This is a genomic window from Micromonospora sp. 15K316, assembly GCF_004348525.1.
GTDB lineage: Bacteria > Actinomycetota > Actinomycetes > Mycobacteriales > Micromonosporaceae > Micromonospora.
The window spans coordinates 113,474-211,862 of sequence record NZ_SMKG01000001.1 but is presented as its reverse complement, the minus strand read 5'-3'; the positions used below and the strand labels follow the sequence as shown (position 1 = coordinate 211,862).

76 protein-coding genes (1 of these 76 only partly in view) are annotated in these 98,389 nt (G+C 71.5%); 49 read left to right on the top strand and 27 right to left on the bottom strand.

Features of this window, described 5'->3' with window-relative positions:
• Positions 1-3,662: S8 family serine peptidase (locus tag E1211_RS00875; RefSeq protein WP_132344287.1), on the top strand; the 3,662-nt coding region annotated here is incomplete at its 5' end.
• Positions 3,663-3,742: 80 nt separating this feature from the next.
• Here the strand turns inward: E1211_RS00875 and E1211_RS00870 are convergent.
• From E1211_RS00870 to E1211_RS00860, 3 genes are all read right to left on the bottom strand, one after another.
• Positions 3,743-4,375, bottom strand: coding sequence for a GNAT family N-acetyltransferase (locus E1211_RS00870; RefSeq protein ID WP_207915125.1), 633 nt, complete (start codon positions 4,373-4,375; stop codon positions 3,743-3,745).
• 159 nt (positions 4,376-4,534) lie between these two features.
• On the bottom strand, positions 4,535-4,999 hold the full coding sequence (locus E1211_RS00865; RefSeq protein ID WP_132344285.1) for a nuclear transport factor 2 family protein: 465 nt from the start codon (positions 4,997-4,999) through the stop codon (positions 4,535-4,537).
• Positions 5,000-5,172: 173 nt separating this feature from the next.
• Complete coding sequence (locus tag E1211_RS00860; RefSeq protein WP_132344283.1) at positions 5,173-6,075, bottom strand: LysR family transcriptional regulator; 903 nt, start codon at positions 6,073-6,075, stop codon at positions 5,173-5,175.
• A 269-nt stretch (positions 6,076-6,344) separates the two neighbouring features.
• Between E1211_RS00860 and E1211_RS00855 the strand changes: the two genes are divergently transcribed.
• The 7 genes from E1211_RS00855 (at position 6,345) to E1211_RS00825 (ending at position 17,116) form a co-directional block, all read left to right on the top strand.
• Positions 6,345-7,184, top strand: coding sequence for an oxidoreductase (locus E1211_RS00855; protein WP_132344281.1), 840 nt, complete (start codon positions 6,345-6,347; stop codon positions 7,182-7,184).
• Between the two features lie 42 nt (positions 7,185-7,226).
• Entirely contained in the window at positions 7,227-8,231 is a 1,005-nt protein-coding gene (locus E1211_RS00850; RefSeq protein ID WP_132344279.1) for an SDR family NAD(P)-dependent oxidoreductase, read from the top strand.
• Between the two features lie 308 nt (positions 8,232-8,539).
• Entirely contained in the window at positions 8,540-9,157 is a 618-nt protein-coding gene (locus E1211_RS00845) for a TetR/AcrR family transcriptional regulator (RefSeq protein WP_165947122.1), read from the top strand.
• 163 nt (positions 9,158-9,320) lie between these two features.
• On the top strand, positions 9,321-11,918 hold the full coding sequence (locus tag E1211_RS00840) for a M64 family metallopeptidase (protein ID WP_165947121.1): 2,598 nt from the start codon (positions 9,321-9,323) through the stop codon (positions 11,916-11,918).
• 319 nt (positions 11,919-12,237) lie between these two features.
• Positions 12,238-14,136, top strand: coding sequence for a M14 family metallopeptidase (locus E1211_RS00835; protein ID WP_207915123.1), 1,899 nt, complete (start codon positions 12,238-12,240; stop codon positions 14,134-14,136).
• A 97-nt stretch (positions 14,137-14,233) separates the two neighbouring features.
• Positions 14,234-16,480, top strand: coding sequence for a penicillin acylase family protein (locus E1211_RS00830; protein WP_132344273.1), 2,247 nt, complete (start codon positions 14,234-14,236; stop codon positions 16,478-16,480).
• A gap of 225 nt (positions 16,481-16,705) precedes the next feature.
• Positions 16,706-17,116 carry an MmcQ/YjbR family DNA-binding protein gene (locus tag E1211_RS00825; RefSeq protein WP_132344271.1) on the top strand — a complete coding sequence of 137 codons (411 nt, stop codon included), beginning with the start codon at positions 16,706-16,708 and terminating at the stop codon, positions 17,114-17,116.
• A 27-nt stretch (positions 17,117-17,143) separates the two neighbouring features.
• Here the strand turns inward: E1211_RS00825 and E1211_RS00820 are convergent, their stop codons facing one another.
• Both E1211_RS00820 and E1211_RS00815 read right to left on the bottom strand, forming a co-directional pair.
• A complete protein-coding gene (locus tag E1211_RS00820) occupies positions 17,144-18,202 on the bottom strand; it encodes a tartrate dehydrogenase (protein WP_132344269.1) in 1,059 nt (352 codons plus the stop codon).
• The gene (locus tag E1211_RS00815; protein ID WP_243709253.1) at positions 18,199-19,821 is read right to left on the bottom strand and encodes a DASS family sodium-coupled anion symporter; all 1,623 of its coding nucleotides are present in this window, start codon (positions 19,819-19,821) and stop codon (positions 18,199-18,201) included. The genes E1211_RS00820 and E1211_RS00815 overlap by 4 nt, the downstream gene beginning before the upstream one ends.
• A gap of 415 nt (positions 19,822-20,236) precedes the next feature.
• Between E1211_RS00815 and E1211_RS00810 the strand changes: the two genes are divergently transcribed.
• The 5 genes from E1211_RS00810 to E1211_RS00790 all read left to right on the top strand — a co-directional run bounded on the left by E1211_RS00810 (position 20,237) and on the right by E1211_RS00790 (position 24,875).
• Positions 20,237-21,352 (top strand): sialidase family protein, encoded by a 1,116-nt coding sequence (locus tag E1211_RS00810; RefSeq protein ID WP_132344265.1) that lies wholly within the window; start codon positions 20,237-20,239, stop codon positions 21,350-21,352.
• Positions 21,349-21,654 (top strand): MoaD/ThiS family protein, encoded by a 306-nt coding sequence (locus E1211_RS00805; RefSeq protein WP_132344263.1) that lies wholly within the window; start codon positions 21,349-21,351, stop codon positions 21,652-21,654. Before E1211_RS00810 ends, E1211_RS00805 begins: the two co-directional genes overlap by 4 nt.
• Positions 21,655-21,828: 174 nt before the next feature.
• Complete coding sequence (locus E1211_RS00800; protein ID WP_243709252.1) at positions 21,829-22,881, top strand: hypothetical protein; 1,053 nt, start codon at positions 21,829-21,831, stop codon at positions 22,879-22,881.
• Positions 22,882-23,055: 174 nt separating this feature from the next.
• Positions 23,056-23,676 carry a TetR/AcrR family transcriptional regulator gene (locus E1211_RS00795; RefSeq protein ID WP_132344261.1) on the top strand — a complete coding sequence of 207 codons (621 nt, stop codon included), beginning with the start codon at positions 23,056-23,058 and terminating at the stop codon, positions 23,674-23,676.
• Positions 23,677-23,858: 182 nt separating this feature from the next.
• On the top strand, positions 23,859-24,875 hold the full coding sequence (locus E1211_RS00790) for a phosphatase PAP2 family protein (protein WP_207915121.1): 1,017 nt from the start codon (positions 23,859-23,861) through the stop codon (positions 24,873-24,875).
• 64 nt (positions 24,876-24,939) lie between these two features.
• Here the strand turns inward: E1211_RS00790 and E1211_RS00785 are convergent, their stop codons facing one another.
• Positions 24,940-25,662, bottom strand: coding sequence for an SMI1/KNR4 family protein (locus E1211_RS00785; protein ID WP_165947120.1), 723 nt, complete (start codon positions 25,660-25,662; stop codon positions 24,940-24,942).
• Positions 25,663-25,852: 190 nt separating this feature from the next.
• Between E1211_RS00785 and E1211_RS00780 the strand changes: the two genes are divergently transcribed.
• Positions 25,853-26,341 (top strand): hypothetical protein, encoded by a 489-nt coding sequence (locus E1211_RS00780; RefSeq protein ID WP_132344257.1) that lies wholly within the window; start codon positions 25,853-25,855, stop codon positions 26,339-26,341.
• 22 nt (positions 26,342-26,363) lie between these two features.
• Here the strand turns inward: E1211_RS00780 and E1211_RS00775 are convergent, their stop codons facing one another.
• On the bottom strand, positions 26,364-27,263 hold the full coding sequence (locus tag E1211_RS00775) for a LysR family transcriptional regulator (RefSeq protein WP_132344255.1): 900 nt from the start codon (positions 27,261-27,263) through the stop codon (positions 26,364-26,366).
• 80 nt (positions 27,264-27,343) lie between these two features.
• Between E1211_RS00775 and E1211_RS00770 the strand changes: the two genes are divergently transcribed.
• From E1211_RS00770 to E1211_RS00740, 7 genes are all read left to right on the top strand, one after another.
• On the top strand, positions 27,344-28,567 hold the full coding sequence (locus E1211_RS00770; RefSeq protein ID WP_132344253.1) for an MFS transporter: 1,224 nt from the start codon (positions 27,344-27,346) through the stop codon (positions 28,565-28,567).
• A 31-nt stretch (positions 28,568-28,598) separates the two neighbouring features.
• The gene (locus E1211_RS00765; RefSeq protein ID WP_165947119.1) at positions 28,599-29,972 is read left to right on the top strand and encodes an amidohydrolase family protein; all 1,374 of its coding nucleotides are present in this window, start codon (positions 28,599-28,601) and stop codon (positions 29,970-29,972) included.
• 326 nt (positions 29,973-30,298) lie between these two features.
• Positions 30,299-34,222 (top strand): ThuA domain-containing protein, encoded by a 3,924-nt coding sequence (locus tag E1211_RS00760; protein WP_132344248.1) that lies wholly within the window; start codon positions 30,299-30,301, stop codon positions 34,220-34,222.
• A 136-nt stretch (positions 34,223-34,358) separates the two neighbouring features.
• Positions 34,359-34,988, top strand: a complete 630-nt coding sequence (locus E1211_RS00755) for a hypothetical protein (protein ID WP_132344246.1) — start codon at positions 34,359-34,361, stop codon at positions 34,986-34,988.
• Between the two features lie 299 nt (positions 34,989-35,287).
• A complete protein-coding gene (locus E1211_RS00750; protein ID WP_243709251.1) occupies positions 35,288-38,632 on the top strand; it encodes a GH92 family glycosyl hydrolase in 3,345 nt (1,114 codons plus the stop codon).
• A gap of 251 nt (positions 38,633-38,883) precedes the next feature.
• Positions 38,884-39,186: a hypothetical protein gene (locus E1211_RS00745; protein WP_132344244.1), complete on the top strand. Its 303-nt coding sequence runs from the start codon at positions 38,884-38,886 to the stop codon at positions 39,184-39,186.
• Positions 39,183-40,805 carry an amidase gene (locus tag E1211_RS00740; protein WP_132344242.1) on the top strand — a complete coding sequence of 541 codons (1,623 nt, stop codon included), beginning with the start codon at positions 39,183-39,185 and terminating at the stop codon, positions 40,803-40,805. Before E1211_RS00745 ends, E1211_RS00740 begins: the two co-directional genes overlap by 4 nt.
• 252 nt (positions 40,806-41,057) lie before the next feature.
• On the opposite strand, the gene E1211_RS32890 is transcribed toward E1211_RS00740, so the two are convergent.
• Positions 41,058-41,339 (bottom strand): hypothetical protein, encoded by a 282-nt coding sequence (locus E1211_RS32890; RefSeq protein WP_207915119.1) that lies wholly within the window; start codon positions 41,337-41,339, stop codon positions 41,058-41,060.
• A 151-nt stretch (positions 41,340-41,490) separates the two neighbouring features.
• Positions 41,491-41,715 (bottom strand): hypothetical protein, encoded by a 225-nt coding sequence (locus E1211_RS00730; RefSeq protein WP_132344240.1) that lies wholly within the window; start codon positions 41,713-41,715, stop codon positions 41,491-41,493.
• Positions 41,716-42,072: 357 nt separating this feature from the next.
• On the opposite strand from E1211_RS00730, the gene E1211_RS00725 reads away from it, so the two are divergent.
• Complete coding sequence (locus tag E1211_RS00725; RefSeq protein ID WP_132344238.1) at positions 42,073-44,661, top strand: M14 metallopeptidase family protein; 2,589 nt, start codon at positions 42,073-42,075, stop codon at positions 44,659-44,661.
• A gap of 106 nt (positions 44,662-44,767) precedes the next feature.
• Positions 44,768-45,724: a cation diffusion facilitator family transporter gene (locus E1211_RS00720; RefSeq protein ID WP_132344236.1), complete on the top strand. Its 957-nt coding sequence runs from the start codon at positions 44,768-44,770 to the stop codon at positions 45,722-45,724.
• A 111-nt stretch (positions 45,725-45,835) separates the two neighbouring features.
• Here E1211_RS00720 and E1211_RS00715 read toward each other — a convergent pair whose 3' ends face one another.
• Positions 45,836-46,321 carry an Hsp20/alpha crystallin family protein gene (locus E1211_RS00715; RefSeq protein ID WP_132344234.1) on the bottom strand — a complete coding sequence of 162 codons (486 nt, stop codon included), beginning with the start codon at positions 46,319-46,321 and terminating at the stop codon, positions 45,836-45,838.
• 157 nt (positions 46,322-46,478) lie between these two features.
• The gene (locus tag E1211_RS00710) at positions 46,479-48,521 is read right to left on the bottom strand and encodes a hypothetical protein (protein ID WP_371686102.1); all 2,043 of its coding nucleotides are present in this window, start codon (positions 48,519-48,521) and stop codon (positions 46,479-46,481) included.
• Positions 48,522-48,901: 380 nt separating this feature from the next.
• Here E1211_RS00710 and E1211_RS00705 point away from each other — a divergent pair, with 380 nt between their 5' ends.
• The 4 genes from E1211_RS00705 (at position 48,902) to E1211_RS00690 (ending at position 53,531) form a co-directional block, all read left to right on the top strand.
• Positions 48,902-50,923, top strand: coding sequence for a M6 family metalloprotease domain-containing protein (locus E1211_RS00705; protein ID WP_243709250.1), 2,022 nt, complete (start codon positions 48,902-48,904; stop codon positions 50,921-50,923).
• Between the two features lie 144 nt (positions 50,924-51,067).
• Complete coding sequence (locus E1211_RS00700) at positions 51,068-51,499, top strand: hypothetical protein (protein WP_132344228.1); 432 nt, start codon at positions 51,068-51,070, stop codon at positions 51,497-51,499.
• Positions 51,496-52,095: a TlpA disulfide reductase family protein gene (locus E1211_RS00695; RefSeq protein WP_132344226.1), complete on the top strand. Its 600-nt coding sequence runs from the start codon at positions 51,496-51,498 to the stop codon at positions 52,093-52,095. The genes E1211_RS00700 and E1211_RS00695 overlap by 4 nt, the downstream gene beginning before the upstream one ends.
• 251 nt (positions 52,096-52,346) lie before the next feature.
• Positions 52,347-53,531: a glycoside hydrolase family 3 N-terminal domain-containing protein gene (locus tag E1211_RS00690; protein WP_243709249.1), complete on the top strand. Its 1,185-nt coding sequence runs from the start codon at positions 52,347-52,349 to the stop codon at positions 53,529-53,531.
• A gap of 28 nt (positions 53,532-53,559) precedes the next feature.
• On the opposite strand, the gene E1211_RS00685 is transcribed toward E1211_RS00690, so the two are convergent.
• Positions 53,560-54,087 carry a hypothetical protein gene (locus E1211_RS00685; RefSeq protein WP_132344224.1) on the bottom strand — a complete coding sequence of 176 codons (528 nt, stop codon included), beginning with the start codon at positions 54,085-54,087 and terminating at the stop codon, positions 53,560-53,562.
• A 151-nt stretch (positions 54,088-54,238) separates the two neighbouring features.
• Here E1211_RS00685 and E1211_RS00680 point away from each other — a divergent pair, with 151 nt between their 5' ends.
• A complete protein-coding gene (locus E1211_RS00680) occupies positions 54,239-55,687 on the top strand; it encodes a hypothetical protein (RefSeq protein ID WP_165947118.1) in 1,449 nt (482 codons plus the stop codon).
• 87 nt (positions 55,688-55,774) lie between these two features.
• On the top strand, positions 55,775-56,587 hold the full coding sequence (locus E1211_RS00675; RefSeq protein ID WP_132344222.1) for an alpha/beta hydrolase: 813 nt from the start codon (positions 55,775-55,777) through the stop codon (positions 56,585-56,587).
• A gap of 6 nt (positions 56,588-56,593) precedes the next feature.
• On the opposite strand, the gene E1211_RS00670 is transcribed toward E1211_RS00675, so the two are convergent.
• Positions 56,594-57,199: a TetR/AcrR family transcriptional regulator gene (locus tag E1211_RS00670; RefSeq protein ID WP_132344220.1), complete on the bottom strand. Its 606-nt coding sequence runs from the start codon at positions 57,197-57,199 to the stop codon at positions 56,594-56,596.
• 93 nt (positions 57,200-57,292) lie between these two features.
• Between E1211_RS00670 and E1211_RS00665 the strand changes: the two genes are divergently transcribed.
• Positions 57,293-58,132 (top strand): alpha/beta fold hydrolase, encoded by an 840-nt coding sequence (locus tag E1211_RS00665; RefSeq protein ID WP_132344218.1) that lies wholly within the window; start codon positions 57,293-57,295, stop codon positions 58,130-58,132.
• Positions 58,133-58,196: 64 nt separating this feature from the next.
• Here E1211_RS00665 and E1211_RS00660 read toward each other — a convergent pair whose 3' ends face one another.
• Complete coding sequence (locus tag E1211_RS00660; RefSeq protein WP_132344216.1) at positions 58,197-59,492, bottom strand: ThuA domain-containing protein; 1,296 nt, start codon at positions 59,490-59,492, stop codon at positions 58,197-58,199.
• Positions 59,493-59,759: 267 nt separating this feature from the next.
• Here E1211_RS00660 and E1211_RS00655 point away from each other — a divergent pair, with 267 nt between their 5' ends.
• From E1211_RS00655 to E1211_RS00575, 17 genes are all read left to right on the top strand, one after another.
• The gene (locus E1211_RS00655; RefSeq protein WP_132344214.1) at positions 59,760-60,503 is read left to right on the top strand and encodes a DUF6338 family protein; all 744 of its coding nucleotides are present in this window, start codon (positions 59,760-59,762) and stop codon (positions 60,501-60,503) included.
• 2 nt (positions 60,504-60,505) lie between these two features.
• Entirely contained in the window at positions 60,506-60,685 is a 180-nt protein-coding gene (locus tag E1211_RS00650) for a hypothetical protein (RefSeq protein WP_132344212.1), read from the top strand.
• A gap of 5 nt (positions 60,686-60,690) precedes the next feature.
• Entirely contained in the window at positions 60,691-63,591 is a 2,901-nt protein-coding gene (locus E1211_RS00645; RefSeq protein ID WP_132344210.1) for a CHAT domain-containing protein, read from the top strand.
• The gene (ggt, locus tag E1211_RS00640; RefSeq protein WP_132344208.1) at positions 63,588-65,393 is read left to right on the top strand and encodes a gamma-glutamyltransferase; all 1,806 of its coding nucleotides are present in this window, start codon (positions 63,588-63,590) and stop codon (positions 65,391-65,393) included. The genes E1211_RS00645 and ggt overlap by 4 nt, the downstream gene beginning before the upstream one ends.
• Before the next feature lie 273 nt (positions 65,394-65,666).
• Positions 65,667-67,022, top strand: coding sequence for an alpha/beta fold hydrolase (locus tag E1211_RS00635; protein ID WP_132344206.1), 1,356 nt, complete (start codon positions 65,667-65,669; stop codon positions 67,020-67,022).
• Positions 67,009-68,337: an aminopeptidase P family protein gene (locus tag E1211_RS00630; protein WP_132344204.1), complete on the top strand. Its 1,329-nt coding sequence runs from the start codon at positions 67,009-67,011 to the stop codon at positions 68,335-68,337. Before E1211_RS00635 ends, E1211_RS00630 begins: the two co-directional genes overlap by 14 nt.
• Before the next feature lie 47 nt (positions 68,338-68,384).
• Positions 68,385-69,290: a dihydrodipicolinate synthase family protein gene (locus E1211_RS00625; protein ID WP_132344202.1), complete on the top strand. Its 906-nt coding sequence runs from the start codon at positions 68,385-68,387 to the stop codon at positions 69,288-69,290.
• Positions 69,287-70,288: a proline racemase family protein gene (locus E1211_RS00620; protein WP_132344200.1), complete on the top strand. Its 1,002-nt coding sequence runs from the start codon at positions 69,287-69,289 to the stop codon at positions 70,286-70,288. The genes E1211_RS00625 and E1211_RS00620 overlap by 4 nt, the downstream gene beginning before the upstream one ends.
• Entirely contained in the window at positions 70,285-70,968 is a 684-nt protein-coding gene (locus tag E1211_RS00615; protein ID WP_132344198.1) for a GntR family transcriptional regulator, read from the top strand. Before E1211_RS00620 ends, E1211_RS00615 begins: the two co-directional genes overlap by 4 nt.
• A complete protein-coding gene (locus tag E1211_RS00610) occupies positions 70,965-72,122 on the top strand; it encodes an FAD-binding oxidoreductase (protein ID WP_132344196.1) in 1,158 nt (385 codons plus the stop codon). Before E1211_RS00615 ends, E1211_RS00610 begins: the two co-directional genes overlap by 4 nt.
• A complete protein-coding gene (locus tag E1211_RS00605) occupies positions 72,119-72,421 on the top strand; it encodes a (2Fe-2S)-binding protein (protein ID WP_207915117.1) in 303 nt (100 codons plus the stop codon). Before E1211_RS00610 ends, E1211_RS00605 begins: the two co-directional genes overlap by 4 nt.
• On the top strand, positions 72,414-73,898 hold the full coding sequence (locus tag E1211_RS00600; protein ID WP_207915115.1) for an NAD(P)/FAD-dependent oxidoreductase: 1,485 nt from the start codon (positions 72,414-72,416) through the stop codon (positions 73,896-73,898). Before E1211_RS00605 ends, E1211_RS00600 begins: the two co-directional genes overlap by 8 nt.
• Positions 73,891-75,417, top strand: a complete 1,527-nt coding sequence (locus tag E1211_RS00595) for an aldehyde dehydrogenase (NADP(+)) (protein WP_243709248.1) — start codon at positions 73,891-73,893, stop codon at positions 75,415-75,417. Before E1211_RS00600 ends, E1211_RS00595 begins: the two co-directional genes overlap by 8 nt.
• A 227-nt stretch (positions 75,418-75,644) precedes the next feature.
• Positions 75,645-76,787 carry a multiple monosaccharide ABC transporter substrate-binding protein gene (chvE, locus tag E1211_RS00590; protein ID WP_132344190.1) on the top strand — a complete coding sequence of 381 codons (1,143 nt, stop codon included), beginning with the start codon at positions 75,645-75,647 and terminating at the stop codon, positions 76,785-76,787.
• A gap of 169 nt (positions 76,788-76,956) precedes the next feature.
• A complete protein-coding gene (gene mmsA, locus E1211_RS00585) occupies positions 76,957-78,495 on the top strand; it encodes a multiple monosaccharide ABC transporter ATP-binding protein (protein ID WP_132344188.1) in 1,539 nt (512 codons plus the stop codon).
• On the top strand, positions 78,492-79,742 hold the full coding sequence (mmsB, locus tag E1211_RS00580) for a multiple monosaccharide ABC transporter permease (RefSeq protein WP_132344186.1): 1,251 nt from the start codon (positions 78,492-78,494) through the stop codon (positions 79,740-79,742). Before mmsA ends, mmsB begins: the two co-directional genes overlap by 4 nt.
• A 435-nt stretch (positions 79,743-80,177) precedes the next feature.
• On the top strand, positions 80,178-81,143 hold the full coding sequence (locus E1211_RS00575) for a hypothetical protein (protein ID WP_165947117.1): 966 nt from the start codon (positions 80,178-80,180) through the stop codon (positions 81,141-81,143).
• A gap of 107 nt (positions 81,144-81,250) precedes the next feature.
• On the opposite strand, the gene E1211_RS00570 is transcribed toward E1211_RS00575, so the two are convergent.
• From E1211_RS00570 to E1211_RS33125, 3 genes are all read right to left on the bottom strand, one after another.
• On the bottom strand, positions 81,251-82,267 hold the full coding sequence (locus tag E1211_RS00570; RefSeq protein ID WP_243709254.1) for a hypothetical protein: 1,017 nt from the start codon (positions 82,265-82,267) through the stop codon (positions 81,251-81,253).
• Positions 82,268-82,362: 95 nt separating this feature from the next.
• Positions 82,363-82,749: an excalibur calcium-binding domain-containing protein gene (locus E1211_RS33130; protein WP_243709246.1), complete on the bottom strand. Its 387-nt coding sequence runs from the start codon at positions 82,747-82,749 to the stop codon at positions 82,363-82,365.
• A complete protein-coding gene (locus E1211_RS33125) occupies positions 82,668-83,015 on the bottom strand; it encodes a hypothetical protein (RefSeq protein WP_243709256.1) in 348 nt (115 codons plus the stop codon). Before E1211_RS33125 ends, E1211_RS33130 begins: the two co-directional genes overlap by 82 nt.
• A gap of 99 nt (positions 83,016-83,114) precedes the next feature.
• On the opposite strand from E1211_RS33125, the gene E1211_RS00560 reads away from it, so the two are divergent.
• Positions 83,115-85,028: a DUF6461 domain-containing protein gene (locus tag E1211_RS00560; protein WP_132344180.1), complete on the top strand. Its 1,914-nt coding sequence runs from the start codon at positions 83,115-83,117 to the stop codon at positions 85,026-85,028.
• A gap of 7 nt (positions 85,029-85,035) precedes the next feature.
• Here E1211_RS00560 and E1211_RS00555 read toward each other — a convergent pair whose 3' ends face one another.
• On the bottom strand, positions 85,036-86,367 hold the full coding sequence (locus E1211_RS00555) for an alpha/beta hydrolase (RefSeq protein ID WP_132344178.1): 1,332 nt from the start codon (positions 86,365-86,367) through the stop codon (positions 85,036-85,038).
• A gap of 187 nt (positions 86,368-86,554) precedes the next feature.
• On the opposite strand from E1211_RS00555, the gene E1211_RS00550 reads away from it, so the two are divergent.
• Entirely contained in the window at positions 86,555-86,986 is a 432-nt protein-coding gene (locus tag E1211_RS00550) for a VOC family protein (RefSeq protein ID WP_132344176.1), read from the top strand.
• Between the two features lie 109 nt (positions 86,987-87,095).
• On the opposite strand, the gene E1211_RS00545 is transcribed toward E1211_RS00550, so the two are convergent.
• The 9 genes from E1211_RS00545 to E1211_RS00505 form a co-directional block, all read right to left on the bottom strand.
• Complete coding sequence (locus E1211_RS00545; RefSeq protein ID WP_132344174.1) at positions 87,096-88,013, bottom strand: hypothetical protein; 918 nt, start codon at positions 88,011-88,013, stop codon at positions 87,096-87,098.
• Positions 88,010-90,496 carry an Hsp70 family protein gene (locus E1211_RS00540; RefSeq protein WP_132344172.1) on the bottom strand — a complete coding sequence of 829 codons (2,487 nt, stop codon included), beginning with the start codon at positions 90,494-90,496 and terminating at the stop codon, positions 88,010-88,012. Before E1211_RS00540 ends, E1211_RS00545 begins: the two co-directional genes overlap by 4 nt.
• Complete coding sequence (locus E1211_RS00535; RefSeq protein ID WP_132344170.1) at positions 90,489-91,049, bottom strand: hypothetical protein; 561 nt, start codon at positions 91,047-91,049, stop codon at positions 90,489-90,491. The genes E1211_RS00540 and E1211_RS00535 overlap by 8 nt, the downstream gene beginning before the upstream one ends.
• Positions 91,046-92,110, bottom strand: a complete 1,065-nt coding sequence (locus E1211_RS00530; protein WP_132344168.1) for a serine/threonine-protein kinase — start codon at positions 92,108-92,110, stop codon at positions 91,046-91,048. Before E1211_RS00530 ends, E1211_RS00535 begins: the two co-directional genes overlap by 4 nt.
• Positions 92,107-92,895 carry an FHA domain-containing protein gene (locus E1211_RS00525; protein WP_132344166.1) on the bottom strand — a complete coding sequence of 263 codons (789 nt, stop codon included), beginning with the start codon at positions 92,893-92,895 and terminating at the stop codon, positions 92,107-92,109. Before E1211_RS00525 ends, E1211_RS00530 begins: the two co-directional genes overlap by 4 nt.
• A complete protein-coding gene (locus E1211_RS00520; protein WP_132344164.1) occupies positions 92,892-94,967 on the bottom strand; it encodes a hypothetical protein in 2,076 nt (691 codons plus the stop codon). The genes E1211_RS00525 and E1211_RS00520 overlap by 4 nt, the downstream gene beginning before the upstream one ends.
• A gap of 343 nt (positions 94,968-95,310) precedes the next feature.
• The gene (locus E1211_RS00515) at positions 95,311-96,651 is read right to left on the bottom strand and encodes a glycoside hydrolase family 18 protein (RefSeq protein ID WP_132344162.1); all 1,341 of its coding nucleotides are present in this window, start codon (positions 96,649-96,651) and stop codon (positions 95,311-95,313) included.
• A 76-nt stretch (positions 96,652-96,727) separates the two neighbouring features.
• The gene (locus tag E1211_RS00510; protein WP_243709245.1) at positions 96,728-98,080 is read right to left on the bottom strand and encodes a cytochrome P450; all 1,353 of its coding nucleotides are present in this window, start codon (positions 98,078-98,080) and stop codon (positions 96,728-96,730) included.
• Positions 98,077-98,389, bottom strand: the 3' portion of a protein-coding gene (locus tag E1211_RS00505) for an alpha/beta fold hydrolase (protein ID WP_132344160.1). It continues 443 nt past the right edge of the window; 313 of the gene's 756 nt are visible here — the last part of the coding sequence; the start codon falls outside the window, past its right edge; it ends in the stop codon at positions 98,077-98,079. The genes E1211_RS00510 and E1211_RS00505 overlap by 4 nt, the downstream gene beginning before the upstream one ends.

Sequence of the window (98,389 nt, the reverse complement as noted above, 5' to 3'; positions counted from 1 at the left end):
CCCTCGCCTCGGCCCCGCCCACCGCACCTCCGCCCGCCCTCACTGTCACGCCCGGCGCGTCGCCGAGCCCCGGGGCCGGCCCCACCGTCACGCTGATCACCGGGGAGAAGGTCACCGCCACCCGGACGGCCGACGGAGGCCTCAGCCCCGAGGTGCGGGACGCCGACGGCCGGTTGACCGGATTCACCTCGTCCCGGGACGGGACGGACACCTATGTCTACCCGCAGGGCGCGCTGCCGTACGTCGCCGCCGGGCTGCTCGACAAGGAACTGTTCAACATCACGGAGCTGCTGGCGGACGGCTACGACGACGCGCACCGCGATCGCCTCCCGCTGATCGTCACCTACACCGACGCCGCGGCCCGGACCCGCACCATGTCGACGCCGAAGGGCGCACGCACCGTCCGGACGCTGGACAGCATCCAGGGCGCCGCACTCAACGTCGACCGCTCGGACGCCTTCTGGTCCGCGATCACCGGTGGTGGCGGCGAGCCGGCGGCCCGGTCCGCCGGCGGGCGGCTCGCGCTCCAGGGCGGTATCGCCAAGGTCTGGCTGGACGGCAAGGTCGAGGCCGACCTCGCCGACAGCACCACGCAGATCGGCGCCCCCGAGGTCTGGAAATCCGGGAACACCGGCCAGGGCGTCGACGTCGCCGTCCTGGACACCGGCATCGACGCCACCCACCCCGACCTCGCCGGCCAGGTCGCCGCCGCCGAGTCCTTCGTCCCGGGCGAGACGGTGAAGGACGTCTTCGGCCACGGCACCCACGTGGCCTCCACCATCGCCGGCACCGGAGCCGCCTCCGGCGGCAAGGAGAAGGGCGTCGCCCCCGGGGTACGCCTGCACGTCGGCAAGGTCCTCGGCGACGACAACTCCGGCCAGGAGTCCTGGATCATCAGCGGTATGGAGTGGGCGGTCCGCGACCAGCGAGCCAGGATCGTCAACATGAGCCTCGGCGCCGACCCCACCGACGGCACCGACCCGATGAGCGTCGCCCTCGACGAGCTCAGCGAGGAGACCGGGGCGCTCTTCGTCGTCGCCGCCGGCAACCGCGGGCCCGCCCCGGGCACGATCGGCACCCCCGGCGCCGCCGACGCCGCGCTGACCGTCGGTGCCGTCGACGGCACCGACACCCTCGCCTTCTTCTCCAGCCAGGGGCCACGTGCCGGCGACAACGCCCTGAAGCCCGACCTCACCGCCCCCGGCGTCGGCATCCTGGCCGCCCGCTCCCAGTACTCCGAGGGGGAGGGCCTCTACCGGCTGTCGGACGGCACCTCCATGGCCGCCCCGCACGTCGCGGGAGCCGCCGCGCTGCTCGCCGCCCAGCGCCCCGACCTCACCGGCGAACAGCTCAAGGAAGCCCTCGTCAGTACCGCGAAGGCCACCCCCGAGCTCAACCCCTACCAGGGCGGCAACGGCCGGCTGGACATCGCCGCGACGACCGCCGCGTCGGTCGTCGCCACCGTCAGCGCCGACTTCGGCTACCCGGACTGGCCGACCGCCCCCCAGGGCCCCGTCGAGCGGGAGGTCCGGTACACCAACCTCGGCGACAAGGCCGTCACCCTCGACCTCACCGCGACCGTCGCCGGTGGGCCGGAGAACCTCTTCACGCTGTCGGCGCGGCAGATCACCGTCCCGGCGCACGGCACCACCCCGGTCACCGTGACCACGGACTTCGACCGGGTACCCGCCGACCACCCCTTCTCCGGTTTCCTCACCGCGACGGACGCCACCGGCACGACCCGTACCCGCACCGCCCTCGCCGTCGGCCGTGAAGGCGTACGCCACCGCCTCACCCTTCAGGCGAAGGACCGCGGCGGCCGGCCGACCGGGGGAGAACTCGTTCTGCTCGGGCAGGACAACACAGTCCTGCAGCAGCAGATCGACGAGACCGGCAGCGCCGAACTGCGGCTACGGCCGGGCACGTACGCGGCGTGGCTCAGGACCGACCTCGAGGGCGTCAACGGCCCCCACTCGCGAGGGTTCGGCCTGCTCCCGGTACCCGAGATCATCCTCGACCAGGACCGCACCGTCGTCTTCGACGCCACCAAGGCGCGCCGGGCCACGGTCTCCACCCCGCACTCCTCGACAGTGGACGGCTCCCGCTTCGAGGTGTTCCGCACCTTCGGCGGCGACCCGTGGATCTCCGCGTGGTACCCGGGCCCGGAGTACGACAGCATCTGGCTGCTGCCCACCGGTCGGAAGGTCACCCAGGGCACGTTCGTCCTCAGCGCCCGCTGGCGTACGGCCCAGCCCGCGCTGACCGTCACCACCGGCGGCCGCGACTACGACGACCTGCGGGTGCGGCACGCCGCGACCGCGCTGCCCCGCGGCGAGCATCACCTCGACACCGTCTTCGCCGGCGCCGGCGGCAGCGACGCCTACGCCACGCTGAACGCCCACGGCAAGGCCGTCGTGGTACGCCGCGACGACGCCGTGCCGGTGGAGCAGCAGGCCGCCGCGGCGGCGTCCGCCGGTGCCCGTCTCCTGCTCGTGGTGAACGACGGAAGCGGCCGGCTGGCCCCCTGGCCGGGCTCGGTGTGGGCGCCGCAGGACCCACCGCCGGTCACCGTGGCGACCCTCACCGCCGACGAGGGGGAGCAGCTGATCACCCGGATCCGGCGCGACCGGCGGGTGCGGCTCGACGTCACCTCCCGCCCGCACACCGAGTACGTCTACGACCTGGTCCGCGACTACCAGGGCGCCGTTCCGGCCGATCCCGCGTACCGGGTCGCCCCGCGCGACCTGGCCCGGGTCGACATGTCGCTGCGCAACTGGCGTCCCACCCGGGCGCTGGAGACGCGGGCCAGTGTCGCCCCGTCCGGCTCGTCGACCGGCATCGACTTCCACGAGGTCCCGGCCCGCGGCGAGCGCACCGACTGGGTCACCGCCGGGACCGACTGGACCACGAACGTCACGATCCCCGACGAGCAGGGCCAGCAGTCCGCCCCCACCGCCTACCGAGCCGGCTCGGTGCAGGAGGAGCGCTGGTTCGGCCCGGTGCAACGGCCCCGACTGCTGACCACCTACACCGTCTTCCGCGGCGACGGCGACGGGATCAGCGCGGTGATCCCCGGCTGGGGGGACTCGGGCACCGCACACGAGGGCAACACCTCCGGCAACTTCGCCGCCGACAACGTCCTTCGGCTCTACCAGGGCGACACGCTCGTCGGCGAGACCGACCGCTACCAGCCGATGCTCAGCAGCGGCCGCCTCAGCCGCGATCGGCTGCCGTACCGCCTCGTGTCGGAGAACAGGCGTGACGCCTGGGCCGGGCCGTACTCCACCCACACCCGGACGGAGTGGGGCTTCACCTCGGGCGCGGTCAGCTCCGGCGTCTGGAACCCGTCGCTGATTCAGCTCGACTACGCCGTCGACACCGACGTCGACGGGAAGGCGAGGCGCAACGCCGAGCTCACCGTCACCGCACTGCACCTGCCGACGGCGACGGAGGCCTCCGCGATCCGTACGGTGACGCTCGACGTGTCCTACGACGACGGCGCCACCTGGCACCACGCCGAGCTCCGGCGCGACGGCGACGGCTGGCGCACCCGTCTCCACGCGCCACGGACCGCGCGGTTCGTCACGCTGCGCACCACCGCCCGGGACGCCCGGGGCAACAGCGTGGAGCAACGCATCACCCGGGCCTTCGGCCTGCGCTGACCGCACCGGGGACGGGATCCGCCGCGCACGACGGTTCCCGTCCCCGGAAGGCGTTCGGCGACTGCGCAAGCGCAGCGGGGTCAGGCGCGCGCGGACGGCGCCGGGCGCCGCATCGGCCGGAGCACGGGTCCACCGTCGGGCAGCGGCAGCGGCCGGCCGCGGTCCCGGAAGCCGTGACGCAGGTAGAGCAGGCGGCTGCGCTCGGTCGAGGCTTCGAGGTGGATCGGTAAGCGCTCCGCGTCCGCCAGGCGCAGGCCCTCGGCGAGCAGCACGCCACCGACACCGCGACCGCGCAGCTCGCCCCGGACGCCGATCGACGCGAGATAGAGGTGCGGCTCGGCGGGCCGGTGGGCGGCGACCAGGTCAGCGACCAGCGCCAACCGGTGGGCGACGAGACCGTCCACGACGGCGGCGGCCGCCGGCGGTCGTGTGGACAGCCCCGGCCGTTTCCCGTCGTCGGCCGGGCGCAGCCACAGTGACACCCCGGCGAGCGTGCCGTCGGCGCATTCGGCGACGATGACCTGGCCGGCGTGGACCGCGGCGGAGAGCAGGTCACGCACCATGGGGGCGGCACTCGCGGCCCGGTCGACCGCGTCGGGCAGCACCCAGGAGAGCACGGCCTCGTCCGCGAACGCCGCGAGGTAGGCGGGCAGGAGGTCGTCGAACTCGGCGGGTACGGCGCGACGCGGGCGTACGGCGAGAGCAGGGGACACGGGCGCTCCTCGGATCGTGGGTGGTCACCTCCGAGGCTGGCTGACCGGGTGCCGGGGCGGGAGTGCTTTCGTCACGGCGGAGGCGGTGACGAAAGGGCTCACCGAACGGGCGCGGGCCGGGGCCGGCGCGCCCATCGTGGCCCGTATGGACTCGGCGCGTCAGGCGGTGGAGGGCCGACGGTCGACCCAGTCGGTGATGAGCCGGCGCTCGGCGAAGAACCATCGGTCGCCCCGCCGGACGAACGTGTCGTGGTAACGGATCGACATGACCATGAGCATGCGCTGCCCCTCCTCCGTCCAGAGGTGGTGCGCGAGACAGTACGTTTCGCCGGTGGCGCGGTCACCGTCGAGGGTCACCGTGCTCTGACCGTTGAAGTGGGTTGTCTTCTCGTAGTTGCGCAGCGAGCCGAAGGCGGCGGCCAGCGCGTCCCGACCGGTGAGGACCTGAGCCGGCTCGGTCGTGTCGGGCTCGCCGTCGTACACCGCCACGCGGGCGTCGTCGGTGAAGAGCGCCGCCTGACCCTGGGCTTCGCGTCGGTCCGCCAGATGGGCGTAGGCGTCGACCAGTTCGCGGACCGCCAGCCGATCGGCGAGCTGATCGGAGAACGTCGCGGGATTGCTCATGGTGCTTCCTCACTCAGCGGGATGGTGACTCCTGGTGCATAGCCAGGCACGATACTGGCCCGGCCGGGTCCGGTCAGGCCAACATCGATTACCTGGCACCGCGGCAGGCGCAGCCTGTCACCGCTGCCTGACACGGCAGGACCGCCGAGTCCGGGCGGATGATCGATGAGTCGTCAGCCCGTGGTGGTGAGGTCCGTCGTGGCGGCCAGCTCCGTCACCACTTCCACGATCCGGCGCAGCGCGGGCGAGGTGTTGTCGGGCCGCCAGATCATCTCCGTCGGCGTGACCTCACCGGCGAGCGGTACGAACACCACGCCGGTACGCCGCAGGTTGTGCGCCGACCAGCCGAGCCGGGTGATCCCGACGCCGGCCGCGACGAGGCCGAGCAGCCCCTGCACGCTGGTGTCCCGGGCGACGATGTCCGGGTTGAACCCGGCGGCGCGGAAGTTCTCGTCGAACGTGCGGTGCCACGGCTCCCAGGAACTGCGCGGGGTCATCACCCACCGTTCGTCGGCCAACTCGGAGAGGGTCAGCTCGGCGCGGTCGGCGAGCGGATGCCCCTCGGGTAGGACGACGCACACCTGTTCGGTGACGATGGTCCGTGCGGCCAGGCCCGGGACCTGCGGCGGTCGGGTGAACGCGAGGTCGAACTCGCCGCTGAGCACACCTTCGACGAGCGGGGCGATGCTGGTCTCCTCGGTGATCAGCTCCAGGCCGGGGAGGCGGTCCCGGGCGGCCCGGACCACCGGCGGCAGCAGGTGGTTCGCGGTGGTGGCGAGGAACGCGAGGCGGAGTTGACCCGTCTCGCCGCGTACGGCCCGCCGGACCACGGCGACGGCCTCGTCGGCGCGGTCCAGAACCGCGCGTGCCTCGGGCAGGAAGAGCGACCCGGTGTCGCTCAGGGTGGTGCCCCGGCTGTCCCGGTTGAAGAGTTTCGCGCCGAGGATCCGTTCCAGCGCGTTGATCTGCTGGGAGAGCGACTGCTGCGTGATCATCAGGCGGCTGGCGGCCCGGGTGAAGCTCGACTCCTCGGCGACGGCGACGAAGTACCGGAGCTGCCGAAGATCAGGGGTCACAGGCCGAGACTACCGCCGTGGCAGGTAACCGGTGTTGGCCGCGCCCGACCACCCGCGAGCAGCATTGCTCCGGTCCACGAGGACACGTAACGGGAGTGGGGCGACCCGCCCGTCGGCCGCGAATGATCGTCGGGCGCTTGCGAACGGATCCTCTGCGCAGCTGCCGAACCAGGGGTCACAGGAACCCCTGGAACCACAGGTGTCGCCCGGCTTCCGTGTGTCGCAACCGCTACCGACCTCGGTAGAACACCATTTTGAGGGGCATTGGAATGACGAACGAAACGCAGGGGCGCGTCTGGCTGATCACGGGCTGCTCGACCGGGTTCGGCCGGCAGATCGCGCTGGCCGCGCTGGCCGCCGGTGACCGGGTGATGGCCACCGCGCGCCGTCCGGAGGCCCTCGCCGACCTCGCGGAACTCGGCGGCGACCGGGTCGGCACCGCGGCGCTGGACGTCACGGACCCGGCATCCGTCCAGGCCGCGGTGAAGGCGACGCTGGCCACCTTCGGCCGCATCGACGTCCTGGTGAACAACGCCGGGTTCACGATGATCGGGGCCGTCGAGGAGACGTCGATGGAGCAGCTGCGCTCGCTGATGGAGGTCAACTTCTTCGGCGCGGCGGAGGTCACCAAGGCGGTCGTCCCCCTGATGCGCGAGCAGGGCAGCGGGACGATCGTGCAGATGAGCTCCCTGGGCGGTCGCATGACCTACCCGGGGTTGGGGGCCTACGACGCCGCCAAGCACGCGCTCGAGGCGTTCAGCGAGGCGCTGTCGAGCGAACTGGCGCCCCTGGGCGTTCGGGTGCTGCTGGTGGAGCCGGGCATGTTCCGCACCAAGATCACCAACAACATGCTCCTGGCCCCCGAGAGCCCGGCCTACCAGGCGAGCTCGGGAGGTCTTCGGCAGATGGTCGCGGGGATCGCCGGCAAGGAACCAGGTGACCCCGCTAAGGCCGCCGCGGCCATCCTCACGGTCGTCGACGCCGAGAATCCGCCCCTGCGCCTCGTGCTCGGCGGCGACGCCGTCGACGCGCTCCGCGCCCACCACCAGGCCCTGCTGGCCGACATGGTCACGTGGGAGGCGGTCAGCCGCTCGACGGAGATGTCGTGACGGGCACCCCCCGCAGCACCTTTTCTCAAGGAGAGTTCTGACATGCCCAGTCCACAACAACCGATCGGCTCCGGCTTCGACGCCGCATCCACGACCGACGACGTCATCAAGGGAATCGACCTCTCGGGCAGGACCGCGATCGTCACCGGCGGCCACTCCGGCCTCGGCCTGGAGACCACCCGCGCCCTGCGCTCCGCCGGCGCCACCGTCGTCGTCCCGGTGCGCTCCCCGGAGCGGGCGCGCGACATGCTCGCGGGGATCGAGGGGGTCGAGATCGAGCAGCTGGACCTGATGGACCCGGCCTCGATCGACGCCTTCGCCGACAGGTTCCTGGCGACGGGGCGGCCGCTGCACATCCTGGTCAACAGCGCGGGGATCCAGAACGTGCCGCTGACCCGGGACGCCCGCGGGTACGAGGCGCAGTTCGCCACGAACCACCTGGGACACTTCCAACTCACCACCCGGCTCTGGCCCGCTCTACGCCAGGCCAGAGGTGCCCGGGTGGTCACGGTCTCGGCCTGGGCGCACCACCTCTCACCCGTGGTCTTCGACGACCCGAACTTCGAACGCCGCGAGTACGACGGCTGGCTGGGCTACGGCCAGTCGAAGACCGCCAACATCCTCTTCGCGGTCGGGGTGGACCAGCGTGGTGAGGCCGACGACATCCGCGGCTTCTCCCTGCACCCGGGTCTGATCATCGGCACGAACCTTAGCCCGTGGACCACCGCGGAGTACCTGCGGACGAACAACCTCATCGACGAGCACGGCAACCGTGTCGTCGACCCGCGGTCGGGCCGCAAGACCGTCGAGCAGGGGGCGTCGACCATCGTCTGGTGCGCCACCGCCCCGCAGCTCGCCGGCGTGGGCGGCGTCTACTGCGAGAACAACGAGATCTCCCCGCTGCTCACCGTGCACGACGAGGCCCTCGACGTGATGACGGGTCGGGTGGAGACGGCCGTCGGTGTGATGTCCTACGCCGTCGACCCGCAGCTCGCCGACCGGCTGTGGGAGCTGAGCGAGGAGCTGACCAACAGCACGATCCGGTAGCGTCCGGAGCGACCCGGGGACAGCTCGGCCGTTCCGAGGCCGGCTGCCCGGCCGGCCCGGGGAGTAATTTCGTCACGGCGACCGCGATGACGAGAAGGTGCTGCCGGTTGGACGGACCGCGATGCGTCGAGTGCGGCGTGGGGCTGCCCCCGGGTGCCGGCCGGGGGCGCCCCCGGCGCTACTGCTCGCGCGGCTGCCGGGCACGGGCGTACCGTCGCCGCCGGGATCGGGGCCGCACCGCTGCGGCACGTCGGCCGCCCGGAGCCCACGACGGCAGCACCGCGGTCACCCGGGACGAACTGGTCCGCATGGCGGTGCGACTGGCCGACGTCGACGGTCTCGACGCGGTGTCCATCCGCGCCCTGTCCCACCGCGCGGGGCTCACCACCGACGCGGTCTACCGCTGGGTACGCAGCCGGGACGAGCTGCTCGCCGCGATGGCCGAGCAGGTGCTCGGCATCGGACGGGCCCGCGCCACGCTGCCCCGGGCACCGCGCGAACGCCTCGAAGAGCTGGCCCGCGCCGAATGGTCGCTGTACCGGCGGCATCCGTGGCTGCTGGCAGTCCTGGCGACGACCCGCCCGCCGACCGGCCCGGCGGTGCTGGCGCTTGTCGACCGCACCGTGGACACGCTCACCGGCGTCGGACACAGCCTGCCCGATGCGTTCGCCGGCTACCTCGCGCTGAGCGGCTACGTACAGGGCATGGCACTTCTACAGGTGTCTGAGCGCGCCGAGCACGACGCCGGCGGCGCGGCGTGGGGGAGCTGGTCGACTCGCACCTTCGCCCGGCTCGAGCGGAGCGGGCACACCGCTGATCGCCAGTGGTTGGCCGCCGCGCAGGCGGTCCCGGCGGACCCGGACCGGGAGCTGGAGCGGTGGTTCGAGTTCGGTCTGGCCCGCCTGCTCGACGGTCTGCTCCGGTAGCGCGGCGTGCGGCGTGCCGCCGACCTGATCGGGTCGGACCGCCGGCTGAACGGCAGGTGGCCGCGGAAGTTCCGTCAGCTGTCTGGTGATTCCCGAGCGAACCCCGCACTAGCTTCTGGAGGCCGGAGAGTGATGCCGGCTGATGAAGGTGAGGTGGGAGTTCGTGAGACTCAAGGTTGCGACCCTGGCGGCGGTGGCCCTGGTGGCCAGCCTGCTGACCGGGGTCGGCCCGGCGAGCGGCGCTCCGGCGGATGGTCCGCCGATGCCGCTGCCGAACCCGAAGGTGCATCCGATCCAGGTCACCGGCCCGGCGGCCGAGCGGCTGAATCTGATCATCATGGGCGACGGCTACCAGTGGGACCAGCAGCAGCTCTTCCTCCAGGACGTGGATCGCAACCTGGCCGTCATGTGGGCCACGGAGCCGTTCCGCACCTACCGCGACTACATCAACGTGTACGCGGTGGAGATCGCCTCGATCGACTACGGCGTCCGGTGCGACCCGGACGGCCGGGTACGTCACCCGGACGGCACGATCCGGGACACCGGCGAGCGTGAGGGCCCGATCAACGCCAAGAACACCGCCTTGCGGATGATCTACCAGAACGGCTGCGCCGACCCGCTGTCGCGGGGCACCGTCTACGGCGGAGCGCCGGAGAACTGTCAGGACTTCGCCGCCTACTACCCGGCCGGGGTCAACCCCTGTGAGACCGGCAACCAGGCGCACAACCGGATCCTCGACAACTACGTGGCGCCGGTGCTGGGCATTCCGCGCACCTCGCAGAACGTGCAGACGTTGGCGATCTTCAACACCTTCACGTACGGCGGGATCGGCGGCACCAACGCGACGACCTCGGGTGGCTCCCCGCAGGGCCCGCTGATCTCGCTGCACGAGATCGGGCACTCGCTCGGCACGCTGGCCGACGAGTACCCGTACTCCTCCCGTGACGTGGTGCGCCCCTGCTACACCGGCGGCGAGCCGAACAGCTTCCACCACACCACCTACACCGACCCGCAGAAGATGGTCGAGGACCAGCACAAGTGGTGGCGGTGGGTCGGCGAGGAGAGCCTCTCCGGCGGCACGATCGGGCTGCACGAGGGGGGTGGCAGCTACCCGTGCGGGCAGCGCCGGCCCAGCGAGCACTCGATGATGCGCTGGATCGGGTTCGACTTCGACCAGATCGGCCTGGAGCACATGGTCGCCCGGGTGACCGGGATGCGGAACTCCGGTCAGATGAACGTACGGCACACCCCGGTCGGCACGGTGCCGTCCGACAGCGTGCTCTGGGTCGAGACGGGGCAGCCGCGCTACCACGAGCTGCAGGTGACCTGGCGGGTCGGTGGCCCGGACGGCACGGTGCTCGACACCGGGAACAGCCGCGACCTCGACCTCGGTGAGCTCGACCTGCCGGCGGGGACCGTGGTGCACGTCGAGGTGCGCGACCCGGTGGGGCCGGACGGCACCGACTGGGTGCGCAACCCGTCCACCGGCAACACGGCCACCAACTCCGGCTACAACGGGCCCCGGTTCGTGCAGACCCGGCAGTGGACGGTGGGTGACACCACGGCCACGCCGTCGGCGCCCGCCGCGACCTTCACCGGCCACACCATGAACAACCAGCCGGTCGCCGGTGACGAGGTCGTGTACGTGCGGACCAACCACCCCGAGGACCGGATCCTCGACGTGGCCTGGTCGCTGGACGGCAAGGCCGTGCCGAACCCGCACAACAGCCGCAGCCTCGACCTCGGTGCGCTGAAGCTCGCCGCGGGTACCCATCAGCTCACCGCGACGGTGACCGATCCGGCCGACCCGGGTGGCGTCTCCGACCGCGTCGAGTGGACCGTCGACAACGCCCGCCCGACAGCCCCCCGCACCCTGTCGCAGCCGCTGACCCGGCTCGCCGGGAGCGTGGAGCACCCGGTGTACTTCAACGGCTGGGACATGCGGCTGGATCCCCGCGACGACCACACCGGGTACGCCGAGGACCGTTACGTCGTCGGCCAGTTCCGGCTGGACAAGGACGGTTGGTACAACTACTTCGGCTTCCCCGAGAAGCCGATGCCCTCCTCGCCGTTCCAGTTCCGCCACTCCGGCACGGACGTCAAGGCGCTGACCTACGGCAACCTGGGCACGGGTGGCCTGTCGAAGGCCGCGTTCGAGCAGACGCTGCCGGACGACCACCCCGGCGGCGGGTTCGTGCCGGGCTTCGGCACGCACCTCGTCGAGCACCGGGCCATCGACCCGGCGGGCAACGTCGGCGAGGCGAGCGCGTACCGGGCGACCGTGCTGCCCGGCTCGTCGCCCGACTGCACCAGGACGCTGACCGGCTCGCAGTTCCGGGTCGTGGCCGGCGAGGGCGTGACCTGTCTCAAGAACGCCCAGGTGGTCGGTGCGGTGTCGGTGCGGCCGGGCGCGTCGCTGGTGATCAGTGACAGCTCGATCACCGGCACGGTGACGGCGACCGGCGCTCAGGCGGTGCAGGTCTTCGGCAGCAAGATCAACGGCTCCACGCAGATCACCGGCACCACCCGGGACGTGACGATCGCCGGCAGCACCTTCAACGGCTCGGTGAGCCTGGCGCAGAACGTCCAGGTGACCGCGAACGAGCGGTACAGCCGGTTGGCCGGCGCCTACGGGCCCGTCCTGGTCGGCAGCCGGATCAACGGATCGCTGAGCTGCGCCGGCAACAGCGCGGCGGTCAAGGACTTCGGCGCGCCGAACACGGTCAACGGTGCCAAGGGTGGTGACTGCGCGGCTCTCTAGCGCGCGGACACCGGTTGGTAGGGCAGGTGGTGGGCCGGCGATCGTCGGTCCACCACCTGCCCCTCCGTAAGGACCCGAACATATTTAGATATTTACATCAATAGTGCAGCCGATTACGGTGATCTCAACTCGATTACCCACAGGGTGGCCGCCCCACTACGCAGAGTGATTGCCCTGCCTGTCGGCGATGGGCAACCGACGTGACACCGGGAGATATGCCTTGGGCTCCGAAGTCTCACCACGTTCGTCCGACCAGCCGCAAGCCAGCCAGCACGACATCGCCATCCCACGCTCGCCCAGGAAGAAGCGCCCCACAGCCGTGGTAGCGGTCCTGGCCGCGGGCGTCCTCGCCGTCGGAACGGCACCGCTCTGGGGCGCCGGCGGAGGCGGCGCGCTCGACGACGCCGCTCTCTCCGCCACCCCCACCTTCACCGTCGGCCTCCAGCAGGCGCAGGACCCGGGGCCCTTCCCCGGCAGCGTGACCCCGACGACCCCCACCATCACGATCGCCGGTCAACGCGACGGGGAGAGCACCTTCAAGGTCGTCAAGTACGACCAGGTGCAGCCGACGAAGCCGGGCCAGATGGACTTCGACCACTTCCACACCGGCATAGAGATCCAGTGGTGGCTGAAGAAGTGGGCCCACGAGCGTCCCGACATCGTCGACCTGTACATCGTCGGGGAGAGCTACAGCGGCCAGCCGATCTACCAGCTGACCATCACGGACAAGTCCACCGGGCGGGACACCGACAAGCCGGCCGCGTACTTCGAGGGCAACCGGCACTCGGGGGAGACCTCGTCGGCGGAGAGCTCGCTCTGGCTGGCGCACCACCTCATCACGAAGGCCGGCAAGGACCGGACCGTCGACAGGATGCTCGACGACAAGGCCGTCTACATCCGCCCGGTCAACAACCCCGACGGCCACGACATGTACCTCTACACCGCCCAGACCAACCGGTCGACCGTGCGCCCGTACGACAACGACGGTGACGGCAAGCGCGACGACGACTCGGGCGAGGACATCAACGACGACGGCTACCTGAGCCAGATGCGCCAGTACGTCGGCGCCGGCAAGGGCACCCACGTCGTCGACGCGCGGGACCCGGCCGGGAACGCGATGCTGAGCGTCGGCGCGGGCAACGGCGACTACCTGATGTTCTCCGAGGGCATCGACAACGACGGCGACGGCCGCTACAACGAGGACGGAGTCGGCGGCCTCGACCTGCACCGCAACTACCCCTACAACTGGCACCCGATGGCCGAGGACGACGCGACGGGCCGCAACCTGACCCAGGGCGGCGCCGGCGAGTACCCGCTGTCGGAGCCGGAGACCAAGCACGTCTACACCTGGCTGATGTCGCACACCAACATCGCCGCGGTGAACAGCATGGACACCCGCGTGCCGATGCACCTGCGCGGCCCGTCGACCTGCGACCCGCGCGAGTGCATGTACACGCCCGACCGCAAGCTCTACGAGCACTTCGACAAGGCGGGCGTCTCGTTCACCGGCTACCGCAACGCCGGCAGCGTCTACATCGACTACGCCACCCGCAACGGCGGCGAGCCGGAGGCGCTCTTCGGGCACGGCCCCGACTTCGGCTACTTCCAGTACGGCGCCGTCTGGTACGGCGACGAGATCTGGAACGGCGGCGACTTCACCGACTACGACGAGGACGGCCGGTACGCCGACTGGGAGCGGTCGCGGTGGTGCGCCGAGAACCGCCGTACGACGTGCTTCCTGCCCTGGACGAAGGCGGTGCACCCCACGCTCGGAGCCGTCGAGGTGGGCGGCATCAACCCGAAGTTCTGGTCGCAGAACCCGTCGGACGACCTGATCGGCGAGTGGGCAGCCAACCAGGCCCGGTTCAACCTGTACCTGACCCAGTCGCTGCCGCAGGTCGACCTCACCCGGGTCCAGGTGAAGAAGCTCAAGGGCGCCCAGAGCGACGGCGCCACCCACGAGATCACGGCCACGGTCGAGAACACCGGACGCATCCCGACGGCCCTGGAGCAGGCGAAGGAAATCAAGATCGTCGCGCCGGACACCGTCACGGTCGAGGGCGCCCGCCGGGTCGGCGACGCCCCGCAGTTCTACCTCGACGGCGGTGACGACCAGAAGGTCCGCCTCCGGGTCGTCAAGGCCGACAGCGACACGGTCACGGTGAAGGCGGTCAGCGTCCGGGGCGGTCTGGACTCCGCCTCCGTACGACTGGGCTGAACACGTGAGGTGGGCGTCGCCCGCAAACCGGAGCGACGCCCACCTCCGTGCCCGCAAACCGTGCACAACCCCTGGAACGGAGAAAGTGAACCAGCTCATGACGAACGTGCAGAACGGAAGACTCAGCCGACGTCGGGTCCTGGGCGGAGCAGCCGGACTGGCCGCCGGAGCCGCAGCCGTCGCGACGGGCCTGCCCTCCGGCGGCGCCTCCGCCGCCCCCGGGCAGAACACCTCCGACCTCGCCCGCTGGCGCAAGCAGGCGGCGCGCGTGACGATCACCCGCGACGACTGGGGCATCCCGCACGTGACGGGCAGGACCGACGCCGACGCGGTCTTCGGAATGATCTACGCCCAGGCCGAGGACGACTTCAACCGGATCGAGCGCAACTACCTGGTGAGCCTCGGCCGTCTCGCCGAGGCCGAGGGCGAGAGCGCCATCTGGCAGGACCTCCGCCAGCGGCTCTTCATCGACCCCGGGGTGCTGAAGCGGTACTACGCGCAGAGCCCCGCCTGGCTGCGCGGACTGATGCAGGCCTGGGCCGACGGGCTGAACTACTACCTCGCGACCCACCCCGAGGTGCGGCCCCGCGTGATCACGCGCTTCGAACCGTGGATGCCGCTGAGCTTCTCCGAGGGCAGCATCGGCGGCGACATCGAACGGGTCCCGCTCAGCCAGCTCGAAGCCTTCTACGACGAGCGGCCGGTCGAGATGACCGACGAGGAACGTGGACTGCTGTTCCGCGAGCCCTCGGGCTCGAACGGCATGGCGATCGCGCCGAAGCACACCCGCGACGGCCACGCCCTGCTCCTGATCAACCCGCACACCAGCTTCTTCTTCCGTTCCGAGCAGCACGTGACCAGCGGCGAGGGGCTCAACGCCTACGGCGCGGCCACCTGGGGACAGTTCTTCATCTACCAGGGCTTCAACGAGAACACCGGCTGGATGCACACCTCCAGCGGCGTCGACAACGTCGACGAGTTCGCCGAGACGATCGTGACCAAGGCGGACGGCCGCCATTACTACCGCTACGGCCACGCGCTGCGGCCGGTGACGAAGAAGACCATCACGCTGTCGTACCGCTCGTCCGACGGCGGGCGGGCGAAGCGCAGCTTCACCACCTTCGCCACCCACCACGGCCCGATCGTGCGCGAGGCGGACGGCAAGTGGATCGCGTTCGCGCTGATGAACAAGCCCGTGGAGGCGCTGCTGCAGAGTTTCCTGCGCACCAAGACCCGGGACTACGCGGACTTCATGCAGGTGGCCGGTTACAAGGCCAACAGCTCGAACAACACGCTCTTCGCCGACTCGAAGGGCGAGATCGCCTTCCTCGTGCCGCAGTTCATGCCGGTACGCGACGACCGCTTCGACTACCGCAAGCCTGTCGACGGCAGCAACCCGGCGACCGACTGGCGAGGGCTGCACAGCCTCAAGAGCCTGCCGCAGGCGGTGAACCCGAGGATCGGCTGGGCGTTCAACACGAACAACTGGCCGTGGACCGCCGCCGGCCCGGACAGCCCCAGGGCCGAGGACTACCCGCGCTACTTCGACCAGGCCGGCGAGAACCCGCGCGGGCCGCAGGCGATCCGGGTGCTGACGGCGCAACGTCGCTTCACCCCGCAGAGCCTGATCGACGCGGCCTTCGACACCTACCTCACCGCCTTCGCCCGGCTCGTGCCGCAGCTCGTCGCCGCCTGGGACAAGTTGCCCGAGGGTGACCAGCAGCGGACGAACCTCGCCGACCCGATCGCCCTGCTGCGCCGGTGGGACTACCGGTGGGGTGCGGAGTCGGCCGCCACGTCGCTCGCCGTGTTCTGGGGCGAGGCGCTCTGGGCCCCGCTCTCCCAGGCCGCCCGGGACGCGGGCATGTCGATGTGGGACTACCTGGCCGAGCGGGCCACCGACGCGCAGCGGCTCACCGCGCTCGAAGAGGCCGCGGCGCGGCTGACGCAGGACTTCGGCGGCTGGCGGGTGCCGTGGGGGCAGATAAACCGCTTCCAACGCAACGACGGTGCCATCACCCAGACCTTCGACGACACCAAGCCGAGTTTCCCGGTGCCCTTCACCTCCGCGCAGTGGGGCTCCCTCGCGTCGTTCGGAGCGAGGCGCTACCCGGGCACGAAGCGCTACTACGGCACCAGCGGCAACAGCTTCGTCGCGGTGGTGGAGTTCGGGCCGCGACTGCGGGCGTGGGCGGTGACGGCCGGCGGCGCGAGCGGTCACCCCGACTCGCCGCACTTCGACGACCAGGTCGAACGCTACGCGAGCGGTGAGCTGCGGCCCGTCTACTTCTACCCGCAGGACCTCAAGGGCCACGTCGAGCGGGTCTACAAGCCGGGCCACTGACCGACCGGCGGTGGGGCCGGCGTGACGCTCTCGACGGAGCGCCGCCGACCCCGCCGCCGACAGCTCGCCGGCGCCGAGGACCCTCCCGCCCGACCGGTCGGGATGTGCCTCGGCGTCGACGTCCCGCTTCGGTTTGCCGGGGCCGACTCCCCGGTCCTGCGCCGGATGTCACCGCCCGGCGTTAGCCTGTGCCCATGCGGGAGCGGACATCCGGACGGGAACCCCATGGCTGACGCCGACGACGTGCGTCACCTGGCGCTCGCGCTGCCCCACGTGGTCGAGATCGACAGCGCGGGGTTCGACTTCCGGGTCGCCAACAAGGGCTTCGTCTGGTCCTATCCCGAGCCCCGACCGGGCAAGCCCCGCCTCATCAGGACCGACATCGCGGTGCTGTACGTCGGCGACGAGGCGGAGAAGCAGGCCCTCCTGCTCGGCGAACCCGAGCGCTTCTTCACCACACCCGCCTACGACGGGTCACCGCTGGTCATGCTGCGCCTGGCCGAGGTGACCGTGGAGCGCCTCAGCGAGCTCGTCACCGACGCGTGGCGCATGCGTGCGCCGGATGAGATCACCGGTGACCTCGACCCCGTCGCGCCGGGTCCACCTCACGGCGGGGGCGCGCAGCCGGTCGAGTGACCGGCCGCCCCTTCCACCTTCCGGCACTCAGGCCCGGATCCGCGCCACCAGCGCCGCGGTCACCTCCCGGGTGTCGGCGGTGCCGCCGAGGTCGCGGGTACGGGTGCCCGGGCTCCGCAGCGTCGACTCCATGGCGGCCACCAGTTCCTGTGCCGCCGCTGGATGGCCCAGGTGGTCGAGCATCATGGCAGCCGACCACACCGCGCCGAGCGGATTGGCCACCCCCTTGCCGGCGATGTCCGGCGCCGAGCCGTGGACCGGCTCGAACATCGACGGATAGGTACGGGTCGGATCGAGGTTGCCCGAGGGCGCGATCCCGATCGAGCCGGCCACCGCCGCGGCCAGGTCGCTGAGGATGTCACCGAACAGGTTGGAGGCCACCACCACGTCGAAGCTGCCCGGCTGGAGCACGAACTTCGCGGCCAGGGCGTCGATGTGCTCGCTGCGCCACCGCACGTCGGGGAAGGCCGCGGCCCGCTCGGCCACCACCTCGTCCCAGAACGGCATGGTGTGCACGATGCCGTTCGACTTGGTCGCCGAGGTGACGTGCCGGCGGCGGATGCGCGCGAGCTGAAAGGCGTAGTCGGCGATCCTGCTGACCCCCGCCCGCGTGAAAACCGCCTCCTGCACGGCCATCTCCTCGGGGTGGCCGCGGCCGAGCCGACCGCCGATCTCGCTGTACTCGCCCTCCACGTTCTCGCGCACGACCACGAGGTCGACCTCGCCCGCGTGGGCGCCGCGTACCGGGCTGTCGACGCCGTCGAAGACCCGCACGGGCCGCAGGTTGACGTACTGCCGGAAGGCACGCCGGATCGGGATCAGCAGGCCCCACAGCGAGACGTGGTCCGGCACCCCGGGCGCGCCGACCGCGCCGAGCAGGATCGCGTCGTACGGGCGCAGCACGTCGAGGCCGTCGGTCGGCATCATCGCGCCCGTGCGCAGGTAACGCTCGCACGACCAGTCGTACTCGTCGTAGCTGAGCTCGATGGCGTGCCGATCGCAGACGGCGTCGAGCACGGTGCGGGCGGCCGCGATGACCTCGGTGCCGATGCCGTCGCCGGGGATGACGGCGATCCGCCGGCTCACCGGCCGACCCCGGTGAGGCTGAGCATCACGGGCAGGAGCAGCAGGATGACGATCGCCCCGATGATGTCGAACGAGACGCCGGACCGGATCATCCGGGTGATGGGCACGGTGCCGGAGCCGTAGACCACCGCGTTCTGTGGTGTGGACACCGGCAGCATGAACCCGAAGGACGCCGCGAAGGTGGCGGCGAGGGCGGGTACGAACGGGTCCACGCCGGCGGCGACGGCGACCGGGATGACGATGGGTACGACGACCGCGGCGGAGGCCGTGTTGCTGGTCGTCTCGGAGATGACGATCGCCAGCAGCACGGCGAACGCGGTGATCGCGAAGACGCTGGTCAGGCCGAGCCAGTCGGAGCTGGCGTTTCCGATGGTCGCGGCCAGGCCGGTGTCGTCGAGCAGCGCCCCGAAGATGATGCCCGTACCGAACAGGAGGATGGTCCCCCAGTCGATGCGGGCGGCGTCGCTCCAGTTGAGCGTGTACTCCCGGTTGCGCCAGTCGGTGGGGAGCAGGAAGAGCAGGGACGCGCCGAGCACCGCGACGATGCCCTCGTTGAGTCGGCCGCTGACCGTCTCGTAGATGGGGGAGTCGGTGCCCGCGATCAGCGCGACGATGCCGGGGAAGATCCAGAGTGTCACCGTCACGGTGAAGGCGATGAGCGTGTTCTTCTCGGCTCGGGTCAGCTTGCCCAGTCGGGCCCGCTCGGCGGCGACATACTCCTCCACGCCCTCGATCCGGCGGATCTCCGGCTTGTTCAGCAACAGCAGGATGGTGGCCAGCACCACGAACATGACCAGGCAGATCGGGAACGCGGTGGCCATCCAGCCGGCGAAGGAGATCCGCTCGCCGGTGGCCTCCTCGATGAGCGCGCGGCCGATCAGGTTGGGGGGCGTGCCCACGGGCGTGAGCAGACCGCCGACGCTGGCGCCGTACGCGAGCATCAGCATCAGCGCGAAGCCGATCCGCAGCCGGGTCGGGTCCCAGCCCGGCTCGGCCAGACCGCGGCTCTGCAGCAGCTTGGCGATGACGGCGAGGATGCCCAGCGCCGTGGGCAGCAGCATCGCCACCGTGGCGGTGTTCGACACGAACGCCGACAGCAGGCACGTGATGACGCCGAAGGCGACCACCACCCGGCCGGTCGTCTTGCCCACGCCCGGCAGCGACAGGACGCGGAACGCGAACCGTTGCGCCAGACCGTGCTTGAGCATGGCCTGGGCGAGGATGAACGCGCCGATGAAGGTGAACACGGTCGAGGAGCCGAACGGCGCCAGCACGTCACCGGCCGGGGCGACCCCCATCAGCACGATCACGCCGACGCCGATGAGACCGCCGACCGGGATCGGCACCGCCTCGGTGATCCACAGGGCGATGACCCCGATCAGGATCCCGGCCAGGGTCTGCTGGCTGGGCGGGATGTCGAGGGGCAGGGCGAGGAAGATCAGCGCCAGCGCGGGTGCGAGGACCAGACCGACGGTCCGGCGTCGCTTCTCGAACCGTTCCTCGGCGGGGGAGAGGCGCTGTTCGGCGAGACCCCGGTACGTGGCGCCTCCGAGGAGTGCCCGGTCGACGTCGACCTGGGCCGGATCGTCCGCCTGGCCGTCGCGTCGCTGCTCCGGCACGGCCGTACGTGAATCACGTCCATCGATATCCGCCATTGATCGATGATCCGACCAGTGACCTGGATCACGCAAGCCTTTCGGTGTGTCCGCGCGCGTCACCAGGCTGAGCCGGTGACGACATCCGTAGATGCCACGTCGAGCGAACCCGAGGATGTCTCGCTCCGGGTCCGGTTCGCGCGCGACCAGGCGGCCGAGTCGGCTCGCCCCCGCGGCCCGCTGGGCGCCGCTGGAGCGGAGCAGCGCCACCCCGCTGACGGGCCGGTCAGGCGCTGCCCCGTTCCTCCGACACGCCGTCGGACCCCGAAGACGCCGTTTCGTCGTACCCGGGTAGTACGACTGACAGCGACCGATGAGTCTTCGGCGTCGTGGAGGGTGTCAACCGAGGCCACCGCCGAACCGAGCGGAAGGAATCGGCATGAGTGGCGTACGAGTGCTGGTGGGAACACGCAAGGGTGCGTTCGTGCTGACGTCGGACGGCAGACGCGGCGACTGGACGGTCGAGGGGCCGCACTTCGGTGGCTGGGAGATCTACCACCTCACCGGGTCGCCGGCCGACCCGAACCGGCTCTACGCCTCCCAGTCCGGCGGCTGGTTCGGGCAGTTGATCCAGCGTTCGGACGACGGCGGTAAGAGCTGGAACACGGTCGGCAACGACTTCGCCTACGACGGTGACGTCGGCGAACACCTCTGGTACGACGGGACCCCTCGCCCGTGGGAGTTCAAGCGCATCTGGCACCTGGAGCCGTCCCGCGACGACCCCGACACGGTGTACGCGGGCGCCGAGGACGCTGCCCTCTACCTCTCCACCGACGGCGGCGCCAAGTGGACGGAGCTCACCGCGCTCCGTACCCACCCGACCGGTCCGTCCTGGCAGCCCGGCGCCGGCGGCCTGTGCCTGCACACCATCATCCTCGACCCGGTTCACCAGGGCCGGATCTACACCGCCATCTCGGCCGCCGGCGCGTTCCGCAGCGACGACGGCGGCGCCAGCTGGCTGCCGATCAACAAGGGGCTGCGCTCCGGGGAGATCCCCGACCGGGACGCCGAGGTCGGCCACTGCGTGCACCACATCACCCAGCACCCGTCCCGGCCGGACACCCTCTTCATGCAGAAGCACTGGGACGTCATGCGCAGCGACGATGCCGGGGCGAACTGGCGTGAGGTCAGCGGCAACCTGCCGTCGGACTTCGGCTTCCCGATCGCCGTCCACGCGCACGAGCCCGAGACGATCTACGTCGTGCCGATCAAGAGCGACTCCGAGCACTACCCGCCGGAGGGGAAGCTGCGCGTGTACCGCAGCCGCACCGGAGGCGACGAGTGGGAGCCGCTGACCCGGGGCCTGCCGCAGTCCGACTGCTACGTCAACATCCTGCGGGACGCGATGGCGGTCGACGCGCTCGACCCGTGCGGGATCTATTTCGGCACCACCGGCGGCCAGGTCTACCACTCCGCCGACGACGGTGACAGCTGGGCGCCGATCGTCCGGGACCTGCCGCCCGTGCTCTCCGTGGAAGTCCAGGTGCTGCCGTGATCCGGGTGGTCCTCCCGGCTCATCTGAAGACCCTGGCGCACGTCACCGGAGAGGTGAAGCTGGAGGTGTCCGGGCAGGAGAGCCCGGTCACCCAGCGCCGGGTGCTGGACGCCCTCGAGGCGCGGTACCCGATGCTGCTCGGGACCATCCGGGACCGGCACAGTGGCGAGCGCCGCGCGTTCGTCCGCTTCTACGCCTGCGAGGACGACCTCTCCAACTCCTCGCCCGACGCGCCGCTGCCCGAGCGGGTCGTCGCCGGCGAGGAGCCGTTCATCGTCCTCGGCGCGATGGCCGGGGGTTAGCGCCGGCTGAACACCCCGGGCCGGGGGTTAGCCCCCGGCTCGGCCGGGGGTAAACCGGCGCGGTGCTGCGGGGGCACATCGGATGGTTGGCCGACGCGCGCTCCGGAAGGCTGGTGGTCATCGTCCGAAGGCGGTCCGGCGGAGCTGGGACTGCCGATCCTCGTGGGGGAGTCGATGACCATCCTTGCCACCGCTCTGCGCGCGATGCGGGGCTGGCACCGCCCGCTCGTGGCCAACGTGATGCTCATGTTCACCCTGACGCTCTTCGCCGCCGCCGCGGCGTTCGTCGACGATCGACTGCTCCTCGGCGAGTCGGTCTGGGTGAAGCCGATGAAGTTCGGTTTCGCCATGGGGGTGTACGGGCTCACGCTGGCGTGGCTGCTCAGCACGTTGCGCAGGGGCCGTCGTCTCGGCTGGTGGCTCGGCACGGTCTTCGCGGTCGCCGGCCTGCTGGACGTCGGCGCCGTCGTCTACGCTGCCGCGCACGGGACCGTCAGCCACTTCAACAACAACGCCGAGCCGGTCGCGGAGACCGTGCGGAGGGTCTTCTCCATCGGCGTCGGACCGCTCCTGCTGATCACCCTGGTCGTCGCGATCCTGGTCCTGATCCAACGCACCGGCGACCGCGCCACGACCAGTGCCCTGCGCGCCGGGCTCGGGCTCGCCGCCGCGAGCATGGTGGTGGCGCTCTGGCTCAGCAACTCGGCGGGGCCCCGGACGGTCACCGACGCCAATGGCGACCCGGTGTCGATGAACGGCGGCCACGGCATCGGCGACCCCGACGGCAACGGGATGTTCCTGACCCACTGGAGCACGACCGGCGGGGACCTGCGCGTACCGCACTTCGTCGGTTTGCACGCGATCCAGGTGCTGCTGTTCGTGGCGGCGATCCTGGGGGTGCTCGCGACCGGCCGCGGCTGGCTCCGCGACGAACGGGTCCGGGCCCGGCTGGTCCGCATCGCCGGTCTCGCCTGCACCGGTGTGTTCGCCGCGGTCACCTGGCAGGCGAAGCGCGGCATCCCGGTGACCAGTCTCGATCGGCAGACCCTGACGGCCTTCGCGGCTGTGGCGGTCTTCACCGTCGTGGCGACCGCCGCGGTGGTCGTCGCCGCGCGCCGGGGCGCCGCCCCGCCCGCGGGATGGGAGCAGCGCGCCGAGCGCCGGGTGGGGGTGTCGTCGAGGCGGGAGCGCCGCTCGTCCCGTTCCGGCCGCCGCGAGGCGACGTGACACCGGGCGGTGATCCTCGCCGCGTTCCGACCGCCGGGGCGGGGCCGGCCCGCCGGCACCCGTTCGCGCCGACCTTCGGTTGCTCTCCGTAGCGGATCATGAATGTGACTCATTCCACGATTTTTCCGACTTGGAAACTTTGCCGCCCGAGAAAGCCGCGCGGATAGTTGTGCCGTGACCTCGGACGTCGGCCTCCGTGAGCGGAAGAAACGCGCGACCCGCGCGGCGCTCAGCGATGCGGCGTGGTCACTGATGACGGAGAGTGGCATCGAGGCGGTGACGGCCGAAGCGGTCGCCGCCGCGGTCGACGTCTCGCCCCGGACCTTCCGCAACTACTTCGCGAGCCGCGAAGAGGCGATCCTCGACCGGATCCTGCAGCGGGTCACCACGTTCGTCGAAGCGCTGCGCGCCCGACCGGCCGGCGAACCGGTGTGGGACTCCCTCGCGTACGTCCTGCCCGACATGATCATGGAAATGCTCGGTGAACGGGAGCGCGACGCGGCCACGCTGGCGCGCGTCTGCGCCGAGAACCCGGCGATGCTGGCGCAGCAACTGGCGGCGCTCGGTCACGTCGAGCGGATGATCGCCGAGGTCATCGCCGAGCGGACCGGCGCCGACGTCGAGCGTGACCTCGCCCCGCACCTGCTGGCCGCCGTCCCCGGATTCGCGATGCGCGCGGTCGTCACCCTCTGGGCCGAGGGGGCCACCGACAGGCCCCTTCCCGACCTCGTCCGGATGAGCATCGCGCAACTGCGCGACGGTCTTCCCCTCGGTCGCGCCGCACCGCCCACCTGACCCAGGCGGCGGGCGGCCCCGCCTGCTCAGCGCAACCCAGTCCGCCTGCGGCTCGACCCCGAGCCGAAGCCCTCTTGAGCGCGTCCCCACCCGACCGGCCGTCCGGTGGAAGGGCCGCCGCCGTGCGCGGGCGACGAACCAGCCCCGTCGCCCGCCCAACCCCTCGTCGCGAAAGGAACGCCGTGGGTGCCGACGACCGCGGGAAGCGCCCGCACCCCCTCCGGGAACTGCTGCTCGTCGCCGCCCTGTTCCTGGCGTACAAGATCGGACGGCTCTTCGTCGTCGGTGACCTCTCCACCGCGTACGACAACGCCACCCACATCTGGGCGCTGGAACGCACGTTGGCGCTGCCGGACGAGGCGACGCTGCAGCAGGGCGTCCTCTCACACGACGGCCTGGTCCGCGCGGCGAACATGTACTACGCCTCGGTGCACTTCCCGGCCACCGGCGCGCTGCTGCTGTTCACGTACCTGTTCCGCCCCGCCCTCTACCGGTGGGCACGGACGCTCCTCGCGGTGCTGACCGCGGTGGGGTTCGCCATCCAGGCGCTCGTACCCATGGCCCCACCGCGCCTGCTCTCGACCACCGGCGTGCTGGACACGGGGCAGCTGGTGGGGCCGCGCGCCTACGGGGATCCCGCCACCGACACCCTCTCCAATCAGTACGCCGCCATGCCCTCCCTGCACGTCGGCTGGGCCACGGTGGTCGCCCTCGTCCTGATCGCCGCCGGCCGCAGTCGGTGGCGCTGGCTCTGGCTGCTGCACCCGCTGCTCACCCTCAGCATCGTGGTCCTCACCGGGAACCACTACTGGCTCGACGCCGTGGCCGCCCTGGCCCTGCTCGGCCTTATCCTGCTGGTGGCGCCACGACCCCGTACGACGCCGGTCACGGCGAGAACTGTCGCGACGACCCGGGCCCGCCCCGTGCCGGCGCTGGCCGCCGTCCCGGTCCCGGGAACCCGGCTCTCGCCTGACGGGTACTGGCTCACCTCACCGCCGCGGCAGACCGGCCGCTGGGAGAGCGGCGACGACCTGGTCGTCGGCGTACGCGCGGCGGATCGAGCCGGGCCGACCGTCGACCTCCCCGCGCTTGCCGAACTCGTCCGCCGGACCGGCCCGCGCCGCGTCGAGCTGCGGCACGGTGACCTGGACCAGGACATCGCCGCCGGCGACCACGAGCACCGGCAGTACCTCGGGTAGTTGCCCCAGCGGGGTCGCGGCGCAGCCTACGACCCGTCCGATCAGCCGCCACAGCTCCGCGCGATCACCGGTACGGATTGCGGGCCTGGACGTCCCGGAGCCAGGCGGGCCGCGTACCCCAGAGGTCGAACGACGTGCCCCACTCGCACTCCGGTCCGAAGTCCTGATCGATAGTCAACGTCGAACTGTCAGGATCGGCGGCGAACAGTTCCAGATCCTCGGCGTAGCGGACGAGCAGCTGGGTCCAGGACGGCGCCAGCACGTCCCACGAGGCGCACTCGACATCGACCCGAACCACCTGTCCGGGCGTTCCTCCCGGGGCCGGGTCAAGGTCGAGCAGCCAGTGCACGTCGCCGTTCATGCCACCCACCACCACCGCGCCCGGCGAGCCCACGACCGGCCGCACCGGCCCGTTCAGGCGGAGCATCTCCTCGTCGACGAAGTGCGCCCAGACCCGAGGACCGTCCCAATCCGGCTCCGGATGATGGTTGTCGCGCCACATCCGGGTCGCCTCGATGATCTGGTCCGTGCCGTAGAGCTGATCCAGCGGCACCGGGCTGGGTTGACCCGGGGCGGAGTGGGCCCAACCGGTTCCGTTGTGCACGCGGAGACCGGCGCGGAAATCCTCCGGCAGGGACACGGCCAGGGCGGCCTCCACCGCGTCGATCTCCGGCGTCTCGGCCGGCGCGGAGAGCTGCCCCAGTGATGCCGGCAGGACACGACCCAGCGCGTCCTCGATCCGCGTCCATGCCTCGGTGACCCGCTCATCGACTCCGGTGTCCACCACGGTGGGAAGTCTAGACAGCTGCGCCGTGCCGGGCGTGGACTCCGCTGCCCGGTTGCTGACGGGTCACGGCCGTCATCGGCTGGCGCATGCCGGCGGAGCCATCCCATTGATGTGCGTCGCTAGGCTGCGGGAGGCGGCACTCGGCCGACCGGGGCTGTCTGGAACCGCGCAGATCCGAAGGGGGAGTGCCATGACCCGACTGCCGACCGAGCCGGCCGCGACCACGGACGTTCAGCCGGTGGTGATCGCGACCGACAACACCTTCGCGCACGCGTACGCCAGTGTCGGCGAGATGTTGAGCGACCGGAACCTCCGCGCGAAGGGCGGTCTCGAGTTCTTCGACCGGTCGGGGCGCCGGCTCGCGCCGCTGCTCACCGATGCCTGGGAGGTGCGAGGCCTGGTGCCGACGTCGGACGAGCCCGACCCGGCCCTGCTCCAGGGGCGGCTGGCGGCCGTGATCCGGCACGTCGGCGACTACATCCGGCGCCACCCGGAGGTGGTCGCCGGCATGCCCGCCGACGAGGCCGTCGCGGCGCTGCCGCACATCGGCAAGGACACGCTCGCCGAGGACGTCGCCAAGCTCCCCGGCGCCGGGACGCCGTCCGGCGGCACGGTCGGGCCGATGGACTCGGGTGGCTGGTTCCACAACGCCATGCACGCCGCCGGCTGGGCACACTGAGGGCCGGGACCGGGTGGTGCGCCTACGAGGCGGGCCGGCCGCCGGTGATCGACTGAGCGATCCGCAGGAACTGCTGGGCGACCGGGCCGAGCGGACGATCGGCGGCGGCGGCGATCGCGATCTGGTACGCGGGCGGGTTGTGCCGCACCCGCAGGAAACGCAGGTCGGCGTTCTGATCGGCGACGGAAGCGGGCACGAAGGCGACCCCGAGCCCGAGGCGTACCAGGTCGAGGATCGTCGACATGTCATTCATCTGGATCGTGCTGCGGCGCTGCACGCCCGCCGAGGCGAACGACTGATCCACCGCGCATCGGACGCCCCAGCCCGGCGGGAACTCGATGAACGACTCGCCCGCCAGGTCCGCGAGGTCGACGCCGTCCCGGCCGGCCAGGGGATGCTCGGGTGGGCAGGCCAGGACGACCTCGTCGGTCGAGAGCACCTGTCGGCGGATCCCCGGCTCGGACCCGAGGGTGATCACCACGGCCAGTTCCAGCGAACCGTCCCGGATGCGCTCCACGTGATCGAGCGAGCCGCGGCCGCCGGGGGCGGTCAACGAGATCTCCACGAGCGGGAACTCGGCGCGGAAGGCGGCGATCGCCTCGCGGACCCGGCCAGGGGTGAGGCCGTGCAGGATGCCGAGGCGCAGGGTGCCACGCAGTCCCTGCCCGACGTGGGCGACCGTCTCGCGGGCCGCTTCGAGGGAGGCGAGGATCCGGGTGGCCTCGGGTCGCAGGGCTCGCCCGGCCTCGGTCAACTCGACCCGTTGGGTCGTCCGATCGAACAGCGTCGTGCCGAGGTCCCGCTCCAGCGCGCGTACCGTGGTGGAGACGGCGGACTGCGCGATGTGCAGGCGCTCAGCGGCCCGGGTGAAGCTTCGTTCCTCGGCGACGGCCAGGAAGACCTTGAGTTCTCGGACATCCACCCGACCATTATCTCAGGTTCAGATAACTGCATCCGTAATTGATATTGGATCCTGATGGGTGCCCGGACCAAGCTCGTCGCATGCCTCGCACCACCACCCACCGGGCCGGGTTCGCGCTGGTCGCCGCCGCGTACGGCGCGACGATGGCGGCCGGCTCCGTGCCGACCCCGCTCTACGTGCTCTACCAGCGCCGGGACCATTTCGGTACGACGATGGTGAGCCTCGTCTTCGCCGTCTACGTCGTCGGTGTGGTGGCCGGACTGCTGCTCGCCGGAGCCCGCGCCGAACGCGTCGGACGCCGTCCGGTGCTCGCTGCCGCCCTGGCGGTGCAACTGCTGGCCTGCATGGTCTTCGTGATCTGGCCGGCGCTGCCGGGCGTGCTGCTCGGCCGGGTGCTGTCCGGCCTGTCGATCGGGCTGCTCTCCGGCCCTGCCACCGCCTATCTGATCGAACTGCACCGCAACGCCCGACCGGAGACGGCCCCGGCGCACGCCGAGGTCGTGGCGACCGCCGCCAACCTGGGCGGCATCGCGGCCGGTCCGCTGATCTCCGGCGCGCTCGCCGAGTGGGCCCCGGCCCCCCTGGAACTGCCCTACGTCATCACCGGCGCGGTGCTGGCACTGGCCGTGCTCCTGGTGGCCGTCGTACCGGAGACCAAACAGCCGGTGATCCGACCCTGGTCGCGGCCGATCGCCCTGGCGTCCGAGCGGCGCCTGCTCTTCGTGGCCTCCTGTCTCGGCGGCCTGCTGGCGTTCGCGATGTTCGGCCTGTTCAGCGCGCTCAGCCCGTCGTTCCTCGCCGGCACCCTGGGGCACCGATCACATGCCCTCGCCGGTCTCGTCGCCTTCATCGGGCTCGGCTCGGGCGCCATCGCCCAGCTCGGCCTGCGCCGGCTGCCACCCCGCCCGGCGATGCGCGCCGTCGTCGTGGCGATGCCGATCGGGCTCGGTCTCATCGTCGCTGGAGTGTGGACGGCGCTGCTCGCCCCCTTCGTCGTGGGCGGCGCGGTCACCGGCGCCGCCGCCGGGCTGCTCTTCCGGGCTTGCCTCACCACGGTCGTGCAGCTCGGTCCGGCGGACCGAAGAGCCGGCACGCTCGCTACCCTGTTTGTCACCAGTTACGCGGGCTTGTCCATCCCGGTCATCGGGCTCGGCGTGGCCAGCCAGATCGCCGGAGCACGCGGTGCCCTGGCCGGGTTCGCGGCGTTGGCGCTGGTCGGCCTGGCTGCCGTCGCCGCCATCCGACTGCGGCCGGAACCACCGACGTCCCCCTCCGCCGGCCTCGCGGCCGGTACCGCGCGATAGCGCCCGTCCTTCTCATACCTGGAGTGCCTCCGTGTCCAGCATCCTCATCCGTAACGCCCACGTGATCAGCCTCGACGACCAGATCGGCGACCTGCCCCGCGCGGACCTCCGGATCGACGACGGCGCCATCACCGCCATCGGCGTCGACCTCGACGACACCGGTGCCACCGTCATCGACGCGGCCGGAAAGGTGGCCCTGCCCGGCCTCGTCGACTCGCACCGGCACGTCTGGCAGGGCGCCATCGGTGGCGCCGGCGGCAAGGTCTCCCTCGGCGGCTACTTCGGTGTCGTCCTCGCCGGCCTGCTCGACAAGTACCAGCCCGACGACGTCTACGCCGGTGTCCTCTGGGGTGCGCTGCAGGCCCTCAATGCCGGCATCACCACGGTCGCCGACTGGTCCCACATCGGCACCACTCCCATGCACGCCGACGAGAACGTCCGCGCGCTGCAGGACTCCGGCATCCGGGCGCTCTACCTCTACGGCCCGCCCGTCGGTCAGGGTGTGATGCGCTGGTTCCACGAGAGCACCGAACGGCACCCCGACGACGTACGCCGGATGCGCGACCTGCTCGCCGACGACCGCGCCCGTGTCACCATGGGCCTGGCCCTGCGCGGACCGGAGTTCGCCACCCCGGAGACCACCGAGTACGACTTCAACCTGGCCCGGGAACTGGGCGTGCCGATCAGCATCCACTCCGGCATCCCCGGCTACCTGCGCAAATACCGGACCATCGAGACCCTCGACGGTCTCGGCCTGCTCGGTCCGGACGTGCACCACGCTCACGGAGCGCAGTTCAGCGAGACCGACCTCGCCCGCATCGCCGCCACCGGCGGGACCGTCACGCCCTGCCCGACCATCGACATGTCGATGGCGATGGGGACCTTCCCGCTCGTCGGCCGGGCCATCGAGCACGGCCTGCTCCCCGCACTCGGCACCGACACCGTCGCCGGGGCCGGCACCGACCTGTTCAGCGAGATGCGGTTGGCGCTCGCCGCGGAGCGTGGGCGGGCCAACGCGGCGGCGCTGGCCCGCGACGAGCCGCCCGCGACCGTCGACCTCGACCACCGCGACGTGCTGCGCTTCGCCACTGTCGCGGGCGCCGAGGCCTGGGGCATGTCGGATCGCATCGGCACCCTCCGGCCCGGGAAGCGGGCCGACCTGATCCTCGTCGACGTGTCGCGGCCCCACCTCGGTCCGCTGAACGAGCCGGTCACCACGATCGTGCTCAACGCCGGTCCCAGTGACGTCGACACCGTGCTGGTCGACGGGGTGGTGGTGAAGCGCGACGGCCGGCTCGTCGGAGCCGTCGCCGAGCGGGCGCGGCAGCTCATCGAGGAGTCCCGGAGCCGGGTGTTCGACCGGGCGAAGCTCGTCGACGTACTGGGCCCCGCCTGGACGGCCTGAGCCGCGGCGCGACCCGGGGCACCGGCGGCGCCACCGGTGCCTCGGCTCGCGGGAGCGCTCGTGGTCCACCTGGCGCGTTCTCGCCGGTCTCGGGCAGATGCCCGACCGGTCCAGCCGTGCCGCCTCTGAACTGCGGAGATAACGCTCTCACAGATGGCGATAGAGCCCTTGACGCCCGCCCGGCGGATGGCAACGATACATCTACATATCTCAGGCTCGTAGTGGCGTCGGCGCGCCGGGCGAGCGGCAAGCGAGGCCCGACCACCACCCCCCACCACCGAGGCGTGATCGGCGCACGCCGTCCCCACCGCGCGAAAGGACCCCCCGTGCGCAGACCCCTGAGAGCATGGCTCGGTGCTGCGCTGAGCGCGATCCTCGTGCTCGGCGGCATCACCGCCCTTCCGCCCGCAGCCAGCGCCGCACCGTTCACCGTGCTGGTGTTCAGCAAGACCGCCGGATTCCGGCACGGCTCCATCGGCCCCGGCATCACCGCCATCCAGCAACTCGGCGCCGCCAACGGTTTCACCGTCGAGACCACCGAGGACGCGACACAGTTCACCGACGCCAACCTGGACCGGTTCGCCGCGGTGATCTGGCTCTCCACCACCGGCGACGTCCTCAACGCCGGCCAACAGGCCGCGTTCGAGCGCTACGTCCAGGGCGGCGGCGGCTACGTCGGCGTGCACGCCGCCTCCGACACCGAGTACGACTGGCCCTGGTACGGCGGGCTGGTCGGGGCGTACTTCGCCTCCCACCCGGCCAACCAGACGGCCACCGTCAAGGTCGCCGACCACGTGCACCCCTCCACGGAGACGCTGCCACAGCGGTGGACCCGGCTCGACGAGTGGTACAACTACCGCGCCAACCCCCGGGGCAGCGTGCACGTCCTCGCCACCCTCGACGAGAGCACCTACACCGGCGGGAGCATGGGGTACGACCACCCCATCTCGTGGTGCCAGAACTACTCCGGCGGCCGCGCCTGGTACACCGGCATGGGCCACACCGACGAGTCGTACGCCGACCCGAACTTCCGCCAACACCTGCTCGGCGGCATCATGACCGCGGCCGGCGCGACCGACGCCGACTGCGGTGGCACCGTCGACAGCAACTTCCAGCAGGTGGAGCTGGCCAAGGGCGTGGCCGAGACCGGTGAGCCGATGAGCCTCACCGTGCTGCCCGACCGGGGCGTGCTGCACACCGCGCGCAACGGGGTGATCCGGCACACCGACGCGGCCGGCAACACCAAGGTCGCCGCCACCCTGCCGGTCTACACCGGTGACGAGGAGGGCCTGCAGGGGATCAAGGCCGACCCCGACTTCGCCACCAACCGCTGGGTGTACGCCTACTACGCGCCCCCGCTGGACACCCCCGGCGGCGGCGCACCGGCCACCGGCACCCCGGCCGACTTCGCCCGCTGGGACGGCGTCAACCGGCTGTCCCGCTTCACCGTGAACCCGGACAACACCATCAACCTGGCCAGCGAGACCCTGATCCTCGACGTACCGACCAACAGGGGCATGTGCTGCCACGTCGGTGGGGACATGGACTTCGACGCGGCCGGCAACCTTTACCTGTCCACCGGCGACGACACCAACCCCTTCGAGTCGAGCGGCTTCACCCCGATCGACGAGCGGCCCGGCCGCAACCCGGCCTTCGACGCCCAGCGCACCTCGGCGAACAGCAACGACCTGCGCGGCAAGGTGCTCCGGATCAAGCCGAGCGCGGCGGGCGGCTACACCATCCCCGCCGGCAACATGTTCGCCCCGGGCACCGCGCGGACCCGCCCGGAGATCTACGCGATGGGCTTCCGCAACCCGTTCCGGATGAGCGTGGACAAGGCCACCGGCATCGTCTACCTCGGTGACTACGGTCCGGACGCGGGCACCGCCGACCCGAACCGGGGACCGGCGGGCAACGTCGAGTTCGCCCGCATCGCCCAGCCCGGCTTCTACGGCTGGCCGTACTGCACCGCCCGCAACGACGCCTACAACGACTACACCTTCCCCTCCGGCCCGTCCGGGCCGAAGTTCGCCTGCGCCGGCGGGCCGGTGAACAACTCGCCCCACAACACCGGCATCACCCAGCTGCCGCCGGCCGTCCCGGCCTGGCTGCCGTACGGCGGCTCCGGCTCACCGCCGGAGTTCACCGGCGGCGGCCTGTCCCCGATGGGCGGCCCGGTCTACCGGTACGACCCGGCCAGCACCTCCGACGTGGCGTTCCCGGAGTACTTCGACGGCACCTACTTCGCCGGCGAGTTCGGTCGCCGCTGGATCAAGAACGTCACGCTCGACCCGGCCGGCCAACCGTTGAAGATCAACCCGTTCCCGTGGACCGGTACCCAGGTCATGGACATGGAGTTCGGCCCGGACGGGGCGCTCTACGTGCTCGACTACGGCACCGGCTGGTTCAACGGCGACGCCAACTCGGCGCTCTACCGCATCGAGTACGCCCGCGAGGGACGCGCACCCCGCGCGGTCGTCTCGGCCACCCCGACCAGCGGCGTCGCCCCGCTGACCGTCCAGTTCTCCTCGGCCGGCACGCTCGATCCCGACGGCGACCCGTTCACCTACGCCTGGGACTTCGACAACAACGGCAGCACCGACTCGACAGCGGCCAACCCGAGCTTCACCTACACCACCAACGGCGCCCGCACCCCGACCCTGACGGTCCGGGACAGCACCGGCAAGGTCGCCACCGCGAGCACCGTCATCACGGTCGGCAACAGCGCCCCGGTGGTCACCGTGAACACCCCGTCGAACGGGCAGACGTTCGCCTTCGGCGACGCCGTGCCGTTCACCGTCACCGTCACCGACGCCCAGGACGGCCCGGTCAACTGCGCCCGGGTGAAGGTGAACTACGTTCTCGGTCACGACTCGCACGGCCACCAGCTCAGCAGCGTGCAGGGCTGCTCCGGGGTCATCCAGACCTCGGTCGACGGCGAGCACGACACCGCGGCGAACATCTTCGGCATCATCGACGCCGAGTACACCGACCTGGGCGGAGGCGGACAGCCGCCGCTGACCACGCACACCCAGGCCGTCCTGCAACCGCGGGTGCGCCAGGCCGAGCACTTCGGCGACTCCTCCGGCATCCAGGTCGTCAACCCGGGCAGCGCCCACGGCGGCGCCGCGATCGGGTACGTCGACAACAACGACTGGATCTCGTTCCACCCGTACAACCTGACAGGCGTCCAGTCGTTCAGCGCCCGGGTCGGCGCGCCGCCCGGCGGCGGTGGGGTCCTGGAACTGCGCGTCGACTCGCCCACCGGCCCGCTGGTCGGTCAGGCGACGGTGGTACCCACCGGTGGGTACGCCACCTTCGCCACGGTCACCGGCGCAGTCACCGCCCCCACCGGCACCCGCACGCTCTACCTCGTGTTCAAGGGCAGCGGTCCGTACTTCGACGTCGACGAGTTCACCCTCTCGACCGGCGGCGGGCCCGGACCGGACCCGGGCAGCAACCTGGCCCGGGGCAAGCCGGCCAGGGCGTCCAGCGTCGAGGGGGCGTTCGTCGCCGCCAACGCGTTCGACGGCGCGCTCGGCACCCGGTGGGGCAGCGCGTTCGGTGATCCGCAGTGGATCGACGTGGACCTCGGGGCGACGTACGACATCGAACGGGTCAAGCTGACCTGGGAGGCCGCGTACGCCAGCGGGTACCAGATCCAGACCTCGCCGGACGGGGTCACCTTCACCACCATCCGGACGGTGACCGGCGGCGACGGCGGCGTCGACGACCTGACCGGCCTGACCGGCAGCGGCCGGTACGTCCGTCTCACCGGCACCACCCGGGGCACCGCCTGGGGCTACTCCCTCTTCGAGTTCGAGGTGTACGGCGACAGCGGCGGCCCGACCGGCCCGCCGGGCGCCAATCTGCTGCTGAACAAGCCGACGTCGACCTCCAGCGACGAGGGGGCGGGCATGTCCGGCGCGCAGGCGGTCGACGGCAGCCTCACCACCCGCTGGTCGAGCGCCTTCTCCGACCCGCAGTGGATCCGGGTCGACCTGGGCAGCCCGACCGCGATCGGCCGGGTCAAGCTTTCCTGGGAGGCGGCCTACAGCAGTTCGTACGTCATCCAGACCTCGAACAACGGCACCACCTGGGTCGACGTGAAGACCGTGACGGGGGCGGACGGGGGTGTGGACGAGCACTCCGCGCTCGGCGCCAACGGCCGCTACCTGCGGATCTACGGCACCGCCCGGGGTACGCCGTGGGGCCATTCGCTCTGGGAGGTGGAGGCGTACACCAGCTGAACCATTCCCGGCCGTGGCCGGCGCGGATCGTCTCGCGCCGGCCACGGCCGTCGTCTGCGCCGGGGCCGCCCGCTCGCACTGTCCGGATTGATCGCGGTTGCTACACCGGAGGGCGTCGCGCACGGGAGGGAGCGCCATGACCGAGGAGATGCAGAACCGGGCACTGACCGCCGCGTTGGCGGACGCCGCGGCGATCCGCAGCACCATCGAACGCAAGGCGAACCACAACCAGAACGTGATCGGCCTGCACCTGACCGTCGTCGCGGCGGTGGCCGGCTTCATCCTCGCCGAGCGGGCGGACCTTCGCCTGCTGCTGCTCCTCCCGCTGCTCAGCGCCGCGCTGGGTCTGAACGTCGTGTCGCAGTACCGGGACATCCGGATCGCCGGTGAGTACATCGAGCAGGTCCTGAGCCCGGCCATCGCCCGGTACACGGGCAACGCCACGATCTTCGGTTGGGAGAGCTCCTACTGGAAGCGTAAGCGCGACGGCCACGTCGCCCAGGCGCTGGCGATGGGCCTGATCTTTCCGGGCGTCTCCACGGTGGCGCTGGCGGTCACCCTGCCCGCCGTGCGCAACCCGGCCGACCTGCTCGCCTGGTCACTCGGGGCGGGACTGCTCCTGCTGCTGCTCGCCGCCTGGTCCTACCGGTTGCGGGAGATGGTGCGGGCCCGACGCGGACTGCCACCCCGCGAGCGCCCTGCGGCGGCCGACCCAGCAGCGCGGCCGCGTCAACCGGACCCGGCGGCGCCCGCCGGCCACCGCTGACGCCGGAGAGCCGGGGAGCCTGGCTCCAGCCGATCGGAGCGGGGTCACCGCGTTCCCGGTCGCCGTCGCGGCGAGCCGAGGGTCCGGCCGGATCAGGCGGAGGTCGGACCGATCCGGATTCCTGTCCTTCACCCGAGATCTTGACACGTCTCCGGTGAAGGAAGAACATCCTTCGTTGGCTTCCGACAACGTTGTCAGAACGGTGCGGGACAGCCCTCCCGTGTGGATGGAGCACCGGTGGAGCGTCAGATCCGCCGTGCTCACCGCGCACACGGTCCGTCAACTGAAGGGCATCTACTGTGTCAGACCCACTGGCGCGTGCGGCACACACCGCACGACGTCGAACCCTCGCCGGAATCGCGACCGCGGCCGTAGCCGCGCTCGCGGCAGCCGCCGCGGGCACCCCCGCCTCGGCCGCCCCGGCCACGCGGCTGGTCAGCGACCCCGTCTCCTACGTCAACCCGCTGATCGGCTCCACCAATCTGGGCAACACCTACCCGGGGGCGGTACGCCCCTTCGGCATGCTCGCCTGGAGTCCACAGACCACCCGCGGCAACCAGGTCTCCACCCCCGCGCCCGGTGGCTACGAGTACGGCGCGACCCGGATTCGCGGCTTCAGCCTCACCCACCTCAACGGCGTCGGCTGCAACGGCGGAGCGGGCGACATCCCGATCATGCCGTACGTGGGTGACGTCGACTCCTCACCCACGGCCGACACCTCCGACGCGAAGTACGCGAGCGACTTCTCGCACGCCGACGAGACGGCGCGGGCCGGGTACTACCGGGTGGGCCTCGACAGCGGCGCGTCCGCGGAGCTCACCACCACCGAGCGCACCGGATCGGGCCGGTTCGGATTCCCGGCCGACCAGCCGGCCAGCATGCTGTTCCGTACCGCCAACTCGGAGACCGGCAGCACCGACGCCACCGTCCAGGTCGACCCCAAGGCCCGGACCGTCACCGGATCGGTCACCGCGGGCAACTTCTGCGGCCCGCAGAGCGCGAACAACCGTACGGGCCTGTACACCGTGCACTTCACCGCGCACTTCGACCAGCCGTTCGCCCGGTTCGGCACCTGGCAGGACGGCACCGTGACGCCGGGTGGCTCCTCCGCCACGGGCGGCACCGGATTCGACAACGGCTACCCGGCGGCGGGCAAGGGCTCCGGCGCGTACGTCACCTTCGCCGGCGGCACGAAGCAGGTCGGCGTCAAGGTGGCCATCTCCTACGTCAGCCTGGAGAACGCCGAGGCCAACCTGCGGGCGGAGAACCCGCAGAAGAAGACCTTCGACGCCGTCCGCTCCGAGGCCACCGAGGCGTGGCAGCGGGAGCTGAGCAAGATCAAGGTCGGGGGCGGCACCGCCGACCAGGTCAGCACCTTCTACACCGCGCTGTACCACTCGATGCTCGAACCCACGCTCACCAACGACGTCGACGGCCGTTACGTCGGCGCCGACGGCAAGCTTCACCGGCTGGCCAAGGGGCAGAAGGCCCAGTACGGCACCTTCTCCGGCTGGGACGTGTACCGCGCCCAGGTGCAGCTGATGACCCTGATCAATCCGAAGGCCGGCAGTGACTATGCGCAGTCGCTGTTCAACTACGCCTCTCAGCGCGGCGGCGAGTGGGACCGCTGGCTGCTGGGCAACGGCAAGACCAGCGTCATGTCCGGTGACCCCTCGGCCCCGGCGCTCGCCGGCATTTACGCCTTCGGTGGCCGGGACTTCGACGCCAGGGGCGCCCTCCGGTCACTGATCACCGCCGCCACGGTCCCGACGGCGAACGACTCGGACAGCGCCGGCTGCAACGTCGCCTGCGTCGGTCAGCGTCCCGCCCTGGACAAGTACCTCGAGCTCGGCTACGTCCCGGCCGACGGCTGCTCCTGCTGGGGCGGCGCGGCCGAGACGCTGGAGGACGCCGTCGCCGACTTCGGCCTGGCCGAACTGGCCGGACGGCTCGGCGACCACGCCAACCAGAAGACCTTCCTCGACCGCTCGGGGAACTGGCGCAACGTGTTCGACCTGACGGCGACCCCGCAGGGCGGCTACCCGCGGGCCCGCAAGTCCGACGGCGCATGGGCGGAGCGGTCCTTCAGCCCGGCGACCGAGAACGGGTTCGTCGAGGGCAGCAGCGCCCGCTACACCTGGATGGTTTACTCCGACGTGGCCGGTCTGGCCCGGGCAATGGGCGGCGACAAGGCGGCGGAGCAGCGGCTCGACGCCTTCTTCCGCACCCCGGACGGCACCTTCGACTTCTCCGCCCGGGATCTCACGCGCTACGACCCCACCAACGAGCCGGACATGAACGCGCCGTACGTCTACAACTACCTGGGCGTTCCGCACAAGACCCAGGAGACGGTCCGCGCGGTCGTCGACCAGCTCTGGAGCAACACCCCCGGCGGCATCCCCGGCAACGACGACGCCGGCACCATGTCGTCGTGGTACGTCTTCTCCGCGCTCGGCCTGTACCCGCAGAACCCGAGCCGCGCCGACCTAGTGCTCACCGCGCCGCTCTTCACCCGCGCGGTGATCGACACCGGACACGGCCGCGGCATCACGGTCAACGCTCCCGACGCCTCGGCGAAGAACCTGTACATCCAGTCGCTGCGGGTCAACGGCATGAAGTCGACCAGGACCTGGGTCCCCGCCTCGCTCGTCGAGAAGGGCGGCAAGCTGGACTACGTGCTCGGCAGCAAGCCCAGCCCGTCCTGGGGACGATCGTCCGCGGACGCGCCGCCGTCGTTCGGGCACGGCCGTCCCTACCTGACCGGTGTCAGCCCGCAGGCGATGAAGGTGGAGCCGGGCAGCTCCGCCGAGACGACCTACAAGGTCCAGGCGCTCACCGACGACCCGGCCACGGTCCGCTGGCACGTCAGCGCGCCCGCCGGGCTGACCGTGACCCCCGCCGAGGGGGACTTCCGGCTCTCCGGTGACGGGCTCGGTGTCCGGACGCTGCGCGTCTCCGCCGACGCCGGCCTCAAGCCCGGTGCCTACACCGTCTCGGTGACCGCCGCCACCTCGTCCGGCCAGGCGCTGCCGTCCGTGACGCTCCCGGTGACGGTGGCCGTACGCGACAGTGTGCTGTGGAACCTGAACAACAACGGGATCTCGGCCGACGACAGCAACCCCCAGGCCAACTTCGACACCGGCGGGTGGAGCTACTCCGCCACGGCCCTCAAGGCCGCCGGGGTGACGCCGGGCTCCACCGTCGCGGTCAACGGGTTCGACTTCACCTGGCCGAACGTGGCCCCCGGTGACCCCGACAACATCCTCGTCGGCGGCGGCAACCAGGTGCTGCGCGTCGCCCCGGGCGCGGGTGACACGAAGCTGAGCGTGCTCGGCAGCGCCGCCTTCGGCGCCGCGAGCGGCACGGTGACGCTCACGTACACCGACGGCACCACCCAGCAGGCGGAGATCGGCTTCAGCGACTGGACGTTGGCCGGCGGCACCCAGCAGCCGTCCTTCGGCAACCTCACCGCCGTGCACACCGCGTACCGCGACGTGCTGGGCAGTGGCATCGACCCGGTGGGCACGTACGTCTTCGCGACCACCCCGATCGAGCTGCGGCCGGGCAAGCAACTCGCCAGCCTGACGCTGCCGACCAACGCCGACGGCGGCGTCATCCACGTCTTCGGCGTGGCGACCGCCTGACCGCAGCCGTCGACAGGCGGCCGGGCACGGGTCGGCGCCGCCGACCCGTGCCACCGGTTCGACACGAGGGCCTGTTCCACCCCACGGGGCGGAGCAGGCCCTCGTGCATCGGTGGGGGAGCGGACTCCCGACGGCAGACTCAAATATTCCTCAATTTCCATGCGTGCTGCGCATTCAGATCACCAGGACGGGCCTAGGTTCAGATCATTTCGCGCAACGGCACACCCGCGTGCATCAGATGGAGGAAGCGCATGGCCCCTACTCCACCGACCGACGCCGAGCTGAACATCCTGATCAGGGCCCGACTCGCCGCGCTCGGCATCGACCTGGACCAGCTTCCGCCGGGTAACACCCCGGATCCGGACACCGGCTCGCCGGGCCAGGACTCCGTACTCGCGTCGCTGCGCTCGTTCCTGCGGGGCACCGTGGCGACGTTGGCCGCGTACCAGCTGCCCGTGCCGGGCAGCACCGACCCCGACGTCGCCAAGGCGCTGTCCCAGCAGCACGCGCCCGTCCTCTACCCCGCGAACAGCACCGAATGGCGGAAGGCATGACTGGCGAACCACTCGACCGTTCGATCGACCGCCGGGCGTTCCTGGCCCGTGCCGCCGTGCTGGCCACCGCCTCCGCCGCGGGCGTCACCGTCGCGCTGCCCTCGATGGCCACGGCGAGCGGCGCGCCGGCGGGCAGGCGGGAACCGTCGCTGGACCAGCCCAACGCCTACACGAAGCCACGCCCGGAGGCGCTGGCCGATCCGACCGAGCTCACCATCGCCGAGGCGGCCTGGCTCATCCGCGCCGGCAAGCTCACCCCGCAGCGGCTCGTCGAGGCCATGCTGGCACGAATCTCCACGTACGACGGCATCTACCAGGCGTTCAACCTGGTGCTCGCCGACGCGGCGATCGCCTCGGCGCGGGACGCGGCCCGGCGGCCCCGGCGAGGCGCGCTGCACGGCATCCCCCTGGCGATCAAGGACAACTACTACACCGAAGGGGTGCGCACCACCGCGAACTCCTTCCTGTTCGAGAACTTCGTGCCGCCCTACGACGCCACAGCGGTCGCCCGGTTGAAGGCGGGCGGCGCGATCCTGCTGGGTAAGACCCAGATGGGTCCGCTGGCCACCACCCGGGCCACCACGCCGGCCGGCGTGATCACCACGGTGAACGCCTGGGCGCCCACCAACCGCAACATCGACCCCGGCGGGTCGTCCACCGGCACCGCCACGGCGGTGGCGGGCCGGATGGCCACCTCCGGCATCGGCACCCAGACCGGCGGCTCGATCACCTCCCCGTCCAACGCGCAGAACCTGACCGGCCTCAAGCCCACCATGGGCAGGGTCTCGGTGGCCGGCATCATTCCACTCACCTACACCCGCGACCACCCCGGTCCGCTGGCCCGCGACGCCAAGGACGCCGCCATCATGCTGACCGCGATGGCGGGTGCGGATCCGGCGGACCCGCGAAGCCAGGGCCTGCCCGGCGTGCCCGACCTGATCGACGCGGCCACCCCGGTGTACCGGCGGAACCGGGTCAGGCTGCGCTGGGAGACCCGCATCGGCGTGCTGCCCGGATTCGCCGACGGCACCTCGGCCAGCGCGCGGGCGCGGCAGGCGTACCTGGCGCAACTCGCCGCGATCCCCGGTGTCACGCTGGTCGACGTGACCCTGCCGGAGGGGTGGAGCCAGCTGACCGGCGGCACCTTCAACAACGTTCGCCTGCCCGAGCGCAGCGAGCCGTTCATGCCGTACCTCCGAACCGACCTGCGTGGTTTCGGTGTCTCGGTGACCAGCTGGCTGCAGGGCGCCTTGATGGGTGGCAACGAGTTCGTCACGGGGCAGCGGGCCAGGCTGCTGCTGATGGAACGGGTCCTGCACGAGCTCTTCGACGTCTGCGACGTGGTGGTGCAGACCGATCCGGTGCCCTTCGACATCCTGGGTCTGCCGGAGATCGCGTTCCCCATCGGGTTCACCGCCGCCGGGGTGCCGATCGGCACCATCCTCGGCGGTCTTCCGTACGCCGAGGACCGGCTGTTGTCGGTGGTGGCCGCGTACCAGGCCACGACGGACTGGCACCTGCGGCGACCCGCAGACCCGTCTCCCGCCGCGCTGCGCACGCCCGCCGCGGCCGACACGCCCCGGTTGACGGCCGAGCAGGTCGCCGAACTCACCCAGTGACGCGCGTGTAGGGCGGAACCGCCCTTCCGCCCTACATCCGCGTTTCGAAGTCGCGAAACCGTCTGTCTCTGCGTGCCCGCCGCCGCATAACGCGATTGCTCTTCGAGGACAGAACGCACTTGGCATTCGGCGTATTCGTGCCGATCCAGGCTCCGCGGAAGCGTAACGACGGGAACTCGCTTTCACCGACTCAAACAATGGGGTGCGGCGTCGATCCGATACGCCGGTCGCGTCTCGCCCTACCGCGCAGCCCTACTGACACCAGAGCAGGATGACGGAGAGCGCGGCAATGGCCGCGACCACGTACAGGTCGAGGCCGATCTGTTCGAACGCCAGGTTCGCGACGACCCCGGCCGCGATGAACAGTGCGTTGGCGGTCAGCAGCACCCAGTCCACGATGGGCAGTCGAGCCCGGTCCGGAGCCGTGACCTGGGCAAACATGACGACGAGATTGAGTAGTAGGAAGCCGGCGAAGAACAGGTAGTGGGAGAACTCGTCGTCGTTGAAGGCGACGATGCGGCAGGGGTCGCCCATGGTGTCCGCGCAGAATCGGCCGTGCAATAGTTCGTGATCTCGTGGCTGCCGTAGCTCGTCGCGTACAGGTAGGCCGCGACGACGAAGGTGAGGTCGAGGAAACGGCGGGCCAGGCCGCGCCGGTCGGTCAGGGCGAGCAGGTGCTGGTACGTCAGGTACGTGATGAGCACGGTGACCAGGCCGAGGACCATGTTGTTGAGATCGACCAGCGCAGGAACTCGTTCGGCGCGACGAACCCGAGAGTGAGGTCGCTGAGCCGATTCACCGACACCAGCACGATCGACAGGGATTGGAGGCTCAGCAGGATGTGAAGAGTGCGGCGGCGCGCGGGTGCCGCCGCGAGGTCGGTCACTCGTGGTGTGCCGAGCTCGATCATGGGAGAGATGGAAACACAGTGCCGTGGCCGTCCGACAGGGTGACGAGCTCTCCATGTCCGGCTTTATGGGCTTGTTCTCGCCGGTGAACCGGATGCCGTGTCCACACGTGTCGAGTGGATCGGCCGCTCCCGGGTGCCGTTGGCGAATTCGTCGCCTACGAATCTGCGCCGCCACCGACCGCCGTGTGTGCGGGCCGCGCGGCCTCGTCGCGCGACCACGATGAAGCCTCAAGATTTCCTCAATTGCGGCCGCCGGCGTTCCCGAAACTCATCGAAACCTGTTGAATCGACCGAGTCCGATCTGGCGCGGCCGCCCTCTCGGTCCCTTTTTCGTCGTTCAACGTGAAGGGATGTCAGGTGAAACGAAGACTGTCTCGTACCGCGATCCCGGTCGCCTGCGTGCTGGCGATGATCGGTACGCCGGTGCTGACGTCCGGATCCGTGGCCACCGCGGACAAACGGGTACCGAAGCCGGAGGCCGTGCTCGGCTGGGTGCCGTGCGCCGACTTCAAGCTCGCCACCTACGAGCAGATCGCCGACTACTACCGGAAACTGGACAAGGCCAGCGACCGGATGAAGCTGGTCGAGATCGGCAAGACCAGCGAGGGCCGGCCGCAGCTGATGGCGATCGTCTCCTCCGAGAAGAACCTCAAGGACGAGAACCTCGAGCGGTACCGGGAGACCTCCGTCCGGCTCTCCCAGGGCGACACGCTCTCCGAGAAGGAGGCGCGTGAGCTGGCGAAGAACGGCAAGGCCGTGGCCTGGGTCGACTTCGGCATCCACTCCACGGAGGTGGCGGGGCACCAGACCGCGCCGCAGTTCGCGTACGACCTGGTGACCAGCGAGACGCCCGAGGCGCGGGCGATCCGGGACAACGTCGTCACCCTGCTGGTGCCGAACGTCAACCCGGACGGCGGAACGAAGGTCGCCGAGTGGTACCGCAAGAACCTCGGCGGCCCGTACCAGGACGCCGGCTACCCGGAGCTGTACCAGAAGTACGCCGGCCACGACAACAACCGTGACTGGTACATGTTCAACCTGCAGGAGACCCAGAACGTCGGGCGCCAGCTCTTCCACGAGTGGATCCCGCAGGTCATGCACAACGTGCACCAGACGGCGGTCTTCCCCGCCCGGATCAGCATCCCGCCCTACGAGGATCCGCTGAACCCGAACATCCACCCGCAGGTGGTCCGGGGCGTCAACCTCGTCGGTGACGCGATGGGCCAGCGGTTGGAGCGCGAGGACAAGGGTGGTGCGCTGGCCCGTCAGTCGTACGACATCTGGTGGAACGGCGGCGCCCGGACCGCGCCGTATTACCACAACCAGATCGGCATCCTGACCGAGACGGCGCACGCCTCGGCGACGCCCCGCTACTACGACCCGTCGACCTTCCCGAAGACGTTCGCCGACGGCACCTCCACCAGCGAGCCGTCGGTGTTCTACCCGAGCCCGTGGAAGGGCGGGGAGTGGCACCTGTCGCAGAGCTGCGAGTACATCAAGACGGCGTCGTGGGCGATGCTGCGGGTCGCCAGCGACGACCGGGAGGCCCTGCTCGCGGGCGTGGCGAAGATGGCCCGGGACGGCGCGAAGAACGGCGCCACGACCACCTACGTGATCCCCGCCGACCAGGCGGACTTCCCGACCGCCACGAAGCTGGTGGACAAGCTGCGGTGGAACAACATCCGGGTCGAGCGCGCGACGGACTCGTTCGCCGTGGGCGGCCGCACCTACCCGGCCGGCAGTTACCTGGTACGTGAGGCGCAGCCCTACCGGGCCGCGGTCCTGGACCTGCTCAACCCGCAGAAGTACCCGGACCGCCGGCTCTACCCCGGTGGCCCGCTGGAGCCGCCGTACGACATCACCGGCTACACCCTGTCGTTCCAGATGGGCGTGACCGTCGACAAGCTCGACCAGAAGGTGCGCGCCCGCACCGTCGACGTCGACTGGCCGACCGTGCCCAAGGGTGTGGTGGCCGGCGCGCCGAAGCACGCGTACGCCCTCGACCCCCGCGTCAACGACAGCGCCACCGCGGTGAACGCGCTGCTCGCGGCGGGGGACAAGGTCTCCCGGAGCGACGGCGAGGTGAAGACCCGAACCGGCACGCTGCCGGCCGGGACCTTCCTGGTGACGCCCGGGTCGGGCACCGACACCCGGGTGACCGAACTCGCCACCAGGTTGGGCCTGAGCATCGCGGCCGTGGACGCGAAGCCGAAGAAGGCGACCAAGCTCGTCGCACCGCGGGTCGGCCTCTACGACGGCTTCAACAACTACGACGAAGGCTGGACCCGGCTCATCCTGGAACAGTTCGGGTTCGGGTACGAGAAGCTGACGAACGCGACGGTCCGCGCCGGCGATCTGCGGGCGAAGTTCGACACCATCGTGCTGCCCGACGCCACGTACAACTCGATGCGCAACGGCCGGGCGGCGGGATCCCTGCCGCCGGAGTACACCGGCGGGATGACCGATGCCGGCGTGGCGAACCTGAAGGCGTTCGTCGAGGCCGGCGGCACCGTGGTGACCCTGAACCGGGCCGCCCAGCTGCCGATCCAGGCGTTCGACGTGCCGGTCAGGGACGTCACCCAGGGGGTGGAGGAGACCGAGTACAACATCCCCGGCTCGGTGCTGAACCTGAATGTCGACGGCAGCGACCCGGTCGGCTCCGGATTCGGATCGAGCACGTCGGCGTTCGTCGCCGACGGGCCCGCGTTCGAGGTCGAGGAGGGCGCGAAGGGTGTCTCGGTGGCGGCCACCTGGCCGGAGTCGAACCTGCTCAAGAGCGGCTTCCTCCTCGGCGAGGACGTCATCGGCGGGAAGGCGGCAGTGGTGACCGCCAAGGTCGGCGACGGTCAGGTGGTGATGATCGGCTTCAAGCCGCAGCACCGAGCGCAGTCGCACGGCACCTACCGGCTGCTGTTCAACGCGATGTACCTGGGAGGCCGGCGCTGACCTGACGCGGATCGTGGTGGCCGGGCGTGTCCGCGCTCGGCCACCACGCCGCGCCGGTCTGGCCGACTGTCCGATCCGGCTACTCGCCGGGCAATAAGCTGCGCACATGCCCGAATCGCCGGAGTCCGGGGGGAATCTGCGCACCGTCGTCGTGGCCGGCGTGGTCAATCTCGGTGTGGCCGTGGCGAAGGGCATCGTGGGGTTCGTCTCGGGCTCGGCGGCGATGCTGGCCGAGGCCATGCACTCGCTCGCCGACACCACCACCGAGGTGCTGCTCTTCGTCGGCCTGCGTCGCGGCGCCCGGCCCCCCACCGAGGAGCGGCCGTTCGGACACGGCGGGGAGACGTACGTCTGGGCGCTGCTCGCCGCCGTCGCCACGTTCCTGATCGGCGGTGGCCTCTCGATCGAAGAGGGCGTCGAGGCGATCCGGTCCCCCGAGCGGCAGCAGCAACCACTCCTCGCGTACCTCGTGCTCCTCGTCGCCGCCGTACTCGAGTCCATCTCGTTGGCGCGGTCGGTCCGCCAGATCCGGGCCCGGGCCCGGCGCTTCGTCGTCCGCCCGCTCCTGCTGGTGCGTCAGGGCTCCGACACCCCGACCAGGGCCGTCTTCTTCGAGGATTCCGCGGCCCTGGTCGGTCTCGCGCTGGCGGCCGCCGGGGTCGGCCTCACCCACCTGACGGGCGACCCGCTCTGGGACGGCCTGGCGTCGATAGCCATCGGCGCGCTGCTCATCTGCGTCGCCGGGATCCTGGGCTACAGCAACATCACCCTGTTGATCGGTCGCTCCGTGCCGGAGCGCGGGCGGGCCCGGATCCGGCACGAACTGCTCGCGGTGCCCGAGGTGGAGCACGTGCACCAGTTGCTCACGCTCTACCTCGGCCCGGACAGCATTCTCGTCGCCGCGAAGGTCGACTTCGTGTCGACGGCGAGCAGCACCGACGTCGAGGTCGCCGCCGACGAGGCCGAGCGGCGCCTGCTCGTGCTCTTCCCGACGATCCGCTACGTCTTCCTCGACCCGACCGGAGGCGGTGCGGCCGACGACCGCCCCGCGTCAGGGACCTGACCGGACGGGACGCGGGGTGCGGTGCCACCCGGCGACCTTCTCACCTGCGGACAGCATGCGGCCCGGCCGCCAAGGGGCAGGCGGCCGGGCCGGCATGGTCGTGATGCGGTGTCAGGCCGTCGGCTGCTCCGGCTGGTCGGCGTCCGCCGCCAGCGCGGGCCGCTCGCCCGCGGAGCTGACCGGGATCCGTCGGGCCACGCGACCCGCGTACGCGTCCGCGACCCGGACGGTCAGCACACCCGCGTCGTACGCGGCGCTGACCGCGTCGGCGGTCGTGTGCGCCGGGAGGCGGAAGGAACGGCGGAACGATCCGTAGCGCACCTCCCGCAGGCCGCGTCCGTCGCGCTCCTCGGCCCGCTCATCGCGCCGCTCACCCCGGACGACGAGCGAGTCCCGGTCCACCTCGACCGCGACGTCGTTGTCGGGGTCCAGTCCGGGCAGTTCCAGTCGTACCACCGCGTCGTCGCCGTCACGGGTGACCTCAGCGGCCGGGACGAAGCCGGTCGGCCGGGTCCCGACCGGCCCGAAGGCCTGCCGCACCAGGGCGTCGAACTCTGCGAAGGGGTCTCGTCGGGTCCACAACGACAGCGTGCTCATGTCGTCTCCTCCACGTTCCTCGCGCCGGCCAACCGGCCGGGCACTCGGTATAACTTGAGTCGACCCGACTCAATTCCCGTCGGCCGGAACCTGCCGACCCGGCATCGGCGGCAGGATGTCGCCCGACGACGCCTGAGCCGCGTCGGGCGGGCACGGCTCAGGCGCAGGGTTGCCTCCCGCACACGTCGATGACCTTTCCGGTGAGCAGGAACGTCGCCTTCTGCTTCTGCGCTCCGGGCTGGGCGCGCGGGAACTCGTGCGGGTCGTCGCCGTACTCGGGACCGGCCGGGGCGAGGTTCGTCGTCGGGGGCGCGTAGGCCGCGCCACTGTTCCAGATCACCATCGCCGAGCCGGCGTACGGGTACCTCGGGATCGGCCGGATGCCCCAGTACGGCTGCACGTCGGACGACCAGCCGGCGGCGATGGCGGGCGTGTGCAGGCGGGCACCGATGGTGCGCGCCTGGACCTCCGCCGCGGCGGGGGAGACCTGCTGGTCACCGAAGGCCACGTGCATCAGCACCTGGTGGGCCGGGGTGCGCGGCAACGGTCGATCGGTCATGTGCTGGGCGTACCCGTTGGCCTCCGACCGGTCCCAGAGCATCTGCAGCAGGGCGAAGATGAGCTGCTGGTCGGCGCGGTCCCGGTAGGAGCCATCCATGATCGCCTGGAACGGGGCGAAGTCCACGCTGCGCTGCAGCAGGGTGGAGTAGTTCATGGCCGGTACGCCGAGCACCGAGCGGGTCCAGTCCTGGGCGACGGCGGTGAGCGCGCCACCGTTGATCCCGCCCTGGCTGTTGCCGTCGTAGTGCAGGCCGCCGGCCACGTCGATCAGCGGCCGTCCGTGGGCGTCCTGGAACGCCGGGTCGGCGGCGAAGCCCTTCCGGTGGATCATCGCCCGGCCCAGGAAGAGGAAGTTCAGGAAGCTCTGCTGTAGCCGGTCCACCACGGCGGGGAAGGCGCTGAGGTCGGCGAAGGTGCCGGCCACGTAGGGCACGTCGGCGTCGGCCATGCCGATCCAGCTGGTCGCGCAGAACGTGAAGCCGTACGTGGCCGACATCGTCTTGACGTTGCCGGCGTTGATCTCGGTCGGCTTGCCGAGCAGCCCGTGACCGTAGAGCGACAGGTGCGCCGGGCGGGACGCGGAGGCGCTGCGCGGGATGTTGCAGACGAAGTCCGCCTGGAGTGTCGCGCCGGACGGTGTGGGCAGGGCGTACCTGCTGGGCGCCGTCCCGTCGCCGTGGGTCGGCCCGTAGTGCAGCCGCGAGCCGGGCCCGCCGTCACCGGTCAGGTACGACGGCACCCCGATCGTGCCGACCACCTGCCGGGCGATCCGCGGATCCTGCTCGGGCGGGTACTCGGTGACGTGGGTGACGGTGACCGGCGGCGCCGCCGCGCCGAGACCGGCGAAGGCCCCGTCCCGGATCGCCAGCATCCGCCCGGTCAGACCCTGCCGGCTCGCCACCGTGAAGTCCCAGGCGAGATAGAGGCTGTGACGGCTGACGCCGGCCCTGGTCAGGTCGGCGAGGACGCGCTTCATCTGCGGAACGCGGCGGTCCTTGCGGCCGAGGCCGGCACCGGTGACGTACGCCCGGAACGCCTTCGGCGTGGGGATCAGCGCCTTCGCCCGGTCGCGCATGCCGCGCAGGCCCACGACGTACCGGGCGCCCTCGGCGAGGGCAACCGCCGGACGGATGATGAGCAGCTGCCGGTCGGGTTCCCCGGTGGCGTGCGCGTCCAGCTCCGCCCAGTACGGCGTACGGGCGCCGGTGGCGCTGTTGATCAACACGATAGGCGCGTCCGGGGCGAGCGAGCGGCCGATGTCGGTGACCGGCGCGATCCCCGTGGCGGTCGCGTCCAGGCCGGGCACGTGCACGAGGATCGGCGAGCCGGGACTGAACCCGTCCTGCCGGTTCCACTCCGTCGGGTCGATCGGGACGCCCTGCGCGTTCGCGGGCATCGCGTCGGCCGCGAACCGTACCCGTTTGCCGGTGGGGCTGGCCGGGTCGGGCACGGTGAAGTAGTCGTTCGGGAACGGCAGCAGGCAGGCGGTCGGGTCGATCGGATCGCAGGCGCCATTCGTGGCCGGATGCGCCAGCGTCACGGCCGGGGCCGCGGCGGCGGTTGTGCCGAGCAGCACGACACCGGCGGTCACCAGCGCGGACACGGTAAGACGGAGCCGTCTGCGGGTCGTCACACGCATCTCCTTCGACGGTGGACTCGGTGGACGGACACCCGGTGGGAGAACCGGAGACGGGCGCGGACCGGGTGCGACGTGGTGTTCTTCCTACGCCCGGCGCGGGCCATCGGCAAGAGGCGACTCGACGCCGCGGACGACCGATCCCGGCTGACGACGGGAAGGGCACGCGCTCCTCTCCTGCATGTGTCGGAACCGGACCCGGCCCACCTGCCGACATCTGCACAGTGACCGCGGGCAGGCCGACTCCTAGATTCGGAATCTGGAGTGATCATGTGGACGGTGAGCCTCATCGGCCTTCGATCGCCCCGCCTTCTCCAACCCCCGACCTGAGAGGTGATCTGATGCACCTTTTGCCCTCCAGGCGCGCGGTGTGGCGTTCGGTGATGGCCGCATCTGTCGCGACCGTCCTGGTTGCGACCGGCGCCACCGGGCCGGCCACCGCCGCACCAGGTGGCCACCACCCGCCGGACGGTCCCGCGCCGTTCCAGGCCATCGATCCGCAGAACTGGCAGAACCCGGACTCGATGACCTGGGACGACTACAAGCGGGTTCCGGGCAAGAACTGGGCCGACCCGAACGTGCGCGGCTCCGTCCGCAACTTCAACATCGCCCTGGTCACCCTGGACTACGTCGACCAGCCGTTCGTCATCACCCAGCCTGCCGGCTCGACGGTCTTCGGCAACCCGCAGGCGACCGCCACCAACGTGCCACGAACCCAGGTCGCGCAGTTCTACACCGACTTCCTCAACAAGCCGGGCGACCTGAACAAGGGGCACACCCTGCACGAGTACTGGATGCAGGACTCCAACGGCCGCTACGGCGTCGACCTCACCGGCTTCGGCCCGTACGAGATGCCGGCGAAGTCGTACCAGTACGGCATCGACAACGGCTTCAACCCCGGCGCCTGCCCGGCGGGGGACACGTGTGCGAAGAACATCCGCACCGACGGTCTCGGCGCCTGGCGCGCCGCGGTCGGCGAGGAGGTGGCCGACAGCTTCGAGCTGGTCTTCATCCTCTCCGCCGGCCAGGACGAGTCCTCCACCTGGCAGGAGTTCGGCCAGATGATGTTCCAGACCAAGGAGGACGTGCCGGACGCCTGGGGCCCGCCGGACCCCGCGCTGCCCAACTGGGCGTCGACCCGCTACGTCCCCTGGACGTCCTGGAAGGCGGCGGCCACCATCTGGCCGAACGCCGGCGGCGGCTCGTCGACGCAGGCGGAGAGCTCGGGCATGGGTGTCTACGCCCACGAGCTCAGCCACCTGCTGAGCATCGGCGACAACTACAACAACCCGTACGGCACCCCGTTGCGCCGCGCGTACACCGGCATCTGGAGCATGATGTCGCGCGGCTCGTTCAACGGTCCCGGTGGCCCGCACACCCGCTGGCAGATCCCGCCGGTGAACGGCGGATCCATGGGGTCGCTGCACACGCTGCGGGACAAGCTGAAGATCGGGCTGCTCGGTGAGGAGCACGCGCTGCGGCTCTCCCGCGAGGCGCTCGGCACGTCGGGCATGGTCGTCGCCGACGTCACCGCCCGCGCGGTGGACGCGGGCGAGGGTGGGCTGACCGGCATCAACATCGCCATGGACGCCGACCGCTCGCCGGCGTGCACCGTCGCCACCGACCCGCTCTGCGACGGCGGCCGGTACAACAACTACACCGTCGAGGTCGTCGACCGGATGGGCGCGGACTCGTTCACGCCGGACAGTGGCGTGCTGATCAGCAAGACGAAGAACGCCGACAGCGCGCCGTTCGTCTGGGTCGTCGACGCCAACCCGCAGGACATCGACATGGTGGACTTCTACCAGCCGGACGGCACCCCGCAGAAGATCACCATGGGTGACTACCGGCAGCTCTCCGACGCGCTCTTCCACGCCGGCGCCAACTCGGGCAGCGAGTACGAGTACGTGGACGAGGCCAACCGGCTGCACTTCTACGTGCTCAACCTCCGCCGGGACCGCGACGGCGTGCTGTCGTACACGGTGGCGGTCCGCTCGCTGGACGGCGCCGGTCCGAGCCGGCACGGCGTGAAGCTCTCCAAGGGCCACCTGGTGACCCGGGGCAAGCCGAGCGGCAAGGGCGCGACCTGCACATTCGACCTGACCAACACCGGCCGGTACGTGGCCGGCGGGCAGCAGCACCCGGAGGACGCCAGCGCGTACCTCAAGTCCGACGTGTACCGGCTCTCGGCGAGTGTCGGTGGCAAGGGCTGGCGGGTGGAGCTGCCGAACGAACTGGCCACGGCCGAGTTCGGAGCCTCCACGCCGGTCAACGTCTCGGTGGGTGCCGGCGCGAGGGCGAGCGCGACCACCCTGGTGACGCTCACCGCCACCTCGGAGAGCGACCCCGGCAAGACCGTGACCAGCCAGTGCCGGGTCGAGCGGCCCCGCGCACAGCTCGGCTGACCACCCAGGGCGGAGCTCCTGGATCTCGTCGAGTCGACACGAGTCCCGGACGGCGACCCGGGAGCACGCCCGCGGGTCCGGGGCGGTGGGATGATCACTTGCCCACCGCCCCGGCCTGCGGCCACCGAACGATCTGGAGGACTGATGCGGCGTCTGCTCGCAGCGCTGTTGCTGCCGTCGCTGGCCACCGGCGCGCTCACCGCGTGCGACGGCGCCGAGGAGGCCCGTTCGGCGATGACCGTGCGGGTGCTCGTCCGGGACATCAACATCCGGCCGGAGGGCGTGGAGTGCGCCGGCACCGGCCCCTACACCCACTTCCACAACAGGTCACCGTTCCAGGTGATCGACGGCGACGGTCGCACCCTCGCCGAGGGCGCGCTGCCGTCCGGTACGTCGGTGGCGACGTTCAAGGAGGACCTGGAGGTGACTCGCGTGCCGACGTACTGCGAATTCGCCGTCCCCGTCACGGTGGCCGCCCGGAGCGCCTACCGGTTGGTGGTCGATGGTCACCCGCCGATCGCCCTCACCGCGAACGACAGCGAAGGGCCGGCGCTCGTCGCGGTGGTCCCCTCATGACCCGCACCTACGCCGCCCGGCTGGCCGCCGTCGTGCTGGCCCTGTCGGTCACGCTCTCCTCGGCGGCCTGCTCCGGCGGCGGCGACACCCCGGCGCGACCGGAACCCGTCGCCGGTGGCGCCGCGGCGCTGCCCGGTCCGGCGCCGGCGGATCTCGCAGTGCGCCCGGCCCCGTCCGGGCTGCCCGGCGCGCCCGCCGTCACGGGCGCGCTCACCGACGGCAGCGGCGTCGCCTTCGCCGACCTGTGGGCCGAGCGTCCGGTCGTGCTGACCTTCTTCAGCTCGTGGTGCACCCTCTGCGCCCAGCGGCAGGACGCGCTGAGCGAACTCGCCCGCACCCACCGGGACACGGTCGTGTTCGTCGGGGTGGTCACCGAGGACGAACCGCAGAATCTGCAGCAGTACCTGCGGGAGCACCGGGTGGAGTACCCGGTCGTGGTCGACGACGACGGCACCATCGGGCGGTCGTACGCCGTCCGGGAACCCCCGACCGTGGTGCTGATCGCCAAGGGCGGCGCGCTGCTGCGGGGTTGGCCGGGCGGGGTGGACGCGGCCGCCCTCGACAGCAAGCTGCGCGAGCTGGTGCTGGCCGGGTAGCCGGCCGTGGCGAGCGGATGAAGCGGGCGTGGACCAGCCGGGGGCGAGGAGGCAGAACTCGTTGCCCTCCGGTCCGAGGTCGGTCACGCCGGTTCCCTCGCGGGAGACGCCCCAGCCGAGAGCCGCCGCCCAGAAACCGCCCAGCGCGGCGTCGTCCGAGGCCGTGGCATCGGGGCTTCCGCGCCGCACCGAACGGGTGAGACGCTCGCGTCCGCTCGTCGGCGCTGCCGGCCTGCTCGTAGCGTGTGGGCGTGAACAGAGCGCGTGTGCCGCGCCGGCTGTTGCTCACGGGAGCCGGCTCGGCTGCCGTGGCCGCACTCGCGGGCTGCCAGGTCAGCCAGTCCACCACGCCCACGCCGCAGCCCACGAACCCGCAGTCTCACCCACCCACCTCGGGGCAGCAGGATGAGGCGGCGCTCCGCCGGAAGATCGCCAGTCTGCTGGTGGTGGGCTTCCGCGGGGACCGGGTGGGGCGCGACGACTGGATCGTCAGGGCCATCCGCAACGGCCTCGGCGGGGTGATCCTCTTCGATCGCGACCTGGAGACCGACGCTGAGCGGAACATCCGCTCACCGCAGCAGGTCACCACGCTGATCCGGGATCTGAAGAGCGCCGCACCGGGTCGCCGGTTGATCGTCTCGATCGACCAGGAAGGGGGCCGTACCGCCCGGCTCAACCCGAGCAACGGCTTCCCGGCCACCCGGTCGGAAGCCGAGATCGGCGCCGAGAACTCGGCGACGGCGACCCGGGAGTGGGCGCGCGGCCTGGTCGCGAGCCTCACCCGGATCGGCGTCAACCTCAACTACGCGCCGGTGGTCGACCTGAACGTCAACCCCGAGAGCCGGGCGATCGGACGGCTCGACCGCAGCTTCTCCGCGAACCCGGACGTCGTCGTCAGCAACGCCACCGAGGAGATCCACGCCCACCGGGCTGCCGGCGTCAAGACCTCGATCAAGCACTTCCCGGGCATCGGCAGCGCGGCCGGCAACACCGACTTCGAGGTGGTCGACGTCAGCGACACCTGGAACCGCGTCGAGCTGGAGCCGTTCCGGCGACTGATCCGGGCCGGCGCGGCGGACTCGGTGCTCGTCGCCCACGTGCTCAACAGGCAGCTGGATCCGAACCGGCCGGCGTCGCTGTCGCCGGCGGTCGTCACGAACCTGCTCCGCGGTGAACTCGGCTGGCAGGGCCCGGTGGTCAGCGACGACATGCAGGCGGCCGCCATCACCCGCCGGCACGGCTCCGCCGAGGCCGTCCGCCTGGCGTTGCAGGCCGGCGTCGACCTGCTCGTCTTCGCCAACCAGCAGGTGTACGACCCGGAGATCGTCGGCAAGACGGTCGACGCGGTGGTCGACCTGGTCCGTCGCGGGCAGCTCAGCCAGGAGCGTATCGACACGTCCGTCGCCCGGGTCGACACGCTCCGGCCGAAGGGCTGAACGATCCGCCCGGCGTGGCGAGCCGCCGTCAGCCCGCACGGCCGGCCTCGGCCAGTCGCTGATGCACCTCGTGCGTGAACCGGGGCCGCCGCAGCGGTCCGCGCTGGATCTCGAACACGTCCGAGAAGGGCCGCTGGTGGTCCCGGTGGGCGCCGTACAGGTGGACCTCCCGGTCCGGTGGACCGGTCAGCGCCCGCAACAGGGGACCCTGAACCGTGCTGCCCATCCCGCTGTGACAGACGAGCGCGGCGCAGCGCGCCCCGGTCTCATCGACCCGGGACCGCACCGCCGACGTCACCCAGCGGTGGAACTCGTCGGGGTAACCGTGCCGGCGGGACAGCGTGTAGACGTCGGTCGGCTCCACCTCGATGCCGTCACCGCCGTGCGAACCCAGTGTCAGCCACAGCACGGGCACGGAAAGCCTCGACACCCAACGCCTCGGCACCTCGGCCATCATCCGCTCGACGATCCGCAGGTAGTCGGTGCGTACCTGAGCCGGCGCACGCTCCAGGCTCCCCAGATCCTCGTGGTACACCGGCCAGTCCTGACGATTCATGGGCCAACAGTCGTCCGCCGGGCAGGCGGTAGTCAAGCGCGGTGCGGCGACGCCGATGAACAGTATGAACGCAATGATCACGATTGCCGCCGGCCCCGCCTAGCCTCCAGCGAGGCGCATCGATGCGCCGGTGAGGACGAGGAGCGATGCCGTGATCACGTCGAGAACCACCCGGCCTCCCCGCCGGTCCCGCCGCCCGCTCGGACTGGCCGTCCTGCTCGTCGGGGCGATGCTCGGCACCCTGAGCACCGCACCCGCCGCCCGGGCGGACGGGCCGCGACCTGCGGTGAGCGAATGTCCCGCGAACCTGGCCGGCAAGGCCACCTGCTACACCGGCCAGGACGCCAACGGGGCCTACTACGCGATCGCCGTTCCGCAGCGGTGGAACGGGTCGCTGGTCGTACACGCCCACGGCGGGCCGGACCTGGGCGAGGCGTCCGACCCGAGCCGTAGCGTCGAGGACCTGGACCGCTGGGCGGTCATGGTGGACGAGGGGTACGCCTGGGCCGGCTCCTCCTACCGGCGAGGCGGCTACGGCACACGCATGGCCGCCGCCGACACCGAGAATCTGCGCCGCCTCTTCGTCTCCGAGTTCGGCACACCGAGGCGGACGTACCTGCACGGGCAGTCGTGGGGCGGGAACGTCGCCGCGAAGATCCTGGAGAGCTACGCGGGTGAGCGCGGACCGTACGACGCCGCCCTGCTCACCAGCGGCGTCCTCGGCGGCGGTTCCCGTGGCTACGACTACCGCGTCGACCTGCGCGTCGTCTACCAGTACTACTGCCAGAACCATCCACGTCCCAGCGAGCCCCAGTACCCGCTCTGGGAGGGTCTGCGGGCCGACTCGACCATGACCACCGCCGGGCTGCGCGCCCGACTGCAGGAGTGCACCGGTTACGCCTCCGACCCGCAGGAGCGTACGGCGGCGCAGCAGCGCAACCTCGACGACATCCTGGCCGTGACGGGTGTTCCGGAGCGCACGCTGGAGTCGCACCTGCGCTTCGCCACCTTCACCTTCCGCGACATCGTCCACAACCGGCTCGGCGGGCGTAACCCGTTCAGCAACCGGGGAGTCCGGTACTCCGGCTCGCACGACGACGCGGCGCTCAACGCCGGTGTGCAGCGTTTCTCCGCCGATCCCACCGCCCGGCGCGATCTCGCCTACGACAGCGACCTCACCGGCAAGGTCTCCATTCCGGTGCTGACTCTGCACGCGATCGACGACCCGACGGCGTTCGTTGAGCACGAGGCCGCGTACCGCGCGAGCCTCCAGGGCGCCGGTCGGGACGAGCACCTGGTGCAGACCTTCACCCGGGAGTCCGAGCACAGCGAGCTGAGCAGCGCCGAGTACGCCGCCTCGATCTCCGCGCTCGACAGGTGGGTTCGCACCGGCCGGAAGCCGACGCCGGCCTCGATCGCGGCCTCCTGCGCCGGGTTCGACCGCAGCTACGGCACCGGCTGCTTCTACGACCCGCGGTTCCGCCCCGCCCCCTACGCCTCGCGGGTCAACCCGCGCCCGGGCGGGCTGCGTTGGCCGGCCATGACGGCCGGGCAGGAGCGGAGCTGGAGCCGGATCGAGAACGTCGGAATCGCCCCCTGACGATTGCGACGCGGCGCGGACACCGGCGCGCCCGGTATCGTGTGCGCCGATGGCTCCGGGAGCACGCCGAGGATGGGATCGCCTGTCGTGACTGAGTTCTGGCCGCCGCCCACGAAGCGCCCCACCGTCACGTACGCCAACTGCACGGTCTCCGCACCGGCGGGCTTTCGGCCGCTGCACCTCGACCTGCATCTCCCACCCGGAGAGGGTCCCTTCCCGGTGGTGTTGTGGGTGCACGGTGGCGGCTGGCAGGAAGGCAGCCGCGTGGGCTTGCCCGATTCCGTCGCCCCGTTCGGTTTCCACGAACGGCTGCTCGCTCGTGGCTACGCGGTCGCCGACGTGGACTACCGGCTCTCCCTCGAGGCACCGTACCCGGCTCAACTGATCGACGTGCAGTCGGCGATCCGGTGGTTGCGCCACCATCGGCGCCAGTTGCGGCTGGACCCGGGCAGGTTCGCTGCGCTGGGTGAGTCGGCCGGAGGTCACCTGGCCGCGATGGCCGGGCTGGTCGGCGCGGGCGACACGGCGATCCAGGCGGTGGTGAACTGGTACGGCGTGATCGACCTGGTCGACCAGCCCGACGACCTGTATCCGTTCACACCGCCGGCTCTGCTGCTCGGTGGGCCACCCGCCGAGCGGCGTGACCTGGCCGCCTGGGCGAGTCCACTGCACCGCGTGCACGCGGGGGCGCCGCCGTTTCTCAACATGCACGGCACGAACGACCAGCTGGTCCCGTTCGAGCAGAGCGTACGGCTGGCCGAGGCGCTACGCGCCGAGGGCGTGCGCTGCGACCTGTACCCGGTGCCCGACGCCGACCACTGCTTCGTCGGCTGCTCCGACATCGGTGGTCTGATCGAGGCGAGCGCCGACTTCCTGGACGACGTGTTCAAGGGGCGCTGAACGGGATCAGGCGTCGACGTGCCGGACCGGCTCGGCGAGTCGGGTCAGCACGGCGTCGATCATCCGGGTGAGCCGTCGTGGGTCCCGCTCGGCCTTGACGACGACCTGTAGGCCCTGGAGCAGGGTCATCAGCGTGGTCGCCTCGGTGGCGACGTCGGTGTCGGCGGGGATCTCACCGTGGCGCGCGGCGGCTTCCAGGCCCTGCCGGAACCCGTCCTCCACCAACGCCAGGATCTCCTGGACGATCCGCCCGGCGGCTTCGTCCCGGGGCAGTCGTTCGCCGACCGTGTTGACCGCGATGCATCCGCGGGGCACGGACTCGTCGGCGGCGGCCTCGAGGTAGTCGATCAGGATCGTGCGGATGCGGGGCAGGACCGGTCCGCCTGCGAGCAGGGTCGGCGCCAGCTGGCGGGTCTGGGTGTCCCGATAGTGCTCGAGCGCCCGCAGGAAGAGGGTGTGCTTGTCGGTGAAGGTGCGGTAGAGGCTGCCGGGATGCAACCCGAGGTATCCGGTGAGGGCGCTCATCGAGGTCGCTTCGTACCCGTTTGTCCAGAAATACTGCATGGCACGTTCGAGGACGTCGGCCTCGACGAAGCCTCGTGGTCTGGACATGGGGTCAGGATAGCTCTTATTTGAATGCGCGTACACATTGAGCTACGGTGGGCGACGCATTGAGAACACACGTTCACATTCTGGGGGAAGCAGATGCTCGTCGGGTTCGAAGAGGCCTACGCCGAGGTCAACGGCGTCCGGCTGCACTACGTCTCGGGCGGCACCGGCGAACCCCTGCTCCTGCTGCCCGGCTGGCCGCTGACCTGGTGGGAGTTCCACAAGGTCATGCCGGTCCTGGCCGAGCGGTACCGGGTGATCGCCGTCGACCTGCGCGGCATGGGTGACTCCGGCAAGCCGGAGACCGGGTACGACAAGAAGACCATGGCGCGTGACGTGGCGGAACTGGTCCGCCACCTGGGCTACGAGCGGGTCAACATCGCCGGTACGGACATCGGCGCGATGGTCGCCTTCAGCTTCGCGGCCAACCACCCCGGCCTGACGCGAAAGCTCGCGATGATCGAGGTACCGCATCCGGACACGTTCTTCTACCAGTTCACCGTGCTGCCGCAGCCGGGGCAGCCCCACCTGTGGTGGTTCGCCTTCAACCAGGTCAAGGACCTGCCGGAGCGTCTCCTCGCCGGCCGAGCCCGGCTGCTCATCGACTGGTGCGTCGACCACATGGCCCGGGACCTGAACGCCATCGGCGACGAGAGCCGGGAGATCTACGCCGCGGCATACGACCAGCCCGGCGCGATCCGCGCCGCCAACGGCTGGTACCAGGCGTTCCCGCAGGACATCGAGGACATGCAGACGTACGGCCCCCTCTCCGTGCCGGTGCTCGCTCTCGGCAGCCTCTACTACCAGGCCATGCCGTTGGCGCTGGCGGGCAAGGCGACGGACATCCGATTCCTCGAGATCCCCGACGCCGGTCACTATCTCGCCGAGGAGCGTCCCGACGACCTCGTACGGGCACTCACCGAGTTCTTCGGGTAGTCGCCCGAGCCGGATCCACGGTGGGTCGCCGGGCGACAGTTGCCCGGCGACCCACCGGATCGCGCTACCGCGGCACCAGCCGGAACGACTGGGCGGCGGTGTCGTTGCAGGCGTACTGCACCAACTGGACGCTGTCGGCGGTGGACCCGCCCGGCACGTCGAGGCACTTGCCGCTGTGCCGGTTGACCAGCCGGTAGTAGCCGTCGGCCTCCGGCACCGCCTGCCACTGCTGGTTGTTGCCGCCGCTGTAGGTCCAGAGCTGGATCGGGGCGTTGTCGGCGGTGGACACGTTCGTCACGTCGAGGGCGCGGCTGCTGTCGTTGCGGTTGTTGACGCGCAGGTAGCCACCGCTGGTGGGCTGGAACTGGTACTGCTGCGCGAAGGACGCGTTGCAGGCGTACTGCTGGATCGCCGTGCCGTTGGCGGTGCCGGCGGCGCGGGCGTCGACGCACTTGCCGCTGACCTTGCTGGTCAGGCTGTACCAGGCCGTCGGGGAGATGGGGTCGGTCGGCGGGGGAGTGGTGCCACCGCCGCCGAGCCAGCGCAGCCCGTCGATGAGGAAGCGGTTCTGCACCTCGCTGGCGAAGGTCGACGACAGCGGCACGTCCCGGTCGTAGTCCATGGCGTTGTGGCCGAAGTTCGCGTACAGCATCTTGTAGTTGGTGTTCGTCCAGATGATCGGGTAGTAACCGCCGTACCAGGTCTGGTTCGGGTCGGTGCCGAGCGGGAAGCTGCTGGCGTCGACCGAGGCCAGGACGTCGATGGCCGGGTTGGTCCGCAGGTCGCGGCTCCAGCTGTACCACTCGCTCACCGACGAGGTGAAGGTGGCGGGCAGCCGGGAGGTGGACGGGTGGCTGCCGTTCTCGACCCGCAGCACGGCCGTGGTCGGCCCCCAGGTGTTGGTCTGGAACGCGCCGCTGCCGAGGAACTGGTTGTGGTACCAGTCCCAACCGCCCGGGTTGTCGGTGTACGCGGAGACGTGGAAGCCGAGCCACGCCCCGCCGTCGTGCATGTACTGCTCGAAGGCCGGGCGCTGGGCGGCCGGCGGCAGGTCGTCGAGGAAGATCACCACCTGGTACTGGGCGAGGTTGGCGGTGTTCAGCCGGCTCCAGTCGTTGGTGGCGGTGTACGTGAAGTTGTTCTGCGCGGCGATCTGCGGGAACCATTGGTTGGCTTCCCGGACGAAGCTGATGTGCGCCGGGTCCCAGGTGCCGTTGTAGAAGGCGATGACGTTGAAGTCGGGTGCCGCGGCCCGCGCCGCCCCGTGAGCGGGCGGGGCGAGGACGGTCGCCAGCGCGAGGCAGAGCGCGAGTAGCTGGGCCACTGCTCGGGTCACGGAGCGGCGAGTACGGGCGATCATGGCGCGTCCTCTCGGTTGTCGTCGCGCTGCGGAGCGCCGGGACGGGGCGCATGAATTGATGACACGCTATGTCCGAGGAATTCTCATGTCAATCTCGGACTTGGGCGAATTGCGCGGCTTGCGATCCGCCCAGGCGCGAGCCTCCCGTCGGCGGCCGACGGCCCGCCCCTCGCCGCTCCTGTCGGAAACGTGACGCGCACGCGGGATCCGTCCGGCAGTGCGGACATCATCTTGGGCAACTGCCGGGCCACCCGCTGCGAGGAAACGATGCCCACGACCGTGCTCGGAGTCGTGATCTTCGTCGGCCTGCTGCTGCCCGGATACCTCTACGAACGGCGCCGCGAGCGGGACATCCCGCAACGGACGAGGTCACCGCTTCGCGAGACCATGTCCGTCCTCTTCGTCGGCGTGGCCGCCGACGGCGTCGCCGGTCTGATCCTGGCATCGGCCTGGTCGACCCTGCCCGTGCGGGCGCCGGACCTCGCGGCGCTGCTGCGCACGCCGAGGGAGTACGTGATCGCGGAGCCGTGGCTCGTCACCGGGTGGGCGGTGGGAGGAATGGCTCTGGCCTGCCTCTGGGCCTACTTCGTGGCGGCGCGTACGTGGCACCGCTGGCGGCGCCCGAACACCCGCCTCGGCAACCTGCGGCGGAACGCCGATCCACAGCAGTCCTCCTGGTGGTTGCTGCTGCGCGAGCACTCGGATCTTCCGAAGTACGTGGGCTGCTACCTCGACGACGGCTCGTACGTCGCCGGGCGGTTGCACAGCTTCAGCCGCGTCTCCGACGAGACCGCCGACCGGGATCTGTCGCTCCGGCACGATCCGGACCACCCCCTGGTCTACCGCCCGAAGGGTGCCCAGCAGACGTATCCGTTGACGAACATCGGCGCGGTCGCGATCAGCGCTCGGCGGATCGTCCTGCTGACGGTCACGTACCGGTCGGCACCGGAGCCGGTGACCCCCGACAGCGTGAACCTGCCCGCCCAACCGATCCCCACCCGAGAGGAGTAGTCGTGGAATCCGACCCTCGTGGAACTCCCGGCTTCGACGACGACCCGGACGCGGACTTCGCCGACTTCTCCGACTTCGACTTCGACGACTTCCGCGGCGGACAGCAGCTCGTCGACCCCGAGGTGCCCCCGCCGACCGCCACCGAGCTGCCCGAACCGGTTCCGCCGCCGGTGGACGAGTAGGCGGGATGCGCACGCCCGGTCTGCTGATCCGGTGGACGCCGTTGCTCTTCCTGGCCTGGGCGACCTGGCGGGCCGCCGGTTGGCTGCCCGCGATCCCGGTGGTCGCCAGCGTCGTGATCGGCCAACGGCGGCCCACGAAAGCCTCGGCGCAACGGCTCGAGGTGTTCGTCGCCGCCGGGCTGCTGGGCGTGGCGCATCTGCTCGACGCTCCCTGGTGGGCTCTGCTCGCCGCCTTCGGGTACACCGTCGTACTGATCGCGGTCGCCGGGGTGAGCGGCGACAAGGTGCTCGTCTCGGCGCTGGTGGCCTTCGACCACCTGCGGTACCCGGAAGCGGTCGACGCGGGGACGCGCGCCGCGCAGGACGGCGAGCGGCGCCGCCGGTACGTGGACGGGGCGATGGGCTGGATGGTCTGCGCCCGCGCCCAGGTCATGCTCGGCCGCCCGAAGGACGCGGCGGAGTCGGTGACGCGCGGCCTGGAGCTGCTGGGCAAGACCCGAGCACCCGAGGCGGACGTGGTCGGCGTCCAGCTGCACTTCATCGAGGGAGAGCTGCGCGCGACCCGCAGCGACCTGGCCGGCAGCACTCGGGCCTTCCGCACGGCCATCGAGGCCGCGACCCGGCTACGCCAGCGAGTCGGTGGCTTCGGCATGAACCTGACGGCGGAGACCGATCACTACCGCGACCAGGCGGCGCTCTCGCTGGCCTGGCTGGACATGCTGCGGGGACATCTCGCCGAGGCCGCCGCCGGCTGCGACTCCGTCCTCGAGGCCGCCGGGCAGCGCCAGGACCTGCCGGTCTTCATCGCAGCCGCCGCCACCCGCGCCGGCCTGCATCACAGCGTCGATGAGCGGGACGACGCCCGGCACTGCATCGACGCCGTGATGACGCTGGCGGGGGACGAGCGGCACCGCGAGGTCATCCTCACCAACACCCATGTGGCCCACCTTGTCAAGATTCTGGCCCTGACCGCCTTCGAGGTGGCCAAGATCCGAGCGGCGGACGGGGACTACGACCTCCTGGTGGAGGAGCTGACGACGCTCAGAGAGATGGGGGAGGCCGCCCACGCGTTGAACGTCGTGCAGGCGACCTCCACGCTGCTCGCCGATGTCGCACTCGTCCGCGACGACGCCACCGAGGCACTCCGGCACCTCTCGGTCGCTCTCCGCCAACCGTTCACCGACCCGCTGGCGGATCTTCAGGCGCGGCAGGTCGAAGCGGCGGCTCTCCACGCGGACGGCCAGGTCGATCGGGCCGTCTCCGCCGCCGACGAGATGGTCGCGCTCCTCCCGACCATCGGCGCACCCGAGGTGGCGGCCGACGGGTACGGGCTCGCCGCCGACATCGCGGCGCGGAGCGGCCACCCGACGATCGCGGTGACCCGGGTCCGGGAGGCGGTGCGGAACCTGCATCTGCTCAGCGGTCACGTCGGGCGGCTCGGCCGGCGAAGAGGACTGCTGGCCAACAAGCAGAGCACCTTCGCGCGACTGATGCAGATCCTGACGGCCAGCGCGACGGCGAGTCAGGCAGGGCTCGCCGGGATCGAGGTCGCCGAGGCCCAACGCGAGGACACGTTGGTGGGCGTACTGTCCGCGACGAAGGCCGCGATGCCACCGCGGTTGCGGGAGGTGGCCGACCGGGCCGACGAGGTACGGCACACCCTGGCCCACGCCACGGAATCCGCGCGTGCGGGACGACTGGGTGGGATCGACGTCCTGACCGGCAAACTCAGGGACGAGCACGCGGCGCTGACGGGACAGCTCAGCGAGCTGATCGGCGGCACCTTCGCCGAGCTGTACGTGCCGACCCCGATCACCGGCACCGATCTGCTCGACCGTTGCGGGCAGGACGGCCTGCTCTCCCTCACGGTCACCGACAGCGGCGTCACCGGCTACGCCGGACACCTGGTCTGCCGGGTGCCCGGTGAGCTGCCGCAGATCCAGGAGTTCCAGCTGACCGGCGCCGCGGCGACCACGGTCGACCAGCTGCGTAGCGGGTCCGCGACCGGCAGCGCGGAGTCCGCGAGGGCCTTCGGCGACCTCTGGGCCGTGGCGCGCCACGACCTCGCCGAGACCTTGCTGCCCGAGCAGCTCCGCAAATGGCTCCGGGCCGGACCCGGCGACCCGGCCGGCCGGCATCGGCTGATCATCTGTGCGGACGGGCCGCTACGCACGATGCCCTTCGCCGCCCTTCCGCTCACCGACCGGACCGCCCTGATCTCCCACGCCACCGTCAACCGGCTGCCTCTTCTCCGCCTGATCGGAGGCCACGCGACAGAGCCCTCGCCACGCCCGGCGCTTCTGGGCTACTTCCATCCGGAACTGGCCGGGGCACAGCGGGAACGCCAGTTGCTGAAGACGATGCACGATTCAGGCGAGGTCGACCTGACCGTCGCCGGCAGCCGGGGCGAGCTGCTCGACCAACTGGCCACCGGCCGCCACGAGGTGCTGGTCCTCGCCACGCACGGCCGAGGACACGGCCTGGAGTTCGAGTTCCAGTTCCACAGTGAGCGCGGCATCTCGTCCGCGCGCCTGCTCACCGCCCGGATACCGCGAACCGTGCTCGCCCCTGCCTGCTACTCCGGCGCCGACGCGGGCAGCGACGCCACGGGGATGATCGCGGCGTGTCTGGCGGCCGGCGCCACCGAGGTCCTGTCCGGGCTGTGGCGTCTACCGGACGGGCCGACCGGGCGGCTGATGAGCCACATCTACCGGGGCCTCCCCAGCGGGGCCGCCCTACGGGACATCGCCGCCGCCGCACCGGCCGCCGCCGGCGTCGACCCGACCAGGACCAACCCACTCGCCTGGGCCGGGCTCATGGTGACGGACCGGAAGAGCGGGTTGCCTGCTCCTGCCGAGGAGAGTAGGCAGAAGGTCCACCTGCGTCGATCTGCGGAGGCCACATGAGACCTCGGGTCCTGTTCACCGCGACCATCGCCCTGGCCGCGCTGGCGGCCGGAACCACAGTCCCCGCCCAGGCGGCGAAGCCGGCCGGGCCACCGAAGGAGCCGGTGGCGATCGGTTACGGCGGCGCGGTCTCCACGGTCGACGAGACGGCGACCGCCGTCGGACTGGACGTGCTACGACGTGGCGGCAACGCGGTCGACGCGGCGGTCGCGGCCGCGGCGACGCTCGGCGTCACCGAGCCCTTCTCCGCCGGCGTCGGTGGCGGCGGCTTCTTCGTCTACTACGACGCCAGGACCGGACGGGTACACACCATCGACGGCCGCGAGGCGGCGCCGGCCTCGATGACCGCCGGCAGCTTCACCAACCCGGCCACCGGGCAGCCGTACGCCTTCGACGAGGCCCGGATCAGCGGCCTCTCCGTCGGCGTTCCCGGCACCCTGCTCACCTGGCGCGACGCGCTCGCCCGCTGGGGCACCCGGTCACTGGCCCAGCTGCTCACCCCGGCCGCGCGGGTGGCCGAGAAGGGCTTCACCGTCGACGAGACCTTCGCCGGCCAGATCGCGGCGAACCGGGCCGCGTTCGGCCAGTTCAGCTCCACCAGCGCGCTCTACCTGCCGGGCGGGCAGCCGCCGGCGGTCGGCAGCACCTTCCGCAACCGGGACCTGGCCGACACGTACCGGCTGATCGCCAAGCGCGGCACCGACGTCTTCTACCGGGGCGAGGTCGGGCGCGACGTGGCGGCCACAGTGCAGCACCCGCCGCTCGCGGCGCGGCCGGTCGGTTCGTGGCCGTATCCGATCCGTCCGGCCGAGCTGACCACGTCCGACCTCGCCGGCTACCGCACCCGCTTCCCCGCGCCGACCCGGTCGGAGTACCGCGGGCTCGAGGTGTACGGCATGTCCACCCCCTCCAGCGGCGGCGTCGCGGTGGGGGAGGCGCTCAACATCCTGGAGCGCTACGACCTGCGGTCGATGTCGGTGGCCCAGGCGATGCACCACTACCTGGAGGCCAGCGCGCTCGCGTTCGCCGACCGTAACCGTTACGTCGGCGACCACACCCGGCAGAGCGTCCTGCGTGAGCTGCTCCGGGACGGGTACGCCAAGGAGCGGGCCTGCCGGATCGACGCCGCGGCGACGCTACCCAAGCCGGTCGCGCCCGGTGTTCCCGACGGCGTCTACGGCGGTTGCGCGACCGCGACGGCCGCCGACACCCGCGACGACCGCAAGTCCACCACGAACCTCACGGTGGCCGACCGGTGGGGCAACGTCGTCGAGTACACGCTGACCATCGAGGCGACCGGCGGCAACGGGATGGTCGTACCCGGTCGAGGTTTCCTGCTCAACAACGAGCTCACCGACTTCAACTTCGCGCCGACCCAGGGCAGCGCTCCCGACCCGAACCTGCCGGCGCCGGGCAAGCGACCGCGCAGTTCGATGGCGCCCACCATCGTGTTGGCCGACGGGCGGCCCTTCCTCGCCGTCGGCACCCCCGGCGGCGCGACGATCATCACCACCGTCCTGCAGATGCTGGTCAACCGGATCGACCTGGGCATGACCCTGCCGCAGGCGCTGGCCGCGCCGCGGGCGTCGCAGCGCAACGGCGCCAGCACCCAGGCCGAGCCGGCGTTCATCACCGCCTACGCCGGCAGTCTGCCGCCGGGGCATGCGTTCTCCTCGACCGCCGAGATCGGCGCCGCGACCGGAATCGAATTCCTGCGGAACGGACGGATGGTCGCCGCGGCCGAGCCGGTCCGCCGCGGCGGCGGCGCCGCAGCTGTCGTCGGCCGCTGGCCGCGCCACTGACGTGGGGAGCGCGGCGACGGCGTGTGCCGTCGCCGCGCCCTCGCGGCATGCGCTCGTCCGGCTGCGGTGCGTCACGCGCGAAGCCCGGCCCTTGGCACGCACTCGCTTTCACATTAGGGTCAGTGCAATGGCACACCCTACTGCGAGGTTCGTTGGCCTCGCGGCGGCTCACCCAGGGCCGGTGCCCCCAGGTCGGCGAGGTGCCGTACGAGGTGGGAGACGGCTGGTCGAGCCCCGTCCACGGTCGACCGGCACCGCGAAAGAGAGAAGCCGATGACCGTCACCGCCACCTACACGATTCCCGGCCTGCGCGTCCGGGACCACGTCGAGGACGTGCCGCTGGACTGGTCCGATCCGGCGCGCGGCACCATCCAGCTCTTCGCCCGGGAGATCGTCGACCCGGTACGCGACGGCGAGGAGCTGCCGTGCCTGGTCTACCTGCAGGGCGGGCCCGGCGGAAAGGGCCCCCGCCCGCTCAGCCGGTCCGGGTGGCTCGACCGGGCGCTGCGCGAGCACCGCGTCGTCCTCGTCGACCAGCGCGGCACCGGCCGCAGCACCCGCGTCGACGGCCGCCGGATGAGCGCCTTCCCGAGCGCCGAGCAGGCGGCCGCCCACCTCGCCTGCTTCCGCGCCGACTCGATCGTGGCGGACCACGAACACCTGCGGAAGACCGTCTTCGGCGGCGAACGCTGGTCCACCCTCGGGCAGTCGTACGGCGGCTTCCTCACCCTGACCTACCTGTCGAACGCCCCGGAAGGCCTGCACGCCTGCTACGTCACCGGCGGTCTGCCCGGCCTCGACCCGTCGGCGGCGGAGGTCTACCGGCGCACCTACCCCCGCGTCGAGGGCAAGAACCGGCAGTTCTACCAGCGCTACCCGCACCAGGTGGCGCAGGTGGCCCGGATCGCCGACCGGCTGGCCGAGGGGGACGTCCGGCTGCCCGACGGGGACCTGCTCACCGTCCGCCGGTTCCAGACGCTCGGCCTGGACCTCGGCATGAAGCCCGGACCCGAGCGCCTGCACTGGCTGCTCGACGAGGCGTTCTCCGCCGACGAGCTGTCGACCACGTTCCTGCACGAGGTGCTGACCCGCACGTCGTACGCCGACAATCCGCTCTTCGCGGCCCTGCACGAGAGCATCTACGCCCACGGGGCCGGCGCCACCGGGTGGGCGGCCCAGGCCGAGCACGACAGGCATCCGCAGTTCGCCGAGGAGGCCAGGCCGCTGCTCTTCACCGGCGAGATGATCTACCCCTGGATGTTCGAGGAGATCGCCGAGCTGCGTCCGTTCCGCGATGCCGTCGAGCTGCTGGCCACCCGGGAGCAGTGGCCGCCGCTCTACGACCCGGACCGGCTGGCGGCCAACGAGGTCCCGGTGGCCGCCGCCGTCTACTACGACGACATGTACGTCGACGCCGGCCTGCAACTCGACACCGCGTCCCGGGTCGGCAACGTCCGGACGTGGATCACCAACGAGTACGAACACGACGGTGTCCGCGAGGACGAGCGGGTCTTCGCCCGGCTGGCCCAGCTGGTCCGCGAGACCGGCGGCGGGATCACCGACCAGCGGGAACCCGCCAGCACCAAGAGCGACACCCGGCAGGAAGGAGCTTGCGATGCGCACCGGTAGACCGCCGAAGCTGTCCGAGATCCCGGCATTCACGCAGTACATGGCGACGGGGTGGGACGTACCCGACCGGACCCCACCGGTCGTCGCCGGCGCCGCCGAGGCCGCCGCCGCCCACCGGGCCCGGCTCGCCGAGGCCCTGCCCGGCCGGACCATCGTGCTGACCGCCGGGGAGGCGCCGGTACGCAGCAACGACACCGCGTACGACTTCCGACCGGACAGCGACTTCTTCTGGACCACCGGCTGCGCCGTGGAGAACGCCACGGTGGTGCTCCGCGACGGCCACCCCACCCTCTACCTCCCACCACCGGCCTACCCCGGCGACCCGGGCTTCTTCTCCGACGCCCGCTACGGGGAGCTGTGGGTGGGCGCGGCCCCCAGCCTGGACGACTGGGCGCGAGCCCTGGGCGTCGACGTCCGACCGCTCGCCGAACTCACCGAGGACGTGACCCGCGACGAGGAGGTCGCCCGCACCCTCGCCGAGCTGCGCATGTACAAGGACGACTGGGAGATCGGCCAGCTCCGGGAGGCGGTGGACCGCACGGTCGAGGGCTTCGCCGCGGTCGTCCGCGAATTCCCCACCGCGATCGAGGGGCCGGGGGAGCGGTGGCTGCAGGGCACCTTCGACCGGTACGCCCGGGCGTACGGCAACGGCCCCGGCTACGCCACCATCGTCGGCAGCGGACGGCACGCGCCCACGCTGCACTGGGTGCGCTGCGACGGCCCGGTACGCCCCGACGAGCTGCTCCTGCTCGACATGGGCGTCGAGGTGAGGAGCTACTACACCGCCGACGTCACCCGCACCTTCCCCGCCGCCGGACGGTTCTCACAGGCCCAACGGCAGGTGCACGACCTCGTGGAACGTGCCCACCGGGCCGGGCTCGCGGCGGTCGGCACGGGCCGCCGCTTCACCGAGTTCCACCACGCGGCGATGGAGGTGATCGCCCACGGGCTGGACGACTGGGGACTGCTGCCCGTCTCCGTGGACGAGGCGCTCTCCGATACCGGGCAGCACCACCGGCGCTACCTGGTCTGCGGCATCGGCCACCACCTCGGGCTGGACGTGCACGACTGCACCCAGGCGTCCAGGGAGGCGTACCAGGACGCGGTGATGGCGCCCGGCATGGTGCTCACCGTCGAGCCCGGCCTCTACTTCCACGCCCACGACCTGACCGTGCCCCCGGAGCTGCGCGGCATCGGCGTCCGCATCGAGGACGACATCCTGGTCACCCCGGACGGCTCCGAGGTGCTGTCCCGCGCGCTCCCGCTGGACGTCGACGGCCTGGAGAAGTGGATGGCCGCCGCCCAGACCTCGTGACACCCCGACCACCACGCGTTCCCCCTACGACGCCGAGGAGAAACACCATGACCACCCCTGCCAAGCCGTGGCGCGGCGTACACGTCGCGACGGCGCTGCCCCTGCACGACGACCTCTCCGTCGACTACGACGCCTACGCCGAACACGTCCGCTTCCTCGCCGACGGCGGCTGCGACGGCGTGACCCCCAACGGATCGCTCGGCGAGTACCAGACGCTGACCCCGCAGGAGCGGGAACGGGTCGTCGAGACGGCCGTCCAGGCCGCCCCCGCCGGATTCGGCGTCATGCCCGGCGTCGCCGCGTACGGCGCGCTCGAGGCCCGCCGCTGGGCCGAGCAGGCCGCCGCGGCCGGCGCCACCTCCGTACTGCTGCTGCCTCCGAACGCGTACCGCGCCGACCACCAGGCGGTCGTCGAGCACTACCGGGAGGTGGCCCGCGCCGGGCTGCCGGTCGTCGCCTACAACAACCCGATCGACACCAAGGTGGACCTGACCCCCGCGCTGCTCGCCGAGCTGTTCCACGAGGGCCTGATCGTCGGGGTGAAGGAGTTCACCGGCGACGTCCGCCGGGCGTACGAGATCGCCGAGCTCGCGCCCGGCCTGGATCTGCTGGTCGGCGCGGACGACGTGCTGCTCGAACTGGGCGTCGCCGGTGCCGTCGGCTGGATCGCCGGCTACCCGAACGCCATCCCGGAGAGCACCGTGGAGCTCTACCGGCTGGTCACCTCGGGCGACGCCGCCGACATCGCCAAGGCGCTGCCCATCTACCGGGACCTGCATCCGCTGCTGCGCTGGGACTCGAAGACCGAGTTCGTCCAGTCGATCAAGCTGTCGATGGACATCGCCGGCCGCAAGGGCGGCGCCTGCCGGCCGCCGCGCCTGGCGCTGCCGGCCGAGGTGGCCGCCCGGATCACCGCCGACACCGAGGCCGTTCTCGGCAAGGGCTACAAGTGAGGTCCCGCCGTACCTTCCACGCCGTCGACTCGCACACCGAGGGCATGCCCACCCGGGTCGTCGTCGGTGGCATGGGCACCATCCCGGGCGCGACGATGGCCGAGCGGCGGCTGTGGTTCATGGAGAACAGCGACGACATCCGTACGTTGCTGATGTACGAGCCCCGTGGCCACGCCGCGATGAGCGGTGCGATCCTGCAGCCGCCGACCCGCCCCGACGCCGACTACGGTGTGCTCTTCATCGAGGTCTCCGGCCTGCTGCCGATGTGCGGGCACGGCACGATCGGCGTGGCGACAGTCCTCGTCGAGACCGGGATGGTGCCCGTCGTCGAGCCGGTGACCACGATCCGGCTCGACACGCCGGCCGGGCTGGTCGTCGCGTCCGTGGCGGTACGCAACGGCGCGGCGGAGTCGGTCACCATCCAGAACGTCCCGTCGTTCGCCTACGCGCTGGACCGCAAGGTCGAGGTCCCGGGCTTCGGCACGGTCGAGTACGACATGGCCTTCGGCGGGAACTTCTACGCCATCGTCGACCTGGCGGAGCTGGGCCTGCCGTTCGAGCGCTCACGCGGCGACGACCTGCTCGCCGCCGGTCTGGCGATCATGGAGGCGGTCAACGAGCACGACCGGCCGGTCCACCCCGAGCGCGACGACATCAACGGCTGCCACCACGTCTACCTGAAGGCTCCCGGCTCGACCGCGAGGCTGTCGCGGCACGCCATGGCCATCCACCCCGGCTGGTTCGACAGGTCGCCCTGCGGCACCGGCACCAGCGCCCGGATGGCGCAGCTGCACGCCCGGGGAGAGCTGGCCGTCGGTGACGACTTCGTCAACGAGTCGTTCATCGGCACCCGGTTCACCGGGCGGCTGCTCGGCGACACCACTGTCGGGTCGCTCCCCGCGGTGCTGCCCTCGATCACCGGCCGGGCGTGGATCACCGCGACGTCGCAGCTGCACCTCGACCCCACCGACCCGTTCCCGGCGGGGTTCCTGCTGTGAGCCCGACGCCCGTGCCGGACCTGCCCGACATCGGCCCCAGGGAGAACCTCCGCGACCGGATCGGGAAGGCCCTCCGCGCGGCGATCATCTCCGGCAAGCTGGAGCCCGGCGTCGTCTACTCGGCCCCGGCACTGGGCGCGCAGCTCGGCGTCTCGCCCACCCCGGTGCGGGAGGCCATGCTCGACCTGGTGAAGGCGGGCCTGGTCGTCACGCACGCCAACAAGGGGTTCCGGATCACCGAGATGTCCGAGCAGGACCTCGACGATCTCGCCGCCGTCCGGAGGCTCATCGAGCCGCCGACCGTGCGCGACGTCGTTCCCGTCGTCCCCGCGGCGGACTTCCCGCAGCTGCGGGCCCTCGCGCAGGCGATCGTCGACGCGGTGGAGTGCGGCGACCTGGTCGGCTACATCGAGGCCGACCACGTCTTCCACCTGACCCTGCTCGGCTACAGCGGGAACCGCTTCCTGGTCGACGTCGTCTCCGACCTGCGGTCCCGGACCCGGCTGCTCGGTCTGACCCCGCTGCTCGAGAGCGGACGGCTGGGCCGCTCCGCCGCCGAACACCACGAGCTGCTGGACCTCGTCGAAGCCCGTGACCCGGCCGGCGCCGAACTGCTCATGCACCGCCACATCGGCCACGTACGAGGCCTCTGGGCCGGCGGCGTCGAGGACGCGCCGTGAGCGTGGACCTGGTGGTCGTCGGGGCGGGTGTGGTCGGCGCGGCCAGCGCGTACTTCGCGACGATGGCCGGGCTGCGGGTGGTCGTCGTCGAACGCGGTGCGATCGCCGGCGGCACCTCGAGCGCCGGCGAGGGCAACGTGCTGGTCTCCGACAAGGAGGCCGGACCCGAACTCGACCTGGCCCGCTACTCGCAGCGGGTCTGGCGGGAAGACCTCGCCGAACACGGCGACCTCTGGGAGTTCGAGTCCAAGGGCGGGCTCGTCGTCGCGTCCTCGGCGCAGGGCGTGGCGTCGCTGCGCGCCCTCGCCGTGCGGCAGCGTCGCGCCGGCATCGAGGTCCGCGACGTCGCCCGGGACGAGCTGCCCGACTACGAGCCCCACCTCGCCCCGCAGCTCGCCGGGGGCGCCTTCTACTCGCAGGACGCACAGGTCCAGCCGATGCTGGTCGCGGCTCACCTACTGCGGCTCGCCCGGGCCGGCGGCGCGCAGGTGCGTACCCGAACCGAGGTGACCGGCTTCCTACGCGCCGGTGACCGGGTGACCGGCGTGCGCACCTCGTCCGGTGACGTCGCCGCCGGCGCGGTGCTCAACGCCGCCGGCACCTGGGCCGGCGGCATCGCCGACCTGGCCGGGGTGCGGGTGCCCGTGCTGCCCCGGCGCGGCTTCATCCTCGTCACCCAGCCGATGCCGACCCGCACGATCCGGCACAAGGTCTACGCCGCCGAGTACGTCGGTGACGTGGCCAGCTCCGACGCGGCGCTGCAGACCTCACCCGTGGTCGAGGGCACCGCCGGCGGCACCGTCCTCATCGGCGCGTCCCGGGAGCGCGTCGGCTTCGACCGGACCGTCTCCGTCGCCGCCATCGGCACGCTCGCGGCGAAGGCGATAGCGCTCTTCCCGATGCTCCGGGGAGTTCGCGCCATCCGCACCTACCTCGGCTTCCGCCCGTACTGCCCGGATCACCTGCCGGTCATCGGTCCGGACCCCCGCGCGCCCGGCCTCTGGCACGCCTGCGGCCACGAGGGCGCGGGCATCGGGCTCTCCGCCGGCACCGGGAAGCTGATCAGCCAGGCCCTCGTGGGACGGCCGACCGACCTGAACCTCAGCCCGTTCGCCCCGGACCGCTTCCCGCCGGCCGAGGAGGGAACCCGATGACCCACCAGCTGACCTTCCGCGGCGCCACCATCCCGGCCGAGCCCGGCCAGAGCGTCGCCGCCGCCCTGATCGCCGCCGGAATCACGGACTGGCGTACCACCCGCAGGGGCGGCCGGCCCCGGGGACTGTTCTGCGGGATCGGCGTCTGCTTCGACTGCCTGATCACCGTCGACGGGCTCCCCGACCAGCGGGCCTGCCTCGTCGCCGCCGCCGACGGCATGCGCCTCGGCGACGCCGAACCGGGCGCGGACCTCGCCGACGCCGGACGGACGGGAGGCGAGGATGCCGCACGTGCCTGACGTGGCAGTGGTGGGCGCCGGCCCGGCCGGACTCGCCGCCGCGGTCGAAGCCGCCGAGGCGGGACTCGACGTCCTGCTGATCGACACCGCCGGGCAGCCCGGCGGGCAGTACTGGCGACACTACGACCGGACCCACGCCCGCCCCGAGGACCGGATCGGCCACCACGACTGGCCGGTCTTCACCCGGCTGCGCACCCGCCTCGACGAGCTGCAGGCCGAAGGTCGGATCCGGTACCTCCCCGGACACCAGGTCTGGCTCATCACCCGCGACTCCGAGGCCGCCTTCACCCTCCGGGTCACCGCCACCACGTCCACGTCGACCGCTGCCGGCGGAGCCTCCGGGGAGACGCTCACCGCGCACGCGCTGATCCTCTGCCCGGGCGGGTACGACCGGCAGCTGCCCGTGCCCGGTTGGGACCTGCCCGGCGTGTTGACCGCGGGCGGCGCGCAGGCTCTGCTCAAGGGACACCGCACCTCGGCGGGACGGCGGGCGGTCGTCGCCGGCACCGGCCCGTTCCTGCTGCCCGTGGCGACCGGCCTCGCGCGGGCGGGGGTGAGGGTCGCGGCCGTGATCGAGGCCAACGCGACAGTCGGTTGGTTGCGTTCCCCGGCGGGCGCCGTCTCCGCCCCGGGCAAGGGCGTCGAGGCCCTGCGCTACGCGGCGTCGATGGCCCGGCACCGCATCCCGTACCGGACGAGGACCGTGATCCGCGAGGTGCTCGGGGACGGCCGGGTCGACGCGGTCCGCGTCGCCCGGGTGGACGGCGACGGCCGCCCGACCGGACCGGACGAGGAGATCACCGTCGACTTCGTGGCGTTCGGCTGGGGCTTCACGCCCTCGCTCGAACTGCCCCTCATGCTCGGCGCCGAGACGGCGAAGGACACCGACGGTTCGCTCGTGGTGACCGTCGACGAGCTCCAGCGCAGCAGCGTCGACGGGCTCTACGTCGCCGGTGAGGCCACCGGTGTCGGCGGTGCGACGCTGGCCGTGACGGAGGGACGCCTCAGCGCGCTCGCGCTCGCCGGCGACCGGGGCCTGCCGGCCGACCCGACCCGGGTCAGGCGCCTGCGCGGTGCCGTCCGGCGGGCCCGCCGCTTCGCCACGGCCATGCACCGGACCTACCCGTTGCCCCGCGCCTGGCCCGAGTGGCTGACGGAGACGACGCTCGTCTGCCGCTGCGAGGAGGTCCCCTACGCCGACCTGCGCCGGGCCCACCACGAGCTCGGCGCGGAGGACGCGCGCACGCTGAAGCTGCTGGCGCGACCGGGGATGGGCTGGTGCCAGGGACGGGTGTGCGGCCTCGCCACCGCGGGCATCGCCGCCTGGCTGGGCGGACGTGAGACCGGCGTGGACGACCTGCGTCCGCTGGCCGGCCGCAGCCTCGCCGTGCCGGTGCCCCTGGGCGAGCTCGCCGCACTGGCCGAGGAGACCACACCGCTCGAGGCGATGGATGAAGGAGGACGAAACGGTGACTGACGTGCTGAGCCGCGACCCGCGTACCGGCCGGCCGCGGGAACGCGTCGCGACCGAGTCGACGCCGCAGGAGGTGGACCGGGCGGTACGCGCCGCAGCAGCCGCCGGAGCCGCGCTGCGGGACCCGGTCCGGCGTGCGGACCTTCTTCGCACCGCCGCCGCGCTGCTGGAGAAGAGCGGCGAGGAGATCGTCGCGACCGCGGAGGCGGAGTCGGCGCTCGGCCGGGTGCGGCTCACCGGCGAGCTGGCCCGCACCTGCTACCAGCTGCGCGCGTTCGCCGACGTGGTCGACGCCGGCACGTACCTGGATGTGATCATCGACCACGCCGACCCGGCGGCGGCGCCCGCACCCCGCCCCGATCTGCGGCGCTACAAGGTGCCGCTCGGGGTGGTCGCGGTCTTCGCGGCGAGCAACTTCCCGCTGGCCTTCAGCGTGCCGGGCGGTGACACCGCCAGCGCCCTGGCCGCCGGCTGCCCGGTGGTGGTGAAGGCCCACCCGGACCATCCCGCCACCTCCGTCCTGTGTGCCCGGATCCTCCGGGCGGCGGCGGCCGAGGCCGGGCTGCCCGAGGACGTCGTCGGCCTGGTCCACGGCTTCGACGCGGGCCCGGAGCTCGTCCGACACCCGTTGACCGCGGCGGTGGGATTCACCGGCTCGGTCCGTGGCGGCCGCGCGCTCTTCGACATCGCGTCGGCCCGTCCCCGGCCGATCCCGTTCCACGGCGAGCTGGGCAGTCTCAACCCGGTGGTGGTGACCGAGCGGGCGGCCGAGACCCGGGCGGAGGAGATCGGGGCGGGACTCGCCGCCTCGTACACCCTGGGAATGGGCCAGTTCTGCGTCAAGCCCGGCCTCGTGCTGCTCCCGGAGGGTGCGGCGGGCGACGCCGTCGCCCGGGCGACGGCGTCGGCGACGGTTCCGTCCGGTCCGTTGCTCGATCCGCGGATGCGGGAGGCGTTCCTCGCCGGGGTCCGCGCCCGCGCGGCGCTGCCGGGGGTGGCGGAACCGCTCGCGGCGGGCGAGGCCGGCGACGGCGACACGCCGTTGGCCGTACGTCCCGGTGTGCTCTCCGTCGGGGCGGCACTGCTGGCCGAGGGCGGGCCGTACGAGCAGCTGCTGGAGGAGTGCTTCGGTCCGGTCACCGTGCTGGTGCGCTACGGCTCGACGGCCGAGCGGGACGCGCTGCTCGACGCCCTGCCGGGCAACCTCACGGCCACTGTGCAGCTCGGCGTCGACGAGCGTGACGAGGCGGCGGCGGACCTCGTCGCGGCGCTGGGTGAGATCGCGGGACGTGTCGTGGTGGACGGGTGGCCGACCGGGGTGACTGTCGCTCCCGCCATGCAGCACGGCGGACCGTACCCGGCCGCTACGAGTGGCTCGACCTCGGTGGGGAGCACCGCGATCGAGCGGTGGCTGCGCCCGGTCTGCTACCAGAACGTTCCGGACCCGCTGCTCCCGCCGGAGCTGCGGGAGGCCAACCCGCTGCGCCTGCCCCGCCTGGTCGACGGCGTCCCGACGACCTGACCGCTCTCCTCGTCCGCGATCGGTGGTTCACCACCGATCGCGGACGCTGGGTGACGCGGCCGTGACTGCGCACCGCTCTCCGCCAACGCCGACGCTCGATGGTCGCCACCGTTACGAGACCGTGACGGGTGTATTTCGAGAACAAGTGTTGACGCCCTCTTTGTGAGCGCTAACACTACGGCAGTGTCACCCGCGTTTCCGGCGAGTCCGGAGAGGAGAGACAGCTTGTGAGTAAACGATTTCTAGCCGTTCTCGGTGCGACGGTGTTGGCGTTGGGCCTCACGGCCTGCGGCGGCGAAGGAGCCGGAGGTGGCGGCGACACCAGCGGCGACAAGCCGGCCGACCTGACCATCGGCGTCGCCATGCCGACCCAGACGTCGGAGCGGTGGATCGCCGACGGCAACTCGGTCAAGGAGAAGCTGGAGGCCAAGGGCTACAAGGTCGATCTCCAGTACGCGGGAGACGACATCCCGACCCAGTCGCAGCAGGTCGACCAGATGATCACCCAGGGCGCTGACGTCCTGGTCATCGCGGCGATCGACGGCACCGCTCTCAGTAGCCAGTTGCAGGCGGCGGCGGACGCGAAGATCCCGGTCATCGCCTACGACCGGCTGATCCGCGACAGCCCGAACGTGAACTTCTACGTCAGCTTCGACAACTACAAGGTCGGCGTCGCGCAGGCCACCGCGCTGCTCGTCGGCCTCGGCCTGCAGAACAAGGACGGCTCGAAGGGCACCGCGAAGGGGCCGTTCAACGTCGAGCTCTTCGCCGGCTCGCTCGACGACAACAACGCGCACTTCTTCTTCGACGGCGCCATGGACACGCTCAAGCCGTTCATCGACGACAAGTCGCTTCGGGTCAAGTCGGGTCAGACCGCCATCGAGCAGGTGGCGATCCTCCGCTGGCAGCAGGAGACCGCGCAGAAGCGCATGGAGGACCTGCTCACGTCGAGCTACAACGACGGCACCCGGGTCCAGGGCGTGCTGTCGCCCTACGACGGCCTGTCCCGGGGCATCATCACCGCCCTGCAGAACGCCGGCTACGGCGGCTCGGGCGTCAAGATGCCCGTGGTGACCGGCCAGGACGCGGAGATCGCATCGGTCAAGCTCATCAACGACGGCGTCCAGAACTCGACCATCTTCAAGGACACCCGTCTGCTGGCCGAGCAGGCCGTCGTCGCGGCCGAGGCCTTCCTGCAGGAGAAGGAGCCGCAGGCGAACGACACCAAGACGTACGACAACGGCGTCAAGGTCGTCCCGTCGAACCTCCTTCCGGTCCAGACCGTCTACAAGGACGACATCAAGCCCGTCCTCGTCGACTCCGGCTACTGGACGGCCGAAGAGGTCGCCAGCGGCCAGGCCAAGGGCTGACACCTCCGTCGGGTCCGGCTGCATCGCGCCGGGCCCGACGGAATCCCTGAACCTTCGTCCCTCCGCTCGCGGTCCGTCGTGGCGGCAGGTGCGGACCGGGACACGGCCGGCACGGCGGTCCCGATCGACCAGGGTTTCGTTCACGACGGGTACGACCAGGACGGTGACCATGTCCGACAACATCCTCGAGATGCGTCACATCACGAAGACCTTCCCCGGGGTGAAAGCGCTCCAGGACGTCTCGCTCGCCGTGCGTCGCGGGGAGATCCACGCCATCTGCGGTGAGAACGGCGCGGGGAAGTCCACCCTGATGAAGGTGCTCTCCGGCGTCTATCCCACCGGCTCGTACGACGGTGAGATCGTCTTCGACGGCAAGCCGGTGCACTTCCGGGGCATCAACGACAGCGAGGCCCACGGCATCGTCATCATCCACCAGGAACTCGCCCTGGTGCCCTACCTGTCGGTCGCGGAGAACATCTTCCTCGGCAACGAGCGCCGCGGGGCCGGCGGCCTGATCGACTGGAACCGGACCAACGCCGACGCGGCGGCCCTGCTCGCCTCCGTCGGGCTGCGGGAGCACCCGGTCACCCCGATCATCCAGCTCGGCGTCGGCAAGCAGCAGCTGGTGGAGATCGCCAAGGCGCTGTCGAAGCAGGTGCGGCTGCTCATCCTCGACGAGCCGACCGCCGCGCTCAACGACATCGACTCGGCGCACCTGCTGGACCTGCTCCGGCGCCTTCGCGACGAGGGCGTCACCTGCATCATGATCTCCCACAAGCTCAACGAGATCACCGCGATCGCCGACTCGACCACGGTGATCCGCGACGGCCGGACCGTCGAGACGCTCGACATGAGCTCGGGCGACACCACCCAGGACCGCATCATCCGCGGCATGGTGGGCCGGGACCTCTCCAGCTTCTACCCGGACCGCGTGTCGGAACCGGGGGAGGAGGTCCTGCGCATCGAGGACTGGACCGTCCGGCACCCGACCCAGGACCGGCTCGTGGTCGACGGCGCCAACCTGAGCGTCCGCGCGGGCGAGGTCGTCGGCATCGCCGGCCTCATGGGCGCCGGCCGCACCGAACTCGCGATGAGCGTCTTCGGCCGGTCGTACGGCCGCAACATCACGGGCCGGCTTCTCGTCCGGGGCAAGGAGGTCCGCGCCCGCAGCGTCGCCGAGGCCATCGAGAACGGCATCGCGTACGCCACCGAGGACCGCAAACGCTTCGGGCTCAACCTCATCGACGACGTGCGCCGCAACATCTCCGCCGCCGCGCTCGGCAAGCTCGCCCGCCTCGGCTGGGTCAACGGCAACGAGGAGATCAAAGTCGCCGAGGACGGTCGGCGCGACATGAACATCAAGGCGCCGAGCGTCATGTCGGTGGTCGGCAAGCTCTCCGGCGGCAACCAGCAGAAGGTCGTCCTGTCGAAGTGGCTCTTCACCGACCCGGACGTCCTCATCCTCGACGAGCCCACCCGCGGCATCGACGTCGGGGCGAAGTTCGAGATCTACACCATCATCAACCGGCTGGTCGCCGACGGCCGGGCCGTCATCATCATCTCCAGCGAGCTGCCCGAGCTGCTCGGGATGTGCGACCGGATCTACACCCTCGCGGCCGGCCGGATCACCGGTGAGGTGCCGGTCGGCGAGGCCACCCAGGAGAACCTGATGGAGCTCATGACGAAGGACAGGGAACTCGCCCGATGACCACCACCAAACCGTCGGCGACCCCGCAGCGCCCATCGTCCGACGACACCCCCGCCGCCGCGCTGCACACCGGCACCAGCGATCCGCGGACACTGATCCTGGGCAACCTTCGCCAGAGCGGGATCTACGTCGCGCTCGTGGTGATCGTCGCCCTCTTCGCGGTCCTCACCGACGGCGTCTCGCTGAGCCCCGGCAACATCACCAACATCGTCCTGCAGTACTCGTACATCCTGGTGCTCGCGATCGGCATGGTCATCGTGATCATCGGTGGCCACATCGACCTGTCGGTGGGATCGGTGGTCGCGCTCACCGGCGCGGTCTCCGCCGTCCTCGTCATCCGGCAGGGACAGCCGTGGTGGATCGGCATCCTGGCCGCGCTCGCCGTCGGCATCGCGGTCGGCGCCTGGCACGGGTTCTGGGTGGCCTACGCGGGGATCCCGGCGTTCATCGTGACCCTCGCCGGCATGCTCCTGTTCCGTGGGCTCACCCTGCGGGTGCTCGACAACATCTCGCTGTCGCCGTTCCCGTCCGAGTACCAGCGCGTCGCGGCCGGCTTCCTCAACGGGCTCATCGGCGGGCAGGGTTACGACGCCTTCACACTGCTCATCGGGGCGGTGGCGGTGGCGGGCTACGCGGTCAGCGTCTTCCGGACCCGGCTCGCCCGGATCCGCTACCAGCAGCCGGTCGAGTCGTTCCCGCTCTTCGTGGCCCGCGTGCTGCTGGTCGGCGCGGTCATCATGTACTTCGCCTGGCAGCTGGCCCACGCGCGGGGACTGCCGATCGTACTGATCATCCTCGCCGTCCTCGTGCTCGTCTACGGCCTGGTCACCCGGCGTACGGTCTTCGGCCGGCGGGTCTACGCGATCGGCGGCAACCTCTCGGCCGCGACGTTGTCCGGGGTGAAGGTCCGCACCGTCAACTTCTGGATGTTCGTCAACATGGGCTTTCTCGCGGCGGTGGCCGGAGTCATCTACTCCTCCCGCTCCAACGGGGCCCAGCCGGCGGCGGGCAACATGTTCGAGCTCGACGCGATCGCCGCGGCGTTCATCGGCGGCGCGGCGGTCACCGGTGGCGTGGGCACCGTCGTCGGCGCCATGGTCGGCGGTCTGATCATGGCCGTGATGAGCAACGGGATGCAGCTGATGGGCGTCGACCAGTCGACGCAGTCGGTGGTGAAGGGGCTCGTCCTGCTCGTCGCCGTCGCCTTCGACGTGTACAACAAGCGCCGGGCCGGGTCGGCCCGCTGAGCGACGATCCGCGCCGGGCGACCCCGGTGATCTAGACGACGTCTCGGGTGGGCGCATCGCGAAAGCGGAACGCGCCTTCTCCGGAAAAGTAGATCACCGAGGTCGGCCGGTGCGGATCCCGCAGGTCCACTCCGGACGAAGCGATGTGATCGCTAACATCGCCTCTGTGTCAGCCCCGAGGGGTTCGTCTCCGGCACCCCATCCCGACGGCCCGCCGGAACCCATCAGCGACAGAGCCGATCCGGCTGTGCCATTAACAGGTCGTCATGGGTGCGACACGGGGTGTCCCGTGGCGGCGGTGCGGGACCTCGGGCCGTCATCACCTTCATGATCCGTTCATCGGGCCGTCCGGACCAGTTCGATCGAGGGAGCGGCAGCCCGGCGAGGGTCGACAGGCGCGCACCCGGCGCACGTCGAGACCGTACGGAGGAAAGTATGTCGACCCGAACCCGGATCGTCGCCGGCCTGGCCGCCTCGGCGACCGCCGGCGCGGCGGCGCTCGCAGCCGGCCTGGTGGCCGTTGCGGCGCCCGCGCCGTCCGGCCTGGTGCCCGCGGCGGGCACGCAGGCGGCCATGGCCGAGCCGCCGGTGGTATCGGCCACCCTGGCCCGCAGCTACGACGCGTTCGACGCCCGGCAGGCCGTCGCCGTCGACGACCGCTACTTCTACGTGGTGGACAACCGCAGCATCACCAAGCACGACAAGGCCACGGGACGGCCGCTGCTCCAGTTCGTGTCGGACCCGGACGGGCCGATCATCCATCTGGACAGCGCCGTCGTGGTCGGCGGCCGGCTCTACGCCGCGCATTCCAACTACGACGAGTCGCCCATGGAGAGCTCGATCGAGGTCTTCGACACCCGGACCATGCGCCACCTCGAGACGCACAGCTTCGGGATCTTCCGCGGTTCGCTGACCTGGCTGGACCGCCACGACGGCGCGTGGTGGGCGGGCTTCGCCAACTACGACGAGATTCCCGACGGCGGCACCGAGCCGTACGGGGAGACGTACCAGACGCAGGTCGTGAAGCTCGACGACCACTTCCAGGTCGTCGAGGCGTGGACGATCCCGAAGCCGATCCTCGACCGGTTCAAGCCGATGAGCAACTCGGGCGGATCCTGGGGACCGGACGGGCGGCTCTGGCTCACCGGCCACGACCTCGGTGAGGCGTACGTGATGACGCTGCCGTCCGCCGGTTCCGAGCTGGTGTGGGCGGGCACGGTCACCCTGCCGGGTGTGGAGGGCCAGGGCATCGCGTGGGAGCACGCCGGTGCCCGGTCCAGGCTCTGGGCGATCAAGCGGTCCACCGAGCAAGCGTTCAGCTTCACCGTGCCGTTCCGCTCGCTGGCCGACCCGGCTGGGCCGGCGTGGAAGGTTCTCGGACCCGGCCAGTTCCAGCAGTGACGCGCGGCGGTCGCCGGCCGGCGTGGCGCAGCGCCCCGCCGACCCGGCGACCGTGCCGCCGCGACGCGGCCGGCCCGATCAGGCCGACCGCGCACCGCGCTCCGGGATCAGTCGACGACCGGCGGCGCCGTCTTCGCCGCCCTCGCCAGTTCGGCGGCCGCACCGGCGTACGGGTTGGAGGTGTACGTGCGGGCCAACCCGGCGGGGATCGTGAAGTACTCGGCGGACAGCTTCGCCGGATCGCTGGCGAGCTCACCGCGGGCGGGCAGGTCGTTGCCGTCGTCCCAGCCCCACGGCGCGTTGGCCGAGTTCGCCGAGCAGCTCCAGGTGCCGGAGCCGCAGTCGCCGGAGGTGTCACCGGCGAACGTGCCGAGACCGGCGAAGAGGCTCGGGTTCGACCGCTGCGCCCAGAGACCGTCGGCGGCGAAGATGTCGATCAGCTTGTACCGCACGTCGCGGTCGTTGCCGTCGCTCGGGGTCTCGGCGACCGTGGACGGGTAGTAGACCAAGCCGTCGCCGTTGATCGTGTACTGGGGGTACGCCTTCAGGCCGTGGCCCTGCGCCTCCTGCGCGGTCACCGGGTGCGGGAACGAGTCGTGCGGTGACGCCTGGAACTGGAGGGTGCCGTCGACGGTCTCGCGGCCGCTGGTCCATGTGCTGCCCGCCGGCGTGTACGAGTAGAAGTCGCTGTGCGCGACGGTGACCGCGCCCCGCAGGACGCCGTACGTGGAGCCGTCGCGCTCGACGGTGAGCAACACACCCTCGCCGTCGTTCTCGTGCTCCGTCTCGAAGAATGGGTGGTCCGTCCAGTCCCGAGGGTGGAAGAAGAGGTATGTGAGATACCAGTGCGTGCTGGTCTCGACGACGGAGTAGTACGCGTGCGCGGCCAGCGAGGTGCCGGCCTGGCCCGTCCGGTCCCAGTTGTTGCGCCCGTTCAGGTCGCCGTCGAAGTCGACCTTCGCGATGTAGTCGGACTGGCCGCCCAGCGCGTGGGCCCCGGTGGCGTCGACGTCCTGGTAGTGGATGGGGGCCCAGCGTAGGGCGAGCTCGGCCCGGCTGACGGCGGCGCTCGCCGGTGTGGGCACGGCGAGCTGCGCCGCCGCCAGGGTCGCCGCGGCGCCCACCGCCGTCAACGCCCTTACCACTCTGGACCGCCGGCTTCTGCTGTTCCTGTCGCGCATGCTCCGCTCCCGCGTCCGAACGAATAGACCACTGTGGATTATCGCGGCGTCGGACGCCGGGCGGGTGTCCGTCGAGCGAAGATCAGATTGAGGGGCATCGACGGCCGGGGTTCCGCTCTTCGCACCCATCCGTCGCCGTCGCCGTCGCGGTCCTGGTACCAGTGGTACTCGGGATCCACCTCACGACGGTACGGACCGTAGCCGGCCGCCTTGGCCTTGGCGCAGGCGGAGAAGCGCGGGTCGGCGTCGTCCGCGTCGCCGGTGTCACCGCCACCCGTCTCGCTCCCGCCCGAGTCGCCACCGCCGTTCCCGTCGTCACCGGCGTCACCGCCCGACTCGCAGGTCATCCCGTCGCCGTCGCGGTCGAGTCCGGCGCGAGAGCCTGGTTCTCCCGCCAGGAGCGGATCCCTGCCCGCCGCGCGCACGGCGTCGCAGGTGCGGTAGTGGACGAGGCCTTGCTCGGTGCGACCTTCGACGGCGACGGCTCCGCCGACGTGGTGGCCGGCGTGGGGGACGCGGACGTCGAGGACGGCAACGACGCGGCCCCGGTCTGGGCCGGCTCCGTGCGGGCGTCGGCGGGCGCGCTCGCGTCGGGTTCGGGTTCGGGTTCGTCGCAGGTGACGGCCTCGGACAGGGCGCCGCCACAGCGGAACAGCAGGAGCACCACCGCGCTGATGAGGAAGGACTGCACGGCGGTCGACTGCCGCCTCCACCACGAGGGTGCAGCGCTTGTCGGCTCCCTCCGATACCCTCGCGGCGCGCTAAATTGGTCCCGAGGCGGAGGTAGGCCATGCTCGACGTTCCCGGCAGGCTCGTCGACGAACTCGCGCCGCCGGTCGGTGCCGTCATGCGGGCGCTCCTGGAGCTGATCCCACCGGGCCCCGCGGCACGGTTGGGGCGGTGGGGCGTGCCGGGGGAGGCGAGACAACAGCGGCGACCCGCGGTCGTACGGGTCGACCACGACCGGGTGGCCCTCCCGCCGCCACACCACCCCGTGGTCGTGAAGGGCGAATCGACGGCGCTGCACGGGCTACGCCGCCTGGGCACGCTGAACCCGCGGCAACTGCCCGCCGCGTCGCCGCACCGCGATCCCGCATCGACCGAACCGGTGGTGCTGGCCGCGCTACGCGAGCTGGGGCCGCTGGTCGCCGAACGACTGCTCGGTGCGCTGGAGCTGACGGTGACCGGCACGCAGCCACCCGACGTGCCGGGCCTCGTGGCGTATCTTCCGCCGCCGCCCGCCGACGGCCGTTACGGGTTCGCCTCGCTCGGCCAGGAGAGCGAGACGCTGACCGCGGCGCTGCTGGTGGAGCGGCTGCGCCCCGGCCTCGCCGACCTGGTTCTCGCCCTGGCTCGGCGGCTCGCGGCGCACCCGTCCATCGTTCCCCTCATGGCGGAGACGTCGACCGCCGGTGACGAGGCCGCCATCGCGGCGCGGCACGGACGGGCGCACCTGGCGCTCACCGTGGCGGCGGCGCACGCCGTCGTCGGTCAGCTGCAGGTGCCACCCGCCGTCGACCGGGCCGCGCTGATCGTGGGCGTCGGGCTCGGCGCGGCGGCGGTCGTGCTCGGGGAGACGCCGATGCCCGCCGCGTACGCGGCGGCACGGCGGGAGAAGATCCGAGCCGAGTACCTGCTGCCCCGGCGGTCGTTCGGCTCGGTGCGGGTGTCGGGGCACCGCTTCGCCCTGGCCGAGGGGGCGTTCCCCGACTCCGTCGACGTTACCGGCAACGGGCTGGTCACCGTGGTCGACGGCGGTGCCGTGATCCGGACCGGCCGGGCCGACGGCGCGGTGCGGGTCCATCTGACGGTGCTGGCCGAGGCGCCGTCCGAGGTGGCGTCCGGCTGGGAGGAGATCGTCGAGGTCAGCTGGCGCGCGGCCGAGGGGCTCGCGTCGGTGCTCGGCCCCGACGGCACGAGCGAGCCGCAGCTGCGCGCCGAGACCCCACCCTGGCCCGGCGACTACCGCCTGCGGGTGCACGCGCGCGGCCGCGACGAGGCCGACGACCCGGACGCGGAGACGTACGAGCTGGTCGTCTGGTCGGCGCCCGCCGGTCCGGAGGTCGTCCATCGGCGAACCGATCGGCTGGGGCACCGCCTGCGGGGCGAGCCCGAGCCGGTGCGCGCGCCCCGGCCGGAGCAGGCGTACCGGTGGGTCCGCCGGAGCTCACTGTCGGAGGCGGCGACGGTCACCGTGACGACCGGCGCCACCGTCGAGGAGGTGCTGCGCGCCTTCGGTGCCGACCCGAAGCGGCCGGAGCCGATCCCTTCGATCGAGGAGGACCTGTTCGCCGGGGACTCGAACTTCCCCTGGGTCACGGTGCTCGACACCGGGCCGGCGATCCTGGCCGTCGAGTTCAACGGCTTCCGCGGCTCGCGGGGACCGGTCCTGCGGCGGGCCTCCGCAGGCGGTCGGTCGGCCAGCATGTTTTGGAACGTCAGGGCGCTCACCCGGCTCTCCTTCGCGGAGCACGGGCGACTGCTCGCCGCGTTCGAGCCCGGGACGGGCGGGGACCTCGAAGCGATGATCGCCGCGGAGCCGGCGGTCGCGGCGGCGCTCGCCGGGCTCGATCTCGACGACCACGTCGACCGGGGGCAGAAGGGTCTGGTCGCGGTGGAGCGGTTCACCGGATACGGCATCACGGCGGCCGACCTCGACCGCATCACGGCGGCCGGGATCGGCTTCCGGATCGTCGCCGACTAGCTCGTGGTCAGAAGTCGTCGACGTTCACCGTCACGCGGTGCTCGCTCGACCTCCAGTTCGGCACGCTGATCAGGTCGAACCCGCCGCCCCGCTGGTCGACCGCGATCGAGACGAGGCCGAGGTGCGCCGGCGCGGCCGGGATGAAGACGTCCATGCCGGTCATGAAGGTCTGGCTGAAGAACTCCGGCAGGGGAGCGGTCAGGTCGGTGACCCGGTCGCTGCCGTCGTCGAAGGCGAAGATGCCGATGGTCCGCTTGGCGCGTGGCGTGTTCGCCGCGTTCAGCACGTCACGGCCGTTGATCCACAGCTTGTCGCCCGCGTCGCCCTGGTCGCCCCACCACTCCTTCTGCCGCTGGATGGTCAGGGCCGTGTGCCGGTCGCTGGTGTCGATCAGCGCGCTGAGCCCCTCACCGGGCCGGCTGGTGAGCAGCCGGAGGAACGTGTCGGAGCGCAGGAACGGCTGGAAGTAGAAGTGGTGGGTCGGCGCGCCCGTCCGCACGATCGCGAACTCGTACCGGGCGGTGGCGCGCACCGGGATCGGACCGAACGAGCCGTCGCCGGTCAGCGCCAGCCGGTGCGCGGGACGGTCGGCGAGCCGACGGCCGGTCAGGGAGCTCACCGGGTAGATCTCGAGCGTCGCGCCGGTGACGCCGACGTTGCTCGGGAAGAGCACCGCGCGGCCGGAGACCCGGGCTTTCCCGAGGAGTTGGGGAACGATTCGCGTGGTGTGCGGGGCCCGGCCGCGGAAGAACCGGAAGATCTCGCGGAACGACTCCTCCGACGACACGGTCTGGGTGTGCGACTGGTCCGGGAGGTACACGTTGGTCGCGCCCGTGATGGCCCGGGCCGGGTCGCCCTCGCCCCAGATCGCGAGCGTGGGCACCCCGCCCGGCGGAGACGCCGCGGTGCGCCCGTCCAGGTTGACGTAGTGCGCGACCCGGCCGGCGCGCGCCGGGGAGCTGGTGAGGTAGCTCTGCATGACGAAGGTGCCGAGGGAGTGTGCCAGCAGATCCACCTTGTCCGCGCCGCTGGCCGCCAGCAGCCGGCTGATCCGGGCGTCCAACTCCGCGTAGATCTGGGGCAGGATGGTGGCGACGTTGGGTGAGTCGTACTCCTGCGCCTCGATGATGTCGATCGGGTAACCGTTGCTGGCCAGGCGCTTGGCCTGCGTCTGGAACTGCGACGCCGATCCGGCGCTGCCGTGTACGAAGACCACGGGACGGTACGCCGCCCGGGCGGCGGCCTCGGCGGCGACGGGTGGGCTGGTGGTGACGGCGAGCCCGGCCGCGACCGTGACCGCGGTCAGCATTGCGAGCGTCCGCCGGCGAAGAGTGTGCATCGGTCCTCCATCGATCGACGAAGTTCTTGCACTACGAGCGCAAGTATCGTGCCAGAAGGCGGCGGGCAGGCCAACCCTTCCGCCGTACCGGAGGATGGCGGAGGATGGCGGAACAGGCGCGGCCGCCGACTCCGTCCCGACGCGCGACGGGAGCGGCCGCGACCTTCCGAGAGAGGAGCCAGCCCACGTGACCACCCTCAACTCGCCCGTCCCGCGGTTCCACCTGGCGATGCCCGTCGACGACCTCGACGCCGCCCGGCACTTCTACGGGAAGATCATCGGCTGTGAGCAGGGGCGCAGCTCCGAGACCTGGATCGACTGGAATCTGCGCGGTCACCAGTTCGTCACCCACCTCGCCCCGGCGCGCGGGCCGGCGGCTCACAACCAGGTCGACGGCCACGACGTACCCGTCCCGCACTTCGGCCTGCTGTTGACCATCCCCGAGTTCCACGACCTCGCCGAGCGGCTCCGCGCCGCCGGTACGACCTTCGTCATCGAGCCCTACCTGCGTTTCGCGGGCAAACCCGGCGAGCAGTGGACGATGTTCCTCTACGACCCGGCCGGGAACGCCCTGGAGTTCAAGGCGTTCGCCGACGACTCCCAGGTCTTCGCCGCCTGAACCGGCAGCCCGCACGGCTCACCGGGACCCGCCCGCACGGGTCCGCCTGCACGGCCCACCCGGGCGCCGCGTGCACGGGCCGCCGGGCCGGCCGGCGTCGCGGTTGGTCTCAGCGCGGGGTCAGGACGAGGCTGACCGTCCGGTTGCGGGCCTCCCGTTCGAAGGGCCGCTCCGACTGCTCCGCGGACCTCATCGCGAACGCCGTCAGCGGCAGGCCGCTCGCCTCGGCGAGTTGCCGGGCGGCGTCCTCGGCCCGGCTCAGCGCCGTTCCGGAGCCGCCGCTCGTCCGCCCGCCCGGAACCGGCACGCTGTGCCCGACGACGGTGATCGACGCGTCGAGCCCGTCCAGTCGGCGGCCGACCCTGTCGAGGAGCGCGGCCCCGTCGGCGGTCAGGCGGGTGTCCTCGATGAACAGACCCTCCCGGAAGTAGACCTCGACGGTGCCCGACCCGCGTTTCACGATGACTCCGGGCATCGTGAGCCGCCGGCTGATCACGTCGAGCCGGGTGGTCAGCCGCTCGGCCGCGGCGGAGCGCTCGGCCTCCACCTGTGCCAGCCGGTGGGCCAGCTCCTCGGCGCGCCGTCGCTGCTCCTCACCGGCCTCCGTCGGCGACGAGGTGGCGGCAGCCGGGGCGGTCGCCACCGGCCGGCGTGGATCGTCACCGGCCACGGCGACGGCGCCACCGGCTACGGCGGCCACGACCAGCACCCCGCCGGCCACCGCGACCCGCCCCGGCTGGGCGACCGGCCGGGACGGACGCTTCCCGGCCACGATCCCGGCGAGGATCCGCCGCCCCTCGGCGGCGCCGGCATGCTCCGGGTCGCCGGCCTGCACGCGCGCCCAGCACTCGTCCGCGTCCCGCCAGCGGCCCTGTTGGGCGCGGATGCGGGCGAGCAGGTCGAAGACCGACAGATCCTCGGTCTCCAACCCGGTGAGCAGCTCGGCGGCGGCCTCCAGCTCGCCGCGCCGGGCCGCCGCGGCGGCCCGGCTCACCGCCAGATCGGTCTCGATGGCCGGTGCGCTCATCGGAGAGTCAATCCGATGATCTTGTTCTGCTCCTCGTCGGGGAGCAGCCGGACCAACCGGCTGTTGACCGAGTCGAGGGCCCGCTCGTCGTTGGCGGCCAGCGCTTCGCGGCCCTCCCGGATCAGCCGCGTCGCCTCACCGGCGGGCCGCATCCGGCTCTGCTGCTCGCCGAGCCAGTAGAAGACCTGCACCGACCAGCCGGGCTGGCGCCGTTGCAGGTCGATGAGGTACCCGGTGACGCGGTCGATCTCCGCACGGATCCGTGCCGCGTTGCCGCTGGCGATGGCGTCCTCCGCGCGCCGCTCCAGTTCGGCGTGCTCCTGACGGTCGGCCTGCTGCCCCGCGCGGGCGGCCAGGTCGGCGGCCTCGGCGAGCAGTTGGCGCAGTTCCTGGATCATCGCGGGCCGGTCGGCGGCCTCCTCGATGTCGTCGAGCTGCGCCTGCACCTCGCGCAACCGGTCCTCGGCGCTCGCCGCGGCGCCGGTGTCGACGGCGGCGGCGCGCACCTGCTCCCGGGCGGTGGTCAGGGTGCCCTCCTCGGAGAGCTGGTCCAGCCGGTCGCGCACCTCCGGCGTCTGCGCGGCGTGCGACTGGCGCAGCGTGTCCACCCGTCCCTCGACCTCGCTGAGGGTCTTCACGAGGTCGTCCGGCTTCGGCGCGCGTACGTCGTCGAGGTTGATCTCCGCGTCGAACTGGGTCTGGATGAGCGGGACGTCCGCGACCACGGTGACGAGATTGGAGGCGTCCACCTCGAACGTGACCTCGACCTCGGTGCCGGCCGGCAGGTCGATCCGCAGGTCCACCGGGCGGATCTCCAGCATGCCGACCTGCCGGTTGCGGTCGGCGCGGTTGCGCTCGCCCTGCACCACGGGGATGCGGACCAGGGCCTCGTCGTCCGAGCGGCGCAGGGCGCCCGCGGTGCGGAACACCTCCCGGGCCCGCGCCGGCAGCGTCGCGCCCTTGCGCAGCAGCGGCGCGAAGGCCCGGTCGGCCAGCTGGATGCCGAGTGAGTGGGTGAGGCGGGCGCCGCCGAACTCCACCTCCCGGTGCGTGATCGACAGCGAGTCGGGGACCACCTTCCGCGGCACACCCGCCCGGTCGGTGAGCTCGATGCGGAAGTGCGACACCTTGTGCGCGTCGATGTCGACCTCGGTCATGAAGGCGCCCGCGGCGTTCACCGCGATCCGGCCGCTGCGGAACGGCGGCTGGCCGCCCGGATTGCTGAGGACGACCCCGAAGCCGGTGAAGTCCGCCTCCGAGGACGCGTGCAACCGCCCGGCGACCGTCGGCGTCGTCGTGGTGACGCTCGGCTCGTAGGCCAGTTCGAGGCCGAACTCGTCCGCCGCGGGCTGGAACGACGGCGGGTCGGGGTGCCGGACCGTGCTGGCGAAGATCGCGGCGCCGCGGGCGACCACCGTGGTCGGGTCGAGGCTGGTGTCCAGCGTGATGCCGAGGCCGTCCTGCGGGTCGGCCAGACGCTCCCGAAGGCCGGGGGAGAGGGTCACGCCCCCCACGAGCAGCAGCTTGTCGATGTCGTCCGGTCGCAGCCCGCCGTCCGCCAGCGCCTGCCGGCAGAGGTTGACGGCCCGGGCGTAGAACGGCTCGGCGATCCGGTCGAGATCGTCGCGCCGCAGCGTGTACTCGAACGTCTCGGTGTCGCCGTCGCCCACCGTCAGCTCGACCATCAGGTCGACCGCGTCCCGGCGGGAGAGCTGGATCTTGCCATCCTCGGCGGCGCCCTTCAGCTTGGCGAAGTTGCCCCGCCACGCCGGGTTGTCCCGACGGAAGTCGGTCAACCCGAGGGCACCCGCTGCCGCCGGAGCGAGGACCCGCTCGACGACCGCCCAGTCGATCAGCTTGCCGCCCAGGTACGGGTCGCCGGCGTGGTTGAGCACCCGCAGGTCGCCGTCGCGCTTGCTCACCACCGCCGCGTCGAAGGTCCCGCCACCGAAGTCGAAGACCATCCAGTAGGCCCGATCGTCGGCGTCGTGGAAGCCGTACGCGAACGCGGCCGCGGTGGGCTCCTGGACCAGTGGGCACGCGGCGCTGAAGCCGGCCAGGGTGGCCGCCTCCAGCGTCGCCTTGTTCTGGTTCAGCGAGAAGGCCGCCGGCACGGTGATCACCGCGGCGTCCGCCGGACTGCCGGCGTGGTGTGCCGCGTCGGCCCGCAGCGACTTCAGCACCTCGGCGGAGAGCTGCGGCGGGGTGAGGCGCACGCCGCCCCGGACGAAGTCCTTGCCGGCGTCGGCTAGCCCCATCTCGAGCTTGAACTCGGAGGTCGCGTTGTCGGGATCGCTCTCCACGCGCTCGCGCGCCTTCCGGCCGACATGCACCGTGCCCGGCTTCGGGATCCACACCGCCGACGGCGTGATGTCCCAGCCGTCGTTGTTCTTGATGACCGCCACGGCACCGTCCTCTTCGACCATCGCTATAGCGCTGTTGGTGGTGCCGAGGTCGATGCCGAAGTCGATGGTGTCACGCATTGTCGTTCCCTCCGTCGGGGGATTGGCTGGGGGTACCGACGATCACCTGCCCCATCTGGACCAGGCGGCCGTGCAGGTAGACCGAGGGCCGCACCGTCTCGAGGACGGTCTCGGCGGTGAGGGCGGGGTTCTCCTGGTAGACGAGCACCTCGAGCGCCCGGCCGGGGTTGAAGGCGTCGCCGTCGTGGTCCTGGAGGACCAGTCCGGCGTCGGCCAGCGCCTCCGCGCAGGTGCGCAGGTATCGCGCGGCCTGACGGTCGCGGGGGCTGGGGCGTTCGCCCGGCGGGGTCAACTTGCGCTCCGCGCGCCACAGGTTCGTCGCGGCCGCCGCGAGCGCCGCCTCGTCGGGCTCCGCGGCCGTGGCGGCCACGGTCTCGGTGGGCGCCGGTTCCACCATCGGATCCGTCGGCGCCGGTGTGGCCGCCTGGGCCTGGGCCAACAGCTCCTCGATCTGACGGCACTGCTGCTCCGTCCAGACGGGCGCGGAGATCCGGAACGCCGGGTGGTGCCGACGCTGGCGCAGCTCCTCGCGCAGCCGGACCAGCCGGGTCACAACGTCACCCCCCGGCGCCACAGGGTCAGCTTGGGCAGGTAACGCGCCCGGAGATCCGGTGACAGGTTCACCGCCTCCTCCATCAGGTCGGCGGCGCGATCGAGTTGCCCCGCGCGCCGGGACAGATCCAGGGCCTCCTCGGCCAGTCGCAGGGCCCGCGCGCTCGGCGGGGGCGGCTCCACGACCCCGCCGTCCGGCTTCCCTGCGCCGTCGACGTGTTGCCGCCGCTTGCGCAGCTCACCGGCGAGAACGCCGGCCGAGGCGAGCCGGTTCCCCGCCGCCACCTCAAGCGTGGCCAGCACGATCCGGTCGAGCTCGGCGTCCACCGCCGGGTTGTAGCGGCTGGGCGGCAGCGGCCCACGCGCGAACCGGCTCGGCGAGTACGAGGAGAGCGGGCCGCCGTCGTCGTACGGGAGGCGGTTGGTGAGCAGCAGGTAGGCGATTGTGCCGACGGACCACACGTCGCTGGCCCGCGAGTAGCCCTCCCGTCGCAGCACCTCCGGCGCCATGAAGGCGAACGTCCCCTGGGCGCTGGCGAGCATGGTGAACGGGTCGGCCCGCTTGGCGAGCCCGAAGTCGCTGATGCGCAGCCGCATGCCACTACCGTCGTATCCCACCAGGATGTTCGCCGGGGTGAGATCCCGGTGCAGGATCGGCGGGTCCTGCTCGTGCGCGGCAGTGAGGCCCGCGGCGATCTGCTCGACCACCTCGATGACGAGATCGACGGGAGCGGTGGGGGAGTGCGCGCGGGCCAGCCGCTCCAGGCTGCCCCCGGCGACGTACTCCATCGTGAAGAAGCCGCGTACGCCCCGCGCCGTACGCACCGTGCCGGCGTCGAAGACGCGGACGATGTTCGGGTGGCCCAGCGTGGAGAGCAGGCGGGCCTCCTCCAGCAGCGTGCGGGTCTCCTCCAGCGACGCGACCCGCTTGAAGACCTTCATCGCCTGCCAGCCGAGGTACTCGTGCCGTACCCGGTGCACCTCGGCGAACGCGCCCTCGCCGAGCATCCGGTCCACGACCAGCGTCTCGGTCACCCGGTCACCGTTGTCGAGCAGCGTCATCGGCCGCCTCCCGCCTCGTCGGCCGGGTGGACGTTGAGTCGGTACCCGATGCCGGTGACGGTCTCCAGGAGCCGTGGCGCGGACGGGTCCGCCTCGATGCTCCGGCGTACCGCGCGCACCACGCCGGCCAGGTCGGCGCGGGTGTAGGAGCGGCTCGGCGGCCACTCCTCGGGCGAACCCCAGAGCGCGGTGATCAGTTCCTCGTGCCCGCAGGCCACCGCGGCGCCGTTGCTGCTGCGCCCGACCATGTACCGCAGCAACTGGTGGCCCTGCGGACGCAGCCCACTCACCGCGGTTTCGCCCTCCGCGTCGCAGCGGTACGCCCGTGCCTCCACCCAGTCGTAGCGCAGGCTGGGACCGCGCGCGGGCACCGTCGGCGGCGGCTCGAACGGCGCGGGCTGGGTGGTGTGCGGGTCGAGCAGCGTCAGCTCCCAGTAGAGCGGCTCACCCTCGGACGACATGTCGCCGAGGATCAGCAGCGTGTCGCCGTGCCGCAGGCGGCGGCGCCCGACCAGGCGTTCGGTGCGCCCGCCGAGGGTCCGCAACAGGGTGCCGTTGACGCTCGCGTTGTCGGTCACCGACCAGCCGCCGTCGACCACGTCCAACGTGCAGTGCAGGCGCCCAACCCAGCGCTGCGGATCCGGTTCGAGACTCACGTCGGGGGTGTGGTCCGGCGCGGTACGGCCGACCGTGATCGGGCCGTCCGCCAGCTCCATCCCGGTGGCGGCTCCCTCCGGGGAGCGCACCCGTAGCGTCACCCCACGGGTCTTCGGTGCGGTGTTCACTGCCGGATCCCCCCGCTGAAGGGCTGGTCGTCGTCCCGATGAGCCAGGCAGGCCACGTGGACCGGACTGGCCGGCTCGTTCCACCAGGGCGGCCAGGCGGCCGTCACCGTGTATCCGTCGGGCACCTGCTGCGAATTCGCCAGACCGAGGCACACGAGGTTCGCGGCCTGCGCCACCGCGGCCTCGTCGGACCACGGCCCGGTCACCTGCCGATAGCCGAGGATCTGCGCCCAGTGGGGCTGGTCGCAGCGGACGATCGGCAGCTTCTCGTCCCACTTCGCTTCCGGCTGTACGACCTCCACGCAGGATCCGATCGGGGGGTTCTCGAGGATGCCCTCACGTGAGGTCAACGGCATCGACGCGGCCAGTTGCGCGTTCCCGGAGCCCGCCCCCATGGCCTGGCCCTTCCACCGCTTGTCGTCGACCCGACGCGCCGCGCAGGTCGCGTAGTTCGGGTCCGGATCCTGCGCGTCCCAGTCGATCTGTCCGGTGTAGATCACCTCGACGTCGTAGGTCTGCGGAGAGAGGCTGAACTGGGCCAGCTTCTCCGCGCAGAGGAACGTGGCCAGCCGGGACACCTCCTCGACACCGGGGTACTCCGCAGGGCCTGTCGCCAGAGGCAGATAGGCCACCACCTCGGCCCAGTGCTCCTCCGCGCAGTCCACGACGCTCACCGCCGAGTTGCCGTCGCGCCAGTCGGCGGCCTCGGCGACGCACGCGCCCGCCGGTGGATTGTCGGTCAAGGTCCGGCTGTGGACGTCCACCCGCTGCGCGTCGGGACCGCTGAACGCCTGGTACAGCACGTAGATCACGAGCAGCACCGCGCAGACGGCGACCACGCCGAGGACCCGCCGGCGGCGGCCCTGCCGCTCGTACGCCGGCCGCGGTGCGGGCCGGTAGCCGAGCCCGCCGGCGTTCAGCTCCGCCAGCATCTGCCGCACCACCGTGGTGAGGGCCTCGTCGTCGGACTGGCTGAGGAGGTTGCGCAGGAACTGCACGGCCGCGTACCGCCCGTGCGTCCGCTCCAGCAGGCGGACCCGGGCCCGGAACTCCTGGATCGCCCGCTCCTCGCCGACGAAACCGTCGCGGTTCTCGTGGATCCTGCGGATCGTCTCCGGGTCGGTCGCGAGCTTCTCCGCCTCGGCCAGCCACGTCTTGACGTCGCCCTCGTACCGCCCGGTCTTGCCTTGCTTGGCGACCGCGCAGTTGTTCAGGGCCACCGCGATCCGGTTGCGCGCGGTGGCCGTACGCCGGTGCCTGTCGATCGGGGCGAGCCCTTCGAGCCGCGCGAGGGCAGGAAGCGCCTCGGCGTGCACCCTCGCCACCGTGCCCTCGATGTCACCGGACTCGAGGAGCCGGTGCAGTTCACCCGTGATCGCTTCGAGCTTCTCGTACTGCGGGCCGGCCGCCTCTTCGACGAGCCGGTCCCGGTCACGCTCCGGAACGGGCCAGTCCGCGAGGCTCTTTCGCAGCGGGGCAGGATATTCGGCGGTCGCGGCCAGTTGCAGCACCGGCTGGACCAGCACGCCCGGCAGTTCGGCGCGCAGCGCCTCCACCACCGCGGCGTCGAGTTGGCGGTCGTCGAGCTGTTCGACGCGGTGGTGCAGGTGGCGCCAGAACGCGGCCGACCGCAGGGTCTTCGTCCAGGCCGATGCCGCCGTCGCCCACCTGTCGTCCACCCGACCGTCCATGGCCAGCGCCAGGACGTCCGCCGGATCCATGTCGAGCACCTCGGCGTGGGCCCGCACCGCGCGATCGTGTTCGGTGTGGGTCGTGGTCGGGCACCCGCAGTCGTCCGGCGCACCCCAGGCGCCGAAGATCTCGTGCACGAGGCGGCGTCGCGGGTCACCCAGGAGGACGTCGAACGCGGCGCGCAGTTCCTCCGGGCCGACCGCCGGGCCCAACCCGTCGACGTCCGCGCCGACCTTGAACGCCGCCGCCAACCGCTGCTGGCGGCGGCGGGCCGTGGGCCGGTCCACGTCGACCGGCAGGCCGGTCACCCGGAAGGCGTTGCGCCGGTAGAGCTCCGGCCCGGCCACTTCACGCAGACCCGTCAGCACCGCCTCATCCACGCCGGCTCCCCAGGACGACATCACCCACGCCATAGATCGGCATGCCCGATCCGAACGTAGCCCTCTCGATGAACCTCGACGGTGCCCGGCACGCCGACGGCGCCATGAACATTAGCCATAGTGGACGACTTCTGGAGTCCGTCCGGGTGTCGTGCTCCGTCGTCGCCCCGCTCGGTTCACCACCGGGGCGATGCACCGAGTCTGCCGGGACGGGGTTGCTCCGGGCCACGGAAAACAGTTGGAAATCAGATGGTCGCCGCGGCACCGCCGATGTTCCGCCGGCCTGCCGCCGCCCGAGCGGTCGACGACGGGCCGGCGGGGCAGTGCCGGGCGGCCGGTAGGGCTACGGTGTCGCCAGCCCGAGACCGATCGTCTTGGTCAACGTGGCCGTGTCGTCGTCGCCGTCGAGCGACCAGATCATCGCCCCGGCGAGACCGGAGCGGCGGATGTAGAGCATCTTCTGCAGGACGACCACCGGGTCGTCGTACGTCCAGAACGTCGTGCCGTCGAAGAGCCAGGCATGCCCGCCACGCAGGTCGCGGCGCAGGGTGAAGCCGTTGTCCGGCAGGGTCTTGAGTCGCCGGTAGTCCTCGAAGCCGGGCTCGAAGGTCGCCGGCGCGGGCCCCGCCGCGGGCTGGAACAGGCCGTCCCCGCCGCCGGTGACGCCGGTCCAGCCCCGGCCGAAGTACGGCACACCCAGGACCAGCTTCCCGCGCGGCGCGCCGCGGGCGATCCAGCCGTCGATGGCGACCTCCGCGGAGAAGTCCGGGTCGTCCGGCGCGCCCGCCGGCACTCGCAGCGCCGAGTGCTGGTTGGTGACAGCCTCCCAGGAGCCGTGGAAGTCGTACCCCTGCACGGTGGCGAAGTCGAGGTAGCGGAAGATCTTGCGCCCCTCGTATCCGGCGTCCATGGTCGCCGGGTTGGCCGGCAGGAAGGCCGTCAGCTCGTAATGCTTGCGGGTCGTCCGGCCGTAGCCGTCCAGTTGCCGGCGGAACTCGGCGAGCAGCTTGGTGAAGTTCTCCCGGTCCTCGGGACGGATGACGTTGCCCGGCTCACCCGGCCAGTTCGGCCACTCCCAGTCCAGGTCGATCCCGTCGAAGACACCGGCGGCCGCGCCCGGTCCGCCGCTGCCGCCGTCGAGGACCGGGAGGTTGCCCTTGAGGTAGAGGTCGATGCAGGAGGCCACGAACGCCTTGCGGGAGGCGTCGGTGCGGGCGGCGTTCGAGAAGTACGTCGACCAGCTCCAGCCACCGAGCGAGATCAGCACCTTCAGGCCGGGGTGCCGCGCCTTCAACTTGGCTAGCTGGCCGAAGTTGCCGTTGAGCGGCTCGCCCCAGGCGTCCGCCACACCGTCGACGCTCTCCTCGGCCGGGACGGGGCGCTGGTAGTCGGCCCAGGCGTCACCCTCGCCCGGCCCGCCGTCGACGTAGCAGCGGCCGTCCTCGCTGACGTTCCCGAAGGCGTAGTTGATGTGGGTGAGGCGGCTCGCCGCGCCGGAGGTGTCGAGCTTGCCGATCGTGTAGGCCCGGTCGTAGATCCCCCACTGGGTGAAGTAACCCACCCGGAGGTAGCCGTCCCGACCGTTCGGGCTCACGCCCGCGCTCGCGCTGGTCGGCGGGGCGGCGGTGACCAGCAGCGTCGCCAGGGCGGCGACGGCGGTGAGACGGTGACGGAATGGTCGCATGGCACTCCCCACGCTCGGATGAAAATAGTAAGGAGACCTTTCTGATCGATGAAGTTAAGCGTGTCACACTCTGTGGTCAAGCCTTGACACCGTTCGCCCGCGTCGGAGGTCGGCGCCGTCGCCAGTGGATCGGCAACCGCTTCACACCGCGCTGGAAGTTCGAGCATAGGAAGGCCGGGGCGCCCGCGTACGAGACGCTCGTCGTCCGGGCCAGCAGCTCCTCCAGGAGGGCGCGCAGCTGGCGGCGGGCCAGCTGCGCGCCGAGACAGAAGTGCGGCCCGTGGCCGAAGGCGAGCTGCGGATTCGGGTGGCGCGCGAGGTCGAGCCGGTCCGGCTCGGTGAACACCCGCTCGTCCCGGTTGGCCGAGGTGAACGAGACGACCACCTTGTCGCCGGCCCGCACCCGTGTGCCGGCGACCGTGGTGTCCACGGTGGCGGTACGCCGGAACACCATCACCGGCGTCCACCAGCGCAGCAGCTCGTCGGGGGCGGTGTCGAAGAGCGCCGGCTCCTGACGCAACCGCTCCAGCTGCGCCGGATGCTCCAGCAGGGCGATCATCGCCCCCGGCAGGCCGTTGCGGACCGTCTCGTTCCCGGCCACGGCGAAGAGCCAGAACATGTTCTCGAACTCCTCCGTCGACAGCCGCTCGTCGCCCCGCTGCGCCAGCAGAACGGACATCACGTCCCGCCCCGGACGGCGGCGCTTCGACTCGGCCAGCAGGTGCGCGTACGCATAGAGGTCGGCCATGCCGGCGCGGCTGCGGGGATCGGGCAGCCGGCCGTCGGGACCCGGCGCGGGACGGTGCCGCAGCGCCTCCCGGGCCGCGTCGGTGCCGGCCCGCGCGTCGAACGCGGCCGACACCGCGTAGTCCGGGTCCTGGAACCCGATCACCCGGTTGGACCAGTCGTAGAGCAGCCAGCGGTCGGTCTCCGGCACCCCGAGCACGTCCGCGAGCGTGAGCAGGGGCAGGTCGGCGGCGAGATCACGGGCGAAGTCGAAGACCCCCTCGTCCGCGTCGCCGAGCACGCGCGCGACGAGCATCGCCGCGTTCGCGCGGATCGACGCCTCCAGCGCGGCGACCGCCCGCGGCGTGAACGAACGCGCGACCGGACGGCGCAGGCGCCCGTGCTCCGGCGGGTCCATGTTGAGCATCATCCGCCGGACGTAGCCCAGGTCCTCGCCGGTGGCGGGGTCGCGGACCTGGGTGGCGCCGAGCCAGGACGAGAAGAGCCCCGGCTGCCGGAGCACGTCGGTCACGTCGGCGTGCCGGAGCACCAGCCAGAAGCCCGGGCCACCGGGCAGCCCGAGCAGCGGCGGCTCCTCGACCCACACCACCGGGCCGGCCGCGCGCAGCGCGGCGAGCAGGTCGTACGGCACGCCGTCGACGTAGGTGCGGGGATCGACCAGCGGCGTCGGGTCGAGCGTCACCGCCCGAGGAACTCCTCGACCACGGTGGCCAACCGCACCGGCGCCTCGTACATCGCGTAGTGCCCGGCGTCGGGGAGCACCTCGAGGCGGGCGTTGGGGTAGTGCCGCATCCAGGTCTCGCGCATGGTGTCGGCGCCGAGCGCCGGATCCTGCGCGCCGACGACCGCGAGCGCCGGTACCGGATTGCCCTTAACCTCGTCGGTGAAGTCGGTACGCGCCCAGGCGGTGAGGTAGGCGCCGAACGCCTCGCGGGCGGAGTTCTCGACGGAGAAGCGGACCATCTCGTCGAGCCAGCGGCCGGAGAGTCGG

What these genes read in the sequence shown, in the direction of transcription:
- E1211_RS00630 (WP_132344204.1), top strand. Translation starts at nt 67,009, where the DNA reads ATGCGCACCGGTAGACCGCCGAAGCTGTCCGAGATCCCGGCATTCACG.
- E1211_RS00740 (WP_132344242.1), top strand. Translation starts at nt 39,183, where the DNA reads ATGACTGGCGAACCACTCGACCGTTCGATCGACCGCCGGGCGTTCCTG.
- E1211_RS00770 (WP_132344253.1), top strand. Translation starts at nt 27,344, where the DNA reads ATGCCTCGCACCACCACCCACCGGGCCGGGTTCGCGCTGGTCGCCGCC.
- E1211_RS00755 (WP_132344246.1), top strand. Translation starts at nt 34,359, where the DNA reads ATGACCGAGGAGATGCAGAACCGGGCACTGACCGCCGCGTTGGCGGAC.
- E1211_RS00635 (WP_132344206.1), top strand. Translation starts at nt 65,667, where the DNA reads ATGACCGTCACCGCCACCTACACGATTCCCGGCCTGCGCGTCCGGGAC.
- E1211_RS00670 (WP_132344220.1), bottom strand. Translation starts at nt 57,199, where the DNA reads ATGTCCAGACCACGAGGCTTCGTCGAGGCCGACGTCCTCGAACGTGCC.
- E1211_RS00720 (WP_132344236.1), top strand. Translation starts at nt 44,768, where the DNA reads ATGCCCGAATCGCCGGAGTCCGGGGGGAATCTGCGCACCGTCGTCGTG.
- E1211_RS00560 (WP_132344180.1), top strand. Translation starts at nt 83,115, where the DNA reads ATGCTCGACGTTCCCGGCAGGCTCGTCGACGAACTCGCGCCGCCGGTC.
- E1211_RS00850 (WP_132344279.1), top strand. Translation starts at nt 7,227, where the DNA reads ATGCCCAGTCCACAACAACCGATCGGCTCCGGCTTCGACGCCGCATCC.
- E1211_RS00655 (WP_132344214.1), top strand. Translation starts at nt 59,760, where the DNA reads ATGCCCACGACCGTGCTCGGAGTCGTGATCTTCGTCGGCCTGCTGCTG.
- E1211_RS00825 (WP_132344271.1), top strand. Translation starts at nt 16,706, where the DNA reads ATGGCTGACGCCGACGACGTGCGTCACCTGGCGCTCGCGCTGCCCCAC.
- E1211_RS00575 (WP_165947117.1), top strand. Translation starts at nt 80,178, where the DNA reads ATGTCGACCCGAACCCGGATCGTCGCCGGCCTGGCCGCCTCGGCGACC.
- E1211_RS00800 (WP_243709252.1), top strand. Translation starts at nt 21,829, where the DNA reads ATGACCATCCTTGCCACCGCTCTGCGCGCGATGCGGGGCTGGCACCGC.
- E1211_RS00665 (WP_132344218.1), top strand. Translation starts at nt 57,293, where the DNA reads ATGCTCGTCGGGTTCGAAGAGGCCTACGCCGAGGTCAACGGCGTCCGG.
- E1211_RS00555 (WP_132344178.1), bottom strand. Translation starts at nt 86,367, where the DNA reads ATGCACACTCTTCGCCGGCGGACGCTCGCAATGCTGACCGCGGTCACG.
- E1211_RS00810 (WP_132344265.1), top strand. Translation starts at nt 20,237, where the DNA reads ATGAGTGGCGTACGAGTGCTGGTGGGAACACGCAAGGGTGCGTTCGTG.
- E1211_RS00515 (WP_132344162.1), bottom strand. Translation starts at nt 96,651, where the DNA reads ATGCGACCATTCCGTCACCGTCTCACCGCCGTCGCCGCCCTGGCGACG.
- E1211_RS32890 (WP_207915119.1), bottom strand. Translation starts at nt 41,339, where the DNA reads ATGGGCGACCCCTGCCGCATCGTCGCCTTCAACGACGACGAGTTCTCC.
- E1211_RS00695 (WP_132344226.1), top strand. Translation starts at nt 51,496, where the DNA reads ATGACCCGCACCTACGCCGCCCGGCTGGCCGCCGTCGTGCTGGCCCTG.
- E1211_RS00605 (WP_207915117.1), top strand. Translation starts at nt 72,119, where the DNA reads ATGACCCACCAGCTGACCTTCCGCGGCGCCACCATCCCGGCCGAGCCC.
- E1211_RS00845 (WP_165947122.1), top strand. Translation starts at nt 8,540, where the DNA reads ATGGCGGTGCGACTGGCCGACGTCGACGGTCTCGACGCGGTGTCCATC.
- E1211_RS00780 (WP_132344257.1), top strand. Translation starts at nt 25,853, where the DNA reads ATGACCCGACTGCCGACCGAGCCGGCCGCGACCACGGACGTTCAGCCG.
- E1211_RS00830 (WP_132344273.1), top strand. Translation starts at nt 14,234, where the DNA reads ATGACGAACGTGCAGAACGGAAGACTCAGCCGACGTCGGGTCCTGGGC.
- E1211_RS00545 (WP_132344174.1), bottom strand. Translation starts at nt 88,013, where the DNA reads ATGAGCGCACCGGCCATCGAGACCGATCTGGCGGTGAGCCGGGCCGCC.
- mmsB (WP_132344186.1), top strand. Translation starts at nt 78,492, where the DNA reads ATGACCACCACCAAACCGTCGGCGACCCCGCAGCGCCCATCGTCCGAC.
- E1211_RS00530 (WP_132344168.1), bottom strand. Translation starts at nt 92,110, where the DNA reads ATGACGCTGCTCGACAACGGTGACCGGGTGACCGAGACGCTGGTCGTG.
- E1211_RS00745 (WP_132344244.1), top strand. Translation starts at nt 38,884, where the DNA reads ATGGCCCCTACTCCACCGACCGACGCCGAGCTGAACATCCTGATCAGG.
- E1211_RS00865 (WP_132344285.1), bottom strand. Translation starts at nt 4,999, where the DNA reads ATGAGCAATCCCGCGACGTTCTCCGATCAGCTCGCCGATCGGCTGGCG.
- E1211_RS00855 (WP_132344281.1), top strand. Translation starts at nt 6,345, where the DNA reads ATGACGAACGAAACGCAGGGGCGCGTCTGGCTGATCACGGGCTGCTCG.
- E1211_RS00730 (WP_132344240.1), bottom strand. Translation starts at nt 41,715, where the DNA reads ATGATCGAGCTCGGCACACCACGAGTGACCGACCTCGCGGCGGCACCC.
- E1211_RS00625 (WP_132344202.1), top strand. Translation starts at nt 68,385, where the DNA reads ATGACCACCCCTGCCAAGCCGTGGCGCGGCGTACACGTCGCGACGGCG.
- mmsA (WP_132344188.1), top strand. Translation starts at nt 76,957, where the DNA reads ATGTCCGACAACATCCTCGAGATGCGTCACATCACGAAGACCTTCCCC.
- E1211_RS00700 (WP_132344228.1), top strand. Translation starts at nt 51,068, where the DNA reads ATGCGGCGTCTGCTCGCAGCGCTGTTGCTGCCGTCGCTGGCCACCGGC.
- E1211_RS00715 (WP_132344234.1), bottom strand. Translation starts at nt 46,321, where the DNA reads ATGAGCACGCTGTCGTTGTGGACCCGACGAGACCCCTTCGCAGAGTTC.
- E1211_RS00685 (WP_132344224.1), bottom strand. Translation starts at nt 54,087, where the DNA reads ATGAATCGTCAGGACTGGCCGGTGTACCACGAGGATCTGGGGAGCCTG.
- E1211_RS00645 (WP_132344210.1), top strand. Translation starts at nt 60,691, where the DNA reads ATGCGCACGCCCGGTCTGCTGATCCGGTGGACGCCGTTGCTCTTCCTG.
- E1211_RS00710 (WP_371686102.1), bottom strand. Translation starts at nt 48,521, where the DNA reads ATGCGTGTGACGACCCGCAGACGGCTCCGTCTTACCGTGTCCGCGCTG.
- E1211_RS00540 (WP_132344172.1), bottom strand. Translation starts at nt 90,496, where the DNA reads ATGCGTGACACCATCGACTTCGGCATCGACCTCGGCACCACCAACAGC.
- ggt (WP_132344208.1), top strand. Translation starts at nt 63,588, where the DNA reads ATGAGACCTCGGGTCCTGTTCACCGCGACCATCGCCCTGGCCGCGCTG.
- E1211_RS00660 (WP_132344216.1), bottom strand. Translation starts at nt 59,492, where the DNA reads ATGATCGCCCGTACTCGCCGCTCCGTGACCCGAGCAGTGGCCCAGCTA.
- E1211_RS00705 (WP_243709250.1), top strand. Translation starts at nt 48,902, where the DNA reads ATGGCCGCATCTGTCGCGACCGTCCTGGTTGCGACCGGCGCCACCGGG.